Origin of the sequence: Pseudomonas sp. S34 (assembly GCF_009866745.1) — a bacterium.
In the GTDB taxonomy this organism is placed as follows: Bacteria; Pseudomonadota; Gammaproteobacteria; order Pseudomonadales; family Pseudomonadaceae; genus Aquipseudomonas; species Aquipseudomonas jessenii.
The window spans coordinates 2,778,776-2,894,118 of the sequence record NZ_CP019398.1 but is presented as its reverse complement, the minus strand read 5'-3'; the positions used below and the strand labels follow the sequence as shown (position 1 = coordinate 2,894,118).

General features: G+C 61.1%; 94 protein-coding genes (1 of these 94 cut by a window edge). 48 read left to right on the top strand and 46 right to left on the bottom strand.

Annotated elements, in window-relative coordinates:
- Together ccoG and mapR are read left to right on the top strand one after the other, a co-directional pair.
- Window positions 1–222 carry the final stretch of a cytochrome c oxidase accessory protein CcoG gene (gene ccoG / locus PspS34_RS12925; RefSeq protein ID WP_159389866.1) on the top strand. The gene continues 1,191 nt to the left of window position 1, outside the view, so 222 of the gene's 1,413 nt are visible here — the last part of the coding sequence; the start codon falls outside the window, past its left edge; it ends in the stop codon at window positions 220–222.
- Window positions 223–401: 179 nt separating this feature from the next.
- Complete coding sequence (gene mapR, locus PspS34_RS12920) at window positions 402–1,811, top strand: GntR family transcriptional regulator MpaR (RefSeq protein ID WP_150813242.1); 1,410 nt, start codon at window positions 402–404, stop codon at window positions 1,809–1,811.
- A gap of 149 nt (window positions 1,812–1,960) precedes the next feature.
- Here the strand turns inward: mapR and PspS34_RS12910 are convergent, their stop codons facing one another.
- The 8 genes from PspS34_RS12910 to PspS34_RS12875 form a co-directional block, all read right to left on the bottom strand.
- Window positions 1,961–2,707, bottom strand: a complete 747-nt coding sequence (locus tag PspS34_RS12910; protein WP_057714967.1) for an SDR family oxidoreductase — start codon at window positions 2,705–2,707, stop codon at window positions 1,961–1,963.
- 85 nt (window positions 2,708–2,792) lie between these two features.
- Window positions 2,793–4,910: an EAL domain-containing protein gene (locus PspS34_RS12905; RefSeq protein ID WP_159389864.1), complete on the bottom strand. Its 2,118-nt coding sequence runs from the start codon at window positions 4,908–4,910 to the stop codon at window positions 2,793–2,795.
- 284 nt (window positions 4,911–5,194) lie between these two features.
- Window positions 5,195–6,676, bottom strand: a complete 1,482-nt coding sequence (locus PspS34_RS12900; RefSeq protein WP_057714969.1) for an efflux transporter outer membrane subunit — start codon at window positions 6,674–6,676, stop codon at window positions 5,195–5,197.
- Entirely contained in the window at window positions 6,673–9,780 is a 3,108-nt protein-coding gene (locus PspS34_RS12895; protein ID WP_159389863.1) for an efflux RND transporter permease subunit, read from the bottom strand. Before PspS34_RS12895 ends, PspS34_RS12900 begins: the two co-directional genes overlap by 4 nt.
- A 148-nt stretch (window positions 9,781–9,928) precedes the next feature.
- Window positions 9,929–13,024: an MdtB/MuxB family multidrug efflux RND transporter permease subunit gene (locus PspS34_RS12890; RefSeq protein ID WP_150813810.1), complete on the bottom strand. Its 3,096-nt coding sequence runs from the start codon at window positions 13,022–13,024 to the stop codon at window positions 9,929–9,931.
- Entirely contained in the window at window positions 13,021–14,337 is a 1,317-nt protein-coding gene (locus tag PspS34_RS12885; protein ID WP_159389862.1) for an MdtA/MuxA family multidrug efflux RND transporter periplasmic adaptor subunit, read from the bottom strand. The genes PspS34_RS12890 and PspS34_RS12885 overlap by 4 nt, the downstream gene beginning before the upstream one ends.
- 177 nt (window positions 14,338–14,514) lie before the next feature.
- The gene (gene tpx / locus PspS34_RS12880) at window positions 14,515–15,015 is read right to left on the bottom strand and encodes a thiol peroxidase (RefSeq protein WP_057714973.1); all 501 of its coding nucleotides are present in this window, start codon (window positions 15,013–15,015) and stop codon (window positions 14,515–14,517) included.
- A gap of 281 nt (window positions 15,016–15,296) precedes the next feature.
- Window positions 15,297–15,740 (bottom strand): polyketide cyclase, encoded by a 444-nt coding sequence (locus PspS34_RS12875; RefSeq protein WP_154860074.1) that lies wholly within the window; start codon window positions 15,738–15,740, stop codon window positions 15,297–15,299.
- 175 nt (window positions 15,741–15,915) lie between these two features.
- On the opposite strand from PspS34_RS12875, the gene PspS34_RS12870 reads away from it, so the two are divergent.
- From PspS34_RS12870 to PspS34_RS12800, 15 genes are all read left to right on the top strand, one after another.
- Window positions 15,916–16,341 carry a YciI family protein gene (locus tag PspS34_RS12870; RefSeq protein ID WP_057714975.1) on the top strand — a complete coding sequence of 142 codons (426 nt, stop codon included), beginning with the start codon at window positions 15,916–15,918 and terminating at the stop codon, window positions 16,339–16,341.
- A 364-nt stretch (window positions 16,342–16,705) separates the two neighbouring features.
- Window positions 16,706–17,497: a hypothetical protein gene (locus PspS34_RS12865; protein ID WP_154860075.1), complete on the top strand. Its 792-nt coding sequence runs from the start codon at window positions 16,706–16,708 to the stop codon at window positions 17,495–17,497.
- Between the two features lie 11 nt (window positions 17,498–17,508).
- Window positions 17,509–18,960, top strand: a complete 1,452-nt coding sequence (locus PspS34_RS12860; RefSeq protein WP_159389861.1) for a DUF1254 domain-containing protein — start codon at window positions 17,509–17,511, stop codon at window positions 18,958–18,960.
- A 27-nt stretch (window positions 18,961–18,987) separates the two neighbouring features.
- Entirely contained in the window at window positions 18,988–20,391 is a 1,404-nt protein-coding gene (locus PspS34_RS12855) for a DUF1254 domain-containing protein (RefSeq protein WP_159389860.1), read from the top strand.
- Between the two features lie 12 nt (window positions 20,392–20,403).
- The gene (locus tag PspS34_RS12850) at window positions 20,404–21,351 is read left to right on the top strand and encodes a transporter (protein ID WP_090455053.1); all 948 of its coding nucleotides are present in this window, start codon (window positions 20,404–20,406) and stop codon (window positions 21,349–21,351) included.
- Between the two features lie 9 nt (window positions 21,352–21,360).
- A complete protein-coding gene (locus tag PspS34_RS12845; RefSeq protein ID WP_159389859.1) occupies window positions 21,361–22,341 on the top strand; it encodes a MoxR family ATPase in 981 nt (326 codons plus the stop codon).
- Window positions 22,338–23,273, top strand: a complete 936-nt coding sequence (locus PspS34_RS12840; protein WP_159389858.1) for a DUF58 domain-containing protein — start codon at window positions 22,338–22,340, stop codon at window positions 23,271–23,273. The genes PspS34_RS12845 and PspS34_RS12840 overlap by 4 nt, the downstream gene beginning before the upstream one ends.
- On the top strand, window positions 23,270–23,869 hold the full coding sequence (locus PspS34_RS12835) for a DUF4381 domain-containing protein (RefSeq protein WP_159389857.1): 600 nt from the start codon (window positions 23,270–23,272) through the stop codon (window positions 23,867–23,869). The genes PspS34_RS12840 and PspS34_RS12835 overlap by 4 nt, the downstream gene beginning before the upstream one ends.
- Window positions 23,856–24,848 (top strand): VWA domain-containing protein, encoded by a 993-nt coding sequence (locus tag PspS34_RS12830; RefSeq protein WP_159389856.1) that lies wholly within the window; start codon window positions 23,856–23,858, stop codon window positions 24,846–24,848. The genes PspS34_RS12835 and PspS34_RS12830 overlap by 14 nt, the downstream gene beginning before the upstream one ends.
- Before the next feature lies 1 nt (window position 24,849).
- Complete coding sequence (locus PspS34_RS12825; RefSeq protein ID WP_159389855.1) at window positions 24,850–26,430, top strand: VWA domain-containing protein; 1,581 nt, start codon at window positions 24,850–24,852, stop codon at window positions 26,428–26,430.
- Window positions 26,427–27,848 carry a BatD family protein gene (locus tag PspS34_RS12820; RefSeq protein ID WP_159389854.1) on the top strand — a complete coding sequence of 474 codons (1,422 nt, stop codon included), beginning with the start codon at window positions 26,427–26,429 and terminating at the stop codon, window positions 27,846–27,848. The genes PspS34_RS12825 and PspS34_RS12820 overlap by 4 nt, the downstream gene beginning before the upstream one ends.
- The gene (locus tag PspS34_RS12815) at window positions 27,845–28,873 is read left to right on the top strand and encodes an HAD family hydrolase (protein WP_159389853.1); all 1,029 of its coding nucleotides are present in this window, start codon (window positions 27,845–27,847) and stop codon (window positions 28,871–28,873) included. The genes PspS34_RS12820 and PspS34_RS12815 overlap by 4 nt, the downstream gene beginning before the upstream one ends.
- A 73-nt stretch (window positions 28,874–28,946) precedes the next feature.
- Complete coding sequence (locus tag PspS34_RS12810) at window positions 28,947–30,527, top strand: arylsulfatase (RefSeq protein WP_159389852.1); 1,581 nt, start codon at window positions 28,947–28,949, stop codon at window positions 30,525–30,527.
- Between the two features lie 191 nt (window positions 30,528–30,718).
- Window positions 30,719–33,232, top strand: a complete 2,514-nt coding sequence (locus PspS34_RS12805; protein WP_159389851.1) for a fused MFS/spermidine synthase — start codon at window positions 30,719–30,721, stop codon at window positions 33,230–33,232.
- Between the two features lie 235 nt (window positions 33,233–33,467).
- The gene (locus PspS34_RS12800) at window positions 33,468–35,828 is read left to right on the top strand and encodes a tetratricopeptide repeat protein (protein ID WP_159389850.1); all 2,361 of its coding nucleotides are present in this window, start codon (window positions 33,468–33,470) and stop codon (window positions 35,826–35,828) included.
- A 121-nt stretch (window positions 35,829–35,949) separates the two neighbouring features.
- Here the strand turns inward: PspS34_RS12800 and PspS34_RS12795 are convergent, their stop codons facing one another.
- Together PspS34_RS12795 and PspS34_RS12790 are read right to left on the bottom strand one after the other, a co-directional pair.
- Complete coding sequence (locus PspS34_RS12795) at window positions 35,950–36,429, bottom strand: DUF934 domain-containing protein (protein ID WP_159389849.1); 480 nt, start codon at window positions 36,427–36,429, stop codon at window positions 35,950–35,952.
- On the bottom strand, window positions 36,426–38,099 hold the full coding sequence (locus PspS34_RS12790) for a nitrite/sulfite reductase (RefSeq protein ID WP_159389848.1): 1,674 nt from the start codon (window positions 38,097–38,099) through the stop codon (window positions 36,426–36,428). Before PspS34_RS12790 ends, PspS34_RS12795 begins: the two co-directional genes overlap by 4 nt.
- Window positions 38,100–38,458: 359 nt before the next feature.
- Here PspS34_RS12790 and ccoN point away from each other — a divergent pair, with 359 nt between their 5' ends.
- Entirely contained in the window at window positions 38,459–39,886 is a 1,428-nt protein-coding gene (ccoN, locus tag PspS34_RS12785; RefSeq protein ID WP_090455042.1) for a cytochrome-c oxidase, cbb3-type subunit I, read from the top strand.
- Window positions 39,886–40,107: a cbb3-type cytochrome c oxidase subunit 3 gene (locus tag PspS34_RS12780; RefSeq protein WP_150813829.1), complete on the top strand. Its 222-nt coding sequence runs from the start codon at window positions 39,886–39,888 to the stop codon at window positions 40,105–40,107. Before ccoN ends, PspS34_RS12780 begins: the two co-directional genes overlap by 1 nt.
- A 57-nt stretch (window positions 40,108–40,164) precedes the next feature.
- Here the strand turns inward: PspS34_RS12780 and PspS34_RS12775 are convergent, their stop codons facing one another.
- From PspS34_RS12775 to PspS34_RS12760, 4 genes are all read right to left on the bottom strand, one after another.
- Window positions 40,165–40,659, bottom strand: coding sequence for a hypothetical protein (locus PspS34_RS12775; protein ID WP_150813830.1), 495 nt, complete (start codon window positions 40,657–40,659; stop codon window positions 40,165–40,167).
- Between the two features lie 145 nt (window positions 40,660–40,804).
- Window positions 40,805–41,326, bottom strand: a complete 522-nt coding sequence (locus tag PspS34_RS12770; RefSeq protein WP_159389847.1) for a GNAT family N-acetyltransferase — start codon at window positions 41,324–41,326, stop codon at window positions 40,805–40,807.
- A gap of 173 nt (window positions 41,327–41,499) precedes the next feature.
- Window positions 41,500–42,480 carry a LysR family transcriptional regulator gene (locus PspS34_RS12765; protein ID WP_154908952.1) on the bottom strand — a complete coding sequence of 327 codons (981 nt, stop codon included), beginning with the start codon at window positions 42,478–42,480 and terminating at the stop codon, window positions 41,500–41,502.
- Between the two features lie 73 nt (window positions 42,481–42,553).
- Window positions 42,554–42,994 (bottom strand): carboxymuconolactone decarboxylase family protein, encoded by a 441-nt coding sequence (locus PspS34_RS12760; protein ID WP_150813834.1) that lies wholly within the window; start codon window positions 42,992–42,994, stop codon window positions 42,554–42,556.
- Window positions 42,995–43,198: 204 nt separating this feature from the next.
- On the opposite strand from PspS34_RS12760, the gene PspS34_RS12755 reads away from it, so the two are divergent.
- The 5 genes from PspS34_RS12755 (at window position 43,199) to PspS34_RS12735 (ending at window position 47,369) form a co-directional block, all read left to right on the top strand.
- On the top strand, window positions 43,199–44,632 hold the full coding sequence (locus tag PspS34_RS12755) for a PLP-dependent aminotransferase family protein (protein ID WP_154860090.1): 1,434 nt from the start codon (window positions 43,199–43,201) through the stop codon (window positions 44,630–44,632).
- A gap of 123 nt (window positions 44,633–44,755) precedes the next feature.
- Window positions 44,756–45,049, top strand: coding sequence for an antibiotic biosynthesis monooxygenase family protein (locus PspS34_RS12750; protein WP_150813836.1), 294 nt, complete (start codon window positions 44,756–44,758; stop codon window positions 45,047–45,049).
- A gap of 237 nt (window positions 45,050–45,286) precedes the next feature.
- Window positions 45,287–45,706, top strand: a complete 420-nt coding sequence (locus tag PspS34_RS12745; RefSeq protein ID WP_150813838.1) for a cupin domain-containing protein — start codon at window positions 45,287–45,289, stop codon at window positions 45,704–45,706.
- Between the two features lie 228 nt (window positions 45,707–45,934).
- Window positions 45,935–46,648, top strand: coding sequence for an ATPase (locus PspS34_RS12740; protein WP_159389846.1), 714 nt, complete (start codon window positions 45,935–45,937; stop codon window positions 46,646–46,648).
- A gap of 145 nt (window positions 46,649–46,793) precedes the next feature.
- Entirely contained in the window at window positions 46,794–47,369 is a 576-nt protein-coding gene (locus tag PspS34_RS12735; protein WP_154908949.1) for a hypothetical protein, read from the top strand.
- Between the two features lie 90 nt (window positions 47,370–47,459).
- Here PspS34_RS12735 and PspS34_RS12730 read toward each other — a convergent pair whose 3' ends face one another.
- On the bottom strand, window positions 47,460–52,358 hold the full coding sequence (locus PspS34_RS12730) for an NAD-glutamate dehydrogenase (protein WP_159389845.1): 4,899 nt from the start codon (window positions 52,356–52,358) through the stop codon (window positions 47,460–47,462).
- A 503-nt stretch (window positions 52,359–52,861) separates the two neighbouring features.
- Here PspS34_RS12730 and PspS34_RS12725 point away from each other — a divergent pair.
- The 10 genes from PspS34_RS12725 (at window position 52,862) to PspS34_RS12680 (ending at window position 66,137) form a co-directional block, all read left to right on the top strand.
- Window positions 52,862–53,215: a hypothetical protein gene (locus tag PspS34_RS12725; protein ID WP_057715001.1), complete on the top strand. Its 354-nt coding sequence runs from the start codon at window positions 52,862–52,864 to the stop codon at window positions 53,213–53,215.
- Between the two features lie 286 nt (window positions 53,216–53,501).
- A complete protein-coding gene (locus tag PspS34_RS12720) occupies window positions 53,502–54,461 on the top strand; it encodes a MoxR family ATPase (protein WP_057715002.1) in 960 nt (319 codons plus the stop codon).
- 5 nt (window positions 54,462–54,466) lie between these two features.
- Window positions 54,467–55,411, top strand: coding sequence for a DUF58 domain-containing protein (locus PspS34_RS12715; RefSeq protein ID WP_057715003.1), 945 nt, complete (start codon window positions 54,467–54,469; stop codon window positions 55,409–55,411).
- Window positions 55,408–55,902 carry a DUF4381 domain-containing protein gene (locus PspS34_RS12710; protein WP_057715004.1) on the top strand — a complete coding sequence of 165 codons (495 nt, stop codon included), beginning with the start codon at window positions 55,408–55,410 and terminating at the stop codon, window positions 55,900–55,902. The genes PspS34_RS12715 and PspS34_RS12710 overlap by 4 nt, the downstream gene beginning before the upstream one ends.
- Window positions 55,895–56,977, top strand: coding sequence for a VWA domain-containing protein (locus PspS34_RS12705; RefSeq protein WP_159389844.1), 1,083 nt, complete (start codon window positions 55,895–55,897; stop codon window positions 56,975–56,977). Before PspS34_RS12710 ends, PspS34_RS12705 begins: the two co-directional genes overlap by 8 nt.
- A complete protein-coding gene (locus PspS34_RS12700) occupies window positions 56,974–58,707 on the top strand; it encodes a VWA domain-containing protein (RefSeq protein WP_154860095.1) in 1,734 nt (577 codons plus the stop codon). Before PspS34_RS12705 ends, PspS34_RS12700 begins: the two co-directional genes overlap by 4 nt.
- Window positions 58,704–60,353: a BatD family protein gene (locus PspS34_RS12695; protein WP_154860096.1), complete on the top strand. Its 1,650-nt coding sequence runs from the start codon at window positions 58,704–58,706 to the stop codon at window positions 60,351–60,353. The genes PspS34_RS12700 and PspS34_RS12695 overlap by 4 nt, the downstream gene beginning before the upstream one ends.
- Window positions 60,354–60,661: 308 nt before the next feature.
- Window positions 60,662–61,906 carry an exonuclease SbcCD subunit D C-terminal domain-containing protein gene (locus PspS34_RS12690; protein ID WP_057715008.1) on the top strand — a complete coding sequence of 415 codons (1,245 nt, stop codon included), beginning with the start codon at window positions 60,662–60,664 and terminating at the stop codon, window positions 61,904–61,906.
- Window positions 61,903–65,544 (top strand): AAA family ATPase, encoded by a 3,642-nt coding sequence (locus PspS34_RS12685; protein WP_159389843.1) that lies wholly within the window; start codon window positions 61,903–61,905, stop codon window positions 65,542–65,544. The genes PspS34_RS12690 and PspS34_RS12685 overlap by 4 nt, the downstream gene beginning before the upstream one ends.
- Window positions 65,541–66,137, top strand: a complete 597-nt coding sequence (locus PspS34_RS12680; RefSeq protein WP_154860100.1) for a glutathione S-transferase — start codon at window positions 65,541–65,543, stop codon at window positions 66,135–66,137. Before PspS34_RS12685 ends, PspS34_RS12680 begins: the two co-directional genes overlap by 4 nt.
- A gap of 114 nt (window positions 66,138–66,251) precedes the next feature.
- Here PspS34_RS12680 and PspS34_RS12675 read toward each other — a convergent pair whose 3' ends face one another.
- The 9 genes from PspS34_RS12675 to PspS34_RS12640 all read right to left on the bottom strand — a co-directional run bounded on the left by PspS34_RS12675 (window position 66,252) and on the right by PspS34_RS12640 (window position 73,211).
- Complete coding sequence (locus tag PspS34_RS12675) at window positions 66,252–66,509, bottom strand: hypothetical protein (protein WP_057715011.1); 258 nt, start codon at window positions 66,507–66,509, stop codon at window positions 66,252–66,254.
- A complete protein-coding gene (locus PspS34_RS12670) occupies window positions 66,506–66,718 on the bottom strand; it encodes a hypothetical protein (protein WP_150813850.1) in 213 nt (70 codons plus the stop codon). Before PspS34_RS12670 ends, PspS34_RS12675 begins: the two co-directional genes overlap by 4 nt.
- A gap of 115 nt (window positions 66,719–66,833) precedes the next feature.
- Window positions 66,834–66,959: a hypothetical protein gene (locus tag PspS34_RS28805; RefSeq protein ID WP_256355695.1), complete on the bottom strand. Its 126-nt coding sequence runs from the start codon at window positions 66,957–66,959 to the stop codon at window positions 66,834–66,836.
- 216 nt (window positions 66,960–67,175) lie between these two features.
- Window positions 67,176–67,355, bottom strand: coding sequence for a hypothetical protein (locus tag PspS34_RS12665; RefSeq protein ID WP_057715012.1), 180 nt, complete (start codon window positions 67,353–67,355; stop codon window positions 67,176–67,178).
- A 156-nt stretch (window positions 67,356–67,511) separates the two neighbouring features.
- Window positions 67,512–68,681 (bottom strand): lactonase family protein, encoded by a 1,170-nt coding sequence (locus PspS34_RS12660; RefSeq protein ID WP_159390392.1) that lies wholly within the window; start codon window positions 68,679–68,681, stop codon window positions 67,512–67,514.
- Window positions 68,674–69,012: a DUF5629 family protein gene (locus tag PspS34_RS12655; protein ID WP_159389842.1), complete on the bottom strand. Its 339-nt coding sequence runs from the start codon at window positions 69,010–69,012 to the stop codon at window positions 68,674–68,676. Before PspS34_RS12655 ends, PspS34_RS12660 begins: the two co-directional genes overlap by 8 nt.
- 134 nt (window positions 69,013–69,146) lie before the next feature.
- Entirely contained in the window at window positions 69,147–70,727 is a 1,581-nt protein-coding gene (locus PspS34_RS12650) for an aldehyde dehydrogenase (NADP(+)) (RefSeq protein WP_159389841.1), read from the bottom strand.
- A gap of 10 nt (window positions 70,728–70,737) precedes the next feature.
- Window positions 70,738–71,730, bottom strand: a complete 993-nt coding sequence (araD1, locus tag PspS34_RS12645) for an AraD1 family protein (protein ID WP_159389840.1) — start codon at window positions 71,728–71,730, stop codon at window positions 70,738–70,740.
- Window positions 71,731–71,888: 158 nt separating this feature from the next.
- Complete coding sequence (locus PspS34_RS12640) at window positions 71,889–73,211, bottom strand: MFS transporter (RefSeq protein ID WP_150813855.1); 1,323 nt, start codon at window positions 73,209–73,211, stop codon at window positions 71,889–71,891.
- Between the two features lie 194 nt (window positions 73,212–73,405).
- Between PspS34_RS12640 and PspS34_RS12635 the strand changes: the two genes are divergently transcribed.
- Together PspS34_RS12635 and PspS34_RS12630 are read left to right on the top strand one after the other, a co-directional pair.
- Window positions 73,406–75,142 (top strand): IlvD/Edd family dehydratase, encoded by a 1,737-nt coding sequence (locus tag PspS34_RS12635; RefSeq protein ID WP_057715018.1) that lies wholly within the window; start codon window positions 73,406–73,408, stop codon window positions 75,140–75,142.
- Between the two features lie 171 nt (window positions 75,143–75,313).
- Complete coding sequence (locus PspS34_RS12630) at window positions 75,314–76,033, top strand: FadR/GntR family transcriptional regulator (RefSeq protein ID WP_032829613.1); 720 nt, start codon at window positions 75,314–75,316, stop codon at window positions 76,031–76,033.
- Between the two features lie 176 nt (window positions 76,034–76,209).
- Here PspS34_RS12630 and PspS34_RS12625 read toward each other — a convergent pair whose 3' ends face one another.
- The 8 genes from PspS34_RS12625 to PspS34_RS12590 all read right to left on the bottom strand — a co-directional run bounded on the left by PspS34_RS12625 (window position 76,210) and on the right by PspS34_RS12590 (window position 87,392).
- Window positions 76,210–78,594 carry an RND family transporter gene (locus PspS34_RS12625; RefSeq protein ID WP_102671985.1) on the bottom strand — a complete coding sequence of 795 codons (2,385 nt, stop codon included), beginning with the start codon at window positions 78,592–78,594 and terminating at the stop codon, window positions 76,210–76,212.
- 28 nt (window positions 78,595–78,622) lie between these two features.
- Window positions 78,623–79,675 carry a YCF48-related protein gene (locus PspS34_RS12620; protein ID WP_154860107.1) on the bottom strand — a complete coding sequence of 351 codons (1,053 nt, stop codon included), beginning with the start codon at window positions 79,673–79,675 and terminating at the stop codon, window positions 78,623–78,625.
- 1,201 nt (window positions 79,676–80,876) lie between these two features.
- Window positions 80,877–83,534, bottom strand: coding sequence for an aminopeptidase N (pepN, locus tag PspS34_RS12615; RefSeq protein WP_159389839.1), 2,658 nt, complete (start codon window positions 83,532–83,534; stop codon window positions 80,877–80,879).
- Between the two features lie 10 nt (window positions 83,535–83,544).
- Entirely contained in the window at window positions 83,545–84,375 is an 831-nt protein-coding gene (locus tag PspS34_RS12610; RefSeq protein WP_090455017.1) for a DUF2797 domain-containing protein, read from the bottom strand.
- A complete protein-coding gene (locus tag PspS34_RS12605; protein ID WP_053158810.1) occupies window positions 84,372–84,632 on the bottom strand; it encodes a DUF1315 family protein in 261 nt (86 codons plus the stop codon). Before PspS34_RS12605 ends, PspS34_RS12610 begins: the two co-directional genes overlap by 4 nt.
- A gap of 32 nt (window positions 84,633–84,664) precedes the next feature.
- Window positions 84,665–85,534 (bottom strand): rhomboid family intramembrane serine protease, encoded by an 870-nt coding sequence (locus tag PspS34_RS12600; protein ID WP_154860110.1) that lies wholly within the window; start codon window positions 85,532–85,534, stop codon window positions 84,665–84,667.
- Window positions 85,531–86,502: a metallophosphoesterase gene (locus tag PspS34_RS12595; RefSeq protein WP_090455015.1), complete on the bottom strand. Its 972-nt coding sequence runs from the start codon at window positions 86,500–86,502 to the stop codon at window positions 85,531–85,533. Before PspS34_RS12595 ends, PspS34_RS12600 begins: the two co-directional genes overlap by 4 nt.
- The gene (locus tag PspS34_RS12590; RefSeq protein WP_008016128.1) at window positions 86,502–87,392 is read right to left on the bottom strand and encodes an NAD(+) kinase; all 891 of its coding nucleotides are present in this window, start codon (window positions 87,390–87,392) and stop codon (window positions 86,502–86,504) included. Before PspS34_RS12590 ends, PspS34_RS12595 begins: the two co-directional genes overlap by 1 nt.
- 117 nt (window positions 87,393–87,509) lie before the next feature.
- Here PspS34_RS12590 and PspS34_RS12585 point away from each other — a divergent pair, with 117 nt between their 5' ends.
- Window positions 87,510–88,460 carry a DUF1853 family protein gene (locus tag PspS34_RS12585; protein WP_150813860.1) on the top strand — a complete coding sequence of 317 codons (951 nt, stop codon included), beginning with the start codon at window positions 87,510–87,512 and terminating at the stop codon, window positions 88,458–88,460.
- Window positions 88,461–88,644: 184 nt separating this feature from the next.
- Here PspS34_RS12585 and PspS34_RS12580 read toward each other — a convergent pair whose 3' ends face one another.
- Complete coding sequence (locus tag PspS34_RS12580) at window positions 88,645–89,205, bottom strand: NAD(P)H-dependent oxidoreductase (RefSeq protein WP_154860111.1); 561 nt, start codon at window positions 89,203–89,205, stop codon at window positions 88,645–88,647.
- 174 nt (window positions 89,206–89,379) lie between these two features.
- Between PspS34_RS12580 and PspS34_RS12575 the strand changes: the two genes are divergently transcribed.
- Window positions 89,380–89,607, top strand: coding sequence for a hypothetical protein (locus tag PspS34_RS12575; RefSeq protein WP_057715028.1), 228 nt, complete (start codon window positions 89,380–89,382; stop codon window positions 89,605–89,607).
- Between the two features lie 88 nt (window positions 89,608–89,695).
- The gene (locus tag PspS34_RS12570) at window positions 89,696–90,589 is read left to right on the top strand and encodes a LysR family transcriptional regulator (protein WP_057715029.1); all 894 of its coding nucleotides are present in this window, start codon (window positions 89,696–89,698) and stop codon (window positions 90,587–90,589) included.
- Here the strand turns inward: PspS34_RS12570 and PspS34_RS12565 are convergent.
- The 5 genes from PspS34_RS12565 to PspS34_RS12545 form a co-directional block, all read right to left on the bottom strand.
- Complete coding sequence (locus PspS34_RS12565; RefSeq protein WP_057715030.1) at window positions 90,555–91,169, bottom strand: GNAT family N-acetyltransferase; 615 nt, start codon at window positions 91,167–91,169, stop codon at window positions 90,555–90,557. The genes PspS34_RS12570 and PspS34_RS12565 overlap by 35 nt on opposite strands.
- A 14-nt stretch (window positions 91,170–91,183) precedes the next feature.
- On the bottom strand, window positions 91,184–93,439 hold the full coding sequence (locus tag PspS34_RS12560) for an arginine/lysine/ornithine decarboxylase (protein WP_090455012.1): 2,256 nt from the start codon (window positions 93,437–93,439) through the stop codon (window positions 91,184–91,186).
- A gap of 141 nt (window positions 93,440–93,580) precedes the next feature.
- Window positions 93,581–94,339: a DNA polymerase III subunit epsilon gene (gene dnaQ, locus PspS34_RS12555; RefSeq protein ID WP_046037200.1), complete on the bottom strand. Its 759-nt coding sequence runs from the start codon at window positions 94,337–94,339 to the stop codon at window positions 93,581–93,583.
- 213 nt (window positions 94,340–94,552) lie between these two features.
- On the bottom strand, window positions 94,553–95,005 hold the full coding sequence (gene rnhA, locus PspS34_RS12550) for a ribonuclease HI (protein WP_007979123.1): 453 nt from the start codon (window positions 95,003–95,005) through the stop codon (window positions 94,553–94,555).
- A gap of 92 nt (window positions 95,006–95,097) precedes the next feature.
- On the bottom strand, window positions 95,098–95,856 hold the full coding sequence (locus PspS34_RS12545; RefSeq protein WP_007988453.1) for a methyltransferase domain-containing protein: 759 nt from the start codon (window positions 95,854–95,856) through the stop codon (window positions 95,098–95,100).
- 65 nt (window positions 95,857–95,921) lie between these two features.
- Between PspS34_RS12545 and gloB the strand changes: the two genes are divergently transcribed.
- From gloB to fabI, 8 genes are all read left to right on the top strand, one after another.
- Window positions 95,922–96,689 carry a hydroxyacylglutathione hydrolase gene (gene gloB / locus PspS34_RS12540; RefSeq protein WP_159389838.1) on the top strand — a complete coding sequence of 256 codons (768 nt, stop codon included), beginning with the start codon at window positions 95,922–95,924 and terminating at the stop codon, window positions 96,687–96,689.
- Between the two features lie 99 nt (window positions 96,690–96,788).
- Complete coding sequence (locus tag PspS34_RS12535) at window positions 96,789–98,219, top strand: transglycosylase SLT domain-containing protein (protein WP_057715033.1); 1,431 nt, start codon at window positions 96,789–96,791, stop codon at window positions 98,217–98,219.
- 264 nt (window positions 98,220–98,483) lie between these two features.
- On the top strand, window positions 98,484–100,316 hold the full coding sequence (locus PspS34_RS12530; protein WP_159389837.1) for an extracellular solute-binding protein: 1,833 nt from the start codon (window positions 98,484–98,486) through the stop codon (window positions 100,314–100,316).
- A complete protein-coding gene (locus PspS34_RS12525; RefSeq protein ID WP_154860118.1) occupies window positions 100,313–102,154 on the top strand; it encodes an extracellular solute-binding protein in 1,842 nt (613 codons plus the stop codon). The genes PspS34_RS12530 and PspS34_RS12525 overlap by 4 nt, the downstream gene beginning before the upstream one ends.
- A gap of 4 nt (window positions 102,155–102,158) precedes the next feature.
- On the top strand, window positions 102,159–103,232 hold the full coding sequence (locus tag PspS34_RS12520) for a microcin C ABC transporter permease YejB (protein WP_007979116.1): 1,074 nt from the start codon (window positions 102,159–102,161) through the stop codon (window positions 103,230–103,232).
- A gap of 1 nt (window position 103,233) precedes the next feature.
- Window positions 103,234–104,253, top strand: coding sequence for an ABC transporter permease (locus PspS34_RS12515; RefSeq protein WP_007999322.1), 1,020 nt, complete (start codon window positions 103,234–103,236; stop codon window positions 104,251–104,253).
- Between the two features lies 1 nt (window position 104,254).
- Window positions 104,255–105,865 (top strand): ABC transporter ATP-binding protein, encoded by a 1,611-nt coding sequence (locus PspS34_RS12510; protein WP_154860119.1) that lies wholly within the window; start codon window positions 104,255–104,257, stop codon window positions 105,863–105,865.
- 19 nt (window positions 105,866–105,884) lie between these two features.
- Window positions 105,885–106,679, top strand: coding sequence for an enoyl-ACP reductase FabI (fabI, locus tag PspS34_RS12505; protein ID WP_057715039.1), 795 nt, complete (start codon window positions 105,885–105,887; stop codon window positions 106,677–106,679).
- A gap of 224 nt (window positions 106,680–106,903) precedes the next feature.
- On the opposite strand, the gene PspS34_RS12500 is transcribed toward fabI, so the two are convergent.
- Window positions 106,904–107,977, bottom strand: a complete 1,074-nt coding sequence (locus tag PspS34_RS12500) for an RHS repeat-associated core domain-containing protein (RefSeq protein ID WP_159389836.1) — start codon at window positions 107,975–107,977, stop codon at window positions 106,904–106,906.
- Window positions 107,978–108,286: 309 nt separating this feature from the next.
- A complete protein-coding gene (locus PspS34_RS12495) occupies window positions 108,287–109,147 on the bottom strand; it encodes a LysR family transcriptional regulator (RefSeq protein ID WP_159389835.1) in 861 nt (286 codons plus the stop codon).
- 112 nt (window positions 109,148–109,259) lie between these two features.
- Between PspS34_RS12495 and PspS34_RS12490 the strand changes: the two genes are divergently transcribed.
- On the top strand, window positions 109,260–109,685 hold the full coding sequence (locus tag PspS34_RS12490) for a VOC family protein (RefSeq protein ID WP_150813870.1): 426 nt from the start codon (window positions 109,260–109,262) through the stop codon (window positions 109,683–109,685).
- Between the two features lie 103 nt (window positions 109,686–109,788).
- On the opposite strand, the gene PspS34_RS12485 is transcribed toward PspS34_RS12490, so the two are convergent.
- The 6 genes from PspS34_RS12485 to PspS34_RS12460 form a co-directional block, all read right to left on the bottom strand.
- On the bottom strand, window positions 109,789–110,370 hold the full coding sequence (locus PspS34_RS12485) for a GGDEF domain-containing protein (protein ID WP_154908932.1): 582 nt from the start codon (window positions 110,368–110,370) through the stop codon (window positions 109,789–109,791).
- A 74-nt stretch (window positions 110,371–110,444) separates the two neighbouring features.
- Window positions 110,445–111,026, bottom strand: coding sequence for a hypothetical protein (locus PspS34_RS12480; RefSeq protein ID WP_150814628.1), 582 nt, complete (start codon window positions 111,024–111,026; stop codon window positions 110,445–110,447).
- Window position 111,027: 1 nt separating this feature from the next.
- Complete coding sequence (locus PspS34_RS12475) at window positions 111,028–113,196, bottom strand: xanthine dehydrogenase family protein molybdopterin-binding subunit (RefSeq protein ID WP_159389834.1); 2,169 nt, start codon at window positions 113,194–113,196, stop codon at window positions 111,028–111,030.
- A gap of 25 nt (window positions 113,197–113,221) precedes the next feature.
- On the bottom strand, window positions 113,222–113,677 hold the full coding sequence (locus PspS34_RS12470) for a (2Fe-2S)-binding protein (protein ID WP_057715045.1): 456 nt from the start codon (window positions 113,675–113,677) through the stop codon (window positions 113,222–113,224).
- Between the two features lie 230 nt (window positions 113,678–113,907).
- On the bottom strand, window positions 113,908–115,062 hold the full coding sequence (locus tag PspS34_RS12465) for an NnrS family protein (protein WP_159389833.1): 1,155 nt from the start codon (window positions 115,060–115,062) through the stop codon (window positions 113,908–113,910).
- Entirely contained in the window at window positions 115,062–115,310 is a 249-nt protein-coding gene (locus PspS34_RS12460; RefSeq protein WP_159389832.1) for a transmembrane sensor/regulator PpyR, read from the bottom strand. The genes PspS34_RS12465 and PspS34_RS12460 overlap by 1 nt, the downstream gene beginning before the upstream one ends.
- Window positions 115,311–115,343 lie beyond the last annotated feature (33 nt).

The window sequence follows — 115,343 nt, the reverse complement described above, 5'->3', positions numbered from 1 at the left end:
TATCAATTGAGCCTGGTGGATGCCGAGGATTTCCAGTTGCAGGGCAGGACCGAATTCAGCCTGGCGCCAGGCGAGATTGACGATGTGCCGGTGTCAGTGGCGATGCTCACGGAGCGTCCGGCCAGCAGTTCACAGAGCATCGGCTTCAAGGTGGTCGACAGCGATGAGCCTGGCGTCTACAGCGTGGCGAAGAGCCGGTTTGTGGCGCCAATGAATCGCTGAGCCTTTAAGATGCTGACCTTGGTGAAGTGCAGTCTTGTTTTGGCAATGCAATCCACTGTGGCGAGGGGGCTTGCCCCCGTTGGGTCGCGAAGCGGCCCCAAAATGGGACTGCTGCGCAGTCCAACGGGGGCAAGCCCCCTCGCCACAATTAATCGAACCGACTCCATTGCGGGACACCGATGAAACGCTACGAAAAATTCGCCGACGACATCGCAGAACTGATCCGCTCCGGCGTCCTGGGTCCCGGCCAGCGGGTGCCGTCGGTGCGCTACGCCAGCCAGACCTACGGGGTCAGCCCGTCGACGGTGTTCCAGGCCTATTACCTGCTGGAGCGTCGCGGCCTGATCCGCGCTCGGCCGCGCTCCGGCTATTTCGTCAACGCCCACGCACCCCGGCCGTTTTCCGAGCCGGTGATCAGCAATGAGGTCAACGAGTCGACGGAAGTCGACGTCAGCGAACTGGTGTTTTCGGTGCTCGACTCGATCAAGGACCCGAACACCGTGCCCTTCGGCTCGGCGTTTCCCAGCCCGACGCTGTTTCCCCTGCAACGTTTGTCCCGCTCCCTGGCCAGCGCCAGCCGCGACATGGACCCGCGCATGGTGGTCACCGACATGTCGCCGGGCAACCCGCAACTGCGCCGGCAAATCGCCCTGCGCTACATGGTCGGCGGGCTGATGTTGCCCATGGAGGAACTGCTGATCACCAACGGCGCCCTCGAAGCCCTGAACCTTTGCCTGCAAGCGGTGACCGAACCTGGCGATCTGGTGGCCATCGAAGCCCCGGCGTTCTACGCCTGTCTGCAAGTACTCGAACGCCTGAAACTCAAGGCCGTGGAAATTCCCGTACACCCGCGCGATGGCATCGACCTTGGCGTGCTCGAGCAAACCCTGGAGCGGCATCCGATCAAGGCCTGCTGGTGCATGACCAGTTTCCAGAACCCCATGGGCGCGACCCTGCCCGAGGCCAAGAAACAGCAGCTTGTGGAATTGTTGCGGCGCCACCAGGTGCCGCTTATCGAAGACGATGTCTACGCCGAACTCTATTACGGCCAGCAAGCACCGAAACCGGCCAAGGCCTTTGATACCGAAGGTCTGGTGATGCACTGTGGTTCATTCGCCAAGAGCCTGGCCCCTGGCTACCGCATCGGCTGGGTGGCTGCCGGGCGTTACGCACAGAAAATCGAACGGCTGAAACTCATGACCTCGCTGTGCGCCTCGATGCCGGCCCAGGCGGCAATCGCCGATTACCTGCAACACGGCGGCTACGACCGGCACCTGCGTAAATTGCGCCACGCCCTGGAAGACCAGCAAAGCGCCATGCTCGCCGCCATTACTCGCTATTTCCCGGCGCAGACGCGGGTCAGCCAACCGGCCGGCGGGTACTTTCTGTGGCTGGAATTACCACAGCAGATGGATTCGTTGAAATTGTTCCAGATGGCATTGGCGCAAGGCATCAGCATTGCACCGGGGCCGATCTTTTCACCGACCCAGCGCTTCAGGAATTGTATTCGGTTGAATTACGGCAGCCCGTGGACCGAGGACTCGGAGAAGGCGATGGAGACGTTGGGGCGGATTGTGCGGTCGTTCTGATAAGCAGGTGTCGGCAGGCCTATTGCCTTCGCGAGCAAGCCCGCTCCCACAAGGAATCTCCGGTGTTCACAGACTTTGCGTACACCACGGAACCCTGTGGGTGCGGGCTTGCCCGCGAAGAGGCCAGCACTGACAACGCAAACCTCAGATCAACGCCCACCACCAAGATCAACAAAAGTCCCCGTCGCATAAGAAGCCTTGTCCGACAACAACCAGACAATCGCCTCCGCCACTTCATCCGGACGGCCGCCCCGCGCCATCGGAATCGCCGATTCCAGCTTGCTGACCCGATCCGGATCGCCGCTCAAGGCATGGAAATCGGTGTAGATGTAACCCGGACGCACGGCGTTGACCCGAATCCCCTCACCCGCCACTTCCTTGGACAGGCCTATGGTGAAGGTGTCCAGCGCGCCTTTGGACGCTGCGTAATCCACGTACTCGTTGGGCGATCCCAATCGCGAGGCGACCGACGATACGTTGACGATGCTGCCGCCCTGCCCGCCGTGCCTGGGCGACATGCGCAGGATCGCGTGCTTGGCACAGAGCATCGGCGCCAGGACGTTGGTTTTCATGATTTTGAGAATGCGGAACTCGGACATTTCGTCGACCCGGGACTTCTGCCCGACGGTGCCGGCGTTGTTCACCAGCGCGGTGACCCGCCCCAGTTCACTGTCCACCCGATTGAACAGCGCGATCACTTCGTCTTCGATGCTGACGTCGGCCCGTACCGCAATGGCTTGCGCACCGAGGGCGCGGACTTGCTCCAGCACGCCGAATGCAGACTGTTCGTCCGCCTGATAATTGATGCAGATCCGATAGCCCTGCGCGGCGGCCAACAGAGCGGTGGCGGCACCGATGCCGCGGCTACCGCCGGTGATGACGATGACTTTGTCCATGCGAGCTTTCCCCCAATCAAAGCTTAAGCGGTCGGGGGCAAGAATAACCGCCATTGGCGGTTTTTGCATGGCTTCACATCGGCTGTCATGTCATCGACATCTCGCGCCTGGCACTGGCTTTCAACTGCTCGACCAACTGCTCCCCGCGATGGATTTCCACCATGAAACCTGCGGCCGGCAGCGGATGCCCCAGCAGGTAACCCTGCAACGAATCGCAGCCGAGCTGAGTCAGGAAGTCCTGCTGCACACCGGTTTCCACGCCTTCGGCGACGATGCGCAACCCCAGCGCTTGCCCGAGGGCGACGATGGCCGAAACGATGGCGGCGTCATCGCTGTCGCGCTCCAGGTCCCGGACAAAACCGCGGTCGATCTTCAGCTCGTTGGCCGGCAGGCGCTTGAGGTACATCAAGCTCGAATAGCCGGTACCAAAATCGTCGATGGACAGGTCGACACCCATTTCCGACAGTTCCTGCAGCACCGTCATGCTCGCATCGGCATCGCTCATGGCGGTGGTTTCGGTGATTTCCAGGGTCAGGCTGTTGGGTGGCAGATGGTGCGTCGCCAGCGCCTTGGCAACGCTCTGGACCAGCCCGGCATGGCAAAACTGAATGGCCGAAAGGTTCACCGCGATGCGCCAGTCGGTGTAGCCCAGCACGTACCACTCGCGCATCTGACGGCAGGCTTCGTTGAGCACCCACTCGCCGATCGGAATGATCAGCCCGGTTTTTTCCGCCAGCTCGATGAATTTGTCCGGCAACAGCATTCCTTGAGTCGGGTGTTCCCAGCGCAACAAGGCCTCGGCGCCCACCGGTCGGCCATTGGCGGCGTCGAACTTGGGTTGGTAATGCAGGCTGAACTCCTGCTGTTCCACGGCATTGCGCAGATCCTGCAGCAATTGCAGCTGCTTGCGGGCGTTGTTGTTCATCGATACATCGAAAAAGCTGTAGCCGTTTTTACCCGCCCCCTTGGCGTGGTACATCGCCGCGTCGGCATTCATCAGCAGTTCGTGGGCGGACTGCCCGTTACCCGGGTAGAGCGCGATGCCGACGCTGGCGGAAATGTGCAAATCATGTTCGGCAACCCGGAACGCACGCGCGATCAACCCGACCTGACGGGCCGCCAGGTTCAAGGCGTCGTTCTGTTCGCTCAATTGCACCAGCAACACGAACTCATCGCCGCCGATCCGTGCCAGGGTGTCCTGGCTGCGCAAGTCTTCGCGCAGGCGCAGGGCCACCTCGCGCAACAACAGATCACCCATATGGTGGCCGAAGGCATCGTTGACCGGTTTGAAGCCGTCCAGATCGATGAACATCAGGGCAAAGCACCCCCCTTCTTCCCGGACCCGCGACATGGCCTGATCGATTCGATCGGCGAGCAACGTCCGGTTCGGCAACCCGGTGAGGGTGTCGTGCAGGGCCAATTGGGTCAGTTCACGGTTGGCCTCGGTCAGCGACTGGGCCAGGCTCGCGGTGCGAGCCTCCAGGCGTGCATCGAGGATCGAGGTCAGCAGGGCAATGCTCAGCACCGCCAACGTGGTGATCAGCACCAGGTTGTCCAGGCCATTGCCGCTCAATCCATTGACCGCCGCGCCACAGAAACTGCCGTCGGCAAAGCGTGCGGCGGCCATCCCGGTGTAGTGCATGCCGACGATGGCGATGCCCATGATCACGGCGGCACCACCACGGATCAGACGGACATAAGGCGTGTGCTGGCGCAGATGGAAAGCGATCCACAATGCTGCGCCCGAAGCACCGACAGCGATCAGCAGCGAGGCGCCGAACAGCGTCGAGTCATAGTCGATGCCCGGTTGCATGCGCATGGCAGCCATGCCGGTGTAGTGCATCGCGCTGATGCCGGCGCCCATGACCAACGCACCAAAGGCCAGTTGCCAGGCCGGCAATTGCGGCTGGCTGACCAGCCACAGCGCAAAGCCGCTGGAGAGCACGCCGATCAGCAACGACAACAGGGTGATGGTCCCGTCGTACCCCAGGTCGATCGGCAACTTGAACGCGAGCATGCCGATAAAGTGCATCGACCAGATGCCGATGCCCATGGCAACGGCCCCGCCCGCAGTCCACAAATGCACCGCGCGGCCTTTGGCGGTGGCAATCCGTCCGGTCAGGTCGAGTGCAGTGTATGAGGCGAGAATCGCTACACAGAGCGAAATGATGACCAGAGAGGGGGAATAGCTGCCGATGAGCATGGAGACTTCTCGCGAAAGCCCCCTTGTTAATGGCTTTCATTCTCGGGTGGGGGCAAATGCGGCGATTGTACTGATTCCAAATGAGAACGCACTCACAAAATGAGCAAAGGGCCATCAGTCCGATGAAACGCTTGTTTTAAGGTTTTACATTAACTTGCTTCAAGCTGCCGGCACCTGACAAAACCTGTGGGAGCGAGCTTGCGAGCGATAGCGGTGGGTCAGGCAACATCCATGCTGAATGTGACGCAGCCATCGCGAGCAAGCTCGCTCCCACAGGGATTACGCTATCGGTTTTCGCTCACCTCAAGCTGCCCGTCCCAGCCACCCCCCAACGCGGCAATCAACTGCACACTGGCTATCAGGCGGCTTTGCAACAGGTCCAGGTTGCTGCGTTCATTGTTCAGCGCCGCCGCCTGGGTCACCACCACATCGATGTACGCGATCAAACCGGCCTTGTACTGGTTCTGGGTCAGGCGCAACGATTCACGGGCGGCATCCAGTGCCTGTTGGCGCACGACGGCTTCATCCTCAAGCACCTTGAGCTGCACCAGGTAGTTTTCCACTTCGCGGAATCCGTCCAGTACGGTCTGGCGGTACTTGGCCACCGTTTCGTCATAGGCCGCTTCACTGCGGTCGACTTCCGCCGAGCGCTGACCACCGTCGAACAGGGTCATGGCCAATTGCGGTCCGACCGACCAGAAGCGGTTCGGCAGGCTGAACAAGTCTTTCGAGGTACTGCTGCTGTAACCACCGTTCAAGCTCAGGGTCAGGTCCGGGTAGTAGGCAGCCTTGGCCACACCGATGTTGGCGTTGGCGGCCATCACCGAGCGCTCGGCCGAAGCGATGTCCGGGCGACGCTCCAGCAACTGCGAAGGCAGCGCCAGCGGTACTTGCGGCAATTGCGGGATGTCCTGGCTTTGCGCCAGGCTGAACTCGGCCGGCGGCAGGCCGATCAGCACAGCGATGGCGTTCTCCAACTGGGCGCGTTGCCAGATCAGGTCGATCATATCGGCTTCGGTGCTTTTGAGCTGTGTCTGGGCCTGGGCCACCGCGTCCTTGCCCGATACGCCTGCGCGGTACTGGTTTTCGGTCATCTTCAACGAACGCTGATATGCCTCGACCGTGTCCTGGAGCAAGCGTTTCTGGCCATCGATCACGCGCAGTTGCAGGTAATTCTGCACCAGCTCCGACTGTTGACTCAGGCGCATGGCCGCCAGATCGGCAAAGCTTGCCTGGGCATTGGCGGTGTCGGCTTCGAGGCCTCGGCGCAGCTTGCCCCATACGTCCGCTTCCCAACTGACGCCCGCCTGGGCCGAGTACGTGTCGCGAATACCGCTGGACGAACTGCTCAGGCTGGAACTGCTGCTGCCGGTGCCCTGGCTTGAACGGTTCTTGCTGACGTTCAGGTCCACCGTCGGGAAAAACGCCCCGCGTGCACTGCGCACCAGGGCCTGGGCCTGGCGGTACTGCGCTTCGGACTGGGCGACGGTCTGGTTGGCGCTGTTGAGTTTTTCGATCAGGTCGTTGAGCTGCCGGTCGCCATACAACTCCCACCACGCGCCACGCGCCAGGGCATCGCTCGGGTTGGCCTGACGCCAGCCCTCCGCTGCCTTGTACTGCGCAGGCTCGGCGGTTTGCGGGCGCTGGTAATCCGGGCCGACGGCGCAGGCACTGAGCATCGCCACGCACAGTGACAGGCTCAACAGGCGCGAGCCTCGAGCCGTGATCAGCGGTGCAGCCAGGTTGAAAAGCGAACGGTCAGTCATAGCGGAGTTTCCAGAGCAACATCAGTACGCACCCCGCGCCATTTATTGAAGCGATGGCGCAGGTTGTCGAGATAGAGGTAAACCACCGGGGTGGTGTAAAGCGTCAGTACCTGGCTGAAGATCAGCCCGCCGATGATGGTCAGGCCCAGCGGCTGGCGCATTTCCGCCCCTTCGGCGCGGCTCAGCAGCAACGGCAAGGCACCGAGGATCGCCGCCAGGGTGGTCATCAGGATAGGTCGCAAACGTTGCAGGCAGGCGCTGCGGATCGATTCCAGCGGTGCCATGCCCTGGTTTCGTTCCAGTTGCAACGCCAGGTCGATCATCAGGATCGCGTTTTTCTTCACCACGCCGATCAGCAGAAACAGCCCCAGCAACGAAATCAGGTTGAACTCGCCGCCCAGCGCATAGATCGACAGCAACGCGCCGACCCCGGCCGACGGCAGGGTCGAGAGAATCGTCAGCGGGTGAATGTAGCTTTCGTACAGCACACCCAAGACCAGATACACCGCCACCAGCGCCCCCAGAATCATCCACGGCTGACTTTTTTGGGTCGCCGCGAAAGCGTTGGCTGTGCCGGCCATTTTCGCGATCACGTCTTCCGGCAGGCCGACCTTGGCAATCGCCCGCTCGATGGCGGCACCGCCCTGCTCCACGGTCACGCCTTCGGCCATGTCGAAGGCAATGCTCTCCGAAGCAAACTGGCCTTCGTGGCTGACCCGGTCGTTTTCCAGGCTGTTTTCGTAATGGGCGATGGTCGACAGCGGGATTCGCGCGCCGTCAGCGGTGATCACCTGGACTTGCGTGAGGGTGATCGGGTCCTGGGCGTATTTCGGATTGACCTCCATCACCACCTGGTACTGATTAAGACTGTCGTAGATGGTCGAAATCTGCCGCTGACTGTAGGCGTTGTTCAGCACCGCCGTGACCATGTCCATGTCGACACCCAGACGCTTGGCCTGGTCTCGGTCGACGATCAGGGTCACTTGGCGGGCGCCCCGGCCTTCCCGCGCATCGATCGCCGTCAGCTCCGGCAAGGCCCTGAGCGCGGTGACGACTTTCGGATACCACTCGCGCAATGCCCCCAGATCCCCGCTCTGCAGGATGTACGAGTATTGCGAGGTGGTCTGCTCACGGCCACCACCGAATTGCAGGTCCTGGTCCGCCATGAGCATCAGTTGTGCCCCGGGAACCTTGGGCATTTCCTTGCGCAGGCGTTCGATGACTTTCTGCGCGGAAATGCTGCGCTCCTTGATCGGCTTGAGGCGCACCAGCATGAAGGCGTTGTTGGTGCCGTTATTGCCGCCAATGAACCCGGCGACGCTTTCTACCGCCTCATCCTTCAACACCGCACGGCGGAAAATCTCCATCTTCGGCTGCATCACACTGAACGACAGGCCGTCGTCGCCGCGCACGAAACCAATCAGCTGACCGGTATCCTGCTGAGGTAAAAACGTTTTGGGAACAACAATATACAACGCAATGTTAACGCCGATTGTCACGAACAGACTGAACAAGGTCAGGCGCTTGTGGCGCAGCACCCAGTCGAGGCTGGTAGCGTATTTGCCGACCATCCAGTCGTTGGTCCGCCGGCTCCAGCGTTGCAGACGGTTCTCCTGCCCCGGCGTGTGCGGCTTGAGCCAGCGAGCGCAGAGCATCGGGGTCAGGGTCAACGACACCACCAGCGAGACCACGATGGCCGCCGCCAGGGTGATGGAGAATTCGCGGAACAGGCTTTCGATGATCCCGCCCATGAACAGGATCGACAGGAACACCGCCACCAGCGACACGTTCATCGACAGCAAGGTAAAACCGACTTCCTGGGCGCCGAGGTACGCGGCCCTCATCGGCCGCACGCCTTCGTCGATGTGCCGGGAAATGTTCTCCAGCACCACGATGGCATCGTCCACCACCAGCCCGGTGGCCAGGATCAGCGCCATCAGCGACAGGTTGTTCAGCGAAAAACCGTAGAGGTACATCACGGCAAAAGTGCCGACCAGCGACACCGGCACCGCCAGGGTCGGGATCAGCGAGGCACGGAAGTTACCGAGGAACAGGAACACTACCAGGATCACCAGCGCCACGGCGATCAGCAGGGTCATTTCCGCCTCGTGCAGCGTGGCCTTGATCACCGGCGAGCGGTCCATCGCCAGGTTCAGCTTGACGCTGGCCGGCAGCACCGCCTGCAACGCCGGCAGCTGGGCCTTGATCTCGTTGACCGTCTCGATGATGTTCGCACCGGCCTGGCGGTTGATCACCAGCAGCACCGCCGCGTCGTCGTTGAAGAAACCGCTGTTGTAACGGTCCTCGACGCCATCGCTGACCTTGGCCACATCCTTCAGGCGCAGGGCCGCGCCACCGTTGTAGTGGATGATCAGCGACTCGTAGTCCTTGGCTTTTTCCAGCTGATCGTTGGCCTGGACCTGCCACAGCCGCTGATCGTCTTCCACCGAGCCCTTGGGCCGGCGAACGTTGGCATTGGCGATGGTGTTGCGCACATCGTCCAGGGCCACGCCGTACTGGTTCAATGACTGCGGTTCAAGCTCGATGCGTACCGCCGGCAACGAACTGCCGCCGATCTGCACCTCGCCGACACCCTGCACCTGGGACAGGCTCTGGGACAGGATGGTCGATGCCAGGTCATAGAGCTGGCCTTTTTCCAGCACGTCCGACGTGAGCGACAGCACCATGATCGGCGCCTGGGACGGGTTGACCTTCTTGTAGGTCGGCATGCTGCGCATCCCGCTCGGCAGCAGGGTGCGCGAGGCGTTGATCGCTGCCTGCACTTCCCGCGCCGCGCCGTTGATGTCGCGGTCCAGGTCGAATTGCAGGATCACCCGGGTCGAACCCTGGCTGGACCGGCTGCTCATGGTGTTGACCCCGGCAATGCTGCCGAAAGAACGCTCCAAAGGCGTGGCCACGGTCGACGCCATCACCTCGGGGCTGGCCCCGGGCAGGCTGGCCTGGACCACGATCACCGGAAAGTCCATTTGCGGCAGCGGCGACACGGGCAGCAAACCGAAGCTCACGCCGCCCAGCAGCATGATCGCCAGGCTCAGCAGCATGGTCGCGACCGGGCGCTTGATGAAAGGGCCGGAAAGGTTCATCGATGATTGCCCCCCGCACCAGCCCACGAGCCCTGCTGCCCCCCTGTGGGAGCGGGCTTGCTCACAAAGAGGGCCTTGCATTCAACATCCCTGTCGACTGACCGGACGCCTTCGCGAGCAAGCCCGCTCCCACAGGTTCTGCGGGGCGTCATACCGTCGCCTCCTGAGCGTCGGACTTGCCAAAACGCCGACCGAGACGGTCGAAGTACAGATAGATCACAGGCGTAGTGAACAGCGTCAGAATCTGGCTCAGCAACAGGCCGCCGACCATCACCAGACCCAGCGGTTGGCGCAGTTCCGCGCCGGAACCGGTGGCCAGCATCAACGGCACGGCACCGAACAAAGCCGCCAGGGTGGTCATCAGGATCGGCCGGAAACGCAGCAATGCCGCCTGATAGATCGCCGTTTGCGGGTCCATGCCCTGGTTGCGCTCGGCGTCGAGGGCGAAGTCGATCATCATGATCGCGTTCTTCTTCACGATGCCGATCAACAGGATGATGCCGATGATCGCAATCATGCCCAGGTCGTTGCCGCTGAGGATCAACGCCAGCAAGGCGCCCACCGCCGCCGAAGGCAAGGTCGAAAGAATGGTGATCGGGTGGATGTAGCTCTCGTAGAGCACACCCAGCACGATATACATGGTCACCACCGCCGCCAGGATCAGCAGCAAGGTGCTCGACAACGAAGCCTGGAACGCCTGCGCCGCGCCCTGGAACTGGGTCTGCACGCCAATCGGCATGCCGATGTCCTTCTGCACCTGCTCGATGATCTCGACCGCATGCCCCAGCGCCACGCCGGGCGCGAGGTTGAAGGACATCATCACTGCCGGGAACTGGCCGATGTGGGTGATCGCCAGTTGCGCCTGACGCTCCTCGACATGCGCCAGGCTGGACAGGCGTACCTGACCGCCATCGGTGGTCTTGACGTGAATCTGCTCCAGCGCCTGCGGGCCGATCTTCTCCCCTGACTGCGATTGCAGCACCACGCGGTACTGACTGGCCTGGGTATAGATCGTGGAAATCTGCCGCTGACCAAAGGCGTCGTACAGCGCATCGGTGATGTTCGACACCGACACACCAACCCGCGACGCCGCATCGCGGTCAATCACCAGATAGACCTGCAAGCCCTTGTCCTGCAAATCGCTGGCGACGTCGGTCAATTCCGGCCGGTCGGCCAAAGCCTCGACCAGACGCCCGCTCCACAGGCTCAGCAGCTCCGAGTCCGGCGACGACATGCTGAACTGATACTGCGTGCGGCTGACCCGGTCTTCGATGGTCAGGTCCTGCACCGGCTGCATGAACAGGCGGATGCCGACCAGTTTGTCCAGTTCCGGTTGCAGGCGGGCAATCACTTGCATGGCGCTCAGGTCGCGGTCGTTGTGCGACTTGAGGTTGATCAGCAACCGGCCGCTGTTGAGGGTCGAGTTGTCGCCATCCACGCCAATGTAGGAGGACAGGCTCTCGACCGCCGGGTCGGCCAGGATGACCTTGGCCAGTTCCTGCTGGCGCTCGCTCATGGCGGCGAAGGAAATCGATTGCGGCGCTTCGGAAATGCCCTGGATGACGCCGGTGTCCTGCACCGGGAAGAAGCCCTTGGGCACCACCATGTACAGCAATACCGTCAGCGCCAAGGTGCCAATGGCCACCATCAAGGTCAGCGGCTGGTGCTTGAGCACCCACTGCAACTTGCGCCCGTAGGCGGCGATCATCCAGTCGATGAACGCACCGCTGGCACGGTAGAAGCGGCCCTGCTCTGCTTCCTTGGGTTCACGCTTGAGCAACCGCGCGCACATCATCGGCGTCAGGGTCAGGGAAACGACCAGGGAAATCAGGATCGCTACCGCCAAGGTGATGGCGAACTCGCGGAACAACCGCCCGACCACGTCCGCCATGAACAGCAGCGGAATCAGCACGGCGATCAGCGACAACGTCAAGGAGATCAGGGTGAAACCAATCTGCTTGGCGCCCTTGAGCGCCGCGTTCAGCGGGCTGTCGCCCTCCTCGATGAAACGCGAAATGTTCTCCAGCATGACGATCGCATCGTCCACCACGAAACCGGTGGCGATGGTCAGGGCCATCAGGGTCAGGTTATTGACCGAGAACCCAGCCAGGTACATCACGCCGAACGTACCGATCAGCGACAGCGGCACGGCCACCGACGGAATGATCGTGGCGCTGGCGCGACGCAGGAACAGGAAGGTGACCATGACCACCAGGGCGATGGCGATCAGCAATTCGTGCTGCACGTCCTTGACCGAGGCGCGGATGGTCTGGGTGCGGTCGGTCAGCACCACCACGTCGAGGCCGGCTGGCAGGTTGTCGGTGATGCTCGGCAGCAGGGCCTTGATCCGGTCCACCACCTCGATCACGTTGGCGCCGGGCTGACGCTGGATGTTCAGCAGCACGGCCTGGTTCTCGTTGGCCCACGCCGCGAGCCGCTCGTTCTCGGCGCCGTCGACGATCTCCGCCACGTCCTTGAGCCGCAACGGTGCGCCGTTGGCGTAGGCCAGGATCAGGTTGGCGTAGTCCTTGGGCGACGTCAGTTGATCGTTGGCATCGAGCATCGAGACCCGGGTCGGGCCGTCGAAGTTGCCTTTAGGCTGGTTGACGTTGGAGGCGCCGATCAGCGTGCGCACATCCGACAGGTTCAGGCCGTTGGCCGCCAAAGCCTCGGGATTGACCTTGATCCGCACGGCCTGGCGTTGACCACCGGCAATGCTGACCATGCCGACGCCGCTGATCTGGGCAATCTTCTGCGCCATGCGCGTATCGACCAGATCGTTGAGCTTGGGCAACAACATGGTCTTGGAAGTGATGGCCAGGGTCAGCACCGGCGTATCGGCCGGGTTGACCTTGTTGTACACCGGCGGTGCCGGCAGGTCCTTGGGCAACAGGTTGGTCGCGGCGTTGATCGCCGCCTGCACTTGCTGCTCGGCCACATCCATGTTGATGTCGAGGCTGAACCGCAGTGTCAGCACCGACGCGCCACCGGAACTGGTGGACGCCATTTGCGTCAAGCCGGGCATCTGCCCGAACTGCCGCTCAAGTGGCGCGGTCACCGCGCTGGTCATGACATCCGGACTGGCGCCGGGGTACAGGGTCATGACGCGAATGGTCGGGTAATCGACCTGGGGCAACGCCGACACCGGCAGCAACCGGTAGGCGATGACGCCGGCCAGGATAATCGCCAGCATGCTCAGCGTGGTGGCTACCGGGCGAAGGATGAACAGCCGCGAGAGATTCATGCGCCGCCCTTTTTCGCCTTGTCGGTGGTCGCAGGCTCAGCCGAGTTGACCGCAGACTTGCCTTGCAGGTGTTCGGTTGGCGTGGTCGGCACGTCCTGGCTGTCGTTGACCACCTCCACATCGCTGCCGTCTTTCAGGCGGTCAGTGCCTTCCAATACGACCCGATCGCCCGCCGACAGTCCTTCGGTGACCACAGTGTTCAGGCCGTCACTGGCGCCGACTTTCAACTGACGGATCTTGACCTTCTTGTCACCGTCCAGGACATAGGCGAACGTGCCGTTGGTGCCGAACTGGATCGCGGCGGAAGGCGCCAGTACCACGTTTTTGAGGGTGTCGGCCAACAGGCGCACATTGACGAACTGGTTGGGGAACAGCGACTGATCGCGGTTCTCGTAACGGGCCTTGAATTTCAGGGTGCCGGTGGTGACGTCGATCTGGTTGTCCAGGCTCTGCAGCACGCCCGTGGCTTGCAGTTTGGTATCACCGCGGTCCCAGGCTTCAGCCGGCAGTTTGGCGCCGCTGCGATAACGGGCCAGCACGGTGTCGAGGCTGTTTTCCGGCAGGGTGAAGGCCACGCTGATCGGTTGGGTCTGGGTGATGATCGCCAATGCGGTGGTGTCATTGGCCGCTACCAGGTTACCGACGTCCAGTTGACGCAGGCCGACGCGACCGGTGATCGGGGCGCGGATCCTGGTGAATTCGAGGTTGAGCCTGGCGTCGTTGACCGCCGCCTGATTGGTCTTGACCGTGCCCTGGAACTGACCGACCAGCGCTTCGGCGGTGTCCAGGGTCTGCTTGGCAATACTGTCTTCGCGGTACAGGCCGCGATAGCGCTCGACATCGACCTGGGCGTTTTTCAGCTGCGCCTGATTCTGCAGCAAGGTGCCCTCAGCCTGAAGCAAGGCATTCTGGTAAGGGCGCGGGTCGATTTCGACGAGCATGTCGCCGGCCTTGACCATCTGCCCTTCTTCGAAATAGATCTTGACCAACTCACCGCCAACGCGACTGCGGACATTGATGGTGTTGAGCGCCGTGACCGTGCCCAACGCCTTGAAGTACAGCGGGAAATCACCCTTGACTGCCGGAGCCACTCGCACCGGCACCGGCCCGGACGCGCCACCGAATCCCGGGCGCATCCCGCCCGACCTGCCGGCATGCCCAGCGACGGCTTTCTGCCCCGCAGCCTCTTTGGGTGCAGCGTTGCCGGGCCAGAATTTCCAGCACAGGCCAGCGATGACCAACAGGACAAGCAGGCCGAACAGCCAGCGACGAGGACTACGGGAAGCGGAGGATTGCATTGAGTGATCAACCATTGGGCGCGTGGGCTTTTTTACATGAGGCTGAACGATAAGCACTGGCGGGTTTTAAGCAAAGCGCCTTTACCGGCAATTTACCTTCGGCTTACGTAACAGGAGAATTATCCAAGACACTGAAACACAAATGAAAACGGCCTGGACAGGGCCAGGCCGTTAAACATTGTAAAGCCCGGCTTATTTCAGAACAGCAAGTGCCGCGTCATAGTTCGGCTCGTCAGCGATTTCGCCAACCAGTTCGCTGTGCAGCACGTTGTCGTTTTCGTCCAGAACCACGACGGCACGAGCGGTCAAGCCTTTGAGCGGGCCGTCGGCGATGGCCACGCCGTAGTTCTGGATGAACTCGGCACCACGCAGGGTCGACAGGTTCTGTACGTTTTCCAGGCCTTCGGCGCCGCAGAAACGGGCCTGGGCGAACGGCAGGTCAGCGGAGATGCACAGCACGACAGTGTTGTCGACGCTGCTGGCCTTGGCGTTGAACTGGCGCACGGAGGTGGCGCAGGTCGGGGTATCAACGCTTGGGAAGATGTTCAGCACTTTGCGCTTGCCGGCAAAGTCCTTCAGGGTGACGTCGGACAGATTGCCGGCAACCAGGGAAAAGGCTGGCGCCTTGGAACCGGCTTGTGGCAGTTGGCCGTTGACTTGAACCGGGTTGCCTTTGAGAGTGACTTGAGCCATGAACGGAGTCCTTCTGAACGTTGTGGTGGAGAATTTTGACGAGGCCGAAGTTAACCACGAAATTGTCCGACGACCTATGGTCAAACATAAATTGTCATGTATCAGAGCACAAAATTGGATACACGTGCCCTCCCATACACCACAAGACCCTGTGGGAGCGGCGGTGCGGCGATCCGACTTGCTCGCGAATACGGCAGCACATTCAGCATCGCCGGGACTGACAGATCGCTTTCGCGAGCAAGTCGGATCGCCGCACCGCCGCTCCCACAGGGACAGCGGTGTTATTTGAGCAACCGCAACATATTGCGGTGGCGCGCCTCGAAAATCCGTCGCATATAGCCATTGACCAGCAACCACTCCACCGGCGCGCCGCCAATCGCCGAATACGTCACCCGGTCGGTGTATAGCGTACCGCCCTCTCCCGCTGCGACCCGATGTTCATGACGAAAGGCGCGCATCGGCCCGTTGAGCATTTCGTCGATGAAATACCACTCACCGACCTCACGGATCACCACCGTCCAGTTCGACGGAAGAACATTGAACATCCAGTGCCTGAAACGAAACTGTCGACCGGCCTCGATGTGCAGGTTATTCAGGTCGATATCGCCCAGCGGTGTGATGCGTTCGGGGAAGATTTTCGGGAAGTTCACGCCTTCGAGGCAGAAGTCGAGGACTTGCCCAGGCGAGCGGTTGGGGATGAGGGTCGTGAGTTCCAGGACAGGCATGAGCAGTGGCAATGCATTGGCCGAGGGACCCGCAGGCTACCATCACACCAAAGCCCCATGCATCCCCTTGGGGTATCACTAAAATCTGTTGCAGTTTTTTGTTAGAGGGTTGTCGATTCAGACGCTGATCATTCGACTATCAAGTAACTCACTTACCCCCCAATGGAGAAAAGCCATGCGATTCATGATCATCATCAAGGCCAGCCAGGATTCCGAAGCCGGCGTGATGCCCAGCCAGGAACTGCTGACCGCCATGGGTAACTACAACGAAGAACTGGTCAAGGCCGGCATCATGCTCGCGGGCGAAGGCCTGCACCCGAGCAGTAAAGGCGCTCGTATAAAGTTTTCAGGTGACAAACGCACGGTGATCGACGGCCCCTTCATCGAAACCAAGGAACTGATTGCCGGTTTCTGGTTGTGGAAAGTGAAGTCCAAAGAAGAAGCCATCGAATGGGTCAAGCGCTGCCCCAACCCGATGCCGGGCACCGAGGCCGAGATCGAGATTCGCCAGGTGTTTGAAGCGGAAGATTTTGGTGCAGAGTTCACACCGGAACTGCGCGAGCAGGAACAGCGGGTTTGGGAACAGGCGAAGAAGAACTGAGGTTGACTGAACCGGCTGTTGCTTCAGTTTCCTGTGGGAGCGAGCCTGTTCGCGAAGAGGTCGTCATATCCAACGCTTATATTGACTGACAGGCCGCCTTCGCGAGCAGGCTCGCTCCTGCATCGGCTAGATAGTTACTTAACTTGTTTGGGCAAACGCTTGATCCGTATTAACTTTTTAGTACACGAAATTCACGAGAAACCGCCCACAAAACGAAAGAATTAATCCTTCCTACTGGTTAACCCGCAGTTAACTGCTAAGTTCATCTGACGAGTCCTACAGGCTTGATCGGAAAGGGATTACGCAGTTACGGCCAGGTTCAGGGGCCATCTGCCCAATCAGCCACCAGGGAACGGGGGGATTAATGTCTAAGAATTTGCGGAAGTACGCCTTTGTATGGGTGACTTCACTCGCACCTGCTTTTTGTGCTCACGCGGATAACGCCGAGACCGCCAACAAAAGCAACAACCCGCTGAACCTGGCACCCGGTATAAACCTGCAGGATTACTACACACCCAAGCTGTTCGATACCAACGCTCACACCAATGATGCGCTGCTGCGCGGCGCCCTTCCGATGGCAGCCAATGACGTCATAGGCGTCCCGCAGTTGCTGCGCGTCACGCTTCCCGTCAGCACCCGACCCGATCCGCACAACGGCTACAGCACCGGCATCGGCGACCTGAACGTATTCGACATTTTCCTGCTCAAGACCGAAGGCGTGCAGCTGGGCATCGGCCCGCAAATCACTGCGCCGACCGCCGAGCAGGATGAACTGGGAACCGGCAAATGGCAGGCCGGCCTGTCCGCCATCGCCATCGACTCCTCGCCGCGCGGACTCCTCGGCGCACTGGTGCAATACCAGAGTTCGTTCGCCGGTGATCACGACCGCCCTCACGTGGAATCTGCGACCTTCCAGCCGTTCATCATCCACAACCTGGAAAAGGGCTGGTACCTGCGTTCCACCGGCACCTGGACATTCGATCTGAAGAACGACACGCACTACATCCCCATCGGTTTGGGTGGCGGCAAAGCGTGGAAATCCGGCAGCAATATCATTAACGCCTTTGTTGAACCGCAATGGACCGTGGATCACAAAGGCAAAGGTCTGCCGCAGTTCACGCTGTACGCAGGGATCAACGTGACCTTCGGCAAATAAGGATTCTCTCTATGCACGGTGCCATTCGCGCAGCCGGTTTCAGCCTGATGACCATGTTCGTCAGTTGCGGGGTCGGTGCCCAGGACCTGGACACCCGTATCGGCAAAATCGCCATGGAGGGCGAACTGCCGACCCATGAATCCATTGCCAGACTGTATGTCGAACTGGATTTCCAGCAAGCGACTCAGAGTTACCTCTGGGCGTTGCCGCTGGTGTCTTACGCGCAATGGCAGGAAGAGTTCCGCGACAAGTTGGGCGCCCGCAGCGGCGACCTGATGGTGCTCAACAGTTACGAAGACAAGCTCGGCGTGATCACCGCCAATGCCACCACGCCATACATCCTCGGCTTCGTCGACCTCAACGAAACCGGGCCGCTGGTGATCGAACTGCCACCCGGCCCGACTGCGGGCGGTATTGGTGATTTCTGGCAACGGGCGATCATCGACATGGGCCAGACCGGTCCGGACAAAGGCAAGGGCGGCAAGTACCTGGTACTGCCACCGGGTGCCGAGCCGCCGGCCGATGCCGGTAAATATTACCTGGCCAAGTCGGAAACCATGAACGTGCTGGCAGGTTTCCGTGTGCTCGACCCGGACCTGGCCAAAGGCAAGGCACTGGTCGAGCAATTCAAGATGTACCCATACGCCAAAGGCGCCGAGCCGACCAAGACCAAACTGCTCTCCCCTGCAGGCAAAGCCTGGTCCGGCACCCAGCCGCGGGGCCTCGCATACTGGGAACGCTTGCACCAGATCATCCAGAAAGAACCGGTCAACGAGCGCGACCGTTTCTACATGGCCATGCTCGCCAGCCTTGGGATCGAGAAGGACAAGCCGTTCAATCCCACCGAAGCCCAGCGCAATGCCCTGGAACAAGGCGCGCAGGTCGGTGAGCTGATCGCCAAGGCCAATACTTTCGCCAAGCGTTTCCCCGGCGCCCAGTACTGGCCGGACCGGCAGTGGGACACCGTGCTGAACATCGCCGAGCCATCACAGCGCGTCGCCTACTATGACCAGCTGTGGGAACGTAGCGCCTGGTTTTACGAGGCAGTGACCAACACCAAAGGCATGGTTTCGAAAACCCCGGGGCTGGGCCAGACCTATCTCGGTGCCTATACAGACGCCAAGGGCAACTGGCTCGACGGCGGCAAGAGCTATCGGCTGCACGTCGGCGCCAACCCGCCGGCCAAGCAGTTCTGGTCGATGACCGTGTACGACATCGCCAGCCGCTGCCTGATCGACAACCCGCAGCGCAAGGCCGATTTGTCGTCCCGTCAAGATCTGAAAAAGAACGCCGATGGCTCGGTGGACCTGTACTTCGGTCCGACCGCGCCACAGGGTTTCGAGAGCAATTGGGTGCAAACCCTGCCGGGCAAACACTGGTTCAGCTACTTCCGCCTGTATGCCCCGACCGAAGCCTATTTCGACAAGAGCTGGAAACTCGACGACATCACGACCGTTGAATGACGCCCGGACATTCACCAAGGAAGTACGATGAATAACCGCAATTTGCTGCTGACCGGCCTGACCCTTGCCCTGAGTACCAGTGCCTGGGCCGACTTCACAGCCACCCCGGAAGAAGCCCGGGGCATCGCCAGGGAAGCCTATCTGTACGGCTTCCCGGTGGTAGAGATGTACAAGACGCTCTATACCCAGGCCGTGGACAGGAAGAGCCCGAACTTCAAGGCGCCGTTCAACCAGATCGGCAACACGGCCAAGGCTTTCACCGCCAGGGACACCGCGTTCGTCACGCCGAATGCCGACACGCCCTACTCCTTCGTCTGGATGGATTTGCGCGCCGAGCCGGTGGTACTGACCCTGCCGGCCATCGAAGAACACCGCTACTACTCTGTACAGCTGATTGATGCCTACACGCAGAACTTTGCGTACCTGGGCACCCGCAGTACCGGCAACAACGGTGGCCACTTCATGGTCGTCGGGCCGAACTGGCAGGGCCAGCAACCGCTGAACATCGACCGTTTGCTACGCAGTGAAAGCAACATTGCCTATGCGCTGTATCGCACCCAGCTATTCGATGAAAAGGATTTGGCCAAGGTCAGGCAGATCCAGAAGGGCTACAAGGTTGAAAGCCTGAGCCATTACGATAAACGCAAAGCCCCGCCTGCCGCGCCGAAGATCGACTGGCCAAAACCCACGCCGACCATGAGCGAAACCCCGGACCTGTTCCGTTACCTGAACTTCATGCTGTCGTTCGCTCCGGCCCAGGATGTCGAGAAGGACCTGCTTGCGCGCTTCGCCAAAATCGGTGTCGAAGCCGGCAAGCCGTTCAAGCTGACCGACCTCAGCGCCGAGCAACGCAAAGCGCTGGAGGACGGCATCAGCGATGCCAAGGCTGAGTTTGCCGAGTTCAAGAAGACCAAAGTCGATACCCACGAGGTCAGCAGCGACGACCTGTTCGGCACCCGCGATCACCTCAAGGGTAATTATCTGTACCGCTACGCTGGCGCCAACATGGGGATCTTCGGCAACTCCGCCGAAGAGGCCAACTACATCGGTTATTTCGTCGACAAGGACGGCAAGCCGGTCGATGCGTCGAAAACCGACTACACCCTGCACTTCGACAAGGGCGCCCTGCCCCCGGCCGATGCGTTCTGGTCGCTGACCATGTACGACGGCAAGAACAAATTGCTGGTGGCCAACCCGCTCAATCGCTACCTGATCAACTCGCGCATGCTGCCCGACCTCAAGCTCGATGCCGATGGCGGCCTGACCCTGTACGTGCAGCACAAGGCACCGGCCAAAGACCTGCAAAGCAACTGGCTACCAGCCCCGGGTGGTCCGTTCTACGGGATTTTGCGTTTGTATCTACCAAAACCGGAAGTCACCAACGGCCAATGGCACATGCCGTTGCTGACTCCTGTCACCCCAAAACAATAAACGGAGTCAGGCATGTTCAGGCCTCTCGTAGTGCGCCCCTTGTTGGCGCTGTGCATGGTCAGCGGTAGTCCATTGGTACTGGCGGCCGAGGGTGGTGTTGGTCGCCCCATCACCGGGCAGCAAGTGTTTTCCAACGCAGGGATCGTGCCCCCGGAGCCGGGTTGGGTCATGTCCCTGACCAGCATCTGGTACGACGGCGAACTCAAGGGCAGCGCTCAAGTGCCGATCGTGGGTGCCATCAGTACCGGGCTGGACATGAAGGTTTCCTACACCATGGCCAACTTCACCCATGTCTGGGACACCGGCAAAGGTCCCTGGAACTATGCCTCGGCCATAGGCGTGCCAGTGCAGTACACCGACATCACCGCCAACGTGACCGGCCCCCGTGGCCGTACCCTGGGCACCTCGGACACCGGCACCCAGTTCGCCGACATGCTGGTGACCCCGATCGCGGCCGGTTACCACTTCGACGAACTCAACCACATCTCGCTCTCGCTGCCGATCTACGTGCCGACAGGCGCCTACAACGTCGATCGCCTGGCCAACCCCGGGCAGAACAATTACACCTTCATGCCTACCGTGGCGTTCACCCACCTGGATGGCAAGGGCGGCGAATTCACCCTGTCGAGCGGCCTGGAGTTCTACACCGAGAACGACGCCACGGATTATCGCAACGGCAACATTTTCACCCTCGATGCACTGTGGACCCATGGATTCGGCAACGGCTGGAACGCCGGCATGGTGGCAGGCTATATCCAGCAGGTCACCGATGACTCCGGATCCGGCGCAACCAGTGGCTTTCGCGGGCGCTCCGTGGGCGCGGGCCCAACAGTGGGCTGGACCGGCAAGTTCGCCGACGCCCAGGCCAATATCAGTGCTCGCTGGGTCCCGGAGTTCGATACCAAGAACCGGCCTGAAGGCAATGGTTTCAGCGTCAACATGACCCTGGCGTTTTTCTAGGAGACCCCCATGACCGCACTCAACGACCTCAATGCCCTGCAAGCCAGCATCGCCGAAGCTGTGCTCGGCCAGGATCAGGTCATTCGACAAATCCTTGTGGGCCTGCTGGCCAACGGTCATCTGCTGCTGGAAAGCCTGCCCGGCCTGGCCAAGACCCGTACGGTGAAAGCATTGGCCAAGCACCTGGACGCGAAGATGAGCCGCATTCAGTTCACCCCGGATTTGCTGCCGTCGGACATCACCGGCGCCGAGGTGCTGCATCAGGTCGAAGGCAAGAACGAAATCCGCTTCCAGCCCGGCCCGCTGTTCGGCAACCTGATTCTCGCCGACGAAATCAACCGTGCGCCGGCCAAGGTCCAGGCGGCGTTGCTCGAAGCCATGGAAGAACGCCAGATCACCGTGGCCGGCAACAGCCATGCGCTGCCGGAACTGTTCATTGTGGTAGCGACTCAGAACCCGATCGAACAGGAAGGCACGTACCCGCTGCCGGAAGCGCAGATGGACCGCTTCCTGATGAAAGTGTTGCTCGATTACCCGAGCGCGGAAAACGAAAGCCAGGTGCTGCGTCTGCTGCGCGAAGAAGAACAGGCCCTCGGCGCCAGGACCGCTGCGGTGCAGGAATTCTCGTTGTCTCAGGACGTGGTGTTCGCCGCGCGCCGAGAAGTCAGTGCCGTGCACGTCTCCCCGGCCATCGACCGTTACCTGATCGACCTGATCAACGCCACTCGCCACCCTGTCGATTACGACGCCGACCTCGGGCGCTGGATCAGCATCGGCGCCAGCCCTCGCGGCGGCATCGGTCTGGACCGCTGCGCCCGGGCGGACGCCTGGTTGCAGGGCCAGGATTTCGTTTCTCCGGACAACGTCCGCGCCGTGGTGCACCCGGTGCTGCGCCATCGTCTGCAACTGAGCTACGACGCGGTGGCCGATGGTGTGAGCGCCGATCAGGTGCTCGACCGTCTGCTCGATAAAGTGGCGATTCCTGCGTGAACATTGATGGCCTGGTGTATGTCTCTCTGGCGCAGTTGATGGCCCTGGAGTTCAAGGCCCGTGACCTGAGCTTTCTGGCGCGTCAGCCCCAGGGCAGCATCCTGGCCGGCAACCACGCTTCACGCTTGCGTGGCCGGGGCTTGAACTTCGATGAGCTGCGTCGATACCAGCCCGGCGATGACCTGCGCCACCTCGATTGGCGCGCATCCCTGCGCACCGGCAAACCGGTGGTACGGACATTCACCGAAGAGCGCGACCGCCCGGCGCTGATCCTCGTCGACCAGCGCATGTCGATGTTCTTTGGTTCGCAACGCAGCTTCAAATCCGCGGTCGCCGCCGAGCTCGGGGCCCTGGCGGCGTGGATGGTGTTCAACGCCGGCGACCGCGTCGGTGGACTGGTCTTCAACGATCAACGCATCGACAGCATCGCCCCTCTGCGCAGCCGCAAACGGATCGAAGCGCTGTGCAGCCGCATCACCCAGCAGAACCAGGCGCTCAATGCCGCCAACCCGGACGCCGAGGGCGAAGACCAGCTCGACAAGGTCCTGCAGCATTGCCTGGCCGTGGCCGGTCACGATCACCTGATCTGCATCGTCAGCGACTTCGCCGGGGCCGGCGAACGCACCTTGCAACTGATGCGGCAACTGGCGGCGCACAACGATGTAATTGCCATGCAGGTGTATGACCCGCTGGCGCTTAACCTGCCGAAAAACGGCCGCGTGCTGGTCACCCAAGGGCAATTGCAGGTGGAGCTGGCGGTGGATCGGCAACAGGTGCACCAACCCCTCGGAGACTTTCTCAGCGGGCGGCTCAAGGACGTCGCGACTTTGCTGCGCCGCAGCCAGGTGCCACTGATGATGTTCAGCACCGCAACAGAAGCCCACGAACAACTGCGCGCCGAACTGGGCAAGCTTACCGGAGGGCGCCGATGAACCCCGCTATCCCGAGCATCGACCAACTCAAGGAAATGGCGCTGCCGGCGCCGGTCAGTTATGCACCGCAAACCTGGGGGTGGTGGGCGTTGCTGGCGTTGTTGATCGTTACGCTGGTGGTGACCGGCGCGCGGCGCTATTGGCAATGGCGGCGCGATCGCTATCGGCGCGAGGCGTTGGTGCGGCTGGAGGAATTGCAGCAGCGCAGCAATGACCTGAATGCGTTGCGCGAGCTTCCTGAGTTGCTCAAGCGCGTGGCCCTCTCGATGCCCTCCGCAAAACCTGTGGGAGCGGGCTTGCTCGCGAAGAGGGCCTTAAACGCAACATCCATGTCGACTGACCGGACGCATTCGCGAGCAAGTCGAATCGTCGCACCGCCGCTCCCACAGGGCTCTCCAGCGGCGTTGGGGAAAGAGGACTGGCAGGTATTTTTGCAGCGGCACAGTAAACAGCCGCTACCCGTCGACTTCAGCCAACAACTGTCGCTGCTGGCCTACGCCCCCGACGCAACATTGCGGGCCATGCCCAATGAACAGCGCCAACAGCTGTTCAGCACCTGCAAAACCTGGGTGGAGCGTCATCATGTGGCAGCTTGATTACCCCTGGCTGCTGATCCTGCTGCCGCTGCCGTGGTTCGGCTATCGCTACCTGTCCGACTACCGCGAAGCGCGCAGCGCCGTGCGTGTACCGTTTTTCGGGGCGATGAGCCGCGCCGTCGGCCAGGCACCGAGCCAGGCCGGCACCCGCAGCAACGGCTGGCAATTGCTCCTGAATCTGCTGGTCTGGGCACTGCTGCTGGTGGCGGCGAGTCGGCCGGTGTTGGTGGAAAAGCCCATCGAGCGCCAGCAGCCGGTGCGGGACCTGATGCTGGCCATCGACATTTCCCAGTCGATGGAAACCACCGATTTCACCGACGCCAACGGCCAGAAAATCAATCGCCTGGCCGCAGTCAAGGAAGTGGTGCACGGGTTCATCGACAAACGTAAAGACGATCGAATCGGACTGATCGTGTTCGGCACTGGTGCCTATCCACAGGCACCGCTGACCCTGGACCACGCCAGCCTGTCGCTACTTCTGGACGACACCGGCATCGGCATGGCCGGCCCCAACACCGCCATCGGCGACGCCATCGGCCTGAGCCTGAAACTGCTGGCCCAGGCCCACGAGCAGGAAAAAGTGCTGATCCTGCTCACTGACGGCAATGACACCAGCAGCGCCATCACCCCGGATCACGCGGCCGCCATGGCCGCGGCCAAAGGCGTGGTGATTCACACCATCGGTATCGGCGACCCGACTGCCGAGGGCGAAGCCAGGGTCAACCTGCAAGGTTTGCAGGACATTGCCCAAGCCACGGGCGGGCGTTTCTTCCGCGCCGAAGACCGCAATGCCCTGGATCAGGTCTACAGCACCCTGGACAAACTCACCCCGCATCAGGTGAAAACCCTCAGCCACCAGCCCAAACGCGATCTGTTCTGGTGGCCGCTGGGCGCTGCCATTGCCCTGCTGGCGCTTTATCACCTGGGCGCCCTGCTGCTTCCACGGCTGATGCTCGCCCGTCAACGGCAGGAAGCCTGACATGGACATCAACCTCAGCGACTTCCATTTCCTGCGCCCACTGTGGCTGTTGCTCGCGGTGTTCGGCGCATTGCTGCCATTGCTGTGGCGGCGCAACCAGGACCTGCAACGGCGCTTGCGCAGCAACATCGCCGCGCACCTGCTGCCGCATCTGCTGATCACCCCGCAGGACCGGCAACGCCTGCGTCCCGTGCACCTGGTATGTGCGCTGCTGGTACTGGGCGCCATCGCCGCCGCCGGGCCGACCTGGGAACAGGATCGGCCGGACTTTCTGGAAAACCGTGCGCCGCTGATCATTGCCATCGACCTGTCGCCCTCCATGGACGCCAGCGACGTTCCACCCAGTCGCCTGGAAGCGGTCAAGCACAAGCTCCACGACTTGATCCAGCGTCGCGCCGGTTCGCGCAATGCCTTGATTGCCTACGCCGGCAGCGCGCATCTGGTGTTGCCCGCCACCGACGACCCGGCGCTGCTCGATACGTTCATTCAGGCCCTGAGCACCGACCTGATCAGCAAACCGGGGAAAAATGTCAGCGCGGTCATCGATCAGGCCAAGCGCCTGCTCGCCGCCGAGAAAACGCCCGGCACCCTGCTGTTGATCACCGATGGCGCCGACATCTCGGCACTGGCCGGGCTGGACAAGCAACTGGCAGACAGTGCGCTGCAAGTGCTGATATTGGCGGCCGGCAGCAGCGACGGCGGGATCATCCGCGATGCCAGCGGCCAGCCACGCACCGACAGCGACGGTCGCCCGCAACTCGGCAGCTTCGATCAGGACGCCCTCAAGCAGCTTGCCTCAACGCTGGACGCCCCGCTGGGCAGCCTGACCCTCAACGATGACGATCTGGACTGGATCGAACTGCACGCCGAGCAGCACTTCCAGGCAGCCAGTGACGAGCAGCGCGAATTGCACTGGAAAGACGCCGGTTACTGGCTGTGCTGGCCGCTGTTGTTGCTCGCCTTCTTCAGCGTACGCAAGGGCTGGAGCCTGAACTGGATGGCTGGATTCCTGCTGGTCGTGAGCCTGGGCCTGCAACCGGCGCCGGCACAGGCCAACGCGCTGACCGATGCCTTTTTCACCCGCGACCAGCAAGGTCGCTGGGCCTTCGAACATGAGCACTACCCTCAGGCGGCGGCACTGTTTGTCGATCCGTACTGGAAAGGCGTGGCCGCCTACAACGCCGCCGATTTCGACCTGGCACTGGCCAGCTTCGCGCGACTCGATACTGCGCAGGCGTATTTCTACCTGGGCAACATCTACGTGCGCCGCTTCAAGTTCGATCAGGCCATCGCGTCCTATACCCAGGCGCTGAAATTGCAACCGCAGTTCCCGGAAGCCACGGCCAACCTGGCCCTGGCCATTGCCTTGCAGAAAGACACCGAAAGCGCCGAGAAAAACACGCCAGAGGTCAAACCCGACGAAATCAAGATGGACAAGGCGCCGGGTAAAGGCCAAAGCAAAAAGGTGGAGACCCAGCAAGCGGCCTCGGATGAGCAATGGTTGCAGAACCTCACCACATCGCCGGCGAAATTCCTCAAGCAGAAATTCAGCTTGCAGGATCAGGCGGGGGTCAAGCCATGAGCGTTATTCGACAAGACCGCGTCGCGGCATTCGCGAGCAAGCCCGCTCCCACAGGGGGCTTGTGGTGTCCTTGTGGGAGCGGGCTTGCCCGCGAAAGGGGCCGACCACTCACCACAAAACTCGGCGCCCTGCTCATCGGCCTGATCAGCCTCAACACATTCGCCGCCGACCCTCAGTTGAAAGTCCAGGCCAGCCTGCAACCCGCCGACCCCGTCATGGTCGGCAGCCTGGTCAAGTTGCAACTCGATGTCTTCACCGACTCCTGGTTCACCAGCGCCCCCACCCTGCCCGACCTGAAACTGCCCGGCGCATTGGTGATGCCACCGGACGGCCATGCCCAGCACATCAACCAGACCTTCGACGGCCAATCCTTCAGCGGCATGCGCTACAGCTACCTGATCACCCCGAGCCTGGCCCAGGGCTACGACATTCCGGCGCTGACGGTACAAGCCACACCGGGTCAGGCAAGCCACGAACTCAGCGCCCAAAGCCAGCCTTTGCACTTCAACGCCGCGCAACCACCGGGGTTCCAGCCCGGTGAGGCGGTGCTGGTGGCTCAAGGGCTGCGGTTTACCCAGAAGACCGCCTATTCGGCCACGCCGCTGAAGGTCGGCGACAGCATCACCCGGGAACTGACCTTGCAGGCCGACGGTGCCCTGGCCATGTCACTGCCGACACCGGCGCAGGATGTCATCAAGGGCCTGAACCGTTACCCGAAAGCACCGCAAATCCGCAATCTGGATGACGGTCGCGGCAACTTCAATGGCGGCCAGCGCATCGACAGCGTGACTTATCGAATCGACACCGAAGGCCACTACAGCCTGCCATCCGTCGAAATCAAATGGTGGGATGCCAGCAGCCAGCAAACCCGCACGGCCACGGTGCCTGCCGTTACCTTCGACGCGGTGGCCAACAGCGCCTACAAGCCGGTGTTTTCCATCACCGAAGACCTGAAAAAACTCGGCCAGCAGAATCGCCTGCACCTTTCCGGGCACTGGTTCGGACTATTGACACTGGTGTTGGCGGTGGTGGCACTCGGCTGGTTCAGTCGCCCGCTCGTACACCGCACGCACCTCAAGTGGCAAGCCCGACGCCGCGCCCGACATGCCGCCTGGCTGGAGTCCGCCGACTACGCGTGGCGGCAGATCCCGCCGCAGATCGAAGGCAAACCGGTGCAACTCAGCGCCCTGTACCTGTGGACCCGACGCAGCCGCCGGGGCCTGAAACTGACCGGCCTCGGCCCACGCCTGCAAACCTTCCTGCGCGCCTGTTATGGCCGCGAACCGGACAAAGACCAGGCGCTGCGCCAAATCGGGGAGTCCTTGTCTACGCTGCATAGTCAGTCCGGACGCAACAGAGAAACAGTCGTCTCTGCTCTTCATCCGCTCAACCCCGTTCACGAGAAGGACTTGCCATGACGAACTCGACATCGCTACGCCATCATCGCGCATTCAGTTTCCTGCTGACCTTGGCCTTGAGCCTGCCGCTGCTGGTGCAGGCAGCCGAGCCACTGCCCTCCTGGAACGACGGTCCGTCGAAAAAGCAGATCATCGAGTTCGTGCAGACGGTCACCGATCAAAACAGCAAGGACTTCGTCAAACCCGAGGACCGCATTGCCGTGTTCGACAACGACGGCACCTTGTGGAGCGAGCAACCGATGTACTTCGAGTTGCTGTTCGCCCTGGAAGAAGTCAAACGCACCGCGCCGCAGCACCCGGAATGGAAAACCACCCAGCCGTTCCAGGACGTATTGGAAAACGATCACAAGGCACTGGCCGCCACCGGCATGGAGGGCCTGCTGAAGATCTTCGGTGCGACCCACACCGGCATGACCACCGAAGCGTTCGATGACTATGCCAAGACCTGGCTGAGTCAAGCCAGGCATCCGAAAACCGGCAAGCCGTACACCGAAATGATCTTCCAGCCGATGCTGGAGATGCTCGACTACCTGCGCGGCAAAGACTTCAAGACCTACATCGTCTCCGGTGGCGACACCGGGTTCATGAGAGCCTTCGCCGAGAAGGTCTATGGGGTACCGCCCGAGCAGGTTATCGGCACGACCTTCGTTACCAGCTTTGAATACAAGGATGGCAAGGCGTCGATCCTGCGCACGCCGAAACTGGCCCACAACGACGATGGCCCGGGCAAACCGGAAAGCATCGACGCGGTGATCGGTCGTCGGCCAATCCTCGCCTTCGGCAATTCCGACGGCGACCTGCAAATGCTCCAGTGGACCGCCGCCGGTCCCGGCAAACGTTTCATGGGCCTGGTGCATCACACCGACGCCAAACGCGAATGGGCATACGACCGGCAGTCGCAGATCGGTCGTCTGGACAAGGCCCTGGACGAAGCAAACAAGCGTGGCTGGACGGTCGTCGACATGGCGTCCGAATGGCGTCGTATCTACCCGTTCGATGCCGCCACTTCCGAGCAAGTGCAATAAAAAGACGTTACGCAGGACCGCAATGAACGTTTGTCGCAGCACGCGACGCAAGTGAGCATAAGGAGCCAGTCAGATGACTCGCATACGTAAGTGGATACCGAAACTCGCCCTGGTGGCGACTACGGTCATGGCGTTTTCGGCAACCGCCGGGGCCGCCGAGAAACCCAACATTCTCGTGATCTTCGGCGACGATATTGGCCAGACCAACATCAGCGCCTACTCCATGGGCGTGGTCGGCTACAAGACTCCAAACATCGACCGGATTGCCAAAGAAGGCATGATGTTCACCGACTACTATGCGGAGAACAGCTGCACCGCCGGCCGGTCGTCGTTCATCACTGGCCAGACACCTTTGCGTACCGGCTTGTCGAAAGTCGGCATCCCGGGTGCTCCGGTGGGTTTGCAAAAGCGTGACATCACCATTGCCCAGGCGCTGAAGTCCCAGGGCTATGCGACCGGCCAGTTCGGCAAGAACCACTTGGGCGACAAGGATGAATACCTGCCGACCAACCATGGTTTCGACGAGTTCTTCGGCAACCTGTACCACCTTAACGCCGAAGAAGAACCTGAGCGTCCGTACTGGCCAAAAGACGATGCCGAGTTCCTCAAAGCCAACACGCCGCGTGGCGTGATCCACAGCTTCGCCGATGGCAAGATCGAAGACACCGGCGCGCTGACCACCAAGCGCATGGAAACCATCGACGACGAAACCACCGCGGCGGCGCAGGCATTCATCGAGAAGCAGGCCAAGGCGGACAAGCCGTTCTTCGTCTGGATGAACACCACTCGCATGCACTTGTTCACCCACGTGCGCGAGTCGATGAAGGGCCAGAGCGGCATGCCCGGCAACGATTACGCCGATGGCATGATCGAGCACGACGGTGACGTCGGCAAACTGCTGAAAACCCTCGATGACCTGAAACTCACCGACAACACCATCGTCGTCTACACCACCGACAACGGCCCGAACCAGTTCTCTTGGCCGGACGCGGCGACCACGCCGTTCCGCAACGAGAAGAACTCTAACTGGGAAGGTGCCTATCGCGTGCCGGCAATCGTTCGCTGGCCGGGCAAGATCAAGGCCGGTGAGGTGTCCAACGAGATGTTCTCGGGCATGGACTGGTTTCCGACCTTGCTGGCCGCCGCTGGCGATGCCGACGTGAAAAACAAGCTGCTCAAGGGTTGGGCACCGACTTCCGGCGGCACCAACTTCAAGGTGCATCTGGACGGTTACAACCAACTGCCCTACCTGACTGGCCAAGCGCCCAAGGGTGAGCGCAAGGAGTTCTACTACTTCAACGATGACGGCGTACTGGTGTCGATGCGTTTCGACAACTGGAAAGCCGTGTTCTGCGAACAGCGCGCACCCGGCGGCTTCAAGGTCTGGAGCGAACCCTTCGTATGCTTGCGCGTACCGAAGATCTTCAACCTGCGGATGGACCCGTATGAACGTGCCGACGTGGTTTCCGATCAGTATTACGATTGGCAAACCAAAAACGTCTACCTGGCCGGTCAAGCGGTACAAAAGTCTGCCGGGTTCCTGCAAACGTTCATTGAATACCCGCCGAGCCAGAAACCGGCCAGCTTCAGCATTGACCAGATCCGTGCTGCGGTAGATGCCAAAATCGCTGAAAAAATGAAAGCTGCACAGTAAGACCGCTGGACCGCCGCTCGCCTTCATTGGCGAGCGGTACTGTTTCCGAGTTGGGACCGTATTGGCCCCAATCGCGGGCAAGCCCGCTCCCACATGGATTTTGTCGTACCGAAGATCCAGTGTGGGAGCGGGCTTGCCCGCGATGAGGCCCGTACAGTCGCAGTTTTCTTGAATTGCAAAGGCAATCCGCAATGACCTCACGTGTCGCCAGCAAATCGTCGGCCATACCTGCCCCGCAAGTCGCCTCCCCGGCGCTGTTGATCCCCGCCCTGCTGCTGTTTGTCTCCGGCGCCGCGGCGCTGGTGTATCAGGTGCTGTGGATCAAGCAGTTGTCGTTGGTCGTAGGCGTCGAGGTCTATGCCATCACCACCGGGATCAGCGCGTTCTTTACCGGGCTGGCCCTGGGTGGCTTGCTGTTCGGGCGCTGGGCGGACCGGATGCAGCAACCGGTTGTGCTGTACGCCGGGCTGGAAGTGCTGGTGGCCGTGCTCGGTGTCTCTGCAACCTTTGCCATGAGCCTGGCGGCCAGCCCGTTTGCCTGGCTGGAAGCACACATGGGCTTGCTGGCCTGGGTGCTGCCGTTCGCGCTGGTGGGTATTCCTGCCCTGTTGATGGGCGGCACCCTGCCGGTGCTGGTTCGCTCCCTGGCCACTGACCCGCAACACCTGGGCAAGGCCGGCGGGCAGCTGTATGCGGCGAACACCGCCGGGGCCATCGCCGGCACCCTGCTCGCCGCGTTCGTGCTGATTGCCACCCTCGGTGTGCGCGGCAGCGCGCTGGCCGCCGCCATGCTGAACCTGCTGGCCGCCGCTGGGGCCTTGTGGTTCCAGCGCCAGCGCGGGGTACCCGTCGATGCCCTGGTGAAACATCACACTGAAAAAGCCCCCGACCGCCTGGCCCTGTGGCTGTACTCCATTGCCGGTGGCGTAGCCCTGGGCTACGAAGTGGTGTGGTCGCAATCGATCGTGCAATTCATGAGCACCCGCACCTACGCCTTTGCCGTGGTGCTGGCGACTTACCTCACCGGCTTGTTCCTGGGCAGCATGCTGCTGGCTCGTCGGGTCGATCGCCTACGCGATCCCTGGGGGGTGTTCGGCGTGCTGATTGCCGCAGCCGGCGCGATTGCCTTGCTGGAAGTGGCGTTGCTCGGACGCTGGCTGGTGCTCGCCCAGACCCTGGCCGAATCCTGGGTATTGTCATTGGGCGGCAGTGAACTGGCTGGCATGAGCACGCGGTTTGCGGTGGCTGCCTTGAGCATCGTGTTTGTACCGACCCTGTTGCTGGGGGCTGCGTTCCCCTTGGCCCTGCGCTTGAGCGTCGGCGGCGAACAGGTGGGGCGCCATGTCGGCGAAGTCGTCGCGTTCAATACCCTTGGCGGGATTGTCGGCGTGATGCTCTGCGGCTTTATCCTGATCCCGATGCTGGGCCTGGTACGGACCCTGGGCCTGCTGGCGCTGATTGCCGCCGGTATCGCGTACCTCGCCGTGCGCAAGGGCCATGGTGTGAAGAAAGGCCGGCGTCAGGCGGTGATTGCCATTGGCCTGGTGTCCCTGGCGCTCGCCGTGTTCACGCCGGTCAACAAGCTCGCCAGCCTGCTGCCGGGCGCGCGCAATGGCACGCTGACGTTCTACGAAGAAGGCCGTGGCGGCACCGTCGCCGTGGTCACCCAGGGCAAGGGAGAAAGGGCATTCCAGCGTTTGTACATTCAGGGCGTGTCCAATACCGGTGACGCCATGCCGTCCCTGCGCTACATGCGGATCCAGGCGCTGCTGCCCCTGCTGATCCACAACGGTGAGCCGCGCTCGGCACTGGTGATCGGGTTCGGTACCGGCATCACCGCGGGCGCCCTGACCCGCTACCCCGGCCTGGAACATCGCGTGGTCGCCGAACTGCTGCCTTCGGTGGTCAAGGCGGCCCCCTTGTTCAAAGGCAATTTCAACGCCGCGGCCGATCCGGGGGTCGATGTGCGCTTGCGTGACGGTCGCCAGGAACTGCTGCGCAATCCGCAGCGCTACGACCTGATCACTCTCGAGCCGCCACCGCCCTCCGCTGCCGGCGTGGTCAACCTGTATTCCCGGGACTTCTATCAATTGGCCGCCAGCCGTTTGCACAACCAGGGCCTGGTCGCCCAATGGCTGCCGCTGCCGACGCAGAACATCGACGACTCGCGCTCTCTGGTGCGCAGCCTCCTCGACGTGTTCCCGTACGCGACCCTGTGGACCAGCGAGTTCCACGAGATGCTGCTGGTGGGTTCGATGGAGCCGATTGAACTGGATGCGGCGAAGATCAACGCGCGCTTCCAGCAGGACAGCGTTCGCAGCACCTTGCAGGATGTCGGCGTCGGTTCGGCCGCAGCATTGCTCGCGACATGGGTGACTGATCGTGAGGGGCTTGAACGCTTCGCTGGCGATGCGCAACCGGTGACGGACGATCAACCGCGCATCGAGTACGCACCCTGGGTTCGCTCGAAAGAGATCAGCCGCGTGTTGCCCGCCTTGCTCGCCCTGCACCAGCCGCCAGCCGTGTTGAACGCCGACGCCGGGTTCATCGAGCGCATGAACACCCAGCAACAACGCCTGATGCAGTTCTATCGGGCGAGCCTGCATGCGTACGACGGAAACCGTGACGCTTGGGCCAGGGATATGCGCGAGGTGATGCGTGGGGATTCCGGGAATCCGTATTACCGGTGGTTTGTCGGGGAGTGATGCGACGCCTGACAGATCGCCATCGCGAGCAAGCTCGCTCCCACAGGGTCTGGTGTTGTTCACGACAATTGAGTACGACACAAAACACTGTGGGAGCGGGCTTGCCCGCGAAGGGGCCATCAGCCTCAAAACAACATCATTTGACACAAACCGGTCATCCGGCAAAGCTGCATCGAGCGTCATCGAGCGTCATCGCGCGCCGCAAGGCAATCGCACCTGGACCATGGAAGTCGTAATGCCGAAACATAAAAATAAAGCTGCAACCCCAAACCCTGATTCGCAACCGACCCTGATCAACCGTTATCTGTTCCCTGTCACCATCGGCATCCTGCTGCTGGCTGTGGCGGGTATTGGCTGGTTTTTGCTGGGCAGTACACCGACGCCGCTCAAGCCAATCCCCGTCAGCGCGCCTGCCGTGCAACCGGCCAAACCGCAACCGGTCGCTGTCGAGCCTGCGAAAATGGTCGATGAGCAACAATGCCAGGGCTGCCACGGCGAGCAGGTCAAGGACTGGCAAGGCTCTCATCACCAACTGGCGATGCAGCAAGCCAACGCGGACACCCTGCTCGGCGACTTCAACAACGTCACCTTCAAGGCCGAAAAAGAGACCACGGTGTTCTCCCGCAAAGGCGACGAATTCTGGGTCAACACGCCGGGTATCGATGGCAAGAATGCCGATTTCAAGGTCGCCTACACCTTTGGCATCGCCCCCTTGCAGCAATACCTGATCGAGGTCGGCGAAGGCCGGCTCCAGGCCCTCGGCGTGGCCTGGGATACCGAGAAGCAGCGCTGGTTTCACCTCTATCCGGGTCAGGGCGTGACCTTCAAGAACCCGTTGCACTGGAGCAAGCCGAGCCAGAACGCCAACTTCATGTGCGTCGAGTGCCACACCACCGGTTACAAGCGCAATTTCGATGCGGCGAAAAACACCTTCGACAGTCACTGGAACAGCCTCGGTGTCGGCTGCCAGGCCTGCCATGGCCCGGCGTCCAATCACCTGGAATGGACCGCGAAGAAAACCGACCTGATCCACGCAGGCTTTGCCGTCGACCTCAAGGACAAGAACGCCACCGCCGAAATCGAAACCTGCGCCCGCTGCCACTCTCGCCGCGCGCCCCTGGACGATGGCTACACGGTCGGCAAACGGCTGATGGACGACTACCTGCCGAGCGTCCTGACCCGCGAGTTGTACACGCTGGACGGCAAGATCAAGGACGAAGTGTTCGAGCACGGCTCCTTTGCCCAGAGCAAAATGTTCGACAAGGGCGTGCGTTGCAGCAACTGCCACAACCCGCACAGCACACAGTTGAAGGCACCCGGCAACGGCGTTTGCCTGCAATGCCACAACACCGCTGGCAAAACCACCGTGGAAGGCGTCGACGGCAAGGGCCTGCAAGCGAAAAACTACGATTCCATCGAACACACTCGCCACACCATGGGCCAGCCGGGTTCGCAGTGCGTGGATTGCCACATGCCCGGCAAGTTCTACATGGGCAACGACTTACGGCATGACCACAGCTTCAGCATTCCCAATCCTGAGCGAGCAAAGAAACTCGGTACGCCTGACGCCTGCCTTACTTGTCACAAAGGCAAGGCGGGCGACAAGGTCACCGAGCAGTTCAAGCTGTGGAACACCGCCAACGCCAGCGCGGTACAAGCCCCTCGCTACGACGACAGCCTGTGGCTGATTCGCAACGGCCAGCCCGGCGCCGCGCAGGCGTTGTTCGAGCAACTGCAACGCAGCAACCTGCCGGCGATTCAGCGCGCGACGCTGCTGGCCGAACTGCCGGCGTACCCGAGCGAACAGGCGTTGAAACTGGCTACCAGGGACCTGGGCAACCCGGCACCGCAAGTCCGCGAGAGCGCGGTGCGGGCGATCAGCGCCTTCCTGCCGCCGGCGGAGCGCGCGCCATTGCTGACGCCGTTGCTGAGCGACCCGGTCCGGGCTGTACGCATCGCCGTCGCCCGGGACCTGCTCAGCGTGGCGCGCAATGGCTTGGGCAGCGCCCAGGACGCCTGGAATGCCGCCATTGCCGAGTACGAAGCGGTGCAAAAGAGTCTGGCCGAGCGTGCCGAGGCCAACCTGAACCTGGCCATGCTCTATCAGGCCGATGGCCGCAGCGCAGAAGTCGAAGCTTTGCTGCGTACCGCCCTGCAGCGCGATCCGGACTTCTACCCGGCACTGGTCACCCTGGTGCAATGGCTGGAGGCCAGCGGACGCAGTCAGGAAGCCCATGCCCTGCTGGGGCAAAGCCTCAAGGACCACCCCGACTCTGGCCTGCTGCAACACACCCAGGGCCTGGCGCTGATTCGTGCGGGCCAGGCCGCTCAAGCCATGCCGTACCTGCGCAAGGCCGCGCAACTGGATCCCCAGAGCGGGCAGTTCGGCTATGTGCTGGCAGTGGCCCTGCATGACAGCGGCAAGATTGACCAGGCGTGCGCCGAACTGGAACGGCTGTTGAAGGTGCAGCCTGCCAATCGCAATGCCCGGTTGTCGTTGATCCAGTATTACCTGGACAACGGCCAGGAGCCCAAGGCGCAGGTGCTGTTGCAGGGCTGGAAGAAAATGAACATGGGGGATCCGGCGTTGAAGTGACGGGAGATACTTGTAGGAGCGAGTTTGCTCGCGATGGCGTTACAGGCGACGCGTTTGTTCAAAAAAATCGCGTTTTCGTTGACGTCCATCGCAAGCTAGCTCGCTCCTGCAGGGACCGAATTCAGCGGCGCCTGAACAACGGCCGCGGCTCAATCACCGAACGCCCGTACAACACGCTCATCCCCGCCAATCCCTTCAATGCATCTTCTGCGGATTTGTCATCACGCACGGCAAAGCTGTCGAAACCGCATTGGCGCATGTGGCTGAGTTGATCGCGCAAGACATCGCCGATGGCGCGCAACTCGCCGGTCCAACCCAATCGCGCACGCAGCAGATACGCCTGGCTGTACCCGCGGCCATCGCGAAAGCTCGGAAAATCCAGGGCGATCAAGGGCAGTTGGGTAAACCATGGCTGAAGGCTTTCCACTTCATCGTCCGGCCCCAGCCACACGCCGTTTTGCGACGGGTTTTCCAGCCAACGGCTCAGCGGCACAATCGTCGCCCCCACGGGCAGCGGTGCTTGCGGGTCGCGCACGAGCTTCCACGGATCATCCGCGACAATCCGCGCTACGCCCGCTTCCAGCCGCAACAGATTGTTCATGCCGACACCTCCAGCACTTTCGCATAGACCGCCTCCTTGAACGGCTCTAGCCCGATCCGTTGGAAGGCGTCGACGAACAGTTCTTCGCTCTCGCGATAACGCACGAAGGTGTCGATGATGCGCTCGATCACCTCGGGCACTTCGGCGGAGCTGAAGGACGGGCCAATGACCTTGCCCAACGCACTGTTCTTGCCCTGGGCGCCGCCGAGGGTGATCTGGTACCACTCGGTGCCGTTCTTATCGACCCCCAGAATGCCGATGTTGCCGATGTGATGGTGACCGCAGGCATTCATGCAGCCGGAAATATTGAGGCTGATATCGCCCAGGTCGTGCAGGTAGTCGAGGTCTTCGAAGCGAGCGGCAATAGCCTTGGCGATGGGGATCGACTTGGCGTTGGCCAGTGCGCAGAAGTCGCCACCGGGGCAGGCGATGATGTCGGTGAGCAATCCGGCGTTGGCGCTGCCCAGATTGTGTCCGCAGGCCAGGCGCCACAGGGTGAACAGATCGGCCTTGGGCACGTCCGGAAGGACGATATTCTGCTCATGGGCAATGCGGATTTCACCGAAGCCAAAGCGCTCGGACCACTCGGCCACCGCCTCCATCTGCTCGGTGGTGACATCGCCCGGTGGCGCAGCGCTGCCGGGCTTGGTCGACAACACCACGCTGGCATAGCCCGATATTTTGTGCGGCTGCACGTTACGCTGCACCCAACGAGCGAACGCCGGGTTTTCGGCCAGGTGCGTGCCGAAATCGAGATTGGTGTCGGACAGATCACGATATGGCGGAGCGACGAACGCACTGGCCACCCGCTCGAACTCGTCAAGGGTCAGTTGCGCCGGGCCATCCTTGAGGAACTGCCACTCTTCTTCCACTTCCCGGGCGAAGGCCTCGATGCCCAGGGCTTTGACCAGAATCTTGATTCGCGCCTTGTACTTGTTGTCCCGCCGGCCATGGCGGTTATACACCCGCAGCACCGCCTCTACGTAAGACAGCAGGTGCTGCCACGGCAAGCCTTCGCGGATCTGCACGCCGAGGATCGGCGTGCGCCCCAGACCGCCGCCCACCATGACTCGCAGGAGCATGTGCCCTTCGGAGCCTGGGTAAAGATAAAGGCCGATGTCATGCATCATGATCGCCGCGCGGTCCTGCTCGGCCGAGCAGATGGCGATCTTGAACTTGCGCGGCAGGAACAGGAATTCCGGGTTGATGGTCGACCACTGCCGCAGAATTTCCGCCAACGGTCGCGGGTCAATCATTTCGTCGGCCGCAACCCCCGCAAAGGCTTCGGTGGTGATGTTGCGCACACAGTTGCCGGAGGTCTGGATCGCATGCATTTCCACCTCGGCCAGGCGTTCGAGGATCGAAGGCACCTGGGCCAGTTCGATCCAGTTGAACTGCATGTTCTGCCGGGTGGTGAAATGGCCGTAACCGCGATCGTAATCCCTGGCAATGCTCGCCAACGTACGCATCTGCCGGGCACTCAGCGTGCCGTAGGGAATCGCCACTCGCAGCATGTAGGCGTGTTTCTGCATGTACAGACCGTTCTGCAGGCGCAACGGCAGGAATTCTTCCTCGCTCAGCTCACCGGCCAGAAAGCGTTCGACCTGATCACGAAACTGCGCAACTCGTTCGAGCACCAGTGCCCGGTCATAGTCGTCGTACTGATACATCTGGCTACCTCATCAGAATTAGGCACAGAACCCTGTAGGAGCGAGCTTGCTCGCGATGGACGTCAGCGAAAACGCGAACCTCCTGGATAAACGCGTCGTCCTTGACTCCATCGCGAGCAAGCTCGCTCCTACAGGGGTTGCAAGTCGGGCTCTGCGGCTCGTTTCAAGGTCACGACTATGAGCTTGCGGCGCAGTACGTTACAGATTCACTTGAACTCTAAAAAACCGTATCAGAACACGACTGAAAGCCGTAGGAGTGGCAAAAAATCTGATCCGCACAAATGAATTTTCCCTGAGCCTGTTTTGTTTTTACCGGTGTTTTTACAGTGCACGGCATTGCAACCGAGGAAGCATTGACCATGAGCACAACAACCATCGGACAGGCCTATAACTACAAGGTCGTCCGCCAATTCATCGTGGCGACCGTAATCTGGGGCATCGTGGGGATGGCGATGGGCGTGTGGATTGCCTCGCAACTGGTGTGGCCGCAGATGAACCTGGACCTGCCGTGGACCACCTTCGGCCGCTTGCGCCCGCTGCACACCAGCCTGGTGATTTTCGGTTTCGCCGGCAGCGCGCAATTCGCCGCCAGCTATTACGCGGTGCAACGTACCTGCCAGGTGCGGCTGTTCTCGGACACACTCGCTGCCTTCACGTTCTGGGGCTGGCAGTCGGTGATTGTGGTGATGCTGATCACCCTGCCGCTGGGCTACACCACCACCAAGGAATACGCCGAAATCGAATTCACCGGCGCGGTGTGGATGACCGTGGTCTGGGTTGCGTACGCCGTAGTGTTCTTCACTACCGTAGTGCAACGCAAGACCAGACACATCTACGTCGGCAACTGGTTTTTCGGTGCATTCATCGTGGTCATCGCCATGCTGCACGTGGTCAATCACCTATCGATTCCAGTCGACTGGTTCAAGTCCTATCCGGTGTATTCCGGGGCCACCGACGCCATGGTGCAATGGTGGTACGGGCACAACGCCGTGGGCTTTTTCCTGACCACCGGTTTCCTGGGGATGATGTATTACTTCGTGCCGAAACAGGCGGGCCGGCCGGTGTATTCCTATCGCCTGTCGATTGTGCACTTCTGGGCGCTGATCACCCTGTACATCTGGGCCGGCCCGCACCACTTGCACTACACCGCGCTGCCGGACTGGGCGCAGTCGCTGGGCATGGCCATGTCGCTGATCCTGCTGGCGCCGAGTTGGGGCGGAATGATCAACGGCATGATGACCCTGTCCGGTGCCTGGCATAAGTTGCGCACCGACCCGATCCTGCGTTTCCTGGTGCTATCCCTGGCGTTCTACGGCATGTCGACCTTCGAGGGGCCGATGATGGCGATCAAGACGGTCAACGCCCTCTCCCACTATACGGACTGGACCATCGGCCACGTGCATGCCGGGGCGCTTGGCTGGGTGGCGATGATTACCTTCGGTGCGACCTATCACATGGTGCCGAAGGTATTCGGGCGCGATCAGATGCACAGCACGCCGCTGATCAACCTGCACTTTTGGCTGGCGACCATCGGCACCGTGCTGTACATCGCCTCGATGTGGGTCAACGGCATCACCCAGGGCCTGATGTGGCGCGCGATCAACGATGACGGCACGCTGACCTACTCCTTCGTCGAAGCCTTGCAGGCAAGCCATCCGGGATTCGTCGTGCGCTTTGCCGGCGGGGTGTTCTTCCTCAGCGGTATGCTGCTGATGGCCTACAACGTGTGGCGCACGGTGCGGGTAACGGACGTGGCGATGGCCGAACGCGAGGCGCGGTTTGCCTGATGATTGAAGTCATATTGAACATTCTGGGTGTGGCATTTTTGTGGTTCGCCGTCGAGTATTGTCTGCGCCACCAGACCGCCGAGAGCCTGGACGATGCAAGCCTGATCCCGTTTGCGGATGACCCGGAAGTGGCGCGGCGGGTGGAATTGGCGACCGGAAAAACCGTTAGAACACTGCCGCCGCAAGAGGCGAACCCGGATTGGGAAACCCTCGATATCTGATGTGGCACCGATTACTGTGGGAGCAAGCTCGCTCCCACAGGGTTGTATGTCGAGATTTCAGGCACGCTCTCGGGGAATCAGGCTTTGCAGTTGTTGCGCCAGGAAGTTTGCATCGAACTCAAAAGTGTCCGGGTCTTTCAAGCCATTGGTCTTGCGCCACTGCCAGCCAGTGGATGGCGGCAGACACACCAGTGACACGCTGCCATAACGTGCGGCTGTAAAGCCCATCACCGCCACGGAAATCTGCCCGCCGACACCCATCACCTCCGGCACGAATTCCACCGGTTTGCCAGCGATCAGGATGCTCAGCTTTTCGGTCTTGAACGGAGAGGTCTCCACCAGAACACTCGGCCCCGACGCGACGTACACTTCGCGGTTCACTTCGAGCAGGTCAGGTGCCTTGACCGGTTCCAGCCACTGCTGGATCTGATCGAACAGCGCACCAATGCGCTTCGCCCACTCGGCCGATTGCGACTCGAACACTTGCTTTTTGTGCGCTTCGCTTTCGGCATAGTGGCGAAGCATTTCGCCCAGTTGCTGTACATCGTCCATAGCGGTGTTCCTTTGGTTGAAGCGGTGTTGCGGATATCAAGCATGGCAGATGCGCGTGGCGGGCGTACGAGTAAAAGCGTGAGCGGTACTGCCACCGCCGGACCGAATGTGCAGGAGGCGGTGGCGTTCGCCCTGGGTGGCTGGCTCAACCGGCCTTGGGCGTGCGGCGCAGGCGCGCCATGCTCAAGGTGTCCACCAGCACGCCGTCACGCACGGCGTAGTCGCGGTACAGGCCCTCGGTTTCGAAGCCGAACTTGCGGTACAGGGAAATGGCCGCTTCGTTGTCGGCATACACCGAAAGCTCGATGCGCTGCAGATTCATCCAGTTGTCGGCGATATCCAGCGCCGTCGCGAGCAGCTTCGAGCCCACACCCTTGCCCTGCCACGCCACCGCAACGCCCATGCCGAAACTGCCGGCATGGCTGCGACGAATGCGTGAGAACTGCTCCAGGCCAATGTTGCCGATGACCGTGCCTTGATGCAGGGCCACCACATTCACCAAGCGTTCGTTATCCAGCGCAAGGCGACTGCGCCAGAGTTCGGTGGACTGAAACGGCATTTGCAAGGTTTGACGGGCGATGGCCGGGTCGTTGTACAGCGCCGCAACGCCTTCGATATGGGATTCGTTGAAGCGTTCGAGGGTGATGACGGGTTCGGTGGCTGGCATGGGTGAATCATCCTTGAAGCAGACATGGCCGTTCACTCTACAACGCGACCTTCGTGTGTGGCGAGAAACAATGTGGGAGCGAGCTTGCTCGCGAATGCGGTTGACCAGTCGCCTTCAATGTTGAATGTGATGGCGTCTTAGCGAGCAAGCCCGCTCCCACATTTTAATCGTGCTCAGCTTTCGAACCACTCCCGGCGCTCGCTGAAGGTGTTTTCGATCAATTCGACGATCATCCGTACTTGCTCGTCGTCCCCGGAATCAGCATTGACCGCCATCCACACCTGACGCCGCATTGGCTGGTCAAACAGGCCCGGCAAGGCAATCAGCCCGCGGTCGAAGTGGCTCATGTAGTGCGGCAGCAGGCCGATGCCGGCACTGCAATGGATCATCTCCAGCATCAGCTCCCAGGATTGCAGTTGCACCACCCCGGCCGGGCGCTGATCCACCAGCGTATTCCATGGCCGGAAGCTTTCAACCTGGCCGTCCTGCCGCCATTGCACCAGGAGAAAATCGGCCAGGTCATCCAGGCATTCCGGCCTGGAGGCAACCCGCGAGTAGCGCTTGGCAATGTGCGGCAGGTAATCGAGTTGCGCCAGGCGCCGGGGTTCGGTGGTGGCAAAGCTCGGTCCCGGCAACGGCGATCCGGTCTCGCCCAGCCACACCACCACGTCGGCGCTGACCGCCTGCAAAGCCAGCTCGCTGTCGAGCGTCATGATCTCCAATCGAACGCTGGCGTTGCGCCGCAGCAGTGCAACCAGGTCACGTCCGAGAATGTCATGCAGGATCGAATCCGCCACGGCCAGGCGAATCAACGGCTGCTCGACCACCGGCAAACCGCGCTCATGGGCCAGGGCGATCAATTGTGCGTGCAAGCGCAAGCCATCGCGGCTGAGGCTCAAACCATTGTCGCAATGGTTGAACAGCGAACATTGGAGCTGCGTTTCCAGCAGCACCAGTTGCCTGCGCAGGCGCGTGGTCTTGATGTTGAGACTGCGGGCGGCCTGCATGAAGCAACCGCAACGGGCGCTGACGGTGAAACACAGCGCCAGTTCGGGGTCGATAGCCGCCGCCAACTGGCGCCAGGACGCATTTTTATCGATAGCTACACGATACTCCGCAGCCCCCTGGTGGGCGCTGGCTTCCATGAATGACATCGAGGACTCCCTGTCGATCTGACACTGACAGGTACATCCTGCGGATCGTTCATGAACCTGCTGTGACAATGACTCAGGCGCTGGGTGTCTGCCGAAAGCTCACGGCCAGGCGATTCCAGCTGTTGATGGTGGTAACGGCAATGGTCAGGTCGACCATTTCGCTTTCACTGAACTGCTCCCTGGCTTGCGCGTAGACATCGTCCGGCACATGGCTTTCGGAGAGCAAGGTGACCGCCTCGGTCCAGGCCAGCGCGGCTCTTTCCCGAGGATTGAAAAAGTTGCTGTCGCGCCAGACCACAATGGAATACAGACGCCGGTCGCTTTCGCCCAGGCGCCGTGCATCCACCGAGTGCATATCGGTGCAAAAGGCACAGCCATTGAGCTGCGAAGCACGAATCTTGATCAGGTGCAGCAGGGCCTGCTCGATACTCAGGCTGCTGGCCAGGGCCTCCATGGCGATCATGGCTTTCATCGCTTTGGGCGACGCGCTGTAGTAATCCAGACGGGGGTTCATGAGGCGATCTCGTGCAGGCGTGATGTGATCTTCACGGTAGTCGCTGGCGCAGGGGCATGACAGATCCAATCAGGCGATTTCCCCGGGGACCACCGCCGCCAGACCAATTGACGGTTTTTCCACTGCACAACTTCTGTACCACAAGCGGATAAGAGTAATCTTGCGCGACGCACACGCGCCCAACAGCCCCGGAGCCTCGCCGGTATGGAACTACATGTTGTCATCAACGGTCGCAAGGACCTGGCCGGCCAGCTGTACAACCAACTGCGCAGCGCTATCGAGTCCGGTCGCCTGACCGCCGGGACACAACTGCCCCCCAGCCGCTTGCTGGCCGAACAACTGGGTATTTCGCGCAAGACCATTTCCGACACCTACGCCCAACTGACTTACGAAAACTTCCTCACCGGGGTGGTCGGCAAAGGTACCTATGTCAACGCACGCTCGTCGAAGGTGCAGCGTAAACAGAACCACACCGAACTCGGCGGCTTCGAGGTGATCGAGTACTGGCGCAACCTGCCGGTGTTTCTGCGTCATCCGACCCTGGAAGGCTCGCTGCGCTACGACTTCATTGGTGGCGCCACCAGCAAGGGCCAGTTTCCCCAGGATGACTGGCGGCGCTGCACCTCTCATGCAATGCGCCAGATTGCCGGTTCCAAGGGCTTATACAGCCAGCCCGAGGGCTTGCCGGCGCTACGTAACGCCATTGCGCAGCACATCGCGTTCTCCCGCGGGGTCAATTGTCAGGATGAGGATGTGGTGGTGTGCAACGGCGCGCAGCAGGCGCTGGACCTGATTGCCCGGGTGCTGATCAGTCCGGGCAGCCTGGTCGCCATGGAAGACCCCGGCTACCCGCCGGCGCGCCTGCTGTTCGGCACCCATGGCGCCACCGTCATTGGCGTACCGGTGGACGCCGAAGGCATTGTGGTGGACCAGATTCCTCGCGGTACGCGCCTGATCTACGTCACCCCGTCGCACCAGTTCCCGCTGGGCATGCCGATGAGTCAGGCGCGCCGGGAAGCACTGCTGGCCAAGGCCCATGAGTTGGGTGCGATCATCATCGAGGACGACTACGACAGCGAGTTCCGCTATGAAGGCCGCCCCACCGATTCCCTGCAAAGCATGGATGAACGGGGAATCGTCGCGTACGTCGGGACGTTCTCCAAAACCCTGTTACCGGAACTGCGGCTCGGCTACGGGATCCTGCCGCCAGCGATACTCGAGGCCGTGGTGCGCGCCAAGCAGCTCACCGACCTGCACACCTCGACCCTGCCGCAATGGGCGCTGGCCAAGTTCATCGCCGAAGGTTGCCTGCTCAAGCACATCCGGCGCTGCCATACGATCTATGCCGGGCGCCGCGAGCGGATCCTGACGCGCATGGCAGGCGATCTTTCGCCCTGGCTGGAGGCGGTACCGTCCACTGCAGGTTTCCACATGGTGGTGATGTGCAAAGTGCCGATGGATATTCCATTGGTGATCGAACTGGCGAAAAAAGTCGAAGTCGGGCTATATGCCATCGACAGCTTTTTCTATCAAGAAACGCCCAGGGCCGGGCTTTTTTTCGGTTTTGGCGCCATCGAAACCCTCGACATCGACATCGCCCTGGACCGTTTGCGCGACATCCTGCAGCAAGTGGCCTGACGGATTGGCCTGCGGTTTTATCCGGGGATTGGCTATTGGCGGTCCCGGGGGCCGGGCCTATCCTGCATAGGCGTTATCCCTCAATGAGCAGGATTCGTCCGGCCTGATTCAGGAGTGTGAGCAATGTCCCATGAAGTGATCAATACCGTACAGGTACAGGCCGCCGCCGGGCGCTCGGAAGAACTGGGTAAGCAACTTCAAAAGATTGTCGAAACCCTGCGTGAACTTCCCGGGTGCGAATCCTATATGGTCGACCGCTGCCCCGAGGACACCAATCGCTGGACCGTCAGCGCCCACTGGCAATCGGAAGAGGCCATGCGATCGCATTTCAACTGCCCGCAAGTCCAGGGTTTCATCGACCTGATCGATTGCCAACTGGCCAACTCCGTCGACTTCAACAGCTTTCCGATCCGCTAGCCCCCCCTGCAGGAGCGAGCTCGCTCGCGATGGTCGTCAACGATAACGCGTGCTTCCTGGTTAAACGCGGCGAATCTGAATCCATCGCGAGCAAGCTCGCTCCTACAGAACTCCCCCCCGCTGGAGCGAGCCGCCCAGACATTGGTCCCCTGACCTTCCCGAATATTGGCTGTTTGATTGCCCCTCGCGGCGGACTAGATTGGTTCCTGACCACTTATCCAACGCAGGTAATGAACCATGAACGTTTTGCGCTTCTGTGCCGCTCCCCTTGTTGCCCTGACCCTGGCCGTCGGCGCCCCGGCATTCGCCCATGAAGCCGGCGACCCCTCGGAAAAAGTCACGGTATTGCAGGATCACATGCTGAAAAACGTGCCGGGCAAAAAAGCACTGATGATCGAAGTCGACTACAAGCCCGGCCAATCGTCCATCGCCCACAAGCACGACGGTACAGCCATGGCCTACGTCCTGTCGGGGTCTGTCACCTCTCAGGTGAAAGGCGAGAAAGCAGTGACGTACAAGGCGGGCGAATTCTGGTACGAAGCAGCCGGCTCCGAGCATCTGGTATCGAAAAACGCCAGCGCTACCGAGCCTGCCAAGTTGCTGGTGTTCATGGTGTTGTCGCCGGACGAACAGGTGCTGGTCCCCCTGAAAAACTGATCGCTGAACGAACAGCCATAAATAAACACGCCCAAATTTTCTATTCGGGCGTTTTTACTTCCCGGGGCAATTAACCCGACTTGTTTAAATCAAACAAAACTATAGCTCGACTGTTATCCACGCAATCGGCTGTTTCATTCTGCACTTCCCGCTTTAGTCTGGAACAACTGCCGATCAGTTCCGGCAACTTCAATTTCCTTACTAATGTTGTTTCACTGGAGTAACACAATGAAACTTGCAATTGTCAGTACGTTTACCCTATCAGCTGCACTTTTGGCTGGCTGCTCGGTTCCCACCGCACCCTCTGCGGGGCCTTCGCTGGAAAGTGTGTTCACCGAACCGGTCGGCCGCAGCAACGCGACTCGTATTCCCAACGGCAGCAATGTGGCCCTGGGCGTGGTGTACAGCCAAAACACCCAGGCTAACCGTGCCTATCTACAGAATTACCAGGCCAATGCCGGCACCGGCTTCGGCCAGAGCCTGCTGGTACGGGAGATCCACGACGCCTACGTCGCCACCTCCAGACCCGACCTTGCGGTGGATTGGGTCAAGGCCTCGCTTCAACGGCAATTCGGATCGGTCACCGTGTACCCGGACATGCAGAGCCTCAAGGCGGCGAAACCGGATGTGGTAGCCATTGTCGACAGCCGTAGCCAATTGATCACCTCGCGCAGTTCGGACGTCGAGTCCAAAGTCAGTGCCGATTTCTATGACAGCCAATTCAACTACATCGGCACGGCACAAGGTTATGACGCCAGAGCGCTCAGCCCGGTATGGGCGGACTATAAACGCAGTGAAGAGATTGTTGCCGATATTAACGAGCAACAAAACGTGCAAGTAAGGGCGCTGCAGAAGTTTGACCGGTCGCTCAGCAATTTATTGACCAGCCCGACAAGTAATGTCTCGATGATCGACACAGCGTCAGAGCTGAAACTGTATTAAGGCTGCGACAAATATTGTGAGTAAACCCCGACCGGGACAGGAAGGGTTTGCTCACAATCAATCAAGACCGCGACTTTTAAATAGCGGTATCTTCAGATCCGCGCTACAGCGCCAACCACCATTTTCTACAGACAAGGAAGTCCTCATGACTAAAGACCAGGAAAGATCCTTCATTGCCCGCATCACGTGCAATGGAATGGACATGACATTTTTTGACCAGATATTGAGCGCGGGTCATTTTGAAACTGGCGAACGCGGATCTCCGATCCCGCCAAATATAGTGACTACCTTTGAAGCCTATGATCCTGCAAGCCGGACAATGCGCCCTGTAGGTCGCAGAAAACAGACGGCCATGGTCATCCACTTCAGGTGTTATGACGACTACTACAACATGCAGATTCTGAGCGAAGCGTACTATCAGAAATACTTCAGCAAGAACGAACAAGACATCCTGGGCGCCTTCCCGGCCGCCGACGGTGATACCACATCCTTCAATTTGCTGGATGGCTATCATCGAATCATTACACTGGATGATTTGAACGCCTCTAAAGCCAGCGTTTATTTGAAAGCACGTAACGCCGGAATTATCAGACAAGAAATCTGGCGTGATCCGGCGTACAGCAGGTGCTTCACCGATATGTCTGGCGACACTGTCACGTTCGAGCTGGAAATTCTGGAAAGGCAGGTCTCTTCGCCCGCAAGCTCTACACCCTACAGCTGAGTTCCAAACATGGGCCGGCGTGTTGTCTTGCCCCTGGAATGAAAAAAGCCCCGCATCTCTCGATGCGGGGCTTTTTCATTCAACGCCTGATCAGGCAGCCGGTTCCAGCTCGGCGGCGGCAACGGTGGCAGGCACCACCGCTTGACCGCTCAACGCCAGGTCCAGCAGTTCGCGGTTGGCCACCGCGTACATGGCGTAGTCGGTGCCGCTGGCGGCACGGATTTCCACCAGCATGGCACGCCAGCGTTCGATCATGCCTTCATGCTGCTGCATCCACAGGTCCAGGCGTGTTTCCACCTCCTGGGAACCGTCGCCCTGTTGCAGGACCGAGATGGTGATCGCACGTTGCTGCCAGTCGACGTCATCACGGAACGCTTCACGGGCCAGGGCCTGCCAGTTGTTTTCAACCGGCAGAGCGCTGATCTGTTGCAGGTACCAGGTGATGTCCAGTGCACTGCCCACGGCGAAGTAGGCTTTGGCCACGTCGGCAGGATCCTGGCCGGTCACGTCGGAAGCCTCGATGATCGGCAGCAGCGTATACAGGTGCGTGGTGCCCGCCACCATGCGCGCCAGCAACTCCGGCACACCGGCTTCGACGTACGCCTGATAACGGGTCTGCCAGGTTTCGCGGATCTCGCCACTGAGCAATTCGTCGAGTTTGAGGCCCAACGCCGCCAGATGCGGACCGAAGTGCGCGACGTCACGGGCAGCGTTCTGCTCGTTGCGACGGGCACGCAGGAACCAGCGCGTGGCGCGACGGCCCAGGCGCATCAGCTCGTCCATCAGTTCCAGTTGTACGTCGGCGGAAACCTTGTAGTCCAGGTTTTCAATCTGACGGAACCAGTGCGGAAGGTGGAAAATGTCACGCACGATCACATAAGCACCGGCCACGTTCGCCGGGCTCATGCCGGTCGACTCTTTGAGTCGTTGAACGAAGGTGATGCCCATGTGGTTGACCAGATCGTTGGCGATCTGGGTGCTGACGATTTCGCGCTTCAGACGGTGACGACGCATCGCCGCGGAGAACTTGCTCACCAGTGTTGGCGGGAAAGCGGTTTCCATGTCGCGGGTCAGGTAGTCGTCGTCCGGCACCAGGGAGCCCAGCAACTGCTCCTTGAGGTCGATCTTGCTGTACGAGATCAGCACCGACAGCTCGGCACGGGTCAGGCCATGGCCTTCGGCGATGCGCTCGTTGATCGCTTCTTCGGCCGGCAGGAACTCGATGGCGCGATCCAGCTTGCCGCGACCTTCCAGGTCGTTCATCAGGCGCTTGTATTCGGCTATCCGCGGCAATGCACGGCGGGCTGCCAACGACAGGGCCTGAGTCTGCTTGTAGTTGTTGCCCAGCACCAGACCACCGACTTCGTCGGTCATGCTCGCCAGCAACTCATTACGTTGCTTGTCGGTCATGTCGCCGGCCTGAACCACTTCGTTGAGCAGGATCTTGATGTTCACTTCGTGGTCGGAGCAGTCCACGCCACCGGCGTTGTCGATGAAGTCGGTGTTGGAACCGCCGCCATTGAGGCCGAACTCGACGCGACCCAGTTGGGTCATGCCCAGGTTACCGCCCTCGCCCACGACTTTGCAGCGCAGTTCGTTGCCGTTCACCCGCAGTGCGTCGTTGGCCTTGTCGCCGACATCGGCGTGGCTTTCGCTGCTGGCCTTCACGTAAGTACCGATACCGCCGTTCCACAACAGATCCACCGGCGCCTTGAGCAAGGCGTTGAGCAGTTCGGTCGGGGTCAGCTTGTCGGCCTGGATATCGAAGCGTTCCTGCATTTGCGGGGAAATCGCAATGCTCTTCGCGCTACGGGAGAAGATGCCGCCGCCTTCGGACATGAGGCTGGTGTCGTAGTCCGACCAGGCCGAACGCGGCAGGTCGAACAGTCGCTGACGCTCGGCGAAGCTCGACGCCGGCTCAGGGTTCGGATCGATGAAGATGTGCAGGTGGTTGAACGCTGCGACCAGTTGCAGCTTGTCGGACATCAGCAAGCCGTTACCGAACACGTCACCGGCCATGTCGCCGACACCGACCACGGTGATGCTGTCTTCCTGGACATTGATGCCGCGCTCGCGGAAGTGGCGCTGTACGCCGACCCACGCGCCCTTGGCGGTGATGCCCATTTTCTTGTGGTCGTAACCGGCCGAACCACCGGACGCAAACGCGTCACCCAGCCAGAAACCGTAGTCGATGGCGATGCCGTTGGCGATGTCGGAGAAGGTCGCAGTGCCCTTGTCCGCCGCTACGACCAGGTACGGGTCATCGTCGTCATGACGCACGACGTTGGCCGGCGGCACCAGGGCGCCGTCCTTCAGGTTGTCGGTGATGTCCAACAGACCCGAAATGAAGATGCGGTAGCAGGCGATGCCCTCTGCCGCGATCTCGTCACGGCTGCCGCCCAGTGGCAGGCGACGCGGCAGAAAGCCGCCCTTCGCACCCACCGGCACGATGACCGAGTTCTTCACTTGCTGGGCTTTTACCAGGCCCAGGACTTCGGTACGGAAGTCTTCTTCACGGTCGGACCAGCGCAGGCCACCACGGGCCACGTTGCCGAAGCGCAGGTGCACGCCTTCGACGCGCGGCGAGTAAACGAAGATTTCGAACTTCGGTACAGGCTTGGGCAGCTCGGGAATCAAGTGCGGGTTGAACTTGAAGCTGAAGTACGACTTGTTATGGCCGTTGGCGTCAGTCTGGTAGAAGTTGGTGCGCAGGGTGGCCTTGATCAGGTCCAGGTAGCGACGCAGGATGCGGTCTTCGTTCAGTACCTGGACGTCGTCCAGGGCGCTGAGGATCGCGTGTTCCAGGCGTTGCTGCTTGTCTCCCAGATCTTCGCCGGTCAGCTTGCGCGCCAGGTAGAAACGGGTCTTGAACAACCGGGTCAGCTCGTGAGCGATGTCGGTGTGGTTATTCAGGGTGCTGGCGATATAGCCCAGGTCGAAGCCCAGACGGATCTGCTTCATGTAGCGGGCGTAGGCACGCAGCAGCGCCACGTCGCGCCATGGCAGGCCGGCGGTCAGTACCAGACGGTTGAACCCGTCGTTCTCGGCATCGCCACGCACGATGTGGACGAATGCGTCCTGCAGCGTGTCGTTCAACTGCTGGATGTCGAGTTCCAGGCCTTCGGCGGCGGTGAACGCGAAATCGTGAATCCAGAACTCGCGGCCACTGTTGTGGCGCAGGCGATACGGGAACTCACCCAGCACGCGCAGGCCGAGGTTTTCCAGGATCGGCAGCACGTCGGACAGCGCCAGCGGGGTATCGGCGTGGTACAGCTTGCAGTGCAGCATGCGCTGGCCGGAAACCTGACCCAGCGGCTGGTAGAAGCTCATCACCAGCGGATTTTTTTCGTTGAGGCTCAGCAGGTGCTGCATGTCGACCACAGCCGAGTGGGCTGCGAAACGCTCGCGGTAACCGGCCGGGAAGCCTTTCGGGAAGTCGGCCAGCACGTTGGTACCATGGGCTTCACCGAAGCTTTCAACGGTCAGGGCAGCGTAGTCGTCCTGCCAGCTGCGGCAGGCCTGCACCACTTCTTTTTCCAGCAGCAGCGGGTCGATATCGAGGCGGTTTTTCGGGTCGACGCGCAGAATCAACTGCACGCGGGCCAGCACGGACTCGGAGAAGAAGGTCCAGAACTCGCAGTCCGACGCTTTCAGGCGATCCATCAGCACTTGCTGGATCTTCTGGCGCACTTCGGTGGAATAGATGTCACGCGGCACGTAGGCCAGGCAGTAGCAGAAACGGCCGTACGGGTCTTTGCGCAGGAACACGCGAATCTTGTTGCGTTCCTGGATCTGCACGATCGACATCACGGTGCTGAACAGCTCGTCCACCGGGGTCTGGAACAGATCGTCGCGCGGCAGCACTTCGAGCACCTGCGCCAGTTCCTTGCCCAGGTGAGCCTTGGCCTGGAAGCCGGAACGGCGTTCGATTTCCTCGACCTTGCGGCGGATGTACGGGATCACCCGCACGCTCTCGCCATACACCGACGAGGTGTACAGACCCATGAAACGGCATTCCTTGATGACCTTGCCGTCGGCGTCGATTTCGCGGATCGACACGTAGTCCGGGTAAGCCGGACGGTGTACACGGCTTGGGTGCGCGGCCTTGGCGAACGACAGCAGGGTCGGTTCGCGCAGGTAGTTCACGGCGTAGTCTTCGATGCGCAGGTCATCGTAGGTCAGGCCGGCACGCAGCAGCTTGGTCAGGCCGAGGAAGGAGTCCTTGTCGTAGACGATATGGCCGCCATCGGCTTCATCGCTGACCACGAACTCTTCATAACCGAGGAAGGTGAAGTGGTTGCCCACCAGCCATTCCAGGAAGCTCTTGATTTCGTTCTTCTCGTCGCCATCGACGGCGAACCGGCTGCTGTCCAGCTTGGTCAGGATGTCCTGGACCTTGGCCTTCATCGGCTCGAAATCGCCGACGGCCACGCGGACTTCACCGAGCACCTGCTCCAGCTCTTTGCTCAGCACATTGAGCTCGGCGGTGTTGGCGCAGCGGTCGATCTCCAGGTACATCAGCGATTCTTGCTGAATGTCGTCGCCCTGGGTGCCTTTAGGCAGGATTTCCAGCAACTCGCCCTTGCTGCCACGACGCACGCTCAGCACGGTGGTTTGCAGGGTATGGATGCTGTAGCCGCGGCGGTTCAGCTCGGTACGCACCGAGTCCACCAGGAAAGGCAGGTCGTGGTGCAGCACTTCGACCGCGGTATGGGTCGACTGCCAGCCGTGGCGTTCGTAATCAGGGTTGTAGACGCGCACTTGCGGCTGCGCGTGATCAAAGCGCTCAAGCATGCGCCATGCAGAAAGGGTGCATCCAGCAAGGTCGGACAACCGACGCTGGGTCAGCTCGTCAAGGGAAATGATGCCGAAGAATTGTTCAGAAAACAGCGCCACTTGTGGCAGTGCCTGTTCACTGATGTGCTGCGCCAGTGCCGCTTGCAGTTGGTGCTGGAAGTCGGCTTTGCTGGCTGCGGTGAAGAACGCCATCTGTGGTACTCCGCTTGGGCTTGTTATTGATGAAAGCGTCGCGTGCAAAACCCCTTTCGGGGTGGTCCGTCACCCGGTTCCTGATTCTCGGGCAGAGGAAACAGGGTGACAGGTGGGTGAAGCTGGACGAGACACTCAGGTCACATTCACCTTCCGTGAATGGGCATCTGCAAAAACGACTGGACTGCGTGCAGCGCAATGTCTTTACGGGTGCTCATCCGTTGCGCAGCTTAACGAGTGCGGCAAGGCCCGTGCTTGCGGTGCTGCGACATATTCGGTCAACGGTACGCTGCTCAACGCATGCGCATCGAACAACACTAGCATTCGCACAGGAAAATGACGGTTTTCCGTCCGGTTTTACGGGACATGCGTACCAGAAATGACCAGTAACACTCTGGCCGTCCACGACCCGGTCATCGACACTCGGACAAGCAGAAATGTGCGCGGGCTGGCAGAATCGCCCGTTATTGCGTTTACCACGCCCGTCGAGTCAGGAATTCCCCATGAAAATGAAAACCGCCCTCTTGATCGTCAACCCTTGCGACGACGAAGAAGACAACATGGCCATGCTCTGCTGCCACAGCGACCAGGGCGAAATGTTCCTGATGAGCCGCTACCCGGATGAAGACGAGCTGGAAATCACTCTGGACGGCGAGCCTTCGACCCTGGATGGCGTGAAAGTCACCCTCAGCCCTTCCCTGCTGAAGATCGAAATTGCCGCGGCTGATGCCGATGCGCTCAATGGCGACGATGTACTGGAAATCACCTTTGATGCCGACATGGTGGATATGGATGAAGTTGAGCTGACCTTGAAGAACATTCTTGATGGCACTGGCACCTTCATTAGCCAGCTCTGAATATCAGCGCCTGTTCCGACCTCATCGCGAGCAAGCTCGCTCCCACATTTGATTGCATGCCTCAGTGACGGCGTGGTCCCCTGTGGGAGCGAGCTTGCTCGCGATGGCGTCAGTAAGCCCGCCACAATACTGAAATGGAACGAACCTCCAACAATTTCACCCATCTTTTCCCGCACTTTGCGCAAAATGCCGTTAGTCGCCACCCCCCGCGATGGATTAAAGTAACGCCCCCAGCCCTGGCGCATTTAGAACGTCCTCGGCCACCCTTTTGCAGGAACAGTCATCGATGGAACATCGTGAAGCGCTGCTAGCGCTGCGAACCTTTCTTTCAACGCAGATTCTCGGCCAGGAAAAACTCATCGAGCGATTGCTCATCGCCCTGCTCGCCGACGGCCATATGCTGGTCGAGGGTGCTCCTGGCCTGGCCAAGACCAAGGCCATCAAAGAACTTGCCGAAGGCATCGAAGCGCAGTTCCACCGCATCCAGTTCACTCCTGACCTGTTGCCGGCCGACATTACCGGTACGGAAATCTACCGCCCGGAAACCGGCAGCTTCGTGTTCCAGCAAGGCCCGATCTTCCACAACCTGGTATTAGCGGACGAAATCAACCGCGCCCCGGCCAAGGTCCAGTCGGCCTTGCTCGAAGCCATGGGCGAGCGGCAAGTCAGTGTCGGGCGCAGCACCTACGAGCTGTCGCCGCTGTTCCTGGTGATGGCCACGCAGAACCCGATCGAGCAGGAAGGCACCTACCCGTTGCCGGAAGCCCAGCTTGACCGGTTCCTGATGCACGTGAAAATCGGCTTTCCCGATGCCACTGTCGAGCGCCGGATTCTGCAGCAAGCCCGTGGAGAAGCCCTGAACGGCGAAGCGAAGCCTGAGCGTCGGGTTACTCAACAGACGATTTTTGTCGCACGCAAGGAAATCCTCGGTCTGTACATGGCCGACGCCGTGGAGGAGTACCTGGTACAACTGGTCATGGCCACCCGCACCCCGGCCAAATTCGACCCGGAGATGGCCGAGTGGATCGCCTACGGCGCCAGCCCCCGAGGTTCGATTGCCCTGGACCGCTGCGCCCGCGCCCACGCCTGGCTGGCCGGGCGTGATTTCGTCAGCCCGGAAGACATCCAGGCCGTGCTGTTCGACGTGCTGCGCCATCGCATCATTCTTTCCTTTGAAGCCGAAGCCGCTGGCATCGATCAGGACCGTGTGGTCCAGCGGATTCTCGACGTCGTAGCCGTCGCTTGACCCCGATGAACGCCAGCCTGCCGCCCGAGCCGGGCATCCGTGTCAGCCTCGCCGACCTGATCGAGATGCGCCATCGCGTGCGCGAAGTGCAGCTGTTTTCCACGCCTGGCCAACGCAGCCCGCTGATCGGCCTCCACCATTCCAAATTGCGCGGGCGTGGCGTCGACTTCGATCAGGTGCGGGTCTATCAGGCCGGCGACGATGTGCGCACCATTGACTGGCGTGTGACCGCGCGCACCCAGGAGCCCCACACCAAGCTGTTCCACGAAGAACGTGAGCGGCCGATTTTCATTATGGTCGAACAAAGCCACCGGCTGTTTTTCGGGTCGGGCCTGATGTTCAAGTCGGTGCTCGCCGCCCAGGCCGCGAGCCTGATCGGTTGGGCAGCCCTGGGCCACAACGACCGGGTCGGCGGGCTGGTGTATGGCGACAATGAGCACTATGAAATCAAGCCTCGGCGCAGCAAGCAAAGCCTGCTGCAGTTGCTCAACCGGCTGGTGCGGGTCAACCGGTCGCTGACCACCGAGGGCGAGCCGGACCGCGACGCCTTTGGCATTGCCTTGCGCCGAGCGCGTGAGGTGTCACGTCCGGGCAGCCTTGTCATTGTGATTTGCGACGAACGCGCGCTATCGGAAAGCGCCGAGCAACAGCTGAGCCTGTTATCGCGTCATTGCGACCTGTTGCTGCTGCCGGTGTCCGATCCGCTGGATCATGCTCTGCCCGCCGCCGGCCTTTTACGTTTCGCCGAGCGTGGAGCGCAATTGGAACTCGATACGCTGAATTTCGACCTGCGCCAGGCTTACCGGGCCCAGGCTGAAGCGCGTATCGCGCGCTGGGAGCTGCTCGCGCAAAAACTGCGGGTGCTGATGATGCCGTTGAGCACTCAGAGCGAAATGGTCGAGCAATTGCGCGAATACCTGAACCCACAGAAACCGGGGAAAGGTCGATGAGCAGCCTTGATCAACTGCAACCACTGATATCCCCGCCACCGGTGGAATTCTGGCCTCCAGCACCCGGTTGGTGGTTGCTGCTTCTGTTGGTGCCGCTGATCGGTTTGGGCCTGTGGAAGCTGCGTCGTTTTATTCCGGACAGGCGCCCCGTGGTGCGTGCAGAACAGCCGCTTGACCCGGTGCGTCTTGCCGCCCTGGCGGAGCTGGCCTTGATGCCCAAACCCTACGACGGTGCGCCGGCCGGTGCCTGGCTGCAGCAACTCAACGGTTTGCTCAAACGCCTGTGCCGCAACCACTACCCCTACAGCCAGAGCCACACCCTCAACGGGCGAAAATGGCTGGCGTTCCTCGACAATCGCTGCCCGGCCGCCGGCCTGACTCGCTGGATGGTGCTGGTCGAAGGCGCCTACAAACCCGAATGCAAACTCGACGACAAGGCCATCGCCGGCCTGACCCAGGCCGTCGACACATGGATTCGCAAGCATGTTTGAGTTCGCCTGGCCGTGGATTTTCGCCCTTCTGCCGCTGCCGTGGCTGATGCGCATCGTATTGCCGGTGGCCGACAGTGGCGAACCGGCGCTCAAGGTCAGCTTCCTCAGCGACCTGGAAGGCCTCGCCGGGCGTCGCGCCCGGGCCAACCTGCCAGCATGGCGCCAGCAGGCACCGTTCATAGTGCTGTGGCTGTTGCTGCTGGTCGCGGCGGCCCGCCCGCAATGGCTCGGCGAACCCTTGCCGATTGCCGCCAGTGGCCGTGACTTGCTGGTGGCGGTGGACGTTTCCGGCTCCATGGACTTCCCTGACATGCAGTGGCAGGACGAAGAAGTCAGCCGACTGGCGTTGGTCCAGCACCTGCTCGGCGATTTCCTCGAAAGCCGCGAAGGTGACCGGGTCGGCCTGATCCTGTTCGGTAGCCAGGCCTACCTGCAGGCGCCGCTGACCTTCGACCGCCACACCGTGCGCGTCTGGCTCGATGAAGCGCGTATCGGCATTGCCGGCAAAAACACCGCCATCGGCGATGCTATCGGCCTGGCCCTCAAGCGCCTGCGTTCGCGTCCGGCAACAAGTCGCGTGCTGATTCTGGTCACCGACGGCGCCAACAATGGCGGTGAAATCGACCCGTTCACCGCCGCCCGGCTGGCGGCCAAGGAAGGCGTGAAAATCTATCCGATCGGCATTGGCGCCGATCCAGAGCAAAGCGGCTCCGTGGGTTTCCTCGGCGTCAACCCGAGCCTGGACCTCGACGAGCCGTCCCTCAAGGCCATCGCCGAAGTCACCGGCGGTCAGTACTTCCGCGCCCACGATGGCAAGGAACTGCAATCGATCAAGGACACCCTTGACCAACTGGAGCCCGTGACCCAGCAACCGACCCAGGCCCGCCCGGCCCAAGCGTTGTATCACTGGCCGCTGGCCCTGGCGCTGTGGTTGAGCATGCTGCTGCTGGCCCCCGTACTCTGGCCGGACAACCCCTTGCAACGCCTGTTTACCAGGGATCTGTTTTTGCAAACGCAATTGCTGCCTGACTGGCGCCAGCGTCTCAAACGCCTGCGCCTGCGGAGGCGCCGATGAGTGCGCTGTGGCCGTACTGGTTCCGCCCCTGGTGGCTGCTGTTGCTGCCGGTGCTTGGCTGGTTGCTCTGGCAACTCTGGCACCGCAAGAAGCGCGCCGGGCGCTGGCAAATGATCCTGCCTGCGGCCTTTCACACGACATTGCTCAGCGGTGGCAGTGGACGTGACAGTAAATTGCCCTGGATCGCCCTCGGTCTCGCGTGGCTGTTGACCGTGCTCGCCCTGCTGGGTCCGGGCTGGCAGCGTGTCGAGCAGACCAGTCAAAAGCCCGCCGATCCGCTGGTGGTGATCCTCGAGCTGACCCCGGAAATGCTCGCCACCGACGTCACACCCAACCGACTCGAACAGGCACGACGCAAGGTGCTTGATCTGCTGCAGATTCGCAGCGACGCGCAAACCGCCATCGTCGTCTACGCCGGCAGTGCCCACACACTGGTGCCGCTGTCAGATGATCTTTCCACCAGTCGCAATCTGTTGGATGCACTGAAACCGTCGTTGATGCCAGCGGCCGGTCATCGCGCCGATCTGGCGGTGCTCAAGGCCCTGGCGTTGCTCGAACAGGCTGCTTTGGGCGATGGCCGGATCCTGCTGATTGGATCGTCCCTGACCGACCAGGAGCGACTGGGCATCCGTCGCGCGCTGAACGGCAAATCGACTCAATTTTTGATGCTCGGCATCGGCACCGCCGAAGGCTCGCCGATCACCCAGGAAGACGGCAGCTTCCTCAAGGATGAACAAGGCGCCATTCTCGTGCCGCGCCTGGACGAGCCCGGCTTGAAAAATTTTGCCAACGACCTGGATGGGCGCTATCGCCAGGCGCGCCTGGACGATAGCGACCTGCACGCCCTTGGCCTGCTCGACGGTCCACGCCACTTGCGCAACGACGGTCAGACCTTGCGCCTGGACACCTGGGCCGATCAGGGGTACTGGCTGCTGCTGCCACTGCTGCTGCTCGCGGCCTGCGCGGGACGTCGCGGTTGGCTGCTGTGCCTGCCGCTGCTATTGGCGCTGCCTCAACCGAGCTACGCCTTCGACCTCGCAGACCTTTGGCTGCGTCCGGATCAACAAGGCTCGCATTTACTCAAGCAGAAACGCCCCGCCGAGGCCTCCCGACGCTTCGAAAGCCATCAGTGGCAAGGCGTGGCGCTCTATGAGGCCGGCGACTACGCAGGCGCCGCCGAGCGGTTTGCCGAAGGCGACGATGCCCACTCCCACTACAATCGAGGCAATGCCCTGGCCAAAAGCGGTGAGCTGGAGGCAGCCCTGGACGCTTACGAACAGGCACTGGAACGTCAACCGGACTTGCGTCCGGCACTGACCAACAAGGCGCTGGTCGAACGCCTGCTCAAGGAGAAAAATACTCCTCCTGAGCCAGACGCCGCCAGCAACGCCCGGCCCGAAGCCGAATCGCCGGAGCCACCGCCCGGTGCCGCCGCACAACCCTCGAGCAGCGGCGAACCGAAAACCGAGGGGCAACCGAGCCGCCCGGGTGAGGAACAACCACCCACCACACCGCCGAAACCGGGGGGCAACGAGGTTCCGGGCAGCGAACTGGGTGACGAACAACACACCACACCGCCCTTGCGCCCGGCCACCGACAGTATCGAAGGTGAGCAGCGCCAGGCACTGGAGCAATGGCTGAGACAGATCCCGGATGACCCCGGTGAACTGCTCAGGCGCAAATTCTGGTACGAACAGCAACAACATCAGGATCAGGAAGAAACTCGATGACCCGCTTCACCGTTTTATTGCTCGCGCTGCTGCATGGCCTGTTGTTCTGCACCGTTCAGGCACAGGCAGCAGAACTGGTCGCCAGTGTTGATCGCAGTCGCCTGAGCTCAGGCGAGACGGTCGAGCTGACCCTGGAATCCAGCGATGTCACTCAGTTCGGCAAACCGGACCTGGCGGCGCTGGAACCGTTGTTCGAAGTGCGCGGCACACGCCAGGTCAACCAGCTGAACACCCTGAGCGGAGAAAACCAGGCCACCACCCGCTGGATCGTCACCCTCCTGCCCCGGCAAAACGGCAGCGTGGTGATTCCGTCATTGCAACTGGGGGAACTGCAGAGCCAGCCGATCACCCTGCAAGTGGTCGAGAGCGCAACACCGGACAACCCGACCCAGCGGGCCGCGGTGTTCATCGATGCCAGCCTCGATCAAACCAGCGTGTACGTGCAGGCCCAGGCGGTCCTGACCCTGCGCATCTACCATTCGGTGTCGCTGTACGACGACAGCAGCCTGCCACCCTTGCAGATACCTGACGCACGCATCGAACAATTGGGCGACTCACGCACCTACGAAAAGGACATCGACGGCCTGCGCCATGGCGTGATCGAAATGCGTTACGCGATCTACCCGCAACACAGCGGCGAACTGATCATTCCGGCACAGGTCTTCAACGCCGCGCTGGTCGACCCACAACCGGTACAGGACGCAGCCCAGGGGCCAAAAGCCGGCAAGCTGATGCGCGTCACCTCGGCCGAACTGCTGTTGACGGTCAAGGCCAAGCCCCTCACCTATCCGGCCGACGCGCCCTGGCTGCCTGCCCGCAGCCTGACCCTGAGCGAAATCTGGAACCCGGAGCCGGATCACACTCAGGTCGGCGATTCGCTGACCCGCAGCCTGACGGTGAAGGCCGAAGGCTTGTCCAGCACCCAACTGCCTCCGCTGCCCGGCACCGACGTCGGCGGCCTGCGCCGCTACCCTGATCAACCGGTGCTCGGCAACCAGAACAGCGAACGCGGCCTGGTCGGCAGTCGTGAAGACCGCGAGGCCCTGGTGCCGACAAGGACCGGCGCCATCGAGCTGCCCACCGTCGACGTGATCTGGTGGAACACCTTCGAAGATCATCTGGAACACAGCAGCCTGCCTGCTCGCACGCTGCACGTGGTGGCCAATCCGAGCCTGCTGGCCGACACCCCGGCCGGCGCCTCACCGGTCGATGTAGGCGCCAACAGCGAAGCACTCTGGCGCTGGAAGCTCAGTACCTTGATTCTGGCCTGCACTACCCTGCTCGGCTTTGGCCTCTGGTGGCGTGGCCGCTGGCAACCGGCGGTGGCGCGTGTCGCGCAAACCGGCCCGAGCCCGCGCACCGTGCTCGACGACCTCAAGCGCGCCTGCCAGGCCAACGACTCCCACGCCACCCGCCAGGCCCTCGACGCCTGGGCCCGCCAGCAGCCGGAAACCCTGGCCGACATGGCCGCCCGCTTCGTACCTCTGTCCGACGCCCTCGACGGCCTGAACGGCGCGCTGTACAGCGAAACCGGCCAGTATTGGCAAGGTGACGAACTGTGGCGTGCGATCAAGGCGATCCCGATGGCCGAACGGGTTCAGGACCCTGTCGGTGACAGTGGGTTGCCGCCGCTTTATCCCAAGTAAACACCGACCTGGCGACAAAGATGCATTTGTGGCGAGGGGGCTTGCCCCCGTTCGGGCGCGAAGCGGCCGTAAATCCGGGCGGCTCGGTGTACCAGGAAAAACCTGGGGCCGCTCCGCAGCCCAACGGGGGCAAGCCCCCTCGCCACAGGCAAGCCCCCTCGCCACAGGCAGCCGTCCTCGCCACAGAACTCCCTGCCATAAGAAGTTTGGTGTGCAACCACACCCGACCGGTTTACCAGTAAACTCTTCCCCCTTTCGCCGCCTTCATTTTTCACGCGGCCATTACCTATTTTGTAGCGGAGTTCGCCTTGCGCTTGTTTCACACCTCCGACTGGCACCTCGGGCAGAACCTGCACGGCCAGGATCGCGATTTCGAACACGGCTGTTTTCTCGAGTGGCTGTTGCGTCAATTGAAGCTCGACCAGCCGGATGTGCTGTTGATCGCCGGCGATATCTTCGACACGGTCAATCCGCCGGTCAAAGCCCAGGAGCGTCTCTACGACTTCATCGTCAGCGCCCACGAACAGCAGCCGTTGCTGACCATCGTGATGATTGCCGGCAACCACGATTCCGGCTCGCGGATCGAACTGCCCGCGCCGTTGATGCGCCGCTTGCGCACTCACGCGCTCGGTCGTGTGTTGTGGCTGGATGACGGGCAACTGGATGCCGAGCGTTTGCTGTTGCCGCTACCGGATGCCAAGGGCAAAACCGTCGCCTGGTGCCTGGCGCTGCCGTTCCTGCGCCCTGCCGAAGTCACCGGCGCGCATCTGGGCGACAACTACCTGCGTGGCATTGGCCAGGTCCATGAATGGCTGATCGAGGCGGCGAACGCAAAGCGCAAGAAAGGCCAGGCGCTGATCGCCATCAGTCACGCGCACATGGCGGGCGGTTCGGTGTCGGAAGACTCGGAGCGCAGCCTGATCATCGGCAATGCCGAAGCCCTGCCCGCCAGCCTGTTCGGGCCGAGCATCAGTTATGTGGCCCTCGGCCACTTGCACAAGCCGCAGAAGGTCAACGGCGAGGAGCGCATCCGCTACAGCGGCTCGCCGATTCCGTTGTCGTTCTCCGAGATCAGCTATCAGCACCAGATCCTCGACATCAAACTCGATGGCGAAACCCTGGTCAGCGTCGAGCCGAAACTGATCCCCCGCGCGGTCAACCTGCAACGCATCGGCCCGGCGCCATTGAGCGAGATCCTGGTGCAACTGGCGGACCTGCCGAACATCGACCTGTTGGCCGACATCCAGCGCCAACCATGGCTGGAGGTGCGGGTGCGCCTCGATGAACCGCAGCCCGACCTGCGCAATCAAGTGGAAACCGCCCTGCAAGGCAAGGCCGTGCGCCTGGTGCGCATCGCCGCCGAGTACGCCGGCAACGGCGGCCGTGACGGTGCCGACGAAGGCAGCACGCTGATCGAACTGGACCAACTCACGCCTCAGGAACTGTTCAGCCGCGCCTGGCAGGACAACTACGGCAGCGAGGTCGACGAGCAGACCCTCAAGGACTTTGCCGAGCTGTTGCAGGACGTGCAGATGGAGAGCGAACAACCATGAAAATCCTCGCGATCCGCCTGAAAAACCTCGCCTCCCTGGCCGGGCCATTTGAAATCGACTTCACCGCCGAACCTCTGGCCAGTGCCGGACTGTTCGCCATCACCGGCCCCACCGGCGCGGGTAAAAGCACCTTGCTCGATGCCCTGTGCCTGGCGCTGTTTGGCGCCGTACCGCGCCTGAACAACACCGGCCGCGACGCCAAGGTGCCGGACGCCGACGGCGAAATCGCTACCGGCGACCCGCGCACCCTGCTGCGTCGCGGCACGGGTGAAGGCTATGCGGAAGTGGATTTCGTCGGCGTCGACGGCCGCCGCTACCGCGCCCGCTGGGAGGCCAATCGCGCCCGGGACAAGGCCGCTGGCAAGCTGCAGGCCAGCCGCCAGAGCTTGCGTGACATCGATCAGGATCAATTGCTCGCCAGCCAGAAAGGTGAATACAAGACTCAGCTCGAAGCCGCGCTGGGGCTGAATTTCGAACAATTCACCCGCGCGGTGATGTTGGCGCAAAGCGAGTTCAGCGCGTTCCTCAAGGCCGACGACAACGACCGCAGCGAACTGCTGGAAAAACTCACCGATACCGCGCTCTACACTCGCCTCGGTCGTCGGGCCTTCGACAAGACCAAGGAGGCCCGCGAGGCGCACAAGCTGCTGCAGGATCAGGCCAGCGGGGTAACGCCGCTGTCACCTGAAGCTCGCGCCGAACTGGATGAGCGCTTCAACCAGGCGCAGCAACAACTCAAGACCCAACAGGCACAACTCAAGCAGCTTGAACTGCAGGACACCTGGCTCAAGGACCTGCGTCGATTGCAGGACGAGCATCTGGCCGCCAGCGAACAACTGCAATCGGCGCAGACCCACTGGGAGGCCTTGGCCAGCGAGCGGTTGAGGCTCACCCGTCTCGAACAGCTGGCCCCGCAACGGCACCAGTTCGCCCGTAAAGCCGAGGTCGACGCGCTGCTGACACCCTTGGCGACGCAAATTGCCTTGCAGACGCAGCAACATGGCGAACTCGATGAGCGCCAGACGCTGCTTGAGCACCAGCTGAGCAGCGCCCGGATCGCCTTGAGCGAAACCCAACAGCGACAAGCCGACAGCGCGCCGTTGCTGCGTCAGGCCTTTGAAGCCCAAAGCACCCTCGCCCGCCTGGCCAAGGACACCGCCCTCAGCGCCGAAGCCAGGCAACAGGCGCAACAGGCCTGCACCCAGGGCCAGGGCACGATTCAGACCTTGCTCGGTCAGCAAGCCCGAGGCGCCGGGGACTTGCAGCGCATCGCCACGGGGCTTGAGCAAAGCACGCATCTGGCACCGCTGAGCGATGCCTGGAATGCCTATCGCGACCGGCTGCAACAGTTGATGCTGATCGGCAATCGACTGAATCAGGGCCAGGCCGAACTGGCCAGCCTCGAACAAAACGCCGCGAGCACCGACCAGGCGCTCACCGCGCAGAAGCAGCAACTGGAGGTGCTGTTCAAGGAGGCCGGTGCCGAACCGGATGCCGTCGCCGAACAGATCGGCATCCTGGGTAGCCTGTTGCAGGACAACCGCAAGCAACTGCGCGCCGTCGAAGACCTGGCGCGCTTGTGGGCCAGCCAGCAGGACCTGGACAAACGCAGCGCCGAGCTGCAACAGCGCCAGCTCACCGCGCAGCAGGAACGTGAACGCCTGACCCAGGACGGGGTCAAGGCCAAGGCTGATCTGAGCGTTGCCGAACAGACCCTCAACGTCACTCGCGAACTGCTGGAGCGTCAGCGTCTGGCGCGCAGTGCCAGTGTCGAAGAGCTGCGCGCGCAGTTGCAGGACGATCAGCCATGTCCGGTCTGCGGCAGCAACGAGCATCCGTATCATCAGCCGGAAGCCCTGCTGCAAAGCCTCGGTCGTTTTGATGAAAGCGAACAGGGCAACGCGCAAAAGGCCGTCGACCTGCTCAAGGAAAAACTCACTGACCTGCGTGCCGAAGTCGGCGGGCTGATCGCCCAGCAAAAGGAACTGCTGCAACAGCAGGAGCAACTGGCGACCCAGCAGCAAGCCCTCGCACCGAGCCTGGAAGCGCACCCGCTGGCGGCCCAACTGCTGAATCAGGATGCCGCCAAACGCGATGCCTGGCTCGTTCAGCAAAACAGTCAGCTCAACCAGAGCATCAGCCAGGACGAGCAACGGCAGAGCGCGCTGCTCACCCTGCAACAGGATGCCGCACGCCTGACCCAGCAACTGCGCCATGCCGAAACCGCGCACCAGCAAGCGGCCCAGCACCTGAGCAATCAACAGCGCGAATTGAACAACGACCGCCAGCGTCTGGACGAAGAACTCAAGGCGTTCGCCAACCTGCTGCCAGCCGAAACCCTGCAAGCGCTGCGCGTCGAACCGGCCGCGACTTTCATGCAGCTCGACCGGCAGATCGCCGAGCGCCTGGCGCAACTCGAACAACAAAAGGAAGAACTGGCCGAGCAGCAACAACGCCAGCAACAGCTGGAGAAGGAACAGGATCGCCAGCAAAGCCGCGTGCAGCAATTGCAGGCCGCCGAACAGCAATTCAATGGACTGGCCGAGCAGCAACAGGCGAGCCAGCACACACTCGGGCAATTACTCGGCGAACACAGCAGCGCCGAGCATTGGCAGCAGCAACTGGAACAGACCGTGGAACAGGCGCGCAGCGCCGAAGCCAGCACTGCGCAGACGTTGCAAAGCGTCGTCACGCAGTCAGTGCAAATCGCCGCCGAGCTCAAGGCCCAGCGGGAACGCTTGCATGCACTGGAAGGCGAAGAACGTGAGCTCGCCGGCAAGATCGGCGACTGGCGTGCCCGTCATCCCGAACTGGATGACGGTGGCCTCGAAAACCTGTTGAGCGTCGACGACACCCAGGTCAGCGAACTGCGCCAGCGCTTGCAGCACAGCGAGAAAGCCATCGAACAGGCCAACGTCCTGATACAGGAGCGCAACAAACACCTGCTCAATCATCAGGCACAACAGAACGGCAATCTCGATGCCGAGCAATTGGCCAGTGCGCTGATCGACCTGCAAAACCTCGCTGCCGCCAGCGAGCAACACTGCGCCGAACTGCGCGCCGATCAGGCTGAGGACCAGCGCCGGCAGAACGCCAATCAGGCCCTGGCGCAGCAGCTTGCCGACGCCTACAACGAGTATCAACGCTGGGCACGCCTGAATGCGTTGATCGGCTCCGCCACCGGCGACACCTTCCGCAAGATCGCCCAGGCCTACAACCTCGACCTGCTGGTGCATCACGCCAACGTGCAATTGCGCCAACTGGTGCGCCGCTATCGCCTCAAGCGCGGCGGCAGCATGCTCGGGTTGCTGGTGATGGACACGGAAATGGGCGACGAACTGCGTTCGGTGCACTCACTGTCCGGTGGCGAGACCTTCCTGGTGTCGCTGGCGCTGGCCCTCGGTTTGGCGTCGATGGCGTCGAGCACGTTGAAAATCGAGTCGCTGTTCATCGACGAAGGCTTCGGCAGCCTCGATCCCGAATCCCTGCAACTGGCCATGGATGCCCTCGACGGCTTGCAGGCCCAGGGCCGCAAGGTCGCGGTGATTTCCCACGTACAGGAAATGCATGAACGGATTCCGGTACAGATTCAGGTCCAGCGCCAGGGCAACGGCCTGAGTACCCTGGAGGTGAAATGAACACGCTGTATTCCTTCCGCCGCTGCCCGTACGCCATGCGCGCACGCATGGCCCTGCGTTATTCGGGAGTGGCCGTGGACATCGTCGAAGTCAGCCTGAAGGCCAAGCCCGCCGAGATGCTCGCACTGTCGGGCAAAGGCACGGTGCCGGTACTGAGCGTCGATGGCCGGGTGATCGACGAAAGCCTCGACATCATGCGCTGGGCCCTGGCTCAGAACGATCCGCAGGACTGGTTGCTTAAGGATGATCCTGTCGCAGCGGAGCAAATCGCCCCTTTGATTGAACAGAACGATCAGGTGTTCAAGGTGCACTTGAATCGCTACAAGTACGCCGAGCGTTATCCCGAGCAGCCGATGGAGGTTTATCGCAGCGAGGGTGAGGTGTTCCTGCGCAGGCTGGATCAGTTGCTGGAAGGCCGCGACTATTTGCTGGCGGACCATCCGAGCCTGGCGGATGTGGCGTTGATGCCGTTTGTACGGCAGTTTGCGCATGTGGATCGCGAGTGGTTCGGGCAGACGCCTTACCTGCGCTTGCAGGCATGGCTACAGCGGCTCTTGGAGTCGGACCTGTTCACATCAATCATGAAGAAATAACCACCCCCTGTAGGAGCCAGCTTGCTGGCGAAGGTGTGTCAGTTGACGCTGTGGTGCCTGATACGCCATCGCCAGCAGGCTGGCTCCTACAAAGGTCCGTGGTGCGTCGAAGACTCAGGCCAGCACCTGACACATCCCGATGGCCGAGCAATCGACCTGGAACGGGCCGAAAACCACACCTTCACTCCTGATCGGTGGATTGCCGGCCAGCATGCCCTGGGCATTGGCGTTTTCGATGTTGCGGGCAATGTTGTGGTTGGCTTCGATGGCCCGTGCCACCGAGCCTGCCGAGCCCTGTCCGATCCCCAACAGGGAGGATCCATTGGTCATGAACGCCAGGAAAGCGATGACCCAGAGTCTGTGCCCTTTCATGCGCCGACGACTCCTGCGAGTTCAGCCTGATCAACGCTGGCATTCTGCGCACGGTGTTCAAACTGGATGCCGGGATGAGCGACCTGGATCGGTGCTTCAAAGCTGGATTGCGACTGCGCTGAAAGGCTGACCACCAGCACCATGGCAAGGTAAAGACCGATCGCCACATAGGCGCCGTGTTTGGCAGAAGTGAGAATTGCGCTGGCCATGATGTTCTCCGCAGGCATGTTTCAATGCCCACAGAATCGATCAAAAAAGCCGGGTTAACCACTCAGGGTTATCCATAGTGACCATCAACTTCATTGATCATTAAGCCAGACTATTTCAGTCTTCAATAAAACTCATCAAGCGCTCGCGCGCAGCATCCGGCTCAACCGGAACAGGGTCGGCTGCCGACAGAATGGGGGTGGAATAGAGAAAAAGTAGAACCAATGCCAGACGCGTCACCATGCTATCGATCCTTGCCGTGAGGAGGAGTCAAAAAATCAGCGTCAATTTAAACGCATGGCAATGTGATATCAAGCGCGACATTGATGGCAAAGTGATGCAGTCGCAAATGCGTTATGCAGGAGCGACATCACTCTGATCGTTTTCAACACCTGTTTTTCAACATCAGGCTCTTCGATCATCAGTGACTTCGCTCCTGCATAAAGGCAGGGCTGACGTTCAGGCTTGGGTTTTGTGATCCAGCGCGGCGTAGAAGTTGGCGCTCTGTTGCAGGTACTTCGGGGTGTAGCTCTGGGTGTGGGCTTTTTTGTCGCTGATTTCAACGTTGGCACTGGCTGGCAGCGCAACGGTGGCGGAAATGGCGGAAGCGGCGATGACAGAGAAGATGTTGAAGTTCATGGCGGTATTCCTCGGATTCGGTTGGCTTGCTTGCCCGGTGGGGCCGTGAAGCAAACTTAACCCTCGAGGGTTCGTGCCTTGAAATGCTTTGTAGCAGTACCAGATATCAGCGTCATTGATAAAAGCAGGCAGGCCCCATCAACCGGGGCCTGCGGCTTATTGACGCAGCAGAAACCTGAGGTCGCTCGGGGCATCCATCGGCAGTTTTTGCACGGTCTTGCCCAGCAGACCAGTCCTGACGTCGCGTTCGACGACGACAATCTGGTTGCTCTTCTGGTTGGCGATCAACAGGAATTTGCCGCTCGGATCGAGGCTGAATTCCCGCGGATGATCGCCCTCCACCGCCCGCCGTTGCAGCTCACTGAGGTGGCCGGTCGCCGGATCGATGGCAAACACCAGCAGTTGATTGGCCGTGCCACGGTTGCTGACGTAGAGGAACTTGCCATCAGCCGAGGCATGCAACGCCGCCGCAGCCTTGTCCGATACCGGTTGCCCGGCAGCCAGATCGACCATCTGCGTCTGTTCGAGTTGGCCGTCGTGGTAATCGAACACCGCCACTTGCGCGCTCATTTCCATGGTCAGCCAGGCATGTTTGCCATCGGCGCTGAACAGCAGGTGGCGCGGCCCGCTGCCCGGCGGCAGTTGCACGAATGCCGGGGTAGCCGGGGTCAACGGCAGTTCCGGGTTGGCCTTGGGATCGAAGCGGTAGGCGAACACCTTGTCGGCACCCAGGTCGTTGGAGAACACGTATCTGCCGTCCGGCGACGGGATCGTCGAATGCACATGGGCCGAGGCTTGGCGCTCGGGATTGACCCGGCTCGCCGGGTGGCTGCTCATCTGCACCACCGGTTTGAGCTTGCCATCGGCCGTCACCGGCAATACCGCCAGGGTGCCGCCCGGGTCTTCGGCCACCGAGTAATTGCTGACAAACAAATGGCTGCCATCGATGCTGAGGCTGGAATGGGTCGGCTCGTTGCCCAGGCTTTGCACCTGGCTGACCAGGCTCAGCGCGTGGGTCTTGGGATCAATCGCGAAACTGCTGACGCGCCCTACCGGATCGGTCTGGCCAGGGCCGTTTTCGTTGACCACGAACAGCTGTCGCTGATCCTTCGACAGGGTCAACCACGACGGGTTCGCGCTCTTGATCACTTGCAGGGGGCGGGCATCGATCTGCCCGGTGCGGCTGTCGAACGCCAGGCGGTAGATGCCCTGGCTTTGACCGGCGGTGTAGGAGCCCACCAGCAGTTGATAGTCCTCGGCGGATGCGACCTGGACGCCCATGGCGCCGATGCTGCCGGCCATCAACAGTGGCCAGAGGTTACGCATCGTCTTGGTCGTCATCTTCGTTGTCACCGCTGACGACATCGCCCAGGCACACCAAACGGTGTTCACCCGAGTCACCGGTGATCAACCAGCTTTGCAACGAGGTATCGAAGGTCGCGGCCTGGATCTGCGCGGGGGTGAACTCCCAGTGTTTGGCCGCACGGCCATCCATGCATTCAATGTGCAGGTTATCGAACTCGTCGAGGGCGAATTCGAAGGCATGCAGCCCGTCGATCTCCACCATTCCGCAGTGTTCGAGGGCATTGAGCAAGGTGTCGGTTGGGGAAGTCATGGCAATCAATCTTTGAATGAGAAAGACGCAATGATAGCTCATGCACCCGACCAAAGTTTCACACAAACCTGTGGGAGCGGGCTTGCTCGCGAAAGCGCAGTGTCAGCCAACAGAGATGTTGAATGATTAACTGCATTCGCGAGCAAGCCCGCTCCCACAGGGGTTGTGGTCAGCCGCTAGAGTGCCTCGCGGGACGACTGCCCATCCACCAGTCGCTGGATGCGCAGCGGATTACCGTTCTTCAGCGCATCCGGCAGCAAGCTGTCCGGGTAGTTCTGGAAGCACACCGGACGCAGGAAACGATCGATGGCCAGTGTGCCCACCGAGGTACCGCGCGCATCGGACGTTGCCGGGTAAGGCCCGCCGTGGACCATCGAATCGCAGACTTCCACGCCCGTCGGATAGCCATTGAGCAGGATGCGTCCGACCTTCTGCTCCAGCAACGCCGTCAGCCCGGTGAACTGTTCGAAGTCTTCCGGCTCGCCGATGACGGTGGCGGTCAACTGGCCGTGCAGGCCATTCAGGGCGGCCATCAGTTGCGCATGATCGGCCACTTCAACCACCACCGTGGTCGGACCGAACACTTCCTCCTGCAGCACTTCATCGCCATCGAGCAGCAGGCTGACATTGGCCTTGAACAGCTGCGGCTGTGCCTGATTGCCCTGTTGCGGATTGCCGGCCAGGTGCTCAATCCCCGGATGCGCGAGGAGTTTTTGCAAGCCTTGACCATAGCTGCTCAAGGTGCCGGCGTTGAGCATGGTTTGCGCCGGCTGGTCGCCCATCAACCCGGCCACTTGCTGCACAAAGGCACTGAACGGCGCTGAGCGAATGCCGATCACCAGGCCCGGATTGGTGCAGAACTGGCCGCAGCCCTGAACCACCGACGCCGTTAGATCCCGGGCGACCGTGTCGGCCCGCGCCTGCAACGCCTCGGGCAAGACGATCACCGGGTTGATGCTCGACATCTCGGCAAACACCGGAATCGGTTGTGCACGAGCCGCTGCCATGTCGCACAAGGCTCGACCGCCCTTGAGCGAACCGGTGAAGCCCACGGCCTGAATCGCCGGATGCTTGACCAGCGCCTCGCCGACGCCACCGCCGTAGATCATGTTGAACACGCCAGCCGGCATCCCGGTTTTCTCGGCGGCTCGAATGATCGCGTCAGCCACCCATTCAGCCGTGGCCATGTGACCGCTGTGGGCCTTGAACACCACCGGGCACCCGGCGGCCAGCGCCGAGGCGGTATCGCCGCCGGCGGTGGAGAACGCCAGCGGAAAGTTGCTGGCACCGAACACCGCCACAGGTCCCAGGCCGATGCGGTACTGACGCAGGTCCGGACGCGGCAACGGTTGACGCTCCGGCAATGCCCGGTCGATTCGCGCGCCGTAGAAATCACCGCGACGCAAGACTTTGGCAAACAGGCGCATCTGCCCGCTGGTGCGTCCACGCTCGCCTTGAATCCGCCCTGCGGGCAACGCCGTTTCGCGGCAGACCACAGCGACAAAAACATCACCGAGGGCATCCAGTTCATCGGCAATGGCCTCGAGAAACTGCGCCCGCCGCTCCGCGCTCAGGCTGCGATAGACCGGATACGCGGCCGCCGCCGCGCCGGCCGCCGCATCGACTTCCTGCGCTGTCGCCTGATAAAAATCGTGGGGCAAAGCCTCGCCCGTTGTTGCATCGACACTCTGCAACTTGATGCTACCGGCAGCACTGCGTTGGCCGCCGATGTAGTTGTGACCAAGAATCCGGGTCATGGGTAACTCCTCAAAGTGTGCCAACGGTGCCGGGCGCGAAAGCCGCTGCGACCGGTGCGATGCCGTTGATCAATGGCGCGCCGAATTCAGCCTGGGTGATCTCGAACACATCACCCGGCTGGGTGCGAATGCCATCGGCGAAGGACAGGGTCGCCGTGCCGAAGAAGTGAATGTGCACGTCCCCCGGGCGCAGGAACTGGCTGTACTTGAAATGATGGAATTCGAGGTTGGCGAGGCTGTGGCACATGTTCGCCTCGCCGCTGAGAAACTCGTTCTGCCACAGCACTTCGCCGTCACGCAGGATGCGGCTGGTCCCCGCCAGATGCTGCGGCAGTTCGCCAACCCGCAGTTCCGGGCCATAGCTGCAGCTGCGCAGTTTCGAGTGGGCCAGGTACAGGTAGTTCTTGCGCTCCATGACGTGGTCGGAGAACTCGTTGCCCACGGCAAAACCCAGGCGATACGGCTTGCCGTCGTGACCGATCACGTACAGGCCAGCGATCTCCGGCTCTTCGCCGGCATCTTCGGCAAACGGCGGCAGGGGGAACGGCTGGCCCGGCCTGATGACGATGCCGCCATCGCCTTTGTAGAACCACTCTGGCTGCACACCGGCTTCATCCGCCGCCGGCTTACCGCCCTCCACGCCCCATTTGAAGATGCGCATGGTGTCGGTCATCGCGGTTTCGTCGCCACTTTGCTGGTGCATCTTGTCCCGGGCCGAGGCGCTGCCCAGGTGGGTCAGGCCCGTACCGCTGACCAGCATGTGCGCCGGGTCCACATGGTCCAGGGGCGGCAGGATGCGCCGTTGCGTCAGCAGTTGGGCGTAGTCATGGCTGATGCCCAGCCCCAGGCTTTGCACCTGTTGCTCAAGGCTTGCGCCCGCCTCGATCGCCGCCAATGCCAGATCGCGAACGGTGCGCGCGTCCTGTACTTCTCGGACCAGGCCCGCCTCGACCACGCCGACACGGCGTTCGCCGTTACTCAATTCGAACTGAACCAAACGCATGAATTTTCTCCTGTAAACAATACGTCAGAACACCGCAGAACCCATGTGGGAGCGGGCTTGCTCGCGAAGAGGTCGTCATACCCGACATCATCGGTGACTGACACTGCGCTTTCGCGAGCAAGCCCGCTCCCACATTTGGTCGGTGTGAACCCTCAAAATCAGGTACGGGAAGCCCCACGTGCGCTTGCTGCAAATTGATCGGCTGGCAGGACGTGCTTGCGCTCCAGCAGGCGATACACCACGCCAGTCAGAATCAGCCCGAACACCATCACTCCGGACAGGAAGTACAGGCCCGAAGCCAGGTTGCCGGTGTATTCCTTGAGTGCGCCGATCACAAACGGACCGAGGTAGCCACCGAGGTTGCCCACCGAGTTGATCAAGGCAATCCCCGCCGCCGCACTGGCACCGGCGAAGAAGCGGCCCGGCAAGGTCCAGAACACCGCCGTGCAGGAGAACAGTGCGAACGCCACCAGGCACAACGCCGCCAGTTGCAGCACAGGCACCGACAGCCAGGCGCTGAGGAACAGGCCAATCGCACCCAGCACGTACAGCACGGCGAGGTGGCCGTAGCGGTCGTTCAAGCGGTCGGAACTGCGCGGGATGATCAGCAGACCGACGATGCCAAAGATGTACGGCACCGCCGAGACGAATCCGGTCACCAGGTCGCTGCCGCCGAATTGTTTGATCAGGGTCGGCAGCCACAAACCCAGGCCATAGATGCTCAGGGTCACCGGCAGGTAGAACAGCGCCAGCAGCAGGACGCGCTTGTCCTTGAGGGCGTGCAACGGGTTGCCGTGACGGGTCTGGCCGTAGGCATCCAGATCCTTTTTCAGCTCGCCGCTCAGCCAGTCCTTTTCCGCCTGGTCCATCCACTTCACTTGCTGCGGGCCGTCCGGCAGGTAACGCAGCACCGGCCAGGTCAGCAGGATCGCCGGGGCGCCAATGACGATGAACAGCCACTGCCAGCCGTGCAGCCCCAACACGCCGTCCATGCCCAGCAAGCCACCGGACACCGGGCCGGTGATCATCATTGCGATGGGTTGCGACAGGATGAACAGCCCGAGGATCTTGCCGCGATGGCGCACCGGGAACCATTGGGTGATGTAGTACAGAACGCCCGGGAAGAACCCGGCTTCGGCGGCGCCGAGCAAAAAGCGCATCACATAGAAGCTGTTCGGCCCCTGGACGAAGGCCATGCCGATGGTGATGGCACCCCAGGTGACCATGATCCGCGCGAACCAGCGCCGTGCGCCGAAGCGGTCGAGCATCAGGTTGCTGGGGATTTCCAGCAGGAAGTAGCCGATGAAGAACAACCCGGCGCCAAGACCGTAGGCGGCATCGCCCAGGCCGATGTCTGCGCCCATGTGCAATTTGGCGAAGCCGACCGCGGAGCGGTCCACATAGGCGATCAGGTACAGCAGGATCAGGAAGGGAATCAGTTTCAGCGTGATGCGGCGGATAAGCCGCAGTTCCTGGCTCATGAGAACGGTCTCCGATTGTTGTTGTTATAGAACCTCGTGGGACGCCTCTCGCGAAATGTTCGCCAGGGCCATCCCTTCGTTTGAGCGGACTATATAGTAATACTATTTACTCAACAACACTTCCAAAGCTCACAATTTGCGCTTATGTTACGCCTTAGCTCGAACAATATAGTCATACAATAAGAGAACAGATCATGTCTGATAAGAAACCCACCCTGCGCTCCGCCCAATGGTTTGGCACCGCCGACAAGAACGGCTTCATGTACCGCAGCTGGATGAAGAATCAGGGCATCGCCGACCACCAGTTCCATGGCAAGCCGATCATCGGCATCTGCAACACCTGGTCGGAACTGACCCCGTGCAACGCGCATTTCCGCCAGATTGCCGAGCACGTCAAACGCGGGGTGATCGAGGCCGGGGGCTTCCCGGTGGAGTTTCCGGTGTTCTCCAACGGCGAATCGAACCTGCGCCCTACCGCCATGCTCACCCGTAACCTGGCGAGCATGGACGTGGAAGAAGCCATTCGCGGCAACCCGATTGACGGCGTCGTACTGCTGACCGGTTGCGACAAGACCACCCCGGCCCTGCTGATGGGCGCCGCCAGTTGCGACGTGCCGGCGATCGTCGTCACCGGCGGGCCGATGCTCAACGGCAAGCACAAGGGCAAGGACATTGGCTCCGGCACCGTGGTCTGGCAGCTCAGCGAACAGGTCAAGGCCGGCACCATCAGCATCGACGATTTCCTCGCGGCCGAGGGCGGCATGTCCCGCTCGGCCGGTACCTGCAACACCATGGGCACCGCCTCGACCATGGCCTGCATGGCCGAAGCGCTCGGCACCTCCCTGCCCCACAACGCGGCGATTCCGGCCGTGGACGCACGCCGTTATGTGTTGGCGCACATGTCCGGCATGCGTGCCGTGGAGATGGTGCGCGAAGACTTGAAGCTGTCGAAGATCCTCACCAAGGAAGCCTTCGAAAACGCCATTCGCGTCAATGCCGCCATCGGCGGTTCGACCAACGCGGTGATTCACTTGAAAGCCATCGCCGGTCGCATTGGGGTTGAACTGGACCTGGACGACTGGACCCGTATCGGCCGCGGCATGCCGACCATCGTCGACCTGCAACCGTCCGGTCGCTTCCTGATGGAAGAGTTCTATTACGCCGGTGGCTTACCGGCGGTGCTGCGTCGCCTCGGCGAAGCCAACCTGATCCCGAACCCGAACGCCTTGACCGTCAACGGCAAGTCCATCGGCGAGAACACCAGGGACGCGCCGATCTATGGCGAGGACGAAGTGATCCGCACCCTCGACAACCCGATCCGCGCCGATGGCGGCATCTGTGTGTTACGCGGCAACCTGGCACCGCTGGGCGCCGTGCTCAAGCCGTCCGCCGCCACGCCCGAACTGATGCAGCATCGCGGCCGCGCGGTGGTGTTCGAGAACTTCGACATGTACAAGGCACGGATCAACGATCCGGAACTGGACGTGGATGCCAACTCGATCCTGGTGATGAAGAACTGCGGGCCGAAGGGTTATCCGGGCATGGCCGAAGTGGGCAACATGGGCCTGCCGGCCAAGCTGCTGGCCCAGGGTGTGACGGACATGGTGCGTATTTCCGATGCGCGCATGAGTGGCACGGCGTACGGCACGGTTGTGCTGCACGTCGCCCCGGAAGCCGCTGCCGGCGGTCCGCTGGCCGCAGTGAAGGAAGGCGACTGGATCGAACTCGATTGCGCCAGCGGCCGCTTGCACCTGGATATTGCGGACACCGAACTGGCCGCGCGCATGGCCGATCTGCAACCGCCGCAAAACCTGATCGTCGGTGGGTATCGTCAGTTGTACATCGACCACGTGCTGCAAGCGGACCAGGGTTGCGACTTCGACTTCCTGGTCGGTTGCCGTGGGGCTGAAGTGCCGCGTCACTCCCACTGACACCCCCCTTGTAGGAGCGAGCTTGCTCGCGATGGACCCGAGACCGCCGCGGGGTGTCAGGTTCCCCACGTTATCGTTGACGTCCATCGCGAGCGAGCTCGCTCCTACAGTCGACTCGCCGCGCCTGCTATCATGCGCGACACCTCTTCGCACAGGACCGTGCCGTTTCCCATGGATTACCGCAAACCCTCCGACCGCAAAAGCATGCACTCGCGCATCGTCCAGGAACTGGGCATGCAGATCGTCTCGGGACGTTTCCTGCCCGACGACAAACTGCCCGCCGAAGCGCTGTTGTGCGAAGAATATGCGGTCAGCCGGCCGGTGCTGCGTGAAGCCACCCGGGTACTGGTCGCCAAGGGCCTGGTGTATTCCCGCCCGCGGGTCGGCACCGTGGTCAAGCCGCGCAAGGACTGGCACATGCTCGATCCGGACGTGCTGCACTGGTTGATGCAGAGCAGTCCGCAGAATCAGTTTTTCGACCTGCTGACCAGCGTGCGCAGCATCATCGAACCGGCCGCTGCCGCCCTCGCCGCGCAATTCGCCACGGAGGCGGATATCGCCTCCATCGGTGAGGCCTACCAACGCATGGAAGCCGCACCGACGCCGGAGGCTCTGTTGCAGCCGGACCTGGACTTCCACAGTCGCATCGCCGATGCCACGCACAACGACCTGTTGGCCAACCTGTGCAACATGCTCTCGGTGGCCATCGCCGAAGCCTTGAAGCATTCGAACCAGCGGCCGAACCTGCATGAACTGGCGTTGCCCCGGCACAAGGCAATCCTGACCGCCATCGAAAACCGCGACGCCCTCGGCGCGCGGCATGCGACGTTGGTGCAGCTGGACGATGCCCGCAGCGCGCTGAATGTGGTGCTCGGCAGCGATCCCGCCTGATCACCGAAGAACCCTGTGGGAGCGAGCTTGCTCGCGATGGCCGCCGAATGTTCGATATCAATGCGGCTGACACTCCGCAATCGCGAGCAAGCTCGCTCCCACAGGTTCCAGGGCGAAACCATCGGGCATAAAAAAGCCGCAACCCAAGGTTGCGGCTTTTTTGTTTCAGCTGTCGATCAGTGGGCGAACAACGAATTGCCCTTCTGCCCCGCCAGTTTCTCCGGCTTGATCAGGAACCGCGCCAGTGCCGGCAACAGCCACAGCGCACCGAACATGTTCCACAGCAACATGAAGGTCAGCATCAGGCCCATGTCGGCCTGGAACTTGATGGCCGAGAAGATCCAGGTGCACACGCCGATGGCCAGGCACAGACCGGTGAACAGCACCGCCTTACCGGTGGACTTCAGTGTCTGGTAGTACGCCTCTTGCAGCGGCAGGCCGGCACGCAGGAAGCTTTCCAGGCGGCTGTAGATGTAGATGCCGTAGTCCACGCCAATCCCCACCCCGAGCGCCACGACCGGCAGGGTCGCCACTTTCACGCCGATCCCCATGAAGGCCATCAGGGCATTGCCGAGTACCGAGGTCAGCACCAGCGGCAACACGATGCACAAGGTCGCCGCCCACGAACGGAAGGTGATCATGCACATGACCGCGACGCAGATGTACACCAGGACCAGGATGGTCAGTTCGGACTTCTTGATCACCTCGTTGGTGGCCGCCTCGATCCCGGCGTTACCGGCAGCGAGGATGAACTCCAGGCCTTCCTTGTTGTTTTCCTTGGCGAACTCCTGCACCGCATGTACCGCGCGATCCAGGGTCTCGGCCTTGTGATCGTTGAGGAACACCAGCACCGGCGCCACGGAACAGCTGTTGTTGTACAGGCCGTCAGCGCGGGCAATGGAGTTGTTCAGCACATCAGGGTTACGCGACAGGGTTTCCCATTTCAGGTTGCCCTCGTTCATGCCCTTGATCATTTGCTTGGACACGGTCACCAGGGAAATCGCCGACTGCACGCCCTCGGTGTTCTGCATCTTCCACATCAGCTCGTCGATCGGCGCCATGGCTTCGTAGCGCGAACAGCCTTCGGACTTGGTCTTGACCATCACCACCAACACGTCGGAGCTGGTGGAGTAGTTGTTGATGATGAAGTTGTTGTCCTTGTTGTAGCGCGAGTCCGGACGCAGCTCCGGGGCACCCTGGTCGAGGTCGCCGATTTTCAGGTTCTGGCTGTACCAAAGGCCGCCGCCAAAGGCGATCAGTGCCAGCAGAATGGAAACCGGGGCCACTTTCGCGCTGGCAAAGTTCGACAACAGGCGCCAGAACGGATGCTCGCGAGTCGCGTCCTTTTTGCTGCGGTCGACGGCACGCTTGCTGATGCCGACATAGGAAATCGCCACTGGCAACAGGATCAGGTTGGTGAACACGATCACCGCCACACCGATGGATGCGCCGATGGCCAGCTCACGGATCACACCGATATCGATGATCAGCAGCGTGATGAAACCCACGGCATCGGCGAGGATCGCGATCATCCCCGGCAGGAACAATTGACGGAAGGTGCGACGCGCCGCCGTCAGGGCGTTGTCCGCCTCACTCGATTGCAGGGCGATTCCGTTGATCTTCTGCACGCCGTGGGAAATACCGATGGCGAAGATCAGGAACGGTACCAACATCGAATAGGGATCGAGCCCGAAGCCGAAGAAGTGCATCAAGCCCAGTTGCCAGACCACTGCCACCAGCGTCGTGCTCAACACGGCGACCGTACTGCGCAGGCAGTTGGTGAACCACAGCAAGAGGATCAGGGTGATGACGAAGGCAACGCCGAAGAACATCACCACCATCACCAGGCCATCGATGAGGTCACCGACTTTCTTGGCGAAACCGACGATGTGGATCTTCACGTTCGGGTTCTGTGCTTCGAACTTGGTGCGGATCTTGTCCTCAAGCTCGTGGGAGAACTGGCGATAGTCCAGCGCCAGCAGCTTGCCCTGGTCCTGCGGGTCCGGGTAGGACTCCAGCAACGGAATGTCGACGATGCTCGACTTGAAATCGTTGGACACCAACCGCCCGACCTGACCCGACTTGAGCACGTTGTTGCGCAACAGATCGAGGCTGGCCTGGGAGCCGTTGTAGCTTTGCGGAATCACTTCACCGCCGGCGAAGCCCTCTTCAGTCACTTCGGTCCAGCGAACGCTGGGGCTCCACAGCGACTTGAGGCCGGAACGGTCGACGCCGGAGATGTAGAACACTTCGTCGTTGATCTGACGCAGGGTCTCCATGTACTCCTTGGAGAAGATGTCGCCATCGGTGGCTTCCACCGAGATCCGCACGGTGTTGCCCAGGTTCGCCAGATCGTTGCGGTGCTCCATCATCTTCTGGATGAAGGGGTGCTCCAGCGGGATCATTTTTTCGAAGCTGGTGGACGGACGGATCAGCGTCGCCTGCCAGAACAGAAAAATACTGACCAGCAGGCAGATCGTGATCACTGCCGGGCGGTTGTTGAAGATCAGGCGCTCGAGGAACGTCGCCTTGTCCTGGTGATGAGTACTCAAGGAAGTCATAGCTCCGCCTTCTTATTATTAACCCGGCTCATTTGCCCGACTCGGTGCCGCTTGGCGAAGTGACGCGAACGCCGCCCTGCCCGGCCAGAACCAGATTGCCATTGCCTGCCGCAGTCACTGCCGAGACGGAAATACGGTCCGGGCGGTTGACCACCTTGAAGGTTTCGCCATTGTCACTGCTGCGAATGACCGAACCGCCGTTGCCGACGATCACGATGGAACCATCGTCGAGCAGCGTACCGCCGGACAGCCCGAACTCCAGGTCGCCACGTTCAGCCTTGAGCTCGACCTGGTCCCAGGTGGTGCCGAAATCCGTGGAACGGTAAAGATTGCCGCGCAGGCCGTAGGCCAGCAACGTATTGGACTGCGCCGTACCGATCACGCCGAACAGCGAGCCTTCGTACGGGCCTTCGAGTTTCTCCCAGGTCTGGCCCCAGTCCGCGGAGCGGAACATGCTGCCCTGCTCACCGACGATGAACAGCCCGGCGTCCTTGACCGCGGCGATCGCGTTCAGGTGGTACTGGTCTTCGTTGTCCAGGCGGTCGCTGGCGTCTTCCCAATGCTTGCCACCGTCGGTGGTTTCCATCAGCGAGCCGTAGGCGCCCACGGCAAAGCCGCTGTCGACGTCCTTGAACCAGACATCGAGCAGCGGCGATTCGCGTTTCAGATCTTCGAATTGCTTGGTCCAGGTCGCGCCGCCGTCCTCGCTGGCGAGGATCTGCGCGTCATGGCCGACGGCCCAGCCGTGCATGTCATCGACGAAGAACACCGACGTCAGCAGGGCCCGGGTCGGGACCTTGGCCTGGGTCCAGGTAGCGCCCTGGTCATCGGAATACAGGATGTGCCCACGATCCCCGACCGCCACCAGGCGCTTGCCGGCGTGGACGACATCGAGCATCAGGCTTTTGGCGGCCTTGGCCGATTCAATGGAATAGACAACATCGGATGCTGGCGCCGCCGCGGCCAGCGCAGGCGCCGACAGCATGGCAGAGCCCAACACCGAGAGCGCTGTGGCCAGCAACGCGAATTTGCGTAATGCCGGCGGGCGGCAGATACCCACACCCATGACAGGCTCACTCATAGACCTTCTCCCATTATTATTGTTAGGTCGTTCAACCTTACTGGGCGCCGCAAGGGTGCGTGTCCGGACCGGCTGTTTCAGAGCATAGTCCTGAAACCCGCAATCCAGAGCCCCTTCGGAAGCTGGCCTATCCTATCGGTGTTTTTTAATGTCTGACAATCGACGCCACGTTATGTTTTGTTAACCGGGGGGATGGGGGTGGGGTTCTGAATGGTTGGGTATCAGGTGGGGTGATTGCGGTTTTGGTGGTGGGTGGTAGTGACCGGTGTTCGGTGTTCGGTGTTCGGTGTTCGGTGTACATATCCGTTGCAGCGGTAATGGCTGCTTTTCCAATCGGCGTACATATCCATTTCTGCGGTAACGGCTGCTGGCGGTTTCGCTCTTACAGCGAGTCCCTTTTTCAAACGCCAAAAAGGAACCAAAAGGCTTCGCCCCGGCGTACGGCACCTCGCCAAGGCTCGGTGTTCCCTCGCTACGGTGTCCATCAGGGGGCATCGCCTACGGTCTGCTTCGCGACGACCTCCTCTCGATGTGTTCGACTTCGTCGAACGGCGCTACGCGCCTAACCCCCTGATGAACACCTACGCTCGGCCTGCCGAAGGGGCGAAAGATCAAAAGCCAGATCAAGATCAAAAGCCAAAGCCAAAGCCAAAGCCAAAGCCAAAGCCAAAGCCAAAGCCAAAGCCAAAGCCGTAGATGGGGGTTCTGAAAATTTTGTGCAACCAGATAGGATTCAAGCGACTGACAGGCCGCCATCGCGAGCAAGCTCGCTCCCACAGAAGAGCAAAAAGCAGAGCATCCCGCACCACCGCGTCGCTTCTCACCACTCATCAGGCCGAGCGTTAGCTCGCCTGCAGCTCTTGATCTTGATCCACCCGCCCCCTCGGAAGGCTGAGCGGAGGTGTTTATCCGGGGAATGGCGCGCAGCGCCGTTCGACGCAGTCGAACTCATTGCATGTAGGTCGAAGCGAAGCCGACCGGAGGGCAATGCCCCCGGATGAATACCGGAGCGAAGGAACCCCGAGCCTCAGCGAGGGGCCGTACGTAAGGGGCGAGACCTTTTGGTTCCTTTTGGGGCGTTTGCCAAAAGGGACTCGCCGTAAGGGCGAAACCACCAGCCGCCGTTACCGCAGCAACGGATATGTACTCAATCAACCAAGAACCTGGTCGGCCCAAAGGCCGCCAAGTTCAAAAGCCAAGATCAAGCCAAACTCTTGCTGACCACTTCAAACACATCACTGGACAACTGCCCCGAAGCCCGAATCCGCTCCAGCTCCGCCTTCATCAAAGCCTGACGAGCACTGTCGTACTTGCGCCAGCGAGTCAAAGGCGCCAACTGCCGAGAAGCAATCTGCGGATTGAAGCCATTCAACTCGATCACCAAATCCGCCAGGAAGCGATACCCGGAACCATCAGCGGCATGGAAGTTGATCAGGTTCTGCCCGGCAAACGCACCGACCAGTGCCCGCACCTTGTTCGGATTCTTGATGTTGAACGCAGGATGCTGCATCAACTGACGAACCCGCTCCAGACCACCAGGCAACACGCTGCCGGCCTGGACGCTGAACCACTGGTCCATGACGAGCGGGTTGTCCTTGAAGTGCTCGGCGAAGCTGGCCAGTGCCTTGGCCTTCTCGGCTTCGAACGGTGAGTTGACCAACACCGCGAGTGCCGTCAGGCGCTCGGTCATGTTGTCGCACGCGTCGAACTGCTCCAGGGTTGCCGCCAGGACTTGCGGCTTGCCGCTGAGCATCAGGTAGGACAACGCGATGTTCTGCAAGGCACGACGGGCGAAGTGTTCGGCCTCGGCCACATACGGCGTCTGCTTCGACAACTCGCGATTGGCCTGATAACGCAGCCACAAACCTTCGAACAACGCGTCAGCCAGTTGCTTACGGGCAAATTCACGCGCCGTGTGAATCGCTTCGACATCCGCCACTTCACTGATCTCGGTCAGGTACGCCTCGCTTGGCAGAGAGAGCATTTCCGCGACCATCGCCTGATCCAGCGACTCATCCGAAAGCACCGTGCGCAACGCCGCCACCAGACGCTGATCAAGTACCAGCGCTTCGCCCTTCTGCTGCTGGGCGATCAGCTCTTGCAGCACCTGCACCGACAGTTGCTGGCCGGCATCCCAGCGGTTGAAGCCGTCGCTGTCATGCTGCATCAGGAACATCAGCTGATCACGGTTGTATGGGAAGCTCAACTTCACCGGCGCCGAGAAGCCGCGCAGCAACGACGGCAACGGTTGTTCGGCGATGTCGACGAAGGTGAAAGTCTGCTCGGCTTCGGTCACCGAAATGACCCGCGAGGTGCCTTGCGCATTGGCTTCACCGGACAGACGCAGGGCAATCGCTGCCCCTTTGGAATCCAGCAGCCCCAGTTCGACCGGGATCACGAACGGCAGTTTTTGCACCTTGTCCGGGGTTTCCGGGCAGCTCTGACGGAAGGTCAGGCTGTAGGTTTTCGCCGCAGCGTCATAAGACTCGCTCACCGCCAGGCGCGGTGTACCGGCCTGGCTGTACCAGCGTTTGAACTGGGTCAGGTCAACGCCATTGGCATCTTCCATGGCCTTGATGAAGTCATCGCAGGTCACGGCCTGGCCGTCGTGGCGTTCGAAGTACAGGTCGCTGCCTTTGCGGAAGCCTTCGGCGCCGAGCAAGGTGTGGATCATGCCGACCACTTCCGAGCCCTTTTCGTACACGGTCAGGGTGTAGAAGTTGGAAATCTCGATGAAGCTGTCCGGGCGCACGGCGTGGGCCATGGGGCCGGCGTCTTCGGCGAACTGGTGGGTGCGCAGGTACGCCACATCCTGGATGCGCTTGACCGTGGCCGAGTTCATGTCCGAGGAGAAACCGGCATCGCGGAACACGGTGAAGCCTTCCTTGAGCGACAGCTGGAACCAGTCGCGGCAGGTCACCCGGTTGCCCGACCAGTTGTGGAAGTACTCGTGGGCGACGATCGCCTCGACCCGCTGGTGCGCGGCATCGGTGGCAGTTTCGGCCTTGGCCAGCACGGCGCTGGAGTTGAAAATGTTGAGGCCCTTGTTTTCCATGGCGCCCATGTTGAAGTCATTCACGGCGACGATCATGAAGATGTCCAGGTCGTACTCGCGACCGTAAACCTCTTCGTCCCAGCGCATGGATTTCTTCAGGCTGTTCATCGCGTGCTGGCACTTGTCGATGTTTTCCGGCTCGACGTAAATGCGCAGCGCCACGTTGCGCTCGCTCATGGTGGTGAAGCTGTCTTCGACACACCACAGGTCGCCGGCCACCAACGCAAACAGGTACGCCGGTTTCTTGAACGGGTCTTCCCAGGTCGCCCAGTGCCGGCCCTCTTCACCGGGACCGGAAGCGATCGGGTTGCCGTTGGACAGCAGCACCGGATAACTGTGTTGTTCGGCGACGACCGTGGTGGTGAAGGTGCTCATCACGTCCGGGCGGTCGAGGTAATAGGTGATCTTGCGAAAACCTTCGGCCTCGCACTGGGTGCAGAACATCGTGCCGGACTTGTACAGGCCTTCCAGCGCGGTATTGGTTTCCGGGTGGATCCGGACGCTGGTATCGACCGTGAAGGTGGTGCTGGTCGGGTGCAGGGTCAGGTGATTCTCGGTCAGCTGATACTGCGCCTCGGAAAGCTCCTGGTCGGCAAGGGTGACCGACAGCAGTTCCAGCTGCTGGCCGTCCAGCACCAGCGGCGGCAGGCCCGGGCCACGCTCGGGGTTGCGGCGCATCACCAGTTGCGCATGGACCAGGCTGTGGTCCTCGTACAACTCGAAGGTCAGGTGCGTTTCGTCGATCAGGTACTCGGGCGCCTGATAGTCCTTGAGGTAGATCATCTTCGGTTGTTCGGTGCGCATGCTGGAGTCCTTACTGATGCACGGCGAGCTGGTAAGCCGTGTATTTACGAATGTTGATCACGCCGGTGTCGAAGATCAGGTATTGACCCTTGATCCCCATCAGCGTGCCTTCGGCAATCGGGTTCTTGTCCAGGTTGAAGCTGACGATCTTCGCCGGGTACTGCTCGACCGGGTAGCGGATTTCCAGCGGTTCGACGTCGGTCACCGGCTGGATCGCCTGCAAGCCAAATCGCTGCTGCAACCCGAGCAAGCCTTCGGCACAGCTGTCGAACAGTTGATCGCGGACCTCGGCCAGGTTCACCGCCGCCGCATCGCCCTTGAGCAAAGCGCGCCAGTTGGTCTTGTCGGCCACCTGGCTGCGCAACAGATCCTCGACGAAACCGGACTGCTGGCGAGTCGATACGCGCATGATCGGCAAGGCCTGGCTCGCACCCTGGTCGAGCCAGCGGGTCGGCAACTGGGTGGCGCGGGTAATCCCGACTTTGACCCCCGACGAATTGGCCAGGTACACCACGTGATCGGTCATGCAGAACTTCTCGCCCCACTCAGGCTCCCGGCAGGTGCCGGCCTCGAAGTGGCAGCGTTCCGGGCTCATGATGCACACGTCGCACTGGGCCAGTTTGGTCATGCACGGGTAGCAGTAACCCTGGCTGAAACTGGTCTTGGTCTTGCGTCCGCAATGGGTGCAGTGGATCGCACCCAGGTATTCCAGGCGCACCGTGGTGCCGATCAACGGATTGACCGGGACCTCGGTTTCGCCCAGACGAAATGCGTATTGCACGTTCGGCCCGTCCAGGCGCGCCGACATTTTGCTGATTGCACCGCGGCCAATCTCGATCAATGGATGGCATCCGACTTGAACAGGATATTGGGCACTTGAATCGACTTGGAGCTGCATTCCTGCGGGCCCATGTAGCCGGTGCGCTGGTCCTCTGGCAGGTTCTGGATTTCCCAGGCGATCATTGCCTGCAGCGACAGTTCGCGTTGTTCGGCGGTGAGCTTGCCACCGTCCGACCATTTGCCGATTTCCACGGCCAGTTTCAGGCTCTCGTAGATATCGGGGGTGATGTTCTTGATCATTTCGTTAAAAGAGGACATTGGGTCTCCGTCTCTTTATTGCATGTTCTGAATTAGGCGGCCAGTTTACGGCGGTTATACAAACCGCCCAACAAACCGGTGAAGCATCCGATGAGTAACCCGCTGACGTGGGCCGCGTTGGCGATCTCGCCGAAGCCGATCATCGAGACCAGCCCGGACAGGCACAGCAGCAACCACACCAGCATCATCACCAGCACGCCTCGCGGCAGGCGATAGGCCGGGTTCGGTGCCAGCAACTGGAAGATCCAGCAATGCCCGAGCAGGCCGTACAGTACGCCGGACAAACCGCCGAACAAGGTCGGGCCACTGAAGAAATACTGGGCAAAGTTCGATACCAGGCTGAACAGCAAGGTCAGGCCGATCAGGTTGATACTGCCCTGGCGCGACTCGATGCGCCGCCCCAGCTCCCAGTACCACATGCCGTTCATCGCCAGGTGCAGGATGCCGAAGTGGATCAGCATCGGCGTGAACAGGCGCCACCACTGCCCCGCCGCCAGGCTGTCGGCCAGTGGCGTGAAGTGGATGTATTCACCGACCACGCGGAACTCGAGGAAGGTCAGCCAGCGCATCGTTTCAAGGTTGTCGCCCAGCATGGTCACCGCGCCGACAACCAGGCTCAACAGCAGCACCAGCGCGGTGGCCCTGGCGTATTTCAACTGCTCGACGAACCCCGGGCGCTTGACGGTCTGCGCCACCGGAATATCCAGTTGTTGATCGGGGTCACCCGCCGGAAAACGCTCGTACAGCGCACGCACGTCTTCACTGATGTTGTCCGGCACCCACAGCACCTGCTCGCCAGCTTCCTCGCTGACCCGATGGGGCACTTGCATGCGCTTGAGCAGGGTGACGAACCCGCTCAAGTCCACCGCCAGGGGCAGACGCAATACCGCTACAGCACTCATTGCAGCACCTCCGGCCGCTCGACATCGACCCAGACGAATTTTTGCGGATCCAGGCGGGTTTCCTGATCCAGTCGGTAGGCAACCAGTTTGCCGTACAGCACCGCGCTGTAATCCAGGCAGGCCAGGTTCGGCCGGATCGGTGCCGGCTTGCCGCTGCGCCAGTAATGGCCGACGAACAACAGCGGCTCATCGATGCCATAGCGCAGCAAACTGTTCTTTTCGGTGGACGACAGCGGCGTCCGGGCCACGGGTTCCGGCAGTGCATCCGGTTGGAACACGATGTCGCCGTAGGTTTTCGGATCGTCTTCCCAGAACTTGGTGCGGAAGAACGAACGGACCAGGCCGTCGCCGCTGGTCATCGTCAGGCCATGGGGCAAACGCATGTCCGTGCCGCGCAGCAGCCGGTCGAATACGGTGCAGGCAAAAGAGCCCGACTCCGCCGACGCCTGGAGAAAATGCTCATCGACGCAGCCGTTGGGGAACAACGCCCGCAGCGGCTCGATCAGCCCGGCGTCCCAGCAGGCGTGGACCACGCGAAAACGCCCGGCATCGACGAACAATGGCAACTGGTAGAACCATTGCTGGAAGTCGTGCCAGTCACCCGGATGGTGTTCGAACTGGGTCAGGGTTTCGTGCAGCAGGCGGGCATGGCGCGGCGTGTGCTCACGCACGAACTGCTTGCCGCTGCCGGGCAGTGCCGGCGTGCTCCAGCCCAGCGCATTGAACTCGTGATTGCCCATGATGCACAGCGCCTGACCGGCCTCGACCATGTCGTGGACGATATGCAGTGCCTCGCGAATCCGCGGGCCGCGGTCGATGATATCGCCGACGAACACCGCCATGCGCGAATCGTGTCGCCAGACGCCACCCTGCTTGTGATAACCGAGTCGGTCGAGCAAGTGCTCCAGGGTCAGAGCGCAACCGTGCACGTCACCGATCAGGTCGTAGCTACGCGCGGGATCGAGCATCAGTCGCCTCCACCCCCCAACTTGCTGCCCCAGCCAAGCTTGGTCCGGCAGACTTCATAGTAATTGTGGTCCAGCGGATGGATCAGCCGCAGTTTCTGGGCTTTCTTGCTGACGGTAATGGTGTCGCCCGGCGCGCAGGTGAAGTGGTTCTGCCCGTCGCACGAGACTTGCGGGTAAATCTGCATATCCTTGGACACGACGATTTTCAGCTCACTGTTGCCATCGACCACAATCGGTCTACCCGACAAGGTATGGGGGTACATCGGCACAATCACAATAGCGTCGAGCTTGGGATGCATGATCGGCCCGCCGGCGGACAACGCATAGGCGGTGGAACCGGTCGGCGTCGCGACGATCAGGCCGTCGGCCTTCTGGCTGCAGACGAACTGGCCGTCGATGTACAGCTCGAACTCGATCATTCGCGTGGATTTGCCGGGGTGCAGCACGACGTCGTTCAGTGCATCGCCCTGGCCGATGGCCTCGCCGTGGCGGCGGACTTCGGCCTGCAACAAAAAGCGGTTTTCCACCAGATAGTGGCCATCCAGCACTTCGGCGACCTTGGTTTCCAGCTCATCGGGACGGATGTCGGTGAGGAAACCCAGGCTGCCCCGGTTGATGCCGAGCACCGGAATATTGTGTTTGGCCAGCGCCCGGGCGGCACCGAGCAGGCTGCCGTCACCACCGACCACGATGACCATGTCGCAGACTTCGCCGAGCATCTTGCGCGACGAGGTTTGCAGGCCGTGCCCTGGCAGCACTTCGGCGATGGTGTCTTCGAGGATCACGTGCAGGTGACGATCGAGCAGAAACCGTTTCAGTCGGCGGACGGTATCCAGCACCTGGGAACTGCCCAGGCGACCGATGATGCCGATATTGCGAAATTGCTCCATGGGGCTCCTGCGGGGATCTGCGTGGCGGCGAAAACCACGATTATGGGCGAAAGCCGCCCGTAGACAAAATCCTTTCAGTTTCAGGGGTGTGCCCGGGTTTCGGGCTATGCTCGCAAGATGATGCTATTTCCGGATTTGCTCCACCTGCCCCATCAGTTACGCCATCCCGAAGTGCGTGACCTGGCGTGGGTCATCCTCGCGCCGCCCATGCTGGACAATACCCCGTGGCCGCAGCGTCACCCGCTGGCCGGCAGCGACTGGGTGCAGGCACCGGATCGGCTGGAGCATTGGCTGCGGCAGCTGGATCGGGACAGTTATGGCCTGCTGCACTGGCTGGCCCAGGCCCGGACCCGGCGCCTGGGTTTGTACTACGAACGCCTCTGGCAATTCGCCGTGCAGCATGCACCGGGCATTGAACTGATTGCCGCCAACATGCCGATTCGCCGCGAAGGGCACACCCTCGGTGAACTGGACATGCTGCTGCGCGACCGCGACGGCGTGCATCACCTGGAACTGGCGATCAAGCTCTACCTTGGCCCGCAATCCGGCGACGGACACGACACCGCCAAGTGGCTGGGCCCGGGCTGCCACGACCGGCTCGACCGCAAACTGGCGCACCTGAGCCAGCATCAATTGCCGATTTCCACACGCCCCGAGAGCCGTGAAGTGCTCGCGGCGCTGGATATCCAGGCGTTCAGCGCACATTTATGGCTGGGGGGTTACTTGCTGTACCCGTGGCCCGGACAAGCCGCCCCGCCATTGGGTGCCCATCCACAGCATTTGCGGGGTCGCTGGTTGCATCAAAAGGATTGGCCGGCGTTGTTGGCCCAAAGCCCGCCCGGTCGCTGGCAACCCCTGCCCCGTCACGCCTGGCTGGCGCCGGCGCATTATTCGGCCGAGCACACCTGGAACCCCGGACAGATGCAGGCGTGGCTGGATGACCTGGACCCGCTGGCGCCAGCACAACTGCTGGTGCGCCTGACGGAAAATGCCAGCGGCGACTGGGAAGAGGCCGAGCGATTGTTTCTGGTGGCGGATCTTTGGCCGAATGTGCCGGGACAGGGTTGAGTCCAGTATTGCCTGAGCCGGCCTCTTCGCGAGCAAGCCCGCTCCCACATTGGGCCTCAGCCGAACACAAGTCTTGTATCCACTGAAGATCCCTGTGGGAGCGGGCTTGCTCGCGAAGGGGCCAACACGGTCTAAAGAGATAACCACCCAGCGCTTCGCAGGACAAAGCGCCGGCCAATGACCATCAGTCTTTCTTGTGCTGCTCGACCCATTGCCCATAAGCATTGATGAAACTTTGCAGGAACGGCTTTACCGACTCGGACAACTTGCCCGATTCGTCGAACGCCGAACCGGCGTTCCCCAGATAGGCCTCCGGTTGCTGCATCATCGGCACATTGAGAAACACCATGGATTGACGCAGGTTGTGATTGGCACCAAACCCGCCGACGGCCCCCGGCGACACACTGATAACGGCTCCCGGCTTACCGCTCCAGGCGCTTTTGCCATATGGACGCGACCCCACGTCAATCGCGTTTTTCAACGGTGCCGGCACCGACCGGTTGTATTCCGGGGTCACGAACAACACCGCGTCGGATGAGCTCACCTGTTGTCGGAAAGTGCTGTAGGCTGCCGGCGGTGAAGCGCCATCGATATCTTCGTTATAGAGCGGCAGATCGCCAATTTCGACGATGTTGAGCTTGAGATTGGCCGGCGCCAGTTCTATCAGAGCCCGTGCGACCTTGCGGTTGATCGATTCCTTTCTCAAGCTGCCGACCACGACGGCGATCGTATAGACGTTGCTCATAAGATTTCTCGACTGTCCGATAGGAAGAGCTTGTAGTTATAGATGACGATTCAAACAGCGGGCGACCGAAAACCCCGTCCCTGACTATTTTTTTCCCGTAGGAAAACTTACCTCGCCCAAGCACGGTCTACAGTGCCGCAAATTGAGTGATTTATCTCCAGAGGTTCTAAGCAGATGGCAGCAGTACTCGTCGGTCAGTTCCATGCAAGAGACGCGCAAGGCCGCATTTATTCGGTGCACGAGTTTCAGGACTCCACCCCGGCGGCAGAAGGTTCAGGGCCTGTCACCACCTACAAGCTGGCCATTGGCGACCGCGTCAACAAGGTCGACGACAATGAATTCATGCTGGTGCAAACCGGCGTGACCATTACCCGAGAACCGCAAATCGCCAGCGCTTCATAACCCGTCGTTATGAGCAGAAGTCATATGCACGGACTTGGGGTAGGATTCAGCCACTGACTCCTCCACCTGCTGAACATGGACTTCACGCATGCGCTTACGCCATATCGAAGTGATCCAGGCACTCTTGCAGACCGGTCACCTGGGCACCGCCGCCGAATGGCTGCAGTTGCCGGTGGCCGAAGTCGAGCGCTTGCTGCGCGACGCCGAGGATCAGTTGGGTTTCATGCTGTTCGCCAGCGTGCGCGGACGATTGCAGGCCACCCGCGAAGCGCGGGAACTGCAGGTGGAAATTGCCCGGGTCTACGATGCGCTCGAACCGGTGCAGCGCTTGGCCAACAGCCTCAGGCAATACCTGGCGCCGCCGCTGCGCATCATCTGCACCCCTCCCCTGGCCAACCAATTGTTGCCACACAGTATCGCGGCCCTGCGCCGACGCCTGCCCGATGCGCCTTGCACGCTGCTGAGCCAGCCCACCCGCGACATCGTCAGAAGCCTGCTGCTGCGTGAAAGCGATCTGGGCCTGAGCCTGCATGACCCCGATCACGCCGACCTCGACTGCCATGTGATCGCCCAGGGCAAACTCCAGTTGCTCGCCCCCCATGGCTGGCTGCAACCGAAACAGAAATACATTTCACTGCAGGATCTGGCCGGCCAATCGATGATCGGCCTGGAGGGGCAGGACCCGTTGAGCCCGGCGCTGGAAAACAAACTGCACGGTTTGCGCCCTGCCCCGGTGATTCAGACCCGGGTCCAGACGCATCAGATGATGCGCAGCATGGTCGAGGCCGGCGAAGGCCTGGCCATCGTCGACCCCTTCACCGCCCTCGGCGCCAAAGCCTCGGGGCTGGACACCTGCCCGCTGGCGCCAGCGGTCCCGATCAGCCTCTACGCCCTGACCCTGAAAAACGCCGAACCCTCACCGGCGGTTCAGACACTGTTAACCATCGTCACGGAACAAGCCGCGGCGATGCTGACGAACTGAACGGATTTTCCAGCGGATTTTCGAACAATCGATACCAGAACAGCGCCACTTCGGCGGTGTTCGGATCGATGCCGCGATAGCGCAGGTGGTCGATCCCACCAATCACGTAACCGCAGCGTTCGTAGAGCCTGCAGGCCCCCAGGTTGTTGTTCTGGGTTTCGAGCATGATGCCTGGCAGCTTTTTCTTGCGGCTCCAGAACTGCGCCACATCCAGCAGGGCCTTGGCCACGCCATGCCGCCGGGCCGGTGCGTGCACCGCCAGCTCGTCGATATGGGCAAAGCCGTTCCAGTTGGTGCTGACCACCAGGTGCCCCACGGGCTGGTCATCCAGATAAGCCATGAAAATCGCGCTGTCGGCGGAATCGCGAAAGCTGCTGAATTCCTCGGGATCGATGCCGTAGCACTTGCGATAAGGCGTGATCGGGGTGACAGGCCACTGTGCCACCGGCGCTCCTATTTGTGCCGCACCGTAGGCCGCGACTTCAAAACTGAAATCACTGCCCCAGATATAGGCGGCAAAACCCTCGTCGGCAACCCGTACCGACAACCCTGGATAATTCGGATTTATAACCGGCTGCATACTGGGAAATGTCCTCATTCCTTGATGCAATCGACGGTGTAGCACCGTCCACTGCCCTGATCTTCATGTTGCAATCCGTGCACATCAGCAACGAATCCCGGAAAACTGCTATCGAACGTGCGGGCAAACGCCAGGTAATCGATGATCGAGCGGGTCGACTCGGTAAAGCGCTCACCCGGCATGATCAGCGGAATGCCGGGTGGGTACGGCACCAGCATCACCGCAGCGATCCGCCCGTCCAGCGCATCGATCGACACGGCTTCGACTTCACCCCGCACCAATTGATCATAGGCGTCCGCCGGCTTCATCGCGACTTCCGGCAGAACGGTGTACATGCGCTTGAGGTGCCTGGCGGTGGCATTGCTGCGATAACAGGCATGCAACTGATCGCACAGATCACGCAGCCCCATGCCCTGATAGCGTGCGACATTCTCTTGCGCCACACAGGGCAGGCAACTGGCCAGACTGACGTTGGCGTCGTAGCTGCGCTTGAACTCCAGCAGTTCGGTGAGCAGCGTGCTCCACTTGCCCTTGGTGATGCCCATGGAGAACAACACCAGGAACGAGTACAGCCCGGTCTTCTCGACCACCAGGCCGCGCTCCCACAGGAACTTGCTGACCACCGCCGCCGGAATCCCGCGCTCGCTGAGGGCGCCACCGGCGGTCAATCCCGGCATCACCAGCGTGACCTTGATCGGGTCGAGCAGCACATAGTCGTCGGTCACGCCGCCAAAGCCGTGCCAGTCGGCATCGGGTTGCAGCAACCAGTCCTCGGTGACGACCCGCTCGATGCCTTCCGCCGACGGCGGTTGCCAGATCGAGAACCACCAGTCATCGGCGGCAATGTGCTGGCGCAAATTGGCCAGCGCACGGCGAAAACTCAGGGCTTCGTCGAACATTTCCTGCAGGAGAGAACGCCCGGCCGGCCCTTCCATCATCGCCGAAGCCACATCCAGCGAGGCGATGATGCCGTACTGCGGCGAGGTCGAGATGTGCATCATGAATGCTTCGTTGAAGCGATCCCGATCCAGTTGCCGCGCACCGCCATCGCGCACGTGAATCATCGATGCCTGACTGAAGGCCGCCAGCAACTTGTGGGTCGAATGGGTGGTGAACACCAACGGGCTGTCTTCATCACGGGAGGTGCCCATGCCGTAGCGCCCGGCAAAGAACTCATGAAACGCTGCATAGGCGTACCAGGCCTCGTCGAAGTGCAACACCTCAACGCTATTGCCCAACTGCTGTCTGATCAGTTCGGCGTTGTAGCAGAGGCCGTCATAGGTCGAATTGGTCACCACGGCAAGCTTGACCTTCGGTGAACGCCCCTTGGTCAGTGGACTGGCGTCGATCTTGGCCTGGATCGATTCGCGACTGAACTCACTCAGGGGAATCGGGCCGATGATCCCCAGTTCATTACGCTCCGGACACAAGTACAGAGGGATGGCGCCGGTCATGATGATCGAATGCAGCACCGACTTGTGGCAATTGCGGTCCACCAGCACCAGGTCATCGCGGGCGACCACCGAGTGCCAGACAATCTTGTTGGCCGTGGACGTGCCATTGATCACGAAAAAGGTGTGATCGGCGCCGAAATTGCGTGCTGCACGGGCCTCGGCTTCAGCCAGGGGGCCGGTATGATCGAGCAAGGAGCCGAGCTCCGGCACCGACACCGAAAGATCCGAGCGCAGGGTGTTTTCCCCGAAAAACTGGTGAAACGCCTGCCCGACCGGACTTTTGTGATACGCCACGCCACCGCCGTGGCCGGGGGTGTGCCAGGAGTAGTTGGAGTCCGCCGTGTGCTGCACCAACGCCTTGAAAAACGGCGGCAGCAGGCCATCGAGGTATTTGCGCGCGGCGCGGGCTACCTGCCGGGCGAGAAAGGGCACGGTGTCCTCAAACAGATAAAGAATGCCGCGCAACTGATTGAGCTCGGCCATGGCGTCGGCGGGTGCGTTTTCCAGGGTCACTTTTTCGCCCAGGGCGAAGATCGGCAGATCCGGTGCACGCACCCGCGCCAGACCGATCAGTTCGGCCATGTTTTGCAACAAATGAGAATGGGTGCTGGCGTCTTCAGAGGCAATCAACATGCAGGACAGGCCGTGGTAAGTCGACGCCACCAGTCGTCCTTCGGTGTAGTCCACCGCCGAAACGACGCTGAACCCTTCCTGCTCCAGCTCCCGGGCAATCCCCCGCACGCGGTCACCGGCAACGCTGTCGGCCTTGATGTCGCGATGAACGATCAGGACCGGGAATTTCAAGTCTTTGTACATGAGGCTCAGCGTCCTGAGGCGGCAGACCAGAGCCTGCCAATCACCTCAGGGTAGAGTGTTGCAGCGGATGTGGCGAGCGGGATGCACCAACTTGTGGCGACGAGGGAGTTTCCCTGTGGCGAGTATCTGCCAAACAGGGTGTTATGCCTGCGCTTCAGCCTCGGCCAACTGCACCCACAACGCCGGGGCACCAGCGGATTTGCCGATGATTTCCAGGCGCGCCGCGTGGCGGGCCAGGTCGTCTTCACTGGCGCGGATGATGCGCGTCGGCTGACGGTCCGCCGGCAAACGGCGAATCTCGGTGGCCGAATTGTCCGCCCCTTCACCCGAGCCATTGCCATCGGAGGCGTTGCCGGCCAGGGACAGACTGGTCTGCCCCCCGGTCATGGTCAGGTAGACGTCGGCAAGAATCTCGGAGTCGAGCAAGGCGCCGTGCAGTTCACGGCCGGAGTTGTCGACGCCATAGCGTTTGCACAGGGCGTCGAGGCTGTTGCGCTGCCCCGGGTGACGTTCCCGGGCCATCATCAGGGTGTCGAGGATCGAGCAGTGCTGCGTGATGTCCGCGCGGTCCTGTTGGCCCATCAGGGCGAATTCGTTGTTGATGAAGCCAACGTCGAACGCCGCGTTATGGATGATCAGCTGCGCGCCCTTGATGAACTCGAAGAACTCTTCGGCCACCTCGGCAAAACGCGGCTTGCCCACGAGGAATTCGTTGGTGATGCCGTGGACGCCGATCGCGCCCTCGTCACTTTCGCGATCGGGTTGCAGGTACACATGAAAGTGCCGGCCCGTCAGGCGTCGGCCGATCAACTCGACACAACCGATTTCGATAATCCGGTGGCCGTCGGTCACCGGCATGCCGGTGGTTTCGGTGTCGAGTACAACGGATCTGGTGGCCATCAGTGCTCAGCTCTCAATCGGTCAATCGTGCAAAAGCGGCGATGTTAACACGCTCGCCGGGGTCTTTCAGATACACCGAGTCACCGCCTTCGCGAGCAAGCCCGCTCCCACATTGAATCGGCGTCGGCTCACAACTTTGTGGACGACACGAATCCAGTGTGGGAGCGGGCTTGCTCACGAAGGTCACGGCGCGGTGCATCGGCAGTACCGAAATCAGCCCTGCTTGTACCCACGCACCTCATCCACACCACGGTTGGCCAACTGGTCGGCCCGTTCGTTGCCGTGATGGCCAATGTGTCCGCGCACCCATTTCCAGGTGACCTTGTGACGGTTGACCTGCTCGTCGAGCAACTTCCACAGGTCAGCGTTTTTCACCGGTTCCTTCGCCGCGGTTTTCCAGCCGCGCTTCTTCCAGTTGTCCATCCACTCGTTGATGCCTTTCATCACGTACTGCGAGTCGGTCACCAACAACACCTCGCAGGGACGCTTGAGCTCTTCCAGGCCACGGATCGCGCCCATCAGCTCCATGCGGTTGTTGGTGGTATTGGCTTCGCCGCCCCAGAGTTCCTTCTCGACGCCCTTGCACACCAGCAGTGCGCCCCAGCCGCCGGGACCAGGGTTGCCTTTGCAGGCGCCGTCGGTGAACAGTTCTACGCTATCGCTCATGCCAATCTATCCAGAAAATGCGCTGGCCCGCCGATCGCTGATCGACGACGCCCGAAGCCGGGACATGCCCGGCCACAAATGAAAAGTGTGTATTACGGTTCGATGTTGCGCCGGTTGACCTTGGCCATCGGCAACGGGATCAGCTTGCCCATCGGTTCGCGCCGCTCCTGGCGGACCGGTCGCAAGCCCACCACGATCTTGCGCGCCACCAATAAATAGAAGCCGCCGCCCGACAGTTGCCAGTCACCGGCCTTGCGCTCCCAACCGGCCAGGCGGGTCTGCCACGCCGGTGACGCAAGCGGCGGACGATAGCACCCGAAGCGGCGTTTCTCCAGCGCGAAACCCAGCAGGTTCAGCCAGTCGGCGACCCGTGACGGCGAAATGCAGCGCGCCTTGCGCAGCGCATCCTGGGCAAACACATGCCGCAGGCCCCAACTGCTCCAGGGGTTGATGCCAATGATCAGCAAATGCCCGCCGGGACGTACGCTGCTTGCCGCCTCGCGAAGCAGGCCGTGGGGCGACAGGCAGAAATCCAGGCCATGCTGCAGCACCACCACATCGGCGGCATGCTCGCTCAGCGGCCAGGCCTGCTCCTCACAAACGATCTCGACCCCCGGCAACGGCGCACCAAGGCGTACATTGCGCTGTACCTGAGGTGCAGACGGCGGAGTCTGGGCCGAGGGACCGTAATGCACCAGATAACCACCAAAGAACCGCCCAAGCTCGTCTTCGAGCATGCGCCGCTCTTCGTCCAGCAGAAATTGCCCGAGGGGACCGGCCAGCCACTCGCGGGCGGCGCTGATCAACGCCAGCCAGTCAGGATCGGCTTGTGCGAACGCTTTATCAGTCATTGCATTCTCCAACGCGCCAGGAAGTTCTAAGATGCGCCAATGTTTTCCGCTTGGCGAATCCGACGATGATACAGATCACTGCCCTGCCCGCCTTCACCGACAACTACATCTGGTTGTTACAAGACCACGGCAGCAAGCGCTGCGCGGTCGTCGACCCGGGTGATGCCGGCCCCGTACAAGCCTGGCTTTCGGCCAATCCGGGCTGGGTGCTGAGTGATATTTTGATCACTCATCACCATCATGACCACGTCGGCGGCGTCGAACAGCTGAAAAAAGCGACGGACGCGAAAGTCTATGGTCCGGCCAGCGAAACGATCCCGGCGCGGGACGTTGCGCTCAAGGACAACGACAAGGTCCACGTGCTCGGCTGGGATTTCGACGTCCTCGCGGTCCCCGGCCACACCCTGGGGCACATCGCCTATTACCATCACGGCTTGCTGTTCTGCGGCGACACACTGTTTGCCGCCGGCTGCGGACGCTTGTTCGAAGGCACGCCACAGCAAATGTACAGTTCGCTGACACGCCTGGCCGGGTTACCGGAAGACACGCTGGTGTACTGCACCCATGAATACACCCTCGGCAACCTGAAGTTTGCCGCGACCGTCGAACCGAACAACCCGCACATCGCCGAGCGCCTGGCCAAAGTCACCCGCCAACGGGAATCCGGGATCATGACGCTGCCGTCGACACTGGCGCTGGAAAAGCTCACAAACCCGTTTTTGCGCTCCGGTGAAACATCCGTTAAAGAAAAAGCGGACGAACGGACCGGCACCGATAACTCGGCGCCCGATATGGTTTTTGCGGCGCTTCGGGCGTGGAAAGACAGGTTCTAAAGGGGCCTATCAAGATTGCAACAATTCTGAAAGGTTGACCGCGCAGGGTGCGCTTCCTAGAATCGCCCGACATTTTTGCCCGGAACTTACTTCCAGCCAATGTCGTCACCTATTCGCAAAGCCATCAGTTCAGACGCATTGACCCGCTTGGCTCAAGCCATTGCGGTGGCTGTGTCCGCCACCCTGGCGGGCTGTTCCAGCCATGCGCCGCAGACCGATGCGGCGCACACGCAGAACATCGCCGCGCGCGCCAAGCAGAAGCCGATCTGGCTCAGCGAAAAACCCAGCCCGCAAATCCCCCAGGACGTCTGGGAGCGCATGCGCCAGGGCTTCCAGCTGCAAGACGGGCTGGGCGTCAACCCGCGCATCGAGCAACAGCGCCTGTGGTTCGCCAGCAATCCATCTTTCCTCGAAAACGCCGGCGAACGTGGCAGCCTCTACATTCACTACATCGTCGAACGCCTTGAAGAACGCAACATGCCGCTGGAACTGGCCCTGCTGCCAGTGATTGAAAGCGCCTACAACCCGATGGCCTATTCCCGGGCCAACGCGGTGGGTCTTTGGCAGTTCATCCCGTCCACCGGGCGTTACTTCAACCTGCGTCAAACCCGCTTCTATGATGGCCGTCGCGACATCACCGCGTCGACCACCGCCGCCCTGGATTACCTGACCCGCCTGCACGACATGTTCAACGGCGACTGGATGCTGGCCCTGGCGGCCTACAACGCCGGCGAAGGCACCGTCAGCCGGGCCATTGAGCGCAATGAACGCCTCGGCCTGCCGACCGACTACTGGAACCTGCCGCTGCCCTCTGAAACCCAGGCCTATGTGCCAAAGTTGCTGGCACTGTCACAGGTGGTGATGGCGCCGGAAGCCTACGGCGTGAACCTCAATCCGATCGCCAACGAGCCCTACTTCCAGGTCGTCGAAATCAACCAGCGCATGGACCTGTCCAAGGTTGCTGAAGTTGCCAACATCGACGAAGACGAACTGTTCCAGCTCAACCCGGCCTTCAAGCAGCGCACCACCCTGGATGGCCCGCAACATCTGCTGGTGCCGACCTCCAAGGCGCAATTGCTGACCAGCAGCCTGCAGACCATGCGTCCTGAAGAACTGATCAGCAAGAAATCGCTCAAGCCGGTCTTCGAAGGTGCCGACGACAGCCAGGTCGCCAGCGTCAAGCGTTCCTATCGGGTCAAGCGGGGTGACAACCTCGGTTCCATCGCCAAGGCCAACAACGTTGACGTGAAGGACCTGCAACGCTGGAACAAACTGAGCGGCAAGAACCTCAAGCCCGGCCAGACCCTGGTCATGCAGGACAACAGCAAACGCAACTCAGGGCGCGTCAACACCGTGATTGCAGCCAATACCAAAAAGCAGCAGGCCAAGTACAAGGTCCAGCAAGGCGACTCGCTGTACATCGTGGCCAAGCGCTTCAACGTAGAGATGCAGCACCTCAAGCGCTGGAATCCGCGTGTCGGCCAGGCGCTCAAGCCTGGTCAGATGTTGACGGTGGCCAATCCGCATTAAAAAAAGCCCCTGAATTCAGGGGCTTTTTTTATACATGCGCAATTTTTGTGGCGAATGCAAAACCTGTAGGAGCGAGCCTGCTCGCGATGGGGTGTATCAGTTTGCATTGATGGCGGCTGACACGCCGTCATCGCGAGCGAGCTCGCTCCCACAGGGTTTGTGGCCCGGCTGATATTGCGCATTCACACACCGTCTTTTTCCTGTCCATACAAGCTGTTACTGTACGGTCCACAAAGCCCAAGCCGCCTGGATCGGATCCCCTATTTGAAGCGTCCCCTGCCCCTGCTCCTGATCAGCCTGGCCTTGAGCTCCACCGCAAGCGCGACGATCAGCGAAAGCCATGGTTATGCGCAGTTCGGCACGCTCAAGTACCCGGCCCGATTTGCCCACTTCGACTGGGTCAACCCGCAAGCGCCCAAGGGCGGTACTTTGCGGGTGATGGCGTTTGGCACCTTCGACACGCTCAACCCCTACACCTTCAAGGGCACCAGCCCGGTCACCACGCCGAGTTTCCTGCAATACGGCATCAACGAGCTCAATGAACCGCTGATGGTCGGCACGGGGCAGTACGCACCTTCCGGTGACGAGCCCGCGTCCAGCTACGGCCTGATTGCCCAGTCGGTGGAGTACAACGAGAACCGCAGCTGGGTGGTGTTCAACCTGCGTCCCGAAGCACGCTTCCATGACGGCACGCCGATCACCGCCTACGACGTCGCGTTCTCCTATCGCGTGTTGCTCAAGGAAGGCCATCCGCTGTACCGCACCAGCCTTCAGGAAGTGTCGCGGGTCGACATCCTCAACCCGCAGCGCATCCGTTTCGTGTTCAAGCGAGCCGGCAATCCGCTGCTGATCCTGCGCCTGGGCGAAATGCCGGTGCTGGCGCAGCACTACTGGAAAGGCCGCGACTTCAAGGCCACCACTTTCGAGCCGCCGCTGGGCAGCGGGCCGTATCGCATCACCTCGGTCACGCCAGGACGACAGATCGTCTTCGAACGGGTCAAGGATTACTGGGGCAAAGACCTGCCGGTCAATCGCGGCAAGTACAACTTCGACCGCATGGAAGTCGAGTTCTACCGCGACAGCGTCGTGGCGTTCGAGGCGTTCAAGGCCGGTGAGTTCGACATCTATATCGAGCACCAGGCGAAGAACTGGGACACCGGCTACAACTTCCCCGCCGTACGCCGCGGCGAGGTGATCAAGACGCAGATTCCCCATCAGATCCCGACCCAGACCCAGGGCCTGTTCATGAACAGCCGTCGTCCGGCTTTCTCGGACACCAAGGTCCGTGAAGCGCTGGGGCTGATGTTCAACTTTGAATGGACCAACCGCTCGCTGTTCGGCGGCGCCTACCAACGCGCCATGAGCTATTACCCCAACAGCGAGTTCTCGGCCAGCGGTTTGCCGGTCGGACATGAATGGCTGTTGCTCAAGCCCTATCGCGAGCAACTGCCGGCCAGGCTCTTTACCGAGCCGTTCAGCCTGCCGCAGACCGATGGCCGCGGCATCCCCCGGGAGACCCTGCGCAAAGCCCTCGGCCTGCTCGCCGAAGCCGGCTGGAAGCTCAATGGCCAGCGCCTGCAAAACACCGCCGGGCAGCCGCTGCGCCTGGAACTGCTGCTGGTCAACCCGAACCTGGAACGCATCCTCCAACCTTACGTCGAGAACCTGGCCAGCATCGGCATCGACGCCCGGCTGCGCACGGTCGATCGCGCGCAATACAAGCAGCGCCTCGACCAGTTCGATTTCGACATGATTCTGATGACCCTCAACCAGACGCTCAGCCCGGGCCTGGAACAATGGCAGTACTTTCACTCCAGCCAGGCCGGGGTCAAGGGCAGCAAGAACTACGCCGGCATTGCCAACCCGGCGGTCGACCATTTGCTCGAACAGTTGCTGGCCGCCCGGACCCGCGATGAACAGGTCGCCGCCGGGAAGGCCCTCGACCGCGTGCTGCTGTGGCAGCACTACATCGTTCCCAACTGGTACCTCAATTATCACCGTCTGGGGTACCGCAACCGGCTCGCCTTCGTCACCACCCCGCCCTACACCCTGGGCCTGAACGCGTGGTGGCTGAAATCTTCGGAGAAAGATCAATGAAACCCATCCGTGCCCTGCTCCTGCAGGCCAGCGGTCTGCTGTTCGCCGGGCTGGCCTGCGCCGCGCCGCAACATGCCGTGACCCTGTATAACGAACCGCCGAAATACCCGGCCGATTTCAAACACTTCGACTACGTCAACCCGGACGCGCCCAAGGGCGGGATCTTCCGACAGGCCGGCTTCGGCGGCTTCGACAGCCTCAACCCCTTCATCAGCAAAGGCGTGCCGGCGGACGATATCGGCAACATCTACGACACCCTGGCCAAGCAAGGCCTGGACGAGCCATTCACCGAGTACGGCTTGATCGCCCGCCTGATCGAGAAAGCCCCGGACAACGCCTGGGTGCGCTTCTACCTGCGCCCCGAAGCACGTTTCCATGACGGCCATGCGGTACGCGCCGAGGACGTGGTGTTCAGCTTCCAGATGCTGACCAAGGACGGCGCGCCGATGTACCGCGGCTACTACAGCGATGTGGCCGAAGTGATCGCCGAAGACCCGCTCACCGTACTGTTCAAGTTCAAGCACACCAACAACCGCGAGTTGCCGCTGATCCTCGGCCAGTTGCCGGTGCTGCCCAAGCACTGGTGGGCCGACCGCGACTTCAACAAGGGCAACCTGGAAATCCCGCTGGGCAGTGGCCCGTACAAGGTCAGCGAAGTGAAGGCCGGACGCTCGGTGCGTTACGAGCGGGTCAAGGACTACTGGGGCAAGGACCTGCCGGTCAATCGCGGTTTCTACAACTTCGACGTGATGACCACCGACTACTACCGCGACAACACCGTGGCCCTGGAAGCGCTCAAGGCCGGGCAGTTCGACTACTGGCTGGAAATGACCGCGAAGAACTGGGCCAACGCCTACAACATTGCGGCGGTCACCGAAGGTCGACTGGTCAAGGAACAGATTCCCAACGGCAATCCCACCGGCATGCAAGGGTTCGTATTCAATATGCGCCGCCCGGTGTTCCAGGATGTGCGGGTGCGCCAGGCCCTGTCGCTGTTGCTGGATTTCGAATGGACCAACAAGCAACTGTTCAACGGTGCCTACGCGCGTACCCGCAGTTATTTCGAGAACTCGGAAATGGCCGCCACCGGCCTGCCTGACACCGATCAGGTGGCGATCCTCGAACCGTTCCGTAGCAAGCTGGCGCCGCAGGTGTTCAACGAAGCCTTCCAGAACCCGACCACCGACGGTAGCGGCATGATCCGCGCCCAGCAACGGCAAGCCTATCAATTGCTGCAGGAGGCCGGCTGGCGCATCGTCGATGACAAGATGGTCGACGCCACCGGCAAGCCGGTGGTCATCGAGTTCCTGTTGGCCCAGACCGAATTCGAACGGGTGCTGCTGCCGTTCAAACGCAACCTGAGCGACCTGGGCATCGATCTGGTGATCCGCCGGGTCGACGTCTCGCAGTACATCAACCGCGTGCGTTCCCGGGACTTCGACATGATCGTCGGCAGCTTCCCGCAGTCCAACTCGCCGGGTAACGAACAACGGGAATTCTGGATGTCGGACGCCGCCGACAAGCCCGGCAGCCGCAACTCCATGGGCCTGAAGGATCCGGTGGTCGATCAACTGGTCGAGCAACTGATCAACGCCGATTCGCGCAACAGCCTGGTCGCCCACGCCCGCGCGCTGGACCGAGTACTGCAATGGGGCTATTACGTAATACCCAACTGGCACATCAAGACCTGGCGCGTGGCCTACTGGAACCACATCGGCCATCCCAAGGTCTCGCCTAAATACGATATCGGCACGGCCACCTGGTGGGTCAAGCCGGACATTAAGCCGGCAATAGAAGTCGAAACCACACTGCAGGCCGATCCTGCGGGCACGGAGTAATCAGATGCTGGCGTACATTTTTCGGCGACTGTTGCTCATCATTCCGACCCTGTTCGGCATTCTGCTGATCAACTTCGTGATCATCCAGGCGGCCCCGGGTGGGCCGGTGGAGCAGATGATCGCCAAGCTCGAAGGCTTCGAGGGCGCCACCAGCCGCATCGCCGGCGGTGGTGCCGAAGTCTCGGTGGCAGGCTCGGCCTATCGCGGCGCCCAGGGCCTGGACCCGGCGCTGATCAAGGAAATCGAGCACATGTACGGCTTCGACAAATCGGCGCCGGAACGCTTGTGGATCATGGTCAAGAACTATGCATCCCTGGATTTCGGCGACAGCTTCTTCCGCGACGCCAAGGTCATCGACCTGATCAAGGAAAAGATGCCGGTGTCGATCTCCCTCGGGCTGTGGAGCACGCTGATCATGTACCTGGTGTCGATCCCGCTGGGGATCGCCAAGGCCACGCGGCACGGCAGCCACTTCGACGTCTGGACCAGCTCGGCGATCATCGTCGGCTACGCGATCCCGGCGTTCCTGTTCGCCATCCTGTTGATCGTGGTGTTCGCCGGCGGCAGTTACCTGGACTGGTTCCCCTTGCGCGGGCTGACTTCGAACAACTTCGATGAACTGAGCATGGGCGGCAAGATCCTCGACTACTTCTGGCACCTGGCGCTGCCGGTGACCGCGCTGGTCATCGGCAACTTCGCAACCATGACCCTGCTGACCAAAAACAGCTTCCTCGACGAGATCAACAAGCAATACGTGATCACCGCCAGGGCCAAGGGCCTGACCAACCACCGCGTGCTGTACGGCCACGTGTTCCGCAACGCCATGCTGCTGGTGATCGCCGGGTTTCCTTCGGCCTTCATCGGCATCTTCTTCACCGGCTCGTTGCTGGTGGAGGTGATCTTCTCCCTCGACGGCCTCGGCCTGATGAGTTTCGAGGCGGCGATCAACCGCGATTACCCGGTGGTGTTCGGCACGCTGTTCATCTTCACCCTGCTCGGGCTGGTGGTGAAACTGATCGGCGACCTCACCTACACCTTTGTCGATCCGCGCATCGACTTCGAAAGCCGGGAGCATTGAGATGAACCTGTCCCCTCTCAATCGCCGCCGCTTCGAACTGTTCAAGGCCAACAAGCGTGGCTGGTGGTCGCTGTGGCTGTTCCTGATCCTGTTCGGCGCAAGCCTGGGTGCCGAGTTGATCGCCAACGACAAGCCGCTGGTGGTGCACTACGACAACAACTGGTACTTCCCGGCGCTCAAACGCTACCCGGAAACCACCTTCGGCGGCGAATTTCCGCTGGAAGCCAACTACAAGAGCCCGTACATCCGCGAACTGCTCAAGGCCAAGGACGCCTGGGTGCTGTGGGCGCCGATTCCCTACAGCTACCAGAGCATCAACTACGACCTGAAAGTCCCGGCCCCGGCCCCGCCCTCGACGGACAACCTGCTGGGCACCGACGATCAGGGCCGCGACGTGCTGGCCCGGGTGATCTACGGTTTCCGCATTTCGGTGCTGTTCGCCCTGACCCTGACCGTGCTCAGCTCGATCATCGGCGTGATCGCCGGAGCCTTGCAGGGTTTCTACGGCGGCTGGGTGGATCTGGCCGGGCAGCGCTTCCTGGAAATCTGGTCCGGATTGCCGGTGCTGTACCTGCTGATCATCCTCGCCAGTTTCGTGCAGCCCAACTTCTGGTGGTTGCTGGGGATCATGCTGCTGTTCTCGTGGATGAGCCTGGTGGACGTAGTGCGCGCCGAATTCCTGCGTGGGCGCAACCTGGAATACGTGCGCGCCGCGCGCGCCCTGGGCATGCAAAACGGCGCGATCATGTTCCGTCACATCCTGCCCAACGCGATGGTCTCGACCATGACCTTCATGCCGTTCATCCTCACCGGCGCCATCGGTACGCTGACCGCCCTGGACTTCCTCGGCTTCGGCTTGCCGGCGGGCAGCCCGTCCCTGGGTGAACTGGTGGCCCAGGGCAAATCCAACCTGCAGGCGCCGTGGCTGGGCATCAGCGCCTTCGCCGTGCTGGCCTTGATGTTGAGTCTGCTGGTGTTCATCGGCGAGTCCGCTCGCGATGCCTTCGACCCGAGGAAGTGAAATGAATCAACACAATCTGATCGAAGTGCGCGACCTGTCTGTCAATTTTGTCGTCGGCAATCGCTGCCAGCGAGCGATCGAAGGCGTCAGCTTCGACATCAAGCGCGGCGAAACCCTGGCGTTGGTCGGCGAGAGCGGTTCCGGCAAGTCGGTCACCGCACACTCGATCCTGCGCCTGCTGCCCTACCCGCTCGCCCGGCATCCGTCCGGCACCATCTTGTATTCCGGGCAGAACCTGCTGGAGCTGAAAGAAAAAACCATCCGCCACATTCGCGGCAACCGGATTGCGATGATTTTCCAGGAGCCGATGACCTCGCTCAATCCCCTGCACTCGATCGAGAAACAGATCAACGAAGTGCTGGGCATCCACAAGGGCCTGACCGGCAAGGTCGCGACCAAACGCACCCTGGAGCTGCTGGAGATGGTCGGCATCCCCGAGCCGCACAAGCGACTCAAGGCCCTGCCCCACGAATTGTCCGGCGGCCAGCGTCAGCGGGTGATGATCGCCATGGCCCTGGCCAACGAGCCGGAACTGCTGATCGCCGACGAGCCGACCACCGCGCTGGACGTGACCGTTCAGCTGAAAATCCTCGAATTGCTCAAGGAATTGCAGGCCCGATTGGGCATGGCCCTGCTGCTGATCAGCCATGATTTGAACCTTGTGCGAAGAATTGCGCACCGCGTATGTGTCATGCAGCAAGGTTGCATCGTCGAACAGGCATCGTGCGAAGAACTGTTCCGCGCGCCGCAGCATCCGTACACTCGGGAACTGCTGGCAGCGGAGCCCGGCGGCAAGCCTGCAAGCAACGTGATCGGCCCGCCCTTGCTGGCGGTCGAGGACCTCAAAGTCTGGTTTCCGATCAAGAAAGGCCTGCTCAAGCGCACGGTGGATTACGTCAAGGCGGTCGACGGCATCAATTTCAGCCTGCCCCAGGGCCAGACCCTGGGGATAGTGGGAGAAAGCGGTTCCGGCAAATCGACCCTGGGCCTGGCGATTTTGCGGTTGATCGCCAGCAAGGGCGCCATCCGCTTTGAAGGCCAGCAGCTAGACTGCCTGACGCAGCAACAGGTCAGGCCGCTGCGACGGGAGATGCAAGTGGTGTTTCAGGACCCGTTCGGCAGCCTGAGCCCGCGGATGTGCGTGAGCCAGATCGTTGGCGAAGGCCTGCGGATCCACAAGATGGGCACCGAGGCGGAACAGGAACAAGCGATCATTGCAGCACTCAAGGAGGTAGGTCTGGATCCGGAAACCCGGCACCGCTACCCCCACGAATTTTCCGGCGGGCAACGGCAGAGAATCGCCATTGCCCGGGCATTGGTGTTAAAACCGGCGTTGATTTTGCTGGACGAGCCGACTTCGGCCCTCGACCGCACGGTACAACGCCAGGTAGTGGAGCTTTTGCGTTCACTGCAAACCAAGTACAACCTGACGTATCTGTTTATCAGCCATGACCTGGCTGTGGTGAAAGCGCTGAGCCACCAGTTGATGGTGGTCAAGCATGGCCAAGTGGTCGAACAGGGAGACGCGCAAAGCATTTTTGCCGCCCCCCAACATCCGTATACACAGCAGTTGCTGGAAGCCGCTTTTTTGGCTCCGGCCACTGCGCAATAACCTGAAAGAGGAGCAACACATGGGTTTTCTCGCCGGTAAGCGCGTACTGATCGTCGGTGTCGCCAGCAAGCTGTCCATCGCATCCGGCATCGCTGCCGCCATGCATCGCGAGGGCGCTGAGCTTGCCTTCACTTATCAGAACGACAAACTCAAGGGTCGTGTCGAAGAGTTCGCACAAGGCTGGGGTTCGAGCCCTGAGCTGTGCTTCCCGTGCGATGTGGCCAGCGATGAAGAAATCGCCAAGGTCTTCGAAGAGCTGAGCAAGAAGTGGGACGGCCTGGACTGCATCGTGCACTCCGTCGGCTTCGCCCCGGGCGACCAACTGGACGGCGACTTCACCGAAGCCACCACCCGCGAAGGTTTCCGCATCTCCCACGACATCAGCGCCTACAGCTTCGTGGCCCTGGCCAAGGCTGGCCGCGAAATGATGAAAGGCCGCAACGGCAGCCTGCTGACCCTGTCGTACCTGGGCGCCGAGCGCACCATGCCGAACTACAACGTCATGGGCATGGCCAAGGCTTCCCTGGAAGCTGGCGTACGTTACCTGGCCGGCTCCCTGGGCCCGGACGGTACTCGCGTCAACTGCGTATCGGCAGGTCCCATCCGCACCCTCGCCGCTTCCGGCATCAAGAACTTCCGCAAGATGCTGGCCGCCAACGAAGCGCAAACCCCGCTGCGCCGCAACGTCACCATCGAAGAAGTCGGCAACGCCGGCGCCTTCCTGTGCTCGGACCTGGCGTCCGGCATCAGCGGTGAAATCATGTACGTGGACGGTGGCTTCAACACCACGGCCATGGGCAGCATCGAAGAGTAATCTTCGGTCAGCCAAAAAAAAACCCGCCGCTTTTGGCGGGTTTTTTATGCTCACAATTCCTTTGACTAACGCAACCTTCAGCGGGAAAACATTTCTACGCCAAATGGCATCAGACAACTACAAATAATTCTCGATGAGAACCGCACCCACTGAAAAACATAACAGAGGGAATACGATCAACACGCCTCCATCCATTACATCCCCAACCTCATTACTGAGATTATCTAATAACTAACACCCGATCTTATAGCAGTTGCAAAACCAGGTTTAGAATCGAACACAGTTTTTACTTTCACCCCTAAATCGGGTGGTACAAGAGTGGCATAAGAAGGTTTCACACGAGGCGTTTCTACTGCCAACGCTGGCGAAGGGCCTGACGCCCCGGCAAATATCAGTTTATCGAACTGATCATTTTGGATGAAAACTCTAGTGTCGTACTGCGCAATTCTCTGTGAAACAACGCTCGAAGTTGATATTTGCCCGCCTTTCACTTTTTCCGATTTTTTTTGGTAAACGGCGAAAACTTTTAGTTCATCTGCATCTGGGCGCCGGGGTGTATCCAGCATTAATTTTTTTGCTTTCTCTAAGCTGCTTTCAACAAAAAGCCCTTTTTTTGAAAGGGCACCTCCCTGACCTAAAAATGGCATTGGAAGTTCTGCGCCACTAGCAAGATTTTTTACAGACTTTTGTGACGCAACAACCGCCCCAATAAAATCACCCTGTTCTTTCAATTTACTCAGTACACCTTTGACTAGTATGTAAGGAGCATGCCCAGTCGGGTCAATTCGACCCACAGGATCTCCTTTGCAATATGCATAACTATTCAAGCCTCCTCTGCCAAATGGACTCCAACTGTCCGGGCTGTTGAACCGCATCAACACCGGATTGAACGCTCTGTACCCATTACCCAGCAAATAATGCCCAGTCACCGGATCTGCCCGCTCCCCATTGAAACCCAACAAACTACTCAAACCGCTTTCGGCTCGATGGTGGCCATACGGTGAGTAAGCGATGGTCTGCGGCAGATTGTCTTTCTGAAGCGTTTGCAGGACTGAACGTTGTTGATCAGTGGCCAGTAACGCGATGTCGATAGAATCGTCCTGGCGCTGTTGTTGCCCCAGAACCTGATCACCAACCTGAAAAACGCTCTTACGTAATGCCCCCTGTATCTCGGTGGCAAGACGACTTTTGCAGTAAAAACGCTGATGCAAGGAGGTATTCGGTTGGGCATGACTGATCAGGCGATCCAGAGGATCATAGTAATATTCGCAGAGCAGTGACCGCAGTTGATTCAACATCGGGTCGATCCATACATGAGTGTAGATAAGTCACTATCTGCCCTAATTTGTCTATCGGGTACTAGCAGAACTGATAGGTTGAAACGGATAAGTGCGCGCCAGCACGGCCGTGGGCAGCATCAAAGAGTAATCTTCTCCCAGCCAAAAAACCCGCCTTCTCCGGCGGGTTTTTTATGCCTGCGATTTCCGGCCGATGTAGCCCCCCCTGTAGGAGCGAGCCTGCTCGCGAAAAACCCGGGCACGCCGCGTTCAACCAGACTGCGCGCGTTATCGTTGACGACCTTCGCGAGCGGGCTCGCTCCTACAGGGTTACTCGAGATTCAGACATTTGGCGAACAGCTGCTGAATCGGCAGCTGTCGCTGGCTGTAGCGCTGCAACAGCACGATCTCGCGGTAAAACGTCAGCTCACCCAACCGAATCAACCTGACCTTCGCCCCATGCTCCAGCCAAAGCCCCGCCTCCGGCAACAACGAACCCCCCAACCCACACTCGACCATTTTGACAATGGCCTCCAGTTCATCCAGCTCCAGCGCCACGTGCACCTCGATCTGCCGTTCGCGCAGAAACCGCGTCACCAGCCGCCCGCCAAACGAATTGCGGTCGTAGCGTACATGAGGGTGCTCGGCGAGCAGTTGCAGCGGATCATCGCCGTCCAGGTCCGCCGGTACGATCAGCACGAACGGTTCCCGGCGAATGACCTGCGCAGACAATTCCTTGGGCAACTCAAACGGCGGCTTGATCAGGATCGCCAGGTCCACTTCTCCCGTGTCGACCTGGCTCAGCAGGTTCAGTGACACACCGGGCACCAGCTTGGGCTCCAGCAAGGGCGCCTGTTGGCGCAAGCGCACCAGCGCCTGGGGCAGCAGCCCGGTCTGAGCGGTCGCCACTGCGCCGATTCTCAGTTCGCCACGGTACTCGCTGACATCGTCGCTGACGGCCATGCGGCTGAAGGTCTCGAGCATTTCCCTGGCCATCGGCAACGCACGCTGCCCCGCCGCGTTGAGCAGCGCCTGGCGGCCGGTGCGGTCGAACAGACGGATGCCAAGGGCTTGTTCCAGGTTGCGAATCTGCGCGCTGACCGCCGATTGCGTCAGGCCGATGTGCATGCCCGCTGCCGCGAACGTGCCGTAACGCGCCACCGCGATAAAGGTTTTCAGTTCGCGCAGCATGGAGGCCTCGATTGATCGAAATAATTTGAGCTCGATGCAAAAATTATCGTCTTTCAATCAAAAAGCACAGGGCTAAACTCGACACATTCCCACCCACACCGAGGTTCGCCTGATGCAACTGTCCCCTTTTCACCTGGCCATTCCGGTCTACGACTTGCCGGCCGCCCGACATTTCTATGGTTCAGTGTTTGGCCTGGAAGAAGGCCGCTCAAGCGAGCATTGGGTGGATTTCAATTTTTTCGGCCATCAACTGGTGATTCACCTGGCGCCGAAAAACCCCACGCAAGAAGCCGCGCACACCAATGCCGTGGATGGTCACGATGTGCCGGTGCCGCATTTTGGCGTGGTGCTCGGGATGGCCGAGTGGGAGGCGCTGGCCGAGCGGCTGAAGTCGCTGGAGACACGCTTCGTGATCGAACCGGGGATTCGTTTTCAGGGGCTGGTGGGTGAACAGGCGACGATGTTTCTGCTTGATCCTTGCGGGAATGCGCTGGAGTTCAAGGCGTTCAAGGATATTGGGCAGTTGTTTGCCAAGTAGGCGTTGCCTGTCGGGACGCCATCGCGAGCAAGCTCGCTCCCACAGTGGATTTGTGGCGTTCATAAATCCTGCTCGCGAAGAGGCCCGCTAATGCAACACCGCCCTAACGGCTCATCACACGCTCGGCCTCCTCCAGCAGTTCCTCGATTGAGTCATGAACAGTGGGGTTGTATTCGACCTGGGTCACGCTGAACCGAATGTGATAACTGCGACGCGCCGTGGCGTTGCGCTCATCGAGTATCTCATTGAGTCGCACCTTGATCGCCTCAATCTCAACGGCACTGGACCCGGTCAGCAGCGCCACGAACCGGTCGCCGTCGAGTCGGCCGACCACATCGTTTTCACGAAAGCCGATCCGCAGGACATCGGCGAACGTCTTGAGCGCATCGTCACCTTTGGCCCGGCCATACAGATAGCAGATGAGCTTGAATTCATCGAGGCTGAAGTACAGCAGTGTCGCTGGCGTCTCCAGTTGTTGGCAGGCATCCAGCCCGAGTTGGGCCAATGCAGTGAAACCATGGCGATTGGACAGCAGCGTCAGCTCGTCCATGCTCGCCATCTGCACCCCTGCCAGTTCTTGTTCGGCCTGGCGAGCCAGTTCGCGCAACCGTTCACGTTCTTGCTGTGGCGTGCGCAACGGGTTGGCTGATCGGCCCGATTTGCCTGTTTTGCCTGAGATCAACATCGTTCACTCCCTTGGCGGGTATGTACGTTAGAGTCGCCCGTACCCACATTGACTCCCTGTAAGCGTGCCGCTGGTCAGCTACCTGCCACCGGGCACGGTCCTCCCGCATCGGCCCAGCGCTTGAACCGGGCGACGAAAATATCGTGGGGCACCGGTACCGGCGCGCGATTGCCGCCGGGGTTCCAGCCCCACAGCACCAGCTTGTCGTCGCTGACGTGCTTGATCAGCGCGGCAAAATCCCGATCGCCGTTGCTGGAGCGATCCTTGATCATCGCGCACAGCCGGTCGGCTGGCAGGCCGATCCAGGCCATGCGGTGCGCGGCCGGTGGCAAACTCCAGTGCGGCGCACCCGGTGGTGCGTGGGGGCCGTAACTGGCTGGCGGATTGCTTTGCGCATGGCAGGTTGCACAGGGCAACCCGGCCGAACCCTTGCCGTCCATGCCACGCACGACATTCATGGCGTGGGGCACGCCGGCATCGAATTGCAGCGGCGAATCCCCAGGAATATGGCAGTTCTGGCAACGGGGGCTCTGGAAGACCTTCTGCACGGTGTCGAACGCCTGCAAGGCCTCGCGATCATCGGCGAACACGTGCGATGCGTAGGCGATGAGACAGACCAGGATCACCGCCCCAAGCAACCAGTGATGTCGTTTCATCTCACACCCCCGCCAGCTGCAAGGGCAGCTCCCGCAGGCGCTGCCCGGTCAGGGCAAACACCGCGTTGGCCACCGCTGGCGCCATGGGTGGCACACCGGCCTCGCCGATACCACCGGGTTTGTCGCTGCTGGGCACGATATGCACTTCGACCACCGGCATTTCGTTGAGCCGCAGCACCCGATAGTCGTGATAGTTGGATTGCACCACCTGCCCGTCCTTGAGTGTCAGCTTGCTGTGCAAGGCGAAGCTGAGGCCAAAGGTAATGCACGACTCCATCTGCGCGGCGATGCTCTGGGGGTTGACCGCAATGCCGCAATCCACCGCGCACACCACCCGGTGCACACGGATGGCGAGGTTGTCCTGGGACACCTCGGCCACCTGGGCCACGTAGCTGCCGAACGACTCATGCACCGCCACACCCAGGGCATGGCCATCCGGCAGTGGCGCCTTCCAGTTGGCCTTCTCCACCGCGAGGTTCAGCACACCGAGATGGCGCGGATGGTCCTTGAGCAAGGTCCGCCGATACTCCACCGGATCCTTGCCGGCCGCCGTGGCCAGTTCATCGATCAGCGACTCCATGACAAACGCGGTGTGGGTGTGCCCCACCGAACGCAGCCACAACACGCTGATGCCGGTTGTCGGTGAATGCAGTTCAATCTGGTGATTGGCCAACCCTTCGAGGTAGGGGCTGTCCGCCACGCCTTCGACGGAGGTCTTGTCGATCCCGTCCTTGACCATGGTCGCTTCAAGCGAGGTCCCGGCCATGATCGACTGCCCGACCATCACATGTTTCCAGGCCAGCGGCAGGCCGTCAGCGCCCAGCCCGATACGCGCATGGTGCAGGAACGCCGAGCGGTAATAGCCTCCACGGATGTCGTCCTCCCGCGCCCACACGGTTTTCACCGGTGCGCCGGCAGCCTTGGCGACATACACCGCTTCGCTGACGAAATCCGACGTCGGATTGGCCCGGCGCCCGAAGCCGCCACCGAGAAACTCGGTATGGATCACCACCTGTTCGGGTTTGAGCCCGGTGATTTTCCCGGCGACCATTTGGTCCAGGGTCTGGAACTGGGTGCCAGTCCAGATTTCGCATTTGTCCTTGGTGATGCTCACCGTGCAGTTCAGTGGCTCCATCGGCGCGTGTGCCAGATAAGGCACGCTGTATTCAACGTCGATCTTCTTGGCCGCTTTCGCCAGCGCAGCCTGGGTATCCCCCGCCTGGCCTGCGTTCAGGCCGGGGGTGGTGGCGAGTTTGCGGAAGTTTTCCAGTAACGCCTGGCTGTCGAGCCCGGCGTTCGGCCCCGGATTCCACTCGATTTTCAGCGCATCGCGCCCCAGCTTCGCCGCCCAAAAATGATCGGCAATCACCGCGATGCCGGTCGGCACTTGCACCACTTTGTGCACACCCGGAATCGCCAGCGCTTCGGCGCCCTCAAAGGATTTGACGCTACCGCCGAAGGTGGGCGAACGGGCGACCATCGCAGTCATCAGCCCGTCAAACTGCACGTCCATGCCGAACTTCGCCCGGCCGGTGATTTTTTCCGGAGTGTCCAGACGCTGGGTGGGTTTGCCGATCAGCTTCCAGTCCTTTGCGTCCTTGAGTTTGATCGAGGCCGGGTCTGGCCGTGGCAATTGCCCGGCGTCATCGGCCAGTTCGCCGTAGGTGGCACGGTGCTCACCGGCCATGACCACCCCCGATTCGGTATGAATCTCGGACGGCGCGACGTTGAAACGCTTGGCCGCTGCGTCGATCAACATCAAGCGCGCCGCCGCGCCGGCCTGGCGATAGCGGTCGAACTCCATCCAGGTCGAGGTCGAGCCGCCGGTGATTTGCATCCCGCCAAAACCGGGCAGGCCGTAATCGGTTGCCGAAGCCGGTGCATGCTCGACGCGGATTTTCGTCCAGTCGGCGTCCAGTTCTTCGGCGATCAGCATGGTCAGGCCGGTCCAGATGCCCTGGCCCATTTCCGAGTGCCCCAGCAATACGGTGACACTGTTGTCGTTGCCAATACGCAGGAAGGCATTGGGCGCAAACACGTTGCCCTGGTTTTCCGCGCCCATGGCGAAACGGTGGGCACCGGGCATGGCAAACGCGACCACCAGCCCGCCGCCCAGCATGGCACTGCCCTTGAGAAAACCACGACGCGATAACGCGTTGATGCTGTTCATGGCGCAAGCTCCCTTCAACCCGGTCTCAACCCAGCTCGGCGGCGCGTTTGACCGCCGCGCGGATCCTCGGGTAAGTGCCGCAACGGCAGATGTTCCCGGACAGCGCCTGATCGATGTCGCTGTCGGTCGGTTTCGGAATTTTCGCCAGCAATGCGGCCGCCGACATGATCTGCCCGGACTGACAGTAGCCACACTGGACCACGTCAAGTTCCGCCCAGGCCTGTTGGACCGGGTGCGAACCATCCGCGGAAAGGCCTTCGATGGTGAGAATCTTTTGCCCATGGGCCACGGCCGTGGCCGGTGTGATGCACGAGCGCAGCGGTGCGCCATCGACGTGCACGGTGCAGGCTCCGCATTGGGCGATGCCGCAGCCGAATTTGGTGCCGGTGAGGTGGGCGACATCGCGCAGGACCCAGAGCAGCGGCATGTCGGCGGGGACATCCAGCTCCTGATCCTGGCCATTGATGTTCAGGGTCAGCATGGCGCGGTTCCTCAGACTCAGGGTGATCTGAAGGGGCGTCGCTGCGGCCTTGTAAAACCTGTGCGCGCCTCGGGTTACCCTTCAGCTAAGCGCAATTTTGCCGGCAGGCCGAGGCGCATCGACCACCGGTCACCTGTAGGAGCGAGCTTGCTCGCGAAAAACGTCAGTACAACGCGGTCATTCAGACAGGGCGCGTTATCGTTGACGTCCGTCGCGAGCAAGCTTCGCTCCTACACCCTCGGCTTGAACAAAATACCGATGTAACGCGACAGAAACAGCCCGAATGCCATACACCAAAGCAGCGCCGACATTCCCAATCCCCACCCGGAAAACGGCACCAGCAACACCCGTGACACACCCGCCACCAGCACCAGGGCAAATCCCACAACGATTACTTTCGAGGGCAGCAACGGCCGCCCGGTGTGCCCCAGGCTGACCCGCGCGATCATCGCCAGAACCAACCCGCCGATGCCGCCGACGGCCAGCGAATGGGTGGCCAGGCTTTGCTGCGGCATCCAGCCCAGGTGCCACAGAGCCATGGCCAGCGTCGCCACCGCGAGCCAGGTGTAAGCCAGGTACAGCGACCACAGCAGCGGCACGCGCCACAGACCGCGATCATGCCAGCGCCACAATCGCAGCAGATGCAAACCGCTGATCAACGCAAATAACAGCGCCAGCCACACACGTGGGGCGTCATTCAAACCGACGGCAAAAGACACCGCCGCCAGCATCGCGCTGATCAGCAACACCTTGCCCGGCAACGGATGAGCCGCAGGCGTTGCGGGACGGTTCAACCCGCGCTGGATGAAGAACGGAATCACCCGCCCGCCGATCACGCTCATCAGCGCGCCCACCAGCCACAAAGCGGCCAGCACGCCATGCCGCTGCAGATTCACGTCTTCATTGAAAATCCCCAGCAACGTCAGCGCCTGACAGCCTGCCAACAACGTGACCATCAGTAAAACCGGATAGTTTTCCCGCTTGCCGGCGGCGATCAAATCCCGTCCCAACACACACGCCAGCAGCGGCAGAAAGGGCACTTGCAAGGCCAGCAACAGGATGGCGGGCATCGGCATCAACCAGGCCAGCCGAGCGATCAGCCATACCAGCACCAGCCCGATCAGCGGCCACCCATTGAGCCCTGGCCGGTCGGTCCAGTTGGGTACCGCCGTCAACAGAAACCCGGCAATGATGGCCGCTGTAAAACCGAACGGCATTTCATGGCGATGCCAGGCGAGCATGCCACCCATTGGTTGTGCGCCGGGGAGTCGACCGTACAACCACAACGCCCAGACCGCCACCGCGATGGCCGCGAACCCGGCACCCGCCAGAAAAAACGGGCGAAAGCCGAGGGAGAAAACAGGTGCAGCAGCGATTCCACGCATCACGCCACCACTCTGGCCGGAGTTTGGCTCAGCCCGTACTGCGACAGCAGCCGCATGACATAGCCGATTTTCAGCAGGGTCGGGCCGAGGATGGTCATGGCGTGCATCGACACCAGGGCGACAATCGACAGGTGCCCTGCGTAGAAATAGGCGCCGTAGACTCCGGCGAGCAACATGACCAGGCCAACGCCGAGTACGCGATTGGAGAGATGCAGAACGTTTTGAGGGTTGCTGAAGAAATTGGACATTTTCCGTACACCTGTAGCCGCTCAGTTGTACGT

What these genes read in the sequence shown, in the direction of transcription:
- PspS34_RS12675 (WP_057715011.1), bottom strand. Translation starts at nt 66,509, where the DNA reads ATGAAAGGGCACAGACTCTGGGTCATCGCTTTCCTGGCGTTCATGACC.
- PspS34_RS28805 (WP_256355695.1), bottom strand. Translation starts at nt 66,959, where the DNA reads ATGGTGACGCGTCTGGCATTGGTTCTACTTTTTCTCTATTCCACCCCC.
- PspS34_RS12490 (WP_150813870.1), top strand. Translation starts at nt 109,260, where the DNA reads ATGCAACTGTCCCCTTTTCACCTGGCCATTCCGGTCTACGACTTGCCG.
- pepN (WP_159389839.1), bottom strand. Translation starts at nt 83,534, where the DNA reads ATGCGCACCGAACAACCGAAGATGATCTACCTCAAGGACTATCAGGCG.
- PspS34_RS12800 (WP_159389850.1), top strand. Translation starts at nt 33,468, where the DNA reads ATGCCGAAACATAAAAATAAAGCTGCAACCCCAAACCCTGATTCGCAA.
- PspS34_RS12850 (WP_090455053.1), top strand. Translation starts at nt 20,404, where the DNA reads ATGTTCAGGCCTCTCGTAGTGCGCCCCTTGTTGGCGCTGTGCATGGTC.
- PspS34_RS12825 (WP_159389855.1), top strand. Translation starts at nt 24,850, where the DNA reads ATGGACATCAACCTCAGCGACTTCCATTTCCTGCGCCCACTGTGGCTG.
- PspS34_RS12655 (WP_159389842.1), bottom strand. Translation starts at nt 69,012, where the DNA reads ATGAGCTATCATTGCGTCTTTCTCATTCAAAGATTGATTGCCATGACT.
- PspS34_RS12860 (WP_159389861.1), top strand. Translation starts at nt 17,509, where the DNA reads ATGCACGGTGCCATTCGCGCAGCCGGTTTCAGCCTGATGACCATGTTC.
- PspS34_RS12485 (WP_154908932.1), bottom strand. Translation starts at nt 110,370, where the DNA reads ATGTTGATCTCAGGCAAAACAGGCAAATCGGGCCGATCAGCCAACCCG.
- PspS34_RS12910 (WP_057714967.1), bottom strand. Translation starts at nt 2,707, where the DNA reads ATGGACAAAGTCATCGTCATCACCGGCGGTAGCCGCGGCATCGGTGCC.
- PspS34_RS12545 (WP_007988453.1), bottom strand. Translation starts at nt 95,856, where the DNA reads ATGACTGATAAAGCGTTCGCACAAGCCGATCCTGACTGGCTGGCGTTG.
- PspS34_RS12745 (WP_150813838.1), top strand. Translation starts at nt 45,287, where the DNA reads ATGAACGTTTTGCGCTTCTGTGCCGCTCCCCTTGTTGCCCTGACCCTG.
- PspS34_RS12780 (WP_150813829.1), top strand. Translation starts at nt 39,886, where the DNA reads ATGATTGAAGTCATATTGAACATTCTGGGTGTGGCATTTTTGTGGTTC.
- PspS34_RS12600 (WP_154860110.1), bottom strand. Translation starts at nt 85,534, where the DNA reads ATGAGTGCTGTAGCGGTATTGCGTCTGCCCCTGGCGGTGGACTTGAGC.
- ccoN (WP_090455042.1), top strand. Translation starts at nt 38,459, where the DNA reads ATGAGCACAACAACCATCGGACAGGCCTATAACTACAAGGTCGTCCGC.
- PspS34_RS12495 (WP_159389835.1), bottom strand. Translation starts at nt 109,147, where the DNA reads ATGCTGCGCGAACTGAAAACCTTTATCGCGGTGGCGCGTTACGGCACG.
- PspS34_RS12765 (WP_154908952.1), bottom strand. Translation starts at nt 42,480, where the DNA reads ATGTCATTCATGGAAGCCAGCGCCCACCAGGGGGCTGCGGAGTATCGT.
- PspS34_RS12620 (WP_154860107.1), bottom strand. Translation starts at nt 79,675, where the DNA reads ATGAGTGAGCCTGTCATGGGTGTGGGTATCTGCCGCCCGCCGGCATTA.
- PspS34_RS12845 (WP_159389859.1), top strand. Translation starts at nt 21,361, where the DNA reads ATGACCGCACTCAACGACCTCAATGCCCTGCAAGCCAGCATCGCCGAA.
- PspS34_RS12730 (WP_159389845.1), bottom strand. Translation starts at nt 52,358, where the DNA reads ATGGCGTTCTTCACCGCAGCCAGCAAAGCCGACTTCCAGCACCAACTG.
- PspS34_RS12875 (WP_154860074.1), bottom strand. Translation starts at nt 15,740, where the DNA reads ATGCCTGTCCTGGAACTCACGACCCTCATCCCCAACCGCTCGCCTGGG.
- PspS34_RS12630 (WP_032829613.1), top strand. Translation starts at nt 75,314, where the DNA reads ATGGATTACCGCAAACCCTCCGACCGCAAAAGCATGCACTCGCGCATC.
- PspS34_RS12670 (WP_150813850.1), bottom strand. Translation starts at nt 66,718, where the DNA reads ATGGCCAGCGCAATTCTCACTTCTGCCAAACACGGCGCCTATGTGGCG.
- PspS34_RS12565 (WP_057715030.1), bottom strand. Translation starts at nt 91,169, where the DNA reads ATGCAGCCGGTTATAAATCCGAATTATCCAGGGTTGTCGGTACGGGTT.
- PspS34_RS12570 (WP_057715029.1), top strand. Translation starts at nt 89,696, where the DNA reads ATGCGCTTACGCCATATCGAAGTGATCCAGGCACTCTTGCAGACCGGT.
- PspS34_RS12755 (WP_154860090.1), top strand. Translation starts at nt 43,199, where the DNA reads ATGGAACTACATGTTGTCATCAACGGTCGCAAGGACCTGGCCGGCCAG.
- PspS34_RS12885 (WP_159389862.1), bottom strand. Translation starts at nt 14,337, where the DNA reads ATGGTTGATCACTCAATGCAATCCTCCGCTTCCCGTAGTCCTCGTCGC.
- dnaQ (WP_046037200.1), bottom strand. Translation starts at nt 94,339, where the DNA reads ATGGCCACCAGATCCGTTGTACTCGACACCGAAACCACCGGCATGCCG.
- PspS34_RS12740 (WP_159389846.1), top strand. Translation starts at nt 45,935, where the DNA reads ATGAAACTTGCAATTGTCAGTACGTTTACCCTATCAGCTGCACTTTTG.
- tpx (WP_057714973.1), bottom strand. Translation starts at nt 15,015, where the DNA reads ATGGCTCAAGTCACTCTCAAAGGCAACCCGGTTCAAGTCAACGGCCAA.
- PspS34_RS12480 (WP_150814628.1), bottom strand. Translation starts at nt 111,026, where the DNA reads ATGAAACGACATCACTGGTTGCTTGGGGCGGTGATCCTGGTCTGTCTC.
- PspS34_RS12795 (WP_159389849.1), bottom strand. Translation starts at nt 36,429, where the DNA reads ATGAACAATCTGTTGCGGCTGGAAGCGGGCGTAGCGCGGATTGTCGCG.
- PspS34_RS12660 (WP_159390392.1), bottom strand. Translation starts at nt 68,681, where the DNA reads ATGCGTAACCTCTGGCCACTGTTGATGGCCGGCAGCATCGGCGCCATG.
- rnhA (WP_007979123.1), bottom strand. Translation starts at nt 95,005, where the DNA reads ATGAGCGATAGCGTAGAACTGTTCACCGACGGCGCCTGCAAAGGCAAC.
- PspS34_RS12470 (WP_057715045.1), bottom strand. Translation starts at nt 113,677, where the DNA reads ATGCTGACCCTGAACATCAATGGCCAGGATCAGGAGCTGGATGTCCCC.
- PspS34_RS12500 (WP_159389836.1), bottom strand. Translation starts at nt 107,977, where the DNA reads ATGTTGAATCAACTGCGGTCACTGCTCTGCGAATATTACTATGATCCT.
- PspS34_RS12695 (WP_154860096.1), top strand. Translation starts at nt 58,704, where the DNA reads ATGACCCGCTTCACCGTTTTATTGCTCGCGCTGCTGCATGGCCTGTTG.
- PspS34_RS12775 (WP_150813830.1), bottom strand. Translation starts at nt 40,659, where the DNA reads ATGGACGATGTACAGCAACTGGGCGAAATGCTTCGCCACTATGCCGAA.
- PspS34_RS12715 (WP_057715003.1), top strand. Translation starts at nt 54,467, where the DNA reads ATGAACGCCAGCCTGCCGCCCGAGCCGGGCATCCGTGTCAGCCTCGCC.
- PspS34_RS12725 (WP_057715001.1), top strand. Translation starts at nt 52,862, where the DNA reads ATGAAAATGAAAACCGCCCTCTTGATCGTCAACCCTTGCGACGACGAA.
- PspS34_RS12640 (WP_150813855.1), bottom strand. Translation starts at nt 73,211, where the DNA reads ATGAGCCAGGAACTGCGGCTTATCCGCCGCATCACGCTGAAACTGATT.
- PspS34_RS12685 (WP_159389843.1), top strand. Translation starts at nt 61,903, where the DNA reads ATGAAAATCCTCGCGATCCGCCTGAAAAACCTCGCCTCCCTGGCCGGG.
- PspS34_RS12465 (WP_159389833.1), bottom strand. Translation starts at nt 115,062, where the DNA reads ATGCGTGGAATCGCTGCTGCACCTGTTTTCTCCCTCGGCTTTCGCCCG.
- PspS34_RS12835 (WP_159389857.1), top strand. Translation starts at nt 23,270, where the DNA reads ATGAACCCCGCTATCCCGAGCATCGACCAACTCAAGGAAATGGCGCTG.
- PspS34_RS12900 (WP_057714969.1), bottom strand. Translation starts at nt 6,676, where the DNA reads ATGACTGACCGTTCGCTTTTCAACCTGGCTGCACCGCTGATCACGGCT.
- PspS34_RS12635 (WP_057715018.1), top strand. Translation starts at nt 73,406, where the DNA reads ATGTCTGATAAGAAACCCACCCTGCGCTCCGCCCAATGGTTTGGCACC.
- PspS34_RS12700 (WP_154860095.1), top strand. Translation starts at nt 56,974, where the DNA reads ATGAGTGCGCTGTGGCCGTACTGGTTCCGCCCCTGGTGGCTGCTGTTG.
- PspS34_RS12820 (WP_159389854.1), top strand. Translation starts at nt 26,427, where the DNA reads ATGAGCGTTATTCGACAAGACCGCGTCGCGGCATTCGCGAGCAAGCCC.
- PspS34_RS12870 (WP_057714975.1), top strand. Translation starts at nt 15,916, where the DNA reads ATGCGATTCATGATCATCATCAAGGCCAGCCAGGATTCCGAAGCCGGC.
- PspS34_RS12525 (WP_154860118.1), top strand. Translation starts at nt 100,313, where the DNA reads ATGAAACCCATCCGTGCCCTGCTCCTGCAGGCCAGCGGTCTGCTGTTC.
- PspS34_RS12575 (WP_057715028.1), top strand. Translation starts at nt 89,380, where the DNA reads ATGGCAGCAGTACTCGTCGGTCAGTTCCATGCAAGAGACGCGCAAGGC.
- fabI (WP_057715039.1), top strand. Translation starts at nt 105,885, where the DNA reads ATGGGTTTTCTCGCCGGTAAGCGCGTACTGATCGTCGGTGTCGCCAGC.
- PspS34_RS12805 (WP_159389851.1), top strand. Translation starts at nt 30,719, where the DNA reads ATGACCTCACGTGTCGCCAGCAAATCGTCGGCCATACCTGCCCCGCAA.
- PspS34_RS12460 (WP_159389832.1), bottom strand. Translation starts at nt 115,310, where the DNA reads ATGTCCAATTTCTTCAGCAACCCTCAAAACGTTCTGCATCTCTCCAAT.
- PspS34_RS12865 (WP_154860075.1), top strand. Translation starts at nt 16,706, where the DNA reads ATGTCTAAGAATTTGCGGAAGTACGCCTTTGTATGGGTGACTTCACTC.
- PspS34_RS12720 (WP_057715002.1), top strand. Translation starts at nt 53,502, where the DNA reads ATGGAACATCGTGAAGCGCTGCTAGCGCTGCGAACCTTTCTTTCAACG.
- PspS34_RS12790 (WP_159389848.1), bottom strand. Translation starts at nt 38,099, where the DNA reads ATGTATCAGTACGACGACTATGACCGGGCACTGGTGCTCGAACGAGTT.
- PspS34_RS12665 (WP_057715012.1), bottom strand. Translation starts at nt 67,355, where the DNA reads ATGAACTTCAACATCTTCTCTGTCATCGCCGCTTCCGCCATTTCCGCC.
- PspS34_RS12650 (WP_159389841.1), bottom strand. Translation starts at nt 70,727, where the DNA reads ATGACCCGGATTCTTGGTCACAACTACATCGGCGGCCAACGCAGTGCT.
- mapR (WP_150813242.1), top strand. Translation starts at nt 402, where the DNA reads ATGAAACGCTACGAAAAATTCGCCGACGACATCGCAGAACTGATCCGC.
- PspS34_RS12895 (WP_159389863.1), bottom strand. Translation starts at nt 9,780, where the DNA reads ATGAACCTTTCCGGCCCTTTCATCAAGCGCCCGGTCGCGACCATGCTG.
- PspS34_RS12515 (WP_007999322.1), top strand. Translation starts at nt 103,234, where the DNA reads ATGAACCTGTCCCCTCTCAATCGCCGCCGCTTCGAACTGTTCAAGGCC.
- PspS34_RS12815 (WP_159389853.1), top strand. Translation starts at nt 27,845, where the DNA reads ATGACGAACTCGACATCGCTACGCCATCATCGCGCATTCAGTTTCCTG.
- PspS34_RS12830 (WP_159389856.1), top strand. Translation starts at nt 23,856, where the DNA reads ATGTGGCAGCTTGATTACCCCTGGCTGCTGATCCTGCTGCCGCTGCCG.
- PspS34_RS12810 (WP_159389852.1), top strand. Translation starts at nt 28,947, where the DNA reads ATGACTCGCATACGTAAGTGGATACCGAAACTCGCCCTGGTGGCGACT.
- PspS34_RS12905 (WP_159389864.1), bottom strand. Translation starts at nt 4,910, where the DNA reads ATGCTCATCGGCAGCTATTCCCCCTCTCTGGTCATCATTTCGCTCTGT.
- PspS34_RS12760 (WP_150813834.1), bottom strand. Translation starts at nt 42,994, where the DNA reads ATGAACCCCCGTCTGGATTACTACAGCGCGTCGCCCAAAGCGATGAAA.
- PspS34_RS12560 (WP_090455012.1), bottom strand. Translation starts at nt 93,439, where the DNA reads ATGTACAAAGACTTGAAATTCCCGGTCCTGATCGTTCATCGCGACATC.
- PspS34_RS12595 (WP_090455015.1), bottom strand. Translation starts at nt 86,502, where the DNA reads ATGCTCGATCCCGCGCGTAGCTACGACCTGATCGGTGACGTGCACGGT.
- PspS34_RS12770 (WP_159389847.1), bottom strand. Translation starts at nt 41,326, where the DNA reads ATGCCAGCCACCGAACCCGTCATCACCCTCGAACGCTTCAACGAATCC.
- PspS34_RS12475 (WP_159389834.1), bottom strand. Translation starts at nt 113,196, where the DNA reads ATGAACAGCATCAACGCGTTATCGCGTCGTGGTTTTCTCAAGGGCAGT.
- PspS34_RS12580 (WP_154860111.1), bottom strand. Translation starts at nt 89,205, where the DNA reads ATGAGCAACGTCTATACGATCGCCGTCGTGGTCGGCAGCTTGAGAAAG.
- PspS34_RS12590 (WP_008016128.1), bottom strand. Translation starts at nt 87,392, where the DNA reads ATGGAGCAATTTCGCAATATCGGCATCATCGGTCGCCTGGGCAGTTCC.
- PspS34_RS12585 (WP_150813860.1), top strand. Translation starts at nt 87,510, where the DNA reads ATGATGCTATTTCCGGATTTGCTCCACCTGCCCCATCAGTTACGCCAT.
- araD1 (WP_159389840.1), bottom strand. Translation starts at nt 71,730, where the DNA reads ATGCGTTTGGTTCAGTTCGAATTGAGTAACGGCGAACGCCGTGTCGGC.
- gloB (WP_159389838.1), top strand. Translation starts at nt 95,922, where the DNA reads ATGATACAGATCACTGCCCTGCCCGCCTTCACCGACAACTACATCTGG.
- PspS34_RS12625 (WP_102671985.1), bottom strand. Translation starts at nt 78,594, where the DNA reads ATGACTTCCTTGAGTACTCATCACCAGGACAAGGCGACGTTCCTCGAG.
- PspS34_RS12520 (WP_007979116.1), top strand. Translation starts at nt 102,159, where the DNA reads ATGCTGGCGTACATTTTTCGGCGACTGTTGCTCATCATTCCGACCCTG.
- PspS34_RS12735 (WP_154908949.1), top strand. Translation starts at nt 46,794, where the DNA reads ATGACTAAAGACCAGGAAAGATCCTTCATTGCCCGCATCACGTGCAAT.
- PspS34_RS12710 (WP_057715004.1), top strand. Translation starts at nt 55,408, where the DNA reads ATGAGCAGCCTTGATCAACTGCAACCACTGATATCCCCGCCACCGGTG.
- PspS34_RS12535 (WP_057715033.1), top strand. Translation starts at nt 96,789, where the DNA reads ATGTCGTCACCTATTCGCAAAGCCATCAGTTCAGACGCATTGACCCGC.
- PspS34_RS12750 (WP_150813836.1), top strand. Translation starts at nt 44,756, where the DNA reads ATGTCCCATGAAGTGATCAATACCGTACAGGTACAGGCCGCCGCCGGG.
- PspS34_RS12855 (WP_159389860.1), top strand. Translation starts at nt 18,988, where the DNA reads ATGAATAACCGCAATTTGCTGCTGACCGGCCTGACCCTTGCCCTGAGT.
- PspS34_RS12680 (WP_154860100.1), top strand. Translation starts at nt 65,541, where the DNA reads ATGAACACGCTGTATTCCTTCCGCCGCTGCCCGTACGCCATGCGCGCA.
- PspS34_RS12890 (WP_150813810.1), bottom strand. Translation starts at nt 13,024, where the DNA reads ATGAATCTCTCGCGGCTGTTCATCCTTCGCCCGGTAGCCACCACGCTG.
- PspS34_RS12705 (WP_159389844.1), top strand. Translation starts at nt 55,895, where the DNA reads ATGTTTGAGTTCGCCTGGCCGTGGATTTTCGCCCTTCTGCCGCTGCCG.
- PspS34_RS12605 (WP_053158810.1), bottom strand. Translation starts at nt 84,632, where the DNA reads ATGTCCTCTTTTAACGAAATGATCAAGAACATCACCCCCGATATCTAC.
- PspS34_RS12510 (WP_154860119.1), top strand. Translation starts at nt 104,255, where the DNA reads ATGAATCAACACAATCTGATCGAAGTGCGCGACCTGTCTGTCAATTTT.